The organism is Pseudomonas sp. SMV7 (genome assembly GCF_052041995.1).
Classification (GTDB): domain Bacteria; phylum Pseudomonadota; class Gammaproteobacteria; order Pseudomonadales; family Pseudomonadaceae; genus Aquipseudomonas.
Genome location: NZ_JBKGGT010000012.1, coordinates 56,841 through 167,153 on the forward strand (window position 1 = coordinate 56,841; position 110,313 = coordinate 167,153).

At 61.3% G+C, this 110,313-nt stretch carries 120 protein-coding genes, 1 tRNA gene, 5 pseudogenes and 1 riboswitch (1 of these 127 cut by a window edge); of the genes and pseudogenes, 41 read left to right on the forward strand and 85 right to left on the reverse strand.

Annotation, left to right across the window (positions count from 1 at the left end; all coding sequences use genetic code 11):
* Positions 1-8: 8 nt before the first annotated feature.
* Positions 9-650 carry an oxidoreductase gene (locus ACLEJP_RS15915; protein WP_440807899.1) on the forward strand — a complete coding sequence of 214 codons (642 nt, stop codon included), beginning with the start codon at positions 9-11 and terminating at the stop codon, positions 648-650.
* Between the two features lie 154 nt (positions 651-804).
* Here ACLEJP_RS15915 and ACLEJP_RS15920 read toward each other — a convergent pair whose 3' ends face one another.
* The 4 genes from ACLEJP_RS15920 to ACLEJP_RS15935 all read right to left on the reverse strand — a co-directional run bounded on the left by ACLEJP_RS15920 (position 805) and on the right by ACLEJP_RS15935 (position 5,116).
* Entirely contained in the window at positions 805-1,092 is a 288-nt protein-coding gene (locus ACLEJP_RS15920) for a YceK/YidQ family lipoprotein (RefSeq protein ID WP_440807902.1), read from the reverse strand.
* The gene (gene ubiX / locus ACLEJP_RS15925) at positions 1,089-1,718 is read right to left on the reverse strand and encodes a flavin prenyltransferase UbiX (RefSeq protein ID WP_440807905.1); all 630 of its coding nucleotides are present in this window, start codon (positions 1,716-1,718) and stop codon (positions 1,089-1,091) included. The genes ACLEJP_RS15920 and ubiX overlap by 4 nt, the downstream gene beginning before the upstream one ends.
* The gene (gene mpl, locus ACLEJP_RS15930) at positions 1,715-3,064 is read right to left on the reverse strand and encodes a UDP-N-acetylmuramate:L-alanyl-gamma-D-glutamyl-meso-diaminopimelate ligase (RefSeq protein ID WP_440807907.1); all 1,350 of its coding nucleotides are present in this window, start codon (positions 3,062-3,064) and stop codon (positions 1,715-1,717) included. The genes ubiX and mpl overlap by 4 nt, the downstream gene beginning before the upstream one ends.
* A gap of 66 nt (positions 3,065-3,130) precedes the next feature.
* Complete coding sequence (locus ACLEJP_RS15935; RefSeq protein WP_440807909.1) at positions 3,131-5,116, reverse strand: sigma-54-dependent Fis family transcriptional regulator; 1,986 nt, start codon at positions 5,114-5,116, stop codon at positions 3,131-3,133.
* Positions 5,117-5,371: 255 nt separating this feature from the next.
* Here ACLEJP_RS15935 and exaC point away from each other — a divergent pair, with 255 nt between their 5' ends.
* From exaC to ACLEJP_RS15980, 9 genes are all read left to right on the forward strand, one after another.
* Positions 5,372-6,892: an acetaldehyde dehydrogenase ExaC gene (gene exaC, locus ACLEJP_RS15940; protein ID WP_440807911.1), complete on the forward strand. Its 1,521-nt coding sequence runs from the start codon at positions 5,372-5,374 to the stop codon at positions 6,890-6,892.
* Positions 6,893-7,115: 223 nt separating this feature from the next.
* On the forward strand, positions 7,116-8,564 hold the full coding sequence (gene eat / locus ACLEJP_RS15945; protein ID WP_440807913.1) for an ethanolamine permease: 1,449 nt from the start codon (positions 7,116-7,118) through the stop codon (positions 8,562-8,564).
* Positions 8,565-8,610: 46 nt separating this feature from the next.
* A complete protein-coding gene (locus ACLEJP_RS15950; protein WP_225780227.1) occupies positions 8,611-10,005 on the forward strand; it encodes an ethanolamine ammonia-lyase subunit EutB in 1,395 nt (464 codons plus the stop codon).
* An 8-nt stretch (positions 10,006-10,013) separates the two neighbouring features.
* Positions 10,014-10,832, forward strand: a complete 819-nt coding sequence (gene eutC, locus ACLEJP_RS15955; protein WP_440807915.1) for an ethanolamine ammonia-lyase subunit EutC — start codon at positions 10,014-10,016, stop codon at positions 10,830-10,832.
* A gap of 108 nt (positions 10,833-10,940) precedes the next feature.
* Positions 10,941-11,399: a GNAT family N-acetyltransferase gene (locus ACLEJP_RS15960; protein WP_225780225.1), complete on the forward strand. Its 459-nt coding sequence runs from the start codon at positions 10,941-10,943 to the stop codon at positions 11,397-11,399.
* 249 nt (positions 11,400-11,648) lie between these two features.
* A complete protein-coding gene (locus ACLEJP_RS15965; protein WP_289129359.1) occupies positions 11,649-12,296 on the forward strand; it encodes a DedA family protein in 648 nt (215 codons plus the stop codon).
* Between the two features lie 9 nt (positions 12,297-12,305).
* Positions 12,306-13,121, forward strand: coding sequence for a zinc-dependent peptidase (locus ACLEJP_RS15970; protein ID WP_440807920.1), 816 nt, complete (start codon positions 12,306-12,308; stop codon positions 13,119-13,121).
* Positions 13,122-13,214: 93 nt separating this feature from the next.
* Entirely contained in the window at positions 13,215-13,742 is a 528-nt protein-coding gene (gene ppa, locus ACLEJP_RS15975) for an inorganic diphosphatase (protein ID WP_003255365.1), read from the forward strand.
* Positions 13,743-13,933: 191 nt separating this feature from the next.
* Positions 13,934-14,635, forward strand: a complete 702-nt coding sequence (locus ACLEJP_RS15980) for a LexA family transcriptional regulator (protein WP_440807922.1) — start codon at positions 13,934-13,936, stop codon at positions 14,633-14,635.
* A gap of 406 nt (positions 14,636-15,041) precedes the next feature.
* On the opposite strand, the pseudogene ACLEJP_RS15985 reads toward ACLEJP_RS15980, so the two are convergent.
* A pseudogene (locus ACLEJP_RS15985) lies at positions 15,042-15,554 on the reverse strand (IS5 family transposase); the annotation flags it as partial.
* Between the two features lie 95 nt (positions 15,555-15,649).
* Here ACLEJP_RS15985 and ACLEJP_RS15990 point away from each other — a divergent pair.
* On the forward strand, positions 15,650-15,910 hold the full coding sequence (locus ACLEJP_RS15990; RefSeq protein WP_440807924.1) for a JAB domain-containing protein: 261 nt from the start codon (positions 15,650-15,652) through the stop codon (positions 15,908-15,910).
* 167 nt (positions 15,911-16,077) lie between these two features.
* On the opposite strand, the gene ACLEJP_RS15995 is transcribed toward ACLEJP_RS15990, so the two are convergent.
* The 3 genes from ACLEJP_RS15995 to ACLEJP_RS16005 are packed head-to-tail and all read right to left on the reverse strand — an operon-like array spanning position 16,078 to position 19,443.
* Positions 16,078-17,199: a protein kinase domain-containing protein gene (locus ACLEJP_RS15995; protein ID WP_440807925.1), complete on the reverse strand. Its 1,122-nt coding sequence runs from the start codon at positions 17,197-17,199 to the stop codon at positions 16,078-16,080.
* Positions 17,196-18,311 carry a serine/threonine-protein kinase gene (locus ACLEJP_RS16000; protein WP_440807926.1) on the reverse strand — a complete coding sequence of 372 codons (1,116 nt, stop codon included), beginning with the start codon at positions 18,309-18,311 and terminating at the stop codon, positions 17,196-17,198. Before ACLEJP_RS16000 ends, ACLEJP_RS15995 begins: the two co-directional genes overlap by 4 nt.
* The gene (locus ACLEJP_RS16005; protein WP_440807928.1) at positions 18,277-19,443 is read right to left on the reverse strand and encodes a PP2C family protein-serine/threonine phosphatase; all 1,167 of its coding nucleotides are present in this window, start codon (positions 19,441-19,443) and stop codon (positions 18,277-18,279) included. Before ACLEJP_RS16005 ends, ACLEJP_RS16000 begins: the two co-directional genes overlap by 35 nt.
* Before the next feature lie 714 nt (positions 19,444-20,157).
* Between ACLEJP_RS16005 and ACLEJP_RS16010 the strand changes: the two genes are divergently transcribed.
* The 8 genes from ACLEJP_RS16010 to ACLEJP_RS16045 all read left to right on the forward strand — a co-directional run bounded on the left by ACLEJP_RS16010 (position 20,158) and on the right by ACLEJP_RS16045 (position 28,324).
* Positions 20,158-21,309 carry an efflux RND transporter periplasmic adaptor subunit gene (locus ACLEJP_RS16010; RefSeq protein ID WP_440807929.1) on the forward strand — a complete coding sequence of 384 codons (1,152 nt, stop codon included), beginning with the start codon at positions 20,158-20,160 and terminating at the stop codon, positions 21,307-21,309.
* Complete coding sequence (locus ACLEJP_RS16015; protein ID WP_440807932.1) at positions 21,306-21,992, forward strand: ABC transporter ATP-binding protein; 687 nt, start codon at positions 21,306-21,308, stop codon at positions 21,990-21,992. Before ACLEJP_RS16010 ends, ACLEJP_RS16015 begins: the two co-directional genes overlap by 4 nt.
* A complete protein-coding gene (locus ACLEJP_RS16020) occupies positions 21,992-23,203 on the forward strand; it encodes an ABC transporter permease (RefSeq protein WP_440807935.1) in 1,212 nt (403 codons plus the stop codon). The genes ACLEJP_RS16015 and ACLEJP_RS16020 overlap by 1 nt, the downstream gene beginning before the upstream one ends.
* The gene (locus tag ACLEJP_RS16025; protein WP_440807938.1) at positions 23,203-24,399 is read left to right on the forward strand and encodes an ABC transporter permease; all 1,197 of its coding nucleotides are present in this window, start codon (positions 23,203-23,205) and stop codon (positions 24,397-24,399) included. Before ACLEJP_RS16020 ends, ACLEJP_RS16025 begins: the two co-directional genes overlap by 1 nt.
* 184 nt (positions 24,400-24,583) lie before the next feature.
* Positions 24,584-26,329, forward strand: coding sequence for a copper resistance system multicopper oxidase (locus tag ACLEJP_RS16030; RefSeq protein WP_440807939.1), 1,746 nt, complete (start codon positions 24,584-24,586; stop codon positions 26,327-26,329).
* Positions 26,326-26,673: a hypothetical protein gene (locus tag ACLEJP_RS16035; RefSeq protein ID WP_440807941.1), complete on the forward strand. Its 348-nt coding sequence runs from the start codon at positions 26,326-26,328 to the stop codon at positions 26,671-26,673. The genes ACLEJP_RS16030 and ACLEJP_RS16035 overlap by 4 nt, the downstream gene beginning before the upstream one ends.
* Positions 26,663-27,622, forward strand: a complete 960-nt coding sequence (locus ACLEJP_RS16040; protein ID WP_440807943.1) for a copper resistance protein B — start codon at positions 26,663-26,665, stop codon at positions 27,620-27,622. The genes ACLEJP_RS16035 and ACLEJP_RS16040 overlap by 11 nt, the downstream gene beginning before the upstream one ends.
* A 9-nt stretch (positions 27,623-27,631) precedes the next feature.
* Positions 27,632-28,324 carry a c-type cytochrome gene (locus ACLEJP_RS16045; protein ID WP_440807945.1) on the forward strand — a complete coding sequence of 231 codons (693 nt, stop codon included), beginning with the start codon at positions 27,632-27,634 and terminating at the stop codon, positions 28,322-28,324.
* A gap of 31 nt (positions 28,325-28,355) precedes the next feature.
* Here ACLEJP_RS16045 and ACLEJP_RS16050 read toward each other — a convergent pair whose 3' ends face one another.
* The 3 genes from ACLEJP_RS16050 to ACLEJP_RS16060 form a co-directional block, all read right to left on the reverse strand.
* Positions 28,356-28,619: a DUF3077 domain-containing protein gene (locus ACLEJP_RS16050; protein ID WP_440807946.1), complete on the reverse strand. Its 264-nt coding sequence runs from the start codon at positions 28,617-28,619 to the stop codon at positions 28,356-28,358.
* A 155-nt stretch (positions 28,620-28,774) separates the two neighbouring features.
* Entirely contained in the window at positions 28,775-29,017 is a 243-nt protein-coding gene (locus ACLEJP_RS16055; protein ID WP_440808084.1) for a hypothetical protein, read from the reverse strand.
* A 326-nt stretch (positions 29,018-29,343) separates the two neighbouring features.
* Entirely contained in the window at positions 29,344-31,521 is a 2,178-nt protein-coding gene (locus ACLEJP_RS16060; RefSeq protein WP_440807949.1) for a TonB-dependent siderophore receptor, read from the reverse strand.
* 182 nt (positions 31,522-31,703) lie between these two features.
* On the opposite strand from ACLEJP_RS16060, the gene ACLEJP_RS16065 reads away from it, so the two are divergent.
* The 3 genes from ACLEJP_RS16065 (at position 31,704) to ACLEJP_RS16075 (ending at position 34,715) form a co-directional block, all read left to right on the forward strand.
* Positions 31,704-32,396, forward strand: coding sequence for a response regulator transcription factor (locus ACLEJP_RS16065; RefSeq protein WP_170028067.1), 693 nt, complete (start codon positions 31,704-31,706; stop codon positions 32,394-32,396).
* Positions 32,396-33,742, forward strand: a complete 1,347-nt coding sequence (locus ACLEJP_RS16070; protein WP_440807952.1) for a histidine kinase sensor domain-containing protein — start codon at positions 32,396-32,398, stop codon at positions 33,740-33,742. Before ACLEJP_RS16065 ends, ACLEJP_RS16070 begins: the two co-directional genes overlap by 1 nt.
* An 82-nt stretch (positions 33,743-33,824) precedes the next feature.
* Positions 33,825-34,715 (forward strand): alpha/beta hydrolase, encoded by an 891-nt coding sequence (locus ACLEJP_RS16075; RefSeq protein WP_440807953.1) that lies wholly within the window; start codon positions 33,825-33,827, stop codon positions 34,713-34,715.
* Positions 34,716-34,775: 60 nt separating this feature from the next.
* On the opposite strand, the gene ACLEJP_RS16080 is transcribed toward ACLEJP_RS16075, so the two are convergent.
* Positions 34,776-35,981 (reverse strand): RtcB family protein, encoded by a 1,206-nt coding sequence (locus tag ACLEJP_RS16080; RefSeq protein ID WP_440807956.1) that lies wholly within the window; start codon positions 35,979-35,981, stop codon positions 34,776-34,778.
* 92 nt (positions 35,982-36,073) lie between these two features.
* A riboswitch (FMN riboswitch) is annotated at positions 36,074-36,215 on the forward strand.
* Between the two features lie 80 nt (positions 36,216-36,295).
* Between ACLEJP_RS16080 and ribB the strand changes: the two genes are divergently transcribed.
* The 4 genes from ribB to dxs all read left to right on the forward strand — a co-directional run bounded on the left by ribB (position 36,296) and on the right by dxs (position 40,242).
* On the forward strand, positions 36,296-36,946 hold the full coding sequence (gene ribB / locus ACLEJP_RS16085; RefSeq protein WP_440807958.1) for a 3,4-dihydroxy-2-butanone-4-phosphate synthase: 651 nt from the start codon (positions 36,296-36,298) through the stop codon (positions 36,944-36,946).
* A gap of 168 nt (positions 36,947-37,114) precedes the next feature.
* Positions 37,115-37,357 (forward strand): exodeoxyribonuclease VII small subunit, encoded by a 243-nt coding sequence (locus ACLEJP_RS16090; protein WP_003255380.1) that lies wholly within the window; start codon positions 37,115-37,117, stop codon positions 37,355-37,357.
* Positions 37,354-38,241 carry a (2E,6E)-farnesyl diphosphate synthase gene (gene ispA, locus ACLEJP_RS16095; RefSeq protein ID WP_440807960.1) on the forward strand — a complete coding sequence of 296 codons (888 nt, stop codon included), beginning with the start codon at positions 37,354-37,356 and terminating at the stop codon, positions 38,239-38,241. Before ACLEJP_RS16090 ends, ispA begins: the two co-directional genes overlap by 4 nt.
* A 105-nt stretch (positions 38,242-38,346) precedes the next feature.
* Positions 38,347-40,242, forward strand: coding sequence for a 1-deoxy-D-xylulose-5-phosphate synthase (gene dxs, locus ACLEJP_RS16100; RefSeq protein ID WP_440807962.1), 1,896 nt, complete (start codon positions 38,347-38,349; stop codon positions 40,240-40,242).
* An 86-nt stretch (positions 40,243-40,328) separates the two neighbouring features.
* Here dxs and ACLEJP_RS16105 read toward each other — a convergent pair whose 3' ends face one another.
* The 11 genes from ACLEJP_RS16105 to nrdR form a co-directional block, all read right to left on the reverse strand.
* A complete protein-coding gene (locus ACLEJP_RS16105) occupies positions 40,329-40,748 on the reverse strand; it encodes an MFS transporter (protein WP_289129314.1) in 420 nt (139 codons plus the stop codon).
* Positions 40,745-41,362, reverse strand: a complete 618-nt coding sequence (gene ribA, locus ACLEJP_RS16110; RefSeq protein WP_003260612.1) for a GTP cyclohydrolase II — start codon at positions 41,360-41,362, stop codon at positions 40,745-40,747. The genes ACLEJP_RS16105 and ribA overlap by 4 nt, the downstream gene beginning before the upstream one ends.
* A gap of 168 nt (positions 41,363-41,530) precedes the next feature.
* The gene (locus ACLEJP_RS16115) at positions 41,531-42,247 is read right to left on the reverse strand and encodes a substrate-binding periplasmic protein (protein WP_440807966.1); all 717 of its coding nucleotides are present in this window, start codon (positions 42,245-42,247) and stop codon (positions 41,531-41,533) included.
* 32 nt (positions 42,248-42,279) lie between these two features.
* Positions 42,280-42,783 (reverse strand): phosphatidylglycerophosphatase A family protein, encoded by a 504-nt coding sequence (locus ACLEJP_RS16120; RefSeq protein ID WP_225780201.1) that lies wholly within the window; start codon positions 42,781-42,783, stop codon positions 42,280-42,282.
* A complete protein-coding gene (thiL, locus tag ACLEJP_RS16125) occupies positions 42,780-43,748 on the reverse strand; it encodes a thiamine-phosphate kinase (RefSeq protein ID WP_440807970.1) in 969 nt (322 codons plus the stop codon). Before thiL ends, ACLEJP_RS16120 begins: the two co-directional genes overlap by 4 nt.
* An 18-nt stretch (positions 43,749-43,766) precedes the next feature.
* Positions 43,767-44,267, reverse strand: coding sequence for a transcription antitermination factor NusB (nusB, locus tag ACLEJP_RS16130; protein WP_289129308.1), 501 nt, complete (start codon positions 44,265-44,267; stop codon positions 43,767-43,769).
* Entirely contained in the window at positions 44,264-44,740 is a 477-nt protein-coding gene (ribH, locus tag ACLEJP_RS16135) for a 6,7-dimethyl-8-ribityllumazine synthase (RefSeq protein ID WP_003255395.1), read from the reverse strand. The genes nusB and ribH overlap by 4 nt, the downstream gene beginning before the upstream one ends.
* A gap of 92 nt (positions 44,741-44,832) precedes the next feature.
* Positions 44,833-45,924: a bifunctional 3,4-dihydroxy-2-butanone-4-phosphate synthase/GTP cyclohydrolase II gene (gene ribBA, locus ACLEJP_RS16140; protein ID WP_170028056.1), complete on the reverse strand. Its 1,092-nt coding sequence runs from the start codon at positions 45,922-45,924 to the stop codon at positions 44,833-44,835.
* Between the two features lie 18 nt (positions 45,925-45,942).
* Positions 45,943-46,608 (reverse strand): riboflavin synthase, encoded by a 666-nt coding sequence (locus tag ACLEJP_RS16145; RefSeq protein WP_440807973.1) that lies wholly within the window; start codon positions 46,606-46,608, stop codon positions 45,943-45,945.
* Between the two features lie 42 nt (positions 46,609-46,650).
* Positions 46,651-47,781: a bifunctional diaminohydroxyphosphoribosylaminopyrimidine deaminase/5-amino-6-(5-phosphoribosylamino)uracil reductase RibD gene (gene ribD / locus ACLEJP_RS16150; protein WP_440807975.1), complete on the reverse strand. Its 1,131-nt coding sequence runs from the start codon at positions 47,779-47,781 to the stop codon at positions 46,651-46,653.
* Between the two features lie 2 nt (positions 47,782-47,783).
* Positions 47,784-48,248: a transcriptional regulator NrdR gene (nrdR, locus tag ACLEJP_RS16155; RefSeq protein ID WP_003255402.1), complete on the reverse strand. Its 465-nt coding sequence runs from the start codon at positions 48,246-48,248 to the stop codon at positions 47,784-47,786.
* Positions 48,249-48,354: 106 nt separating this feature from the next.
* Between nrdR and ACLEJP_RS16160 the strand changes: the two genes are divergently transcribed.
* The 3 genes from ACLEJP_RS16160 to trxA are packed head-to-tail and all read left to right on the forward strand — an operon-like array spanning position 48,355 to position 50,371.
* Positions 48,355-48,807, forward strand: a complete 453-nt coding sequence (locus ACLEJP_RS16160) for a YbaY family lipoprotein (RefSeq protein WP_440807978.1) — start codon at positions 48,355-48,357, stop codon at positions 48,805-48,807.
* The gene (locus tag ACLEJP_RS16165; RefSeq protein WP_440807980.1) at positions 48,808-49,467 is read left to right on the forward strand and encodes a class I SAM-dependent methyltransferase; all 660 of its coding nucleotides are present in this window, start codon (positions 48,808-48,810) and stop codon (positions 49,465-49,467) included.
* 31 nt (positions 49,468-49,498) lie between these two features.
* On the forward strand, positions 49,499-50,371 hold the full coding sequence (gene trxA, locus ACLEJP_RS16170) for a thioredoxin (RefSeq protein WP_440807983.1): 873 nt from the start codon (positions 49,499-49,501) through the stop codon (positions 50,369-50,371).
* 40 nt (positions 50,372-50,411) lie between these two features.
* Here trxA and ACLEJP_RS16175 read toward each other — a convergent pair whose 3' ends face one another.
* Positions 50,412-50,756 (reverse strand): hypothetical protein, encoded by a 345-nt coding sequence (locus tag ACLEJP_RS16175; RefSeq protein WP_440807985.1) that lies wholly within the window; start codon positions 50,754-50,756, stop codon positions 50,412-50,414.
* A 129-nt stretch (positions 50,757-50,885) separates the two neighbouring features.
* Here ACLEJP_RS16175 and ACLEJP_RS16180 point away from each other — a divergent pair, with 129 nt between their 5' ends.
* The 5 genes from ACLEJP_RS16180 to ACLEJP_RS16200 all read left to right on the forward strand — a co-directional run bounded on the left by ACLEJP_RS16180 (position 50,886) and on the right by ACLEJP_RS16200 (position 54,809).
* Positions 50,886-51,464, forward strand: coding sequence for a DUF2796 domain-containing protein (locus ACLEJP_RS16180; RefSeq protein ID WP_440807987.1), 579 nt, complete (start codon positions 50,886-50,888; stop codon positions 51,462-51,464).
* Entirely contained in the window at positions 51,465-52,175 is a 711-nt protein-coding gene (locus ACLEJP_RS16185; protein WP_440807990.1) for an ABC transporter ATP-binding protein, read from the forward strand.
* Entirely contained in the window at positions 52,175-53,440 is a 1,266-nt protein-coding gene (locus ACLEJP_RS16190; RefSeq protein ID WP_440807992.1) for an ABC transporter permease, read from the forward strand. Before ACLEJP_RS16185 ends, ACLEJP_RS16190 begins: the two co-directional genes overlap by 1 nt.
* 9 nt (positions 53,441-53,449) lie before the next feature.
* On the forward strand, positions 53,450-54,016 hold the full coding sequence (locus tag ACLEJP_RS16195; RefSeq protein WP_289129282.1) for a DUF3299 domain-containing protein: 567 nt from the start codon (positions 53,450-53,452) through the stop codon (positions 54,014-54,016).
* Positions 54,017-54,125: 109 nt separating this feature from the next.
* The gene (locus tag ACLEJP_RS16200; RefSeq protein ID WP_440807995.1) at positions 54,126-54,809 is read left to right on the forward strand and encodes an OmpW/AlkL family protein; all 684 of its coding nucleotides are present in this window, start codon (positions 54,126-54,128) and stop codon (positions 54,807-54,809) included.
* On the opposite strand, the gene ACLEJP_RS16205 is transcribed toward ACLEJP_RS16200, so the two are convergent.
* Positions 54,797-56,002, reverse strand: a complete 1,206-nt coding sequence (locus tag ACLEJP_RS16205) for an MFS transporter (protein ID WP_440807998.1) — start codon at positions 56,000-56,002, stop codon at positions 54,797-54,799. The two genes, ACLEJP_RS16200 and ACLEJP_RS16205, sit on opposite strands and share 13 nt — an antisense overlap.
* A 103-nt stretch (positions 56,003-56,105) precedes the next feature.
* Here ACLEJP_RS16205 and ACLEJP_RS16210 point away from each other — a divergent pair, with 103 nt between their 5' ends.
* Complete coding sequence (locus ACLEJP_RS16210) at positions 56,106-56,549, forward strand: winged helix-turn-helix transcriptional regulator (protein ID WP_440808000.1); 444 nt, start codon at positions 56,106-56,108, stop codon at positions 56,547-56,549.
* A 65-nt stretch (positions 56,550-56,614) separates the two neighbouring features.
* Here ACLEJP_RS16210 and ACLEJP_RS16215 read toward each other — a convergent pair whose 3' ends face one another.
* Together ACLEJP_RS16215 and ACLEJP_RS16220 are read right to left on the reverse strand one after the other, a co-directional pair.
* Positions 56,615-57,547 carry an NAD-dependent epimerase/dehydratase family protein gene (locus tag ACLEJP_RS16215; protein ID WP_440808002.1) on the reverse strand — a complete coding sequence of 311 codons (933 nt, stop codon included), beginning with the start codon at positions 57,545-57,547 and terminating at the stop codon, positions 56,615-56,617.
* Positions 57,540-58,424, reverse strand: coding sequence for a sugar nucleotide-binding protein (locus tag ACLEJP_RS16220; RefSeq protein WP_440808005.1), 885 nt, complete (start codon positions 58,422-58,424; stop codon positions 57,540-57,542). The genes ACLEJP_RS16215 and ACLEJP_RS16220 overlap by 8 nt, the downstream gene beginning before the upstream one ends.
* A 236-nt stretch (positions 58,425-58,660) precedes the next feature.
* Here ACLEJP_RS16220 and ACLEJP_RS16225 point away from each other — a divergent pair, with 236 nt between their 5' ends.
* Positions 58,661-59,722 (forward strand): TauD/TfdA family dioxygenase, encoded by a 1,062-nt coding sequence (locus ACLEJP_RS16225; RefSeq protein WP_440808007.1) that lies wholly within the window; start codon positions 58,661-58,663, stop codon positions 59,720-59,722.
* 16 nt (positions 59,723-59,738) lie between these two features.
* On the forward strand, positions 59,739-60,524 hold the full coding sequence (locus ACLEJP_RS16230; protein WP_440808010.1) for a TSUP family transporter: 786 nt from the start codon (positions 59,739-59,741) through the stop codon (positions 60,522-60,524).
* 31 nt (positions 60,525-60,555) lie between these two features.
* Here ACLEJP_RS16230 and ACLEJP_RS16235 read toward each other — a convergent pair whose 3' ends face one another.
* Entirely contained in the window at positions 60,556-61,365 is an 810-nt protein-coding gene (locus tag ACLEJP_RS16235; RefSeq protein WP_440808012.1) for a helix-turn-helix domain-containing protein, read from the reverse strand.
* 179 nt (positions 61,366-61,544) lie between these two features.
* Here ACLEJP_RS16235 and ACLEJP_RS16240 point away from each other — a divergent pair, with 179 nt between their 5' ends.
* Both ACLEJP_RS16240 and ACLEJP_RS16245 read left to right on the forward strand, forming a co-directional pair.
* Positions 61,545-62,987: an alanine/glycine:cation symporter family protein gene (locus ACLEJP_RS16240; protein ID WP_440808014.1), complete on the forward strand. Its 1,443-nt coding sequence runs from the start codon at positions 61,545-61,547 to the stop codon at positions 62,985-62,987.
* A 72-nt stretch (positions 62,988-63,059) separates the two neighbouring features.
* Positions 63,060-64,046, forward strand: coding sequence for an asparaginase (locus ACLEJP_RS16245; protein WP_440808016.1), 987 nt, complete (start codon positions 63,060-63,062; stop codon positions 64,044-64,046).
* A 185-nt stretch (positions 64,047-64,231) separates the two neighbouring features.
* On the opposite strand, the gene ACLEJP_RS16250 is transcribed toward ACLEJP_RS16245, so the two are convergent.
* From ACLEJP_RS16250 to ACLEJP_RS16340, 19 genes and pseudogenes are all read right to left on the reverse strand, one after another.
* Positions 64,232-64,327 (reverse strand) — tRNA-Sec (locus ACLEJP_RS16250).
* A gap of 6 nt (positions 64,328-64,333) precedes the next feature.
* Positions 64,334-66,256 (reverse strand): selenocysteine-specific translation elongation factor, encoded by a 1,923-nt coding sequence (selB, locus tag ACLEJP_RS16255; RefSeq protein ID WP_440808018.1) that lies wholly within the window; start codon positions 66,254-66,256, stop codon positions 64,334-64,336.
* A complete protein-coding gene (gene selA, locus ACLEJP_RS16260; RefSeq protein WP_440808021.1) occupies positions 66,253-67,680 on the reverse strand; it encodes an L-seryl-tRNA(Sec) selenium transferase in 1,428 nt (475 codons plus the stop codon). Before selA ends, selB begins: the two co-directional genes overlap by 4 nt.
* Positions 67,681-67,823: 143 nt before the next feature.
* On the reverse strand, positions 67,824-68,744 hold the full coding sequence (gene fdhE, locus ACLEJP_RS16265) for a formate dehydrogenase accessory protein FdhE (RefSeq protein WP_440808024.1): 921 nt from the start codon (positions 68,742-68,744) through the stop codon (positions 67,824-67,826).
* A gap of 4 nt (positions 68,745-68,748) precedes the next feature.
* Positions 68,749-69,405: a formate dehydrogenase subunit gamma gene (locus ACLEJP_RS16270; protein ID WP_440808027.1), complete on the reverse strand. Its 657-nt coding sequence runs from the start codon at positions 69,403-69,405 to the stop codon at positions 68,749-68,751.
* A complete protein-coding gene (gene fdxH, locus ACLEJP_RS16275) occupies positions 69,402-70,352 on the reverse strand; it encodes a formate dehydrogenase subunit beta (protein WP_225780177.1) in 951 nt (316 codons plus the stop codon). Before fdxH ends, ACLEJP_RS16270 begins: the two co-directional genes overlap by 4 nt.
* The gene (fdnG, locus tag ACLEJP_RS16280; protein ID WP_440808030.1) at positions 70,352-73,420 is read right to left on the reverse strand and encodes a formate dehydrogenase-N subunit alpha; all 3,069 of its coding nucleotides are present in this window, start codon (positions 73,418-73,420) and stop codon (positions 70,352-70,354) included. Before fdnG ends, fdxH begins: the two co-directional genes overlap by 1 nt.
* 164 nt (positions 73,421-73,584) lie before the next feature.
* A complete protein-coding gene (locus ACLEJP_RS16285) occupies positions 73,585-73,761 on the reverse strand; it encodes a rubredoxin (protein ID WP_440808033.1) in 177 nt (58 codons plus the stop codon).
* A 24-nt stretch (positions 73,762-73,785) separates the two neighbouring features.
* Positions 73,786-74,721, reverse strand: coding sequence for a LysR family transcriptional regulator (locus tag ACLEJP_RS16290; RefSeq protein ID WP_440808035.1), 936 nt, complete (start codon positions 74,719-74,721; stop codon positions 73,786-73,788).
* A 100-nt stretch (positions 74,722-74,821) separates the two neighbouring features.
* Positions 74,822-75,691 carry an EamA family transporter gene (locus ACLEJP_RS16295; protein WP_440808038.1) on the reverse strand — a complete coding sequence of 290 codons (870 nt, stop codon included), beginning with the start codon at positions 75,689-75,691 and terminating at the stop codon, positions 74,822-74,824.
* Between the two features lie 66 nt (positions 75,692-75,757).
* Entirely contained in the window at positions 75,758-77,008 is a 1,251-nt protein-coding gene (locus ACLEJP_RS16300) for a cation:proton antiporter (protein ID WP_440808040.1), read from the reverse strand.
* A gap of 39 nt (positions 77,009-77,047) precedes the next feature.
* Positions 77,048-78,280, reverse strand: coding sequence for an ATP-grasp domain-containing protein (locus ACLEJP_RS16305; protein ID WP_440808043.1), 1,233 nt, complete (start codon positions 78,278-78,280; stop codon positions 77,048-77,050).
* The gene (locus ACLEJP_RS16310; RefSeq protein ID WP_440808045.1) at positions 78,277-79,152 is read right to left on the reverse strand and encodes an iron-containing redox enzyme family protein; all 876 of its coding nucleotides are present in this window, start codon (positions 79,150-79,152) and stop codon (positions 78,277-78,279) included. The genes ACLEJP_RS16305 and ACLEJP_RS16310 overlap by 4 nt, the downstream gene beginning before the upstream one ends.
* Positions 79,153-79,161: 9 nt before the next feature.
* On the reverse strand, positions 79,162-79,608 hold the full coding sequence (locus ACLEJP_RS16315) for a DUF3291 domain-containing protein (RefSeq protein ID WP_440808047.1): 447 nt from the start codon (positions 79,606-79,608) through the stop codon (positions 79,162-79,164).
* Positions 79,605-80,063 carry a VOC family protein gene (locus ACLEJP_RS16320; RefSeq protein ID WP_440808049.1) on the reverse strand — a complete coding sequence of 153 codons (459 nt, stop codon included), beginning with the start codon at positions 80,061-80,063 and terminating at the stop codon, positions 79,605-79,607. The genes ACLEJP_RS16315 and ACLEJP_RS16320 overlap by 4 nt, the downstream gene beginning before the upstream one ends.
* A gap of 17 nt (positions 80,064-80,080) precedes the next feature.
* Complete coding sequence (locus tag ACLEJP_RS16325; RefSeq protein ID WP_440808051.1) at positions 80,081-80,830, reverse strand: HalD/BesD family halogenase; 750 nt, start codon at positions 80,828-80,830, stop codon at positions 80,081-80,083.
* A gap of 158 nt (positions 80,831-80,988) precedes the next feature.
* Positions 80,989-81,191, reverse strand: a pseudogene (locus ACLEJP_RS16330) (hypothetical protein); the annotation flags it as partial.
* Positions 81,192-81,535: 344 nt separating this feature from the next.
* Positions 81,536-82,191 (reverse strand): annotated as a pseudogene (locus tag ACLEJP_RS16335) (SDR family NAD(P)-dependent oxidoreductase).
* Positions 82,177-82,467, reverse strand: a pseudogene (locus ACLEJP_RS16340) (TSUP family transporter); the annotation flags it as partial. The pseudogenes ACLEJP_RS16335 and ACLEJP_RS16340, both read right to left, overlap by 15 nt.
* Here ACLEJP_RS16340 and ACLEJP_RS16345 point away from each other — a divergent pair.
* Positions 82,457-82,942, forward strand: a pseudogene (locus tag ACLEJP_RS16345) (PLP-dependent aminotransferase family protein); the annotation flags it as partial. The pseudogenes ACLEJP_RS16340 and ACLEJP_RS16345 overlap by 11 nt on opposite strands.
* 229 nt (positions 82,943-83,171) lie before the next feature.
* Here the strand turns inward: ACLEJP_RS16345 and ACLEJP_RS16350 are convergent.
* From ACLEJP_RS16350 to ACLEJP_RS16360, 3 genes are all read right to left on the reverse strand, one after another.
* Positions 83,172-83,630 carry a hypothetical protein gene (locus ACLEJP_RS16350; protein ID WP_440808054.1) on the reverse strand — a complete coding sequence of 153 codons (459 nt, stop codon included), beginning with the start codon at positions 83,628-83,630 and terminating at the stop codon, positions 83,172-83,174.
* Positions 83,631-83,813: 183 nt separating this feature from the next.
* Positions 83,814-84,353, reverse strand: a complete 540-nt coding sequence (locus tag ACLEJP_RS16355) for a single-stranded DNA-binding protein (protein WP_170027998.1) — start codon at positions 84,351-84,353, stop codon at positions 83,814-83,816.
* A gap of 9 nt (positions 84,354-84,362) precedes the next feature.
* A complete protein-coding gene (locus ACLEJP_RS16360) occupies positions 84,363-85,757 on the reverse strand; it encodes an MFS transporter (protein ID WP_440808057.1) in 1,395 nt (464 codons plus the stop codon).
* A gap of 129 nt (positions 85,758-85,886) precedes the next feature.
* On the opposite strand from ACLEJP_RS16360, the gene uvrA reads away from it, so the two are divergent.
* Positions 85,887-88,721 (forward strand): excinuclease ABC subunit UvrA, encoded by a 2,835-nt coding sequence (gene uvrA, locus ACLEJP_RS16365; protein ID WP_440808059.1) that lies wholly within the window; start codon positions 85,887-85,889, stop codon positions 88,719-88,721.
* Positions 88,722-88,753: 32 nt separating this feature from the next.
* Here the strand turns inward: uvrA and bfr are convergent, their stop codons facing one another.
* The 35 genes from bfr to rpoC form a co-directional block, all read right to left on the reverse strand.
* The gene (gene bfr, locus ACLEJP_RS16370) at positions 88,754-89,218 is read right to left on the reverse strand and encodes a bacterioferritin (RefSeq protein ID WP_084857331.1); all 465 of its coding nucleotides are present in this window, start codon (positions 89,216-89,218) and stop codon (positions 88,754-88,756) included.
* A 162-nt stretch (positions 89,219-89,380) separates the two neighbouring features.
* Positions 89,381-90,820 (reverse strand): catalase, encoded by a 1,440-nt coding sequence (locus ACLEJP_RS16375; protein ID WP_440808061.1) that lies wholly within the window; start codon positions 90,818-90,820, stop codon positions 89,381-89,383.
* 172 nt (positions 90,821-90,992) lie between these two features.
* Positions 90,993-91,379: a 50S ribosomal protein L17 gene (gene rplQ / locus ACLEJP_RS16380; RefSeq protein WP_003255451.1), complete on the reverse strand. Its 387-nt coding sequence runs from the start codon at positions 91,377-91,379 to the stop codon at positions 90,993-90,995.
* Between the two features lie 42 nt (positions 91,380-91,421).
* Positions 91,422-92,423 (reverse strand): DNA-directed RNA polymerase subunit alpha, encoded by a 1,002-nt coding sequence (locus tag ACLEJP_RS16385; RefSeq protein WP_003255452.1) that lies wholly within the window; start codon positions 92,421-92,423, stop codon positions 91,422-91,424.
* A 22-nt stretch (positions 92,424-92,445) separates the two neighbouring features.
* On the reverse strand, positions 92,446-93,066 hold the full coding sequence (rpsD, locus tag ACLEJP_RS16390) for a 30S ribosomal protein S4 (protein ID WP_087503320.1): 621 nt from the start codon (positions 93,064-93,066) through the stop codon (positions 92,446-92,448).
* Between the two features lie 15 nt (positions 93,067-93,081).
* The gene (rpsK, locus tag ACLEJP_RS16395) at positions 93,082-93,471 is read right to left on the reverse strand and encodes a 30S ribosomal protein S11 (protein ID WP_003255454.1); all 390 of its coding nucleotides are present in this window, start codon (positions 93,469-93,471) and stop codon (positions 93,082-93,084) included.
* Between the two features lie 18 nt (positions 93,472-93,489).
* A complete protein-coding gene (gene rpsM, locus ACLEJP_RS16400; protein WP_003257112.1) occupies positions 93,490-93,846 on the reverse strand; it encodes a 30S ribosomal protein S13 in 357 nt (118 codons plus the stop codon).
* 131 nt (positions 93,847-93,977) lie between these two features.
* Positions 93,978-94,094 (reverse strand): 50S ribosomal protein L36, encoded by a 117-nt coding sequence (gene rpmJ, locus ACLEJP_RS16405; protein ID WP_002555468.1) that lies wholly within the window; start codon positions 94,092-94,094, stop codon positions 93,978-93,980.
* Positions 94,095-94,122: 28 nt separating this feature from the next.
* On the reverse strand, positions 94,123-95,454 hold the full coding sequence (gene secY, locus ACLEJP_RS16410) for a preprotein translocase subunit SecY (RefSeq protein ID WP_003257108.1): 1,332 nt from the start codon (positions 95,452-95,454) through the stop codon (positions 94,123-94,125).
* Positions 95,455-95,889, reverse strand: coding sequence for a 50S ribosomal protein L15 (gene rplO, locus ACLEJP_RS16415; protein ID WP_170027994.1), 435 nt, complete (start codon positions 95,887-95,889; stop codon positions 95,455-95,457).
* A gap of 3 nt (positions 95,890-95,892) precedes the next feature.
* Positions 95,893-96,069: a 50S ribosomal protein L30 gene (gene rpmD, locus ACLEJP_RS16420; protein ID WP_028690238.1), complete on the reverse strand. Its 177-nt coding sequence runs from the start codon at positions 96,067-96,069 to the stop codon at positions 95,893-95,895.
* A gap of 2 nt (positions 96,070-96,071) precedes the next feature.
* Positions 96,072-96,572, reverse strand: a complete 501-nt coding sequence (rpsE, locus tag ACLEJP_RS16425; RefSeq protein WP_003255465.1) for a 30S ribosomal protein S5 — start codon at positions 96,570-96,572, stop codon at positions 96,072-96,074.
* A gap of 3 nt (positions 96,573-96,575) precedes the next feature.
* Positions 96,576-96,926 carry a 50S ribosomal protein L18 gene (gene rplR, locus ACLEJP_RS16430; protein WP_009397496.1) on the reverse strand — a complete coding sequence of 117 codons (351 nt, stop codon included), beginning with the start codon at positions 96,924-96,926 and terminating at the stop codon, positions 96,576-96,578.
* A 10-nt stretch (positions 96,927-96,936) separates the two neighbouring features.
* A complete protein-coding gene (gene rplF, locus ACLEJP_RS16435; protein ID WP_170027993.1) occupies positions 96,937-97,470 on the reverse strand; it encodes a 50S ribosomal protein L6 in 534 nt (177 codons plus the stop codon).
* A 12-nt stretch (positions 97,471-97,482) separates the two neighbouring features.
* The gene (rpsH, locus tag ACLEJP_RS16440) at positions 97,483-97,875 is read right to left on the reverse strand and encodes a 30S ribosomal protein S8 (protein WP_009681971.1); all 393 of its coding nucleotides are present in this window, start codon (positions 97,873-97,875) and stop codon (positions 97,483-97,485) included.
* Between the two features lie 209 nt (positions 97,876-98,084).
* Positions 98,085-98,390 (reverse strand): 30S ribosomal protein S14, encoded by a 306-nt coding sequence (gene rpsN, locus ACLEJP_RS16445; RefSeq protein WP_225780171.1) that lies wholly within the window; start codon positions 98,388-98,390, stop codon positions 98,085-98,087.
* Positions 98,391-98,403: 13 nt separating this feature from the next.
* Positions 98,404-98,943, reverse strand: coding sequence for a 50S ribosomal protein L5 (gene rplE / locus ACLEJP_RS16450; protein WP_003257095.1), 540 nt, complete (start codon positions 98,941-98,943; stop codon positions 98,404-98,406).
* Positions 98,944-98,963: 20 nt separating this feature from the next.
* Positions 98,964-99,278, reverse strand: coding sequence for a 50S ribosomal protein L24 (gene rplX, locus ACLEJP_RS16455; RefSeq protein WP_013970637.1), 315 nt, complete (start codon positions 99,276-99,278; stop codon positions 98,964-98,966).
* An 11-nt stretch (positions 99,279-99,289) separates the two neighbouring features.
* On the reverse strand, positions 99,290-99,658 hold the full coding sequence (gene rplN / locus ACLEJP_RS16460; RefSeq protein ID WP_002555479.1) for a 50S ribosomal protein L14: 369 nt from the start codon (positions 99,656-99,658) through the stop codon (positions 99,290-99,292).
* 23 nt (positions 99,659-99,681) lie between these two features.
* Positions 99,682-99,948 (reverse strand): 30S ribosomal protein S17, encoded by a 267-nt coding sequence (rpsQ, locus tag ACLEJP_RS16465; RefSeq protein WP_008089812.1) that lies wholly within the window; start codon positions 99,946-99,948, stop codon positions 99,682-99,684.
* Between the two features lie 2 nt (positions 99,949-99,950).
* Complete coding sequence (rpmC, locus tag ACLEJP_RS16470) at positions 99,951-100,142, reverse strand: 50S ribosomal protein L29 (RefSeq protein WP_002555481.1); 192 nt, start codon at positions 100,140-100,142, stop codon at positions 99,951-99,953.
* Entirely contained in the window at positions 100,142-100,555 is a 414-nt protein-coding gene (gene rplP, locus ACLEJP_RS16475; RefSeq protein ID WP_003255479.1) for a 50S ribosomal protein L16, read from the reverse strand. The genes rpmC and rplP overlap by 1 nt, the downstream gene beginning before the upstream one ends.
* A gap of 12 nt (positions 100,556-100,567) precedes the next feature.
* Complete coding sequence (rpsC, locus tag ACLEJP_RS16480; RefSeq protein WP_003255481.1) at positions 100,568-101,254, reverse strand: 30S ribosomal protein S3; 687 nt, start codon at positions 101,252-101,254, stop codon at positions 100,568-100,570.
* 13 nt (positions 101,255-101,267) lie between these two features.
* The gene (gene rplV, locus ACLEJP_RS16485) at positions 101,268-101,600 is read right to left on the reverse strand and encodes a 50S ribosomal protein L22 (protein ID WP_003103908.1); all 333 of its coding nucleotides are present in this window, start codon (positions 101,598-101,600) and stop codon (positions 101,268-101,270) included.
* A gap of 11 nt (positions 101,601-101,611) precedes the next feature.
* Complete coding sequence (gene rpsS, locus ACLEJP_RS16490; protein ID WP_003255482.1) at positions 101,612-101,887, reverse strand: 30S ribosomal protein S19; 276 nt, start codon at positions 101,885-101,887, stop codon at positions 101,612-101,614.
* Positions 101,888-101,903: 16 nt separating this feature from the next.
* On the reverse strand, positions 101,904-102,728 hold the full coding sequence (gene rplB / locus ACLEJP_RS16495; RefSeq protein ID WP_015268750.1) for a 50S ribosomal protein L2: 825 nt from the start codon (positions 102,726-102,728) through the stop codon (positions 101,904-101,906).
* A 14-nt stretch (positions 102,729-102,742) separates the two neighbouring features.
* On the reverse strand, positions 102,743-103,042 hold the full coding sequence (rplW, locus tag ACLEJP_RS16500; RefSeq protein WP_003255484.1) for a 50S ribosomal protein L23: 300 nt from the start codon (positions 103,040-103,042) through the stop codon (positions 102,743-102,745).
* Positions 103,039-103,641, reverse strand: a complete 603-nt coding sequence (gene rplD, locus ACLEJP_RS16505) for a 50S ribosomal protein L4 (RefSeq protein ID WP_008089819.1) — start codon at positions 103,639-103,641, stop codon at positions 103,039-103,041. The genes rplW and rplD overlap by 4 nt, the downstream gene beginning before the upstream one ends.
* 12 nt (positions 103,642-103,653) lie before the next feature.
* Positions 103,654-104,289, reverse strand: coding sequence for a 50S ribosomal protein L3 (gene rplC, locus ACLEJP_RS16510; protein ID WP_003257089.1), 636 nt, complete (start codon positions 104,287-104,289; stop codon positions 103,654-103,656).
* A gap of 80 nt (positions 104,290-104,369) precedes the next feature.
* The gene (gene rpsJ, locus ACLEJP_RS16515) at positions 104,370-104,681 is read right to left on the reverse strand and encodes a 30S ribosomal protein S10 (RefSeq protein WP_003186070.1); all 312 of its coding nucleotides are present in this window, start codon (positions 104,679-104,681) and stop codon (positions 104,370-104,372) included.
* 141 nt (positions 104,682-104,822) lie between these two features.
* Positions 104,823-106,016 carry an elongation factor Tu gene (tuf, locus tag ACLEJP_RS16520; protein ID WP_013970634.1) on the reverse strand — a complete coding sequence of 398 codons (1,194 nt, stop codon included), beginning with the start codon at positions 106,014-106,016 and terminating at the stop codon, positions 104,823-104,825.
* Between the two features lie 30 nt (positions 106,017-106,046).
* Positions 106,047-108,191, reverse strand: a complete 2,145-nt coding sequence (fusA, locus tag ACLEJP_RS16525) for an elongation factor G (RefSeq protein WP_440808070.1) — start codon at positions 108,189-108,191, stop codon at positions 106,047-106,049.
* A 30-nt stretch (positions 108,192-108,221) separates the two neighbouring features.
* Positions 108,222-108,692, reverse strand: a complete 471-nt coding sequence (gene rpsG, locus ACLEJP_RS16530; RefSeq protein WP_003246741.1) for a 30S ribosomal protein S7 — start codon at positions 108,690-108,692, stop codon at positions 108,222-108,224.
* Positions 108,693-108,798: 106 nt separating this feature from the next.
* A complete protein-coding gene (rpsL, locus tag ACLEJP_RS16535) occupies positions 108,799-109,170 on the reverse strand; it encodes a 30S ribosomal protein S12 (protein ID WP_003257088.1) in 372 nt (123 codons plus the stop codon).
* Positions 109,171-109,381: 211 nt separating this feature from the next.
* Positions 109,382-110,313, reverse strand: the final stretch of a protein-coding gene (gene rpoC / locus ACLEJP_RS16540) for a DNA-directed RNA polymerase subunit beta' (RefSeq protein ID WP_170027990.1). It continues 3,268 nt past the right edge of the window; the window shows 932 of its 4,200 coding nt (coding positions 3,269-4,200); the start codon falls outside the window, past its right edge — the gene reads right to left on this strand; the stop codon is at positions 109,382-109,384.

Below are 110,313 nucleotides of genomic sequence, written 5' to 3' on the forward strand. Positions count from 1 at the left end.
GAGACATCATGTATTTGACGCCTCAGCATGTCCTGCTTGCCGGTGCCACGGGTCTGACAGGTGAGCACCTGCTCGACCGCCTGCTCAACGAGCCCACCATCACCCGCGTACTGGCACCAACCCGCCGGCCACTGGCCGAGCACCCGCACCTGGAAAACCCGGTAGGCGACCCGGCGATGTTTCTTCCGCAGCTGGCCGGGCGCGTGGATATCGCTTTCTGCTGCCTGGGCACCACGTTGAAGCAGGCCGGCTCCGAATCGGCCTTCCGTGCGGTCGACCTGGACATGGTGCTGGCCTTCAGCAAGCGTGCCCGGGAGATGGGCGCGCGGCACCTGCTGGTAGTCAGTGCGCTGGGGGCCGACCCGAAATCGTCGATTTTCTACAACCGGGTCAAAGGCGAGATGGAAGAGGCGCTCAAGGCCCAGGACTGGCCGCAGCTGACCATCGTGCGGCCATCATTGCTGCTGGGCGAGCGGATCGAGCCGCGGCTGGGCGAGCAGTTGATTTCGCCGTTCTCCAGGCTGATACCCGGGAAGTATCGGGGTATCGAGGCCTGCACCCTGGCGCGGGCGTTGTGGCGCCTGGCCCTGGAAGAAGAGGACGGGGTGCGGATTGTGGAGTCGGATGAACTGCGCAGGCTGGGCAAATAATCACCCTGCAGCTGCGCGGTACCATTGTGGGAGCGGCCTTGTGTCGCGATGGGCTGCAAAGCAGCCCTGAGGTTCCAGCGCAGATGCACAAATTGCTGGGGCCGCTTCGCGGCCCATCGCGACACAAGGCCGCTCCCACAGGGGCCGGTGTTGCCTAGAGCCCGCCGGTGGCCTGAAAGCCCACCCCTGCCGCGGTCAGCAACGACAACGGCAGCAGCAGGGTATCGAGCAGCATGCTCCCGGGCAGGTCCAGCCCCGGATACGCCGGGGCATCAGCCCCGTAATGATCGCGCGGGCAACAGCCGCCATTCATGACATATAAATCCAACCGGGTACCGGCATATACCACCGGCGCCCCAGGCTTGTTGGCATCCAGCGTCCGCACCGTGGCGCAGCCACTCAGCAACCCCAGCGTCAGCACGCCGCACACCAGGCGTTTCAATCATCCACTCCGTAGTGGTGCTCGCCCCAACGCGGCAACATGTCCTGGGGAATGTCCAGCAGGTTGAGAATGCGCGCCACGACAAAGTCGACCAGGTCGTCGATGGTCTGTGGCTGGTGATAGAAGCCTGGCGCGGCCGGCAGGATGATTGCGCCCATCTGCGACAGCTTGAGCATGTTCTCCAGGTGAATGGTGGAGAACGGCGCCTCGCGCGGCACCAGGATCAGCTGACGACGCTCCTTGAGGGTAACGTCGGCAGCACGCTCGATCAGGTTGTTGCAGGCACCGGTGGCAATCGCCGACAGGGTGCCGGTGGAACAGGGTACCACCACCATCGCCGCTGGCGCGCCGGAGCCCGAGGCTACCGGCGACATCCAGTCTTCCTTGCCATATACCCGGATCTGCCCGTCGGCGGCACCGGTGTATTCGGTAAGGAACGTCTGCATTGCCTGGGGTTTGGCCGGCAGCACCACGTCGGTCTCGGTGGCCATCACCAGTTGCGCGGCCTTGGAGATCAGAAAGTGCACCTCGCGATCCTCGCGCACCAGGCAATCGAGCAGGCGCAGGCCATACTGGACGCCCGACGCCCCGGTCATCGCCAGTGTGATGCGTTCCGGCCCGTTCACTGCAAGGCCTCGGCCAGCTTGCCGTGCAGGCCACCGAAACCGCCGTTGCTCATGATCACTACATGGGTGCCCGGGCGCGCCTGGCCCTTGACCCGCTCGATGATCGCCTCGAGGCTGTCGGCCACCACGCTCGGCACCTTGCACTGCGCGGCAGTTGCGGCCAGGTCCCAGCCGAGGTTGGCCGGGGCGTACCAGATCACCTGGTCGGCGTCGTTGACGCTTTCCGGCAAGCCATCACGGTGGGCACCGAGCTTCATCGAATTGGAGCGCGGCTCGATCACGGCGATGACCGGGGCCTCGCCAACGCGCTTGCGCAGGCCGTCGAGGGTGGTGGCGATGGCGGTCGGGTGGTGGGCGAAATCATCGTAGATGGTCACCCCTTGCACCTCGGCGACCTTCTCCATGCGCCGCTTGACGCTCTTGAACGCGCTCAGGCCTTCGATGCCCATGGCTGGCACCACGCCGACGTGGCGGGCCGCTGCCAGGGTGGCCAGGGCATTGGCGACGTTGTGCTGACCGGTCAGCGCCCAGTCCACCACACCCTGCACTTCACCCTCGAACAACACTTCGAAGCGCGAGCCGTCAGGGCTGAGCAGGCGGGCCTGCCACTGGCCACCTTCGCCGGTGGTCTGTACCGGGGTCCAGCAGCCCATGCCGATCACCCGCTCCAACGCTTGTTCGGTGGTCGGGTGGATCACCAGGCCTTCGCTGGGGATGGTGCGTACCAAGTGATGGAACTGCCGCTCGATGGACGCCAGGTCGGGGAAGATGTCCGCGTGGTCGAATTCGAGGTTGTTGAGGATCGCGGTGCGCGGGTGGTAGTGGACGAACTTCGAGCGCTTGTCGAAGAAAGCGCTGTCGTACTCATCGGCCTCGACCACGAAGAACGGCGTACTGCCCAGGCGCGCCGACACCGAGAAGTTCTGCGGTACACCGCCGATCAGGAACCCCGGGCTCATGCCGGCGTGCTCCAGTACCCAGGCCAGCATGCTGCTGGTGGTGGTCTTGCCATGCGTACCGGCAACAGCCAGTACCCAGCGGCCTTGCAGCACATGGTCGGCCAGCCACTGCGGGCCGGACACATACGGCAGGCCTTTGTTCAGCACGTACTCCACCGCCGGGTTGCCACGCGACATGGCATTACCGACCACCACCAGGTCCGGTGCCGGCTCCAGCTGGGCCGGGTCATAGCCTTGGGTCAGCTCGATGCCCTGGGCTTCGAGCTGGGTGCTCATCGGGGGATAGACGTTGGCGTCAGAGCCGGTGACACGGTGGCCAAGTTCCTTGGCCAGCACCGCCAGCGAGCCCATGAAAGTGCCGCAAATACCGAGAATGTGAATATGCATGGTCGACCTCGCAAAACATCGAGGCAGGGTAGCGTAGGGCGAGGAAAATCGCACACGATGTTTCGCTCAATCGGCCCTGGTGATCCCGTGCTTGCGCAGTTTTCGATATAAGGTATTGCGGCTGATGCCCAAGTGCTCGGCGACCCGAGTCAGGTGCCAGTGTTTTGCCTCCAGGGTTTCCAGAAGTGCTTGCCGTTCCGCATCTTGCAGAAGCGGCCTTGTGTCGCGATCAGGCTGCGACGCAGCCTCTGCAAGCTGGGTAGCAGTGCTGAGGTCCCGGGGCCGCTCTGCCGCCCCTTCGCGACACAAGGCCGCTCCCACAGGGACTGTGCTGCTGCGGAAGATGGCAGGGAGGTCCGCGAGTTCGATGCAACCGTTTTCACACAGCGCCACCAGCGTGCGCAGCACGTTGCGCATTTGCCGCACGTTGCCGGGCCAGGCAAAGTCGAGTAGCGCCTGCCGCGCCCTGGGTTCGATGTCGATCAACTGCCCTTGTGCTTCCTGGCGCAGCAGGAAGTCCAGCAACTGCGCCTTGTCACTGCGCTCGCGCACCGCCGGCAACGCCACCTCCAGGCCATTGAGGCGGTAATACAGGTCTTCACGGAAACTACCCTGCGCCACCCGCTCCAGCAGGTCGCGGTGGGTAGCACTGACGATGCGCACGTCAACCGCCTGCGGCTCGCCACCGATCGGCACCACCTGGCGCTCTTCAAGTACCCGCAGCAGGCGGGTTTGCAGGGCCAGCGGCATGTCGCCGATCTCGTCCAGGAGCAAGGTGCCACCGTCGGCCTGCAACAGCTTGCCGCGCATGCCTTCCTTGCGCGCGCCGGTAAAACTGCCGCCGCGATAGCCGAACAGCTCGCTCTCGATCAGGCTCTCCGGGATCGACGCGCAGTTGATGGCAACGAACGGCTTGCCGCGCCGCTCGCTGGCCTGGTGCACGGCCTGGGCGAAGGCCTCCTTGCCGCAACCGGTCTCGCCGCGCAGCAGCAATGGCACGTCGCGCTCGAATACGCGCACGCTGCGCCGGAAGTCGTTCTGCAAGGCCGGGTCGAGCAGGCAGACAAGCGGCTCGACCTCGCGCGCCGGGCGCGACTGGGCGGCCGGCACCGACCACACCGGCGCACGGGCCTGGCCACGCAGGCTGGCGAACACCTGGCGCCCGTCCAGGGTATGCAGCGGCCAGGCCGTGCTGCCGGTGGGCGTGGCCCGGCTGAACAGTTCGTCGTGGCTGCAGGCGAAGAAGCGCTCCAGCGGTTTGCCCAGCACGCCACCACGCACCGTGCCCAACAGGTTCAGTGCGCTCTGGTTGGCCGCGCAGATGCGTCCGTCGCCATCAAAGGCCAGCAGGCCTTCGCTGAACAGCCCGACCGATTCCGCCTGCAGGTGAAAACGCAGCAGCCATTGCTGCTCGAAATGACGCAGGAAATAACAGCTCTCGATCATCTTCGCCGACAGGTTGACCAGGGCCATGGTGTGGAACTGGCTTTGCCGGGAAACATCGGGCCGGGCCGAAGACACGTCCAGCACCGCCAGCAACTCGCCATGCGGGTCGAACACCGGGCTGGCCGAGCAGGTCAGGCCGGTGTGGCGGCCGCGAAAGTGCTCGTTCTGGTGAATGGTCAGCGCCTGGCGCTCGACCAGGCACGTGCCGATGCCGTTGGTACCTTCGCGGGCTTCGCTCCAGTCGGCGCCCAGCCACAGGCCGGCGCGCTCGAAGCTGCGCCGCTCGGTCGGTGCGCTGACGCAGTTGAGGATGACCCCGCGCGCATCGGTCAGCAGCACTGCGTGGCCCGCCCCGGAAAGCTGCTGGTGCAGGCTGTTCATCTCATGGTCGGCAATCTGCAGCACCTGGCGCAGGCGCTCGCGGCTTTCCAGCAGGCGCCCATGCTCGAGCACCACCGGCGCCTCGATCACCGCCGGGTCGAGGTGATAATCCTCCAGGCAGCGCAGCCAGGAGCGGGCGATGGAAGGGTCACTGCCCTCCCCGGCCCCACCATGGGCGACGGTGTGGACTTGCTGGGCATGACGACTGAAGTGATTGCTCTGCATTGTTGTAGTTCTCCGCAGATGGAGCGTCCCGCCAGCATCCTCCACCCGGGTGGCCTTTGCAATGCATCCCCGGGTTACGTGTCGCAAATGGCACAAAGTGTCACCCCGCTGCGTACCGGCACTGGCGCAACGGCGCTGGCCCAGGCCCTGAAAAGCAGGCCAAGCCCTTGATTTGCCTGGCACTGGCAACGCTGGCCCAACCTTTGCTCTACGCTTTTCAACTCCCTAACAAGCACAATAGCCAGGAGACACACCATGCGTTACGCACATCCCGGTACCGAAGGCGCGAAGGTTTCCTTCAAGAGCCGCTACGGCAACTACATCGGTGGTGAGTTCGTTCCTCCGGTAAAGGGTGAGTACTTCACCAACACCTCGCCGGTGAACGGCCAGCCGATCGCCGAATTCCCCCGTTCCACTGCCGAAGACATCGAAAAAGCCCTGGACGCCGCCCATGCGGCTGCCGACGCCTGGGGCCGTACCTCGGTGCAGGACCGCTCCAACGTCCTGCTGAAGATCGCCGACCGTATCGAACAGAACCTCGAACTGCTGGCCATCACCGAAACCTGGGACAACGGCAAGCCGGTGCGTGAAACCCTGAACGCCGACATCCCGCTGGCGGTCGACCACTTCCGCTACTTCGCTGGTTGCATCCGTGCCCAGGAAGGCGGCGCCGCCGAAATCAACGAAGGCACCGTGGCCTACCACATCCACGAGCCACTGGGCGTGGTCGGGCAGATCATCCCGTGGAACTTCCCGATCCTGATGGCCGCCTGGAAGCTCGCCCCGGCCCTGGCCGCCGGCAACTGCGTGGTGCTCAAGCCGGCCGAGCAGACCCCGCTGGGCATCACCGTGCTGCTGGAACTGATCGGCGACCTGCTGCCCAAAGGCGTGCTCAACGTGGTGCAAGGCTATGGCCGCGAAGCCGGTGAGGCCCTGGCCACCAGCAAGCGCATCGCCAAGATCGCCTTCACCGGCTCGACCCCGGTGGGTTCGCACATCATGAAATGCGCCGCCGAGAACATCATTCCATCCACCGTGGAGCTGGGCGGCAAGTCGCCGAACATCTATTTCGAAGACATCATGCAGGCCGAGCCGAGCTTCATCGAGAAGGCCGCCGAAGGCATGGTGCTGGCGTTCTTCAACCAGGGTGAAGTGTGCACCTGCCCTTCGCGCGCCCTGGTCCAGGAGTCGATCTACCCGCAGTTCATGGAAGCGGTGATGAAGAAGGTGAAGCAGATCAAGCGGGGCGACCCGCTGGACACCGACACCATGGTCGGTGCCCAGGCCTCGCAGCAGCAGTTCGAGAAGATCCTGTCGTACCTCGACATTGCCCAGGAGGAAGGCGCCGAGCTGCTGACCGGCGGCAAGGTGGAAAAACTCGAAGGCTCGCTGGCCAGCGGTTACTACATCCAGCCGACCCTGCTCAAGGGCAACAACCGCATGCGCGTGTTCCAGGAGGAGATCTTCGGGCCGGTGGTCAGCGTCACCACGTTCAAGGACGAAGCCGAAGCGCTGGCGATCGCCAACGACACCGAGTTCGGCCTGGGCGCTGGCGTGTGGACCCGCGACATCAACCGCGCCTACCGCGTGGGCCGTGGGATCAAGGCCGGCCGTGTGTGGACCAACTGCTACCACCTGTACCCGGCGCATGCGGCGTTTGGTGGCTACAAGAAATCCGGCGTAGGCCGTGAAACCCACAAGATGATGCTGGATCACTATCAGCAGACCAAGAACCTGCTGGTGAGCTACGACATCAATCCGTTGGGTTTCTTCTAAACCGCGTCGCGGCCTTCGCGGGCCCGCCCGCTCCCACAGGTATTGCACGGGTCTTGAAACTGGTGCAGTCCCTGTGCGAGCGGGCAAGCCCGCGAAGAGGCCAGGCCTGCATATACCAAACCCAGAGCGGCAACCGTGCACCCGCTCTGGCTCGCTTCCTGCAACACCTATCACCATCGGCCCGGAACCCTTCCGGCCACCAAGAAAAACAACAGGTGAATCTATGCCAAGCGATCATTCCGCCGGCTCTCCGGCAGGTTCTTCCGTCGACTTCGAAAAGGTCGGCTCGGACTATTTCCAGCAACGTGAACTGAAAAAAGGCGCCGCCGGCTGGGTACTGCTGGTCGGCCTGGGCGTGGCCTATGTCATCTCCGGCGACTACGCCGGCTGGAACTTCGGCCTGGCCCAGGGCGGCTGGGGCGGGATGTTCCTTGCCACCCTGCTGATGGCGACCATGTACCTGTGCATGTGCTTCTCGCTGGCCGAACTGTCGTCGATGATCCCCACCGCAGGCGGCGGCTACGGCTTTGCCCGCAGCGCCTTCGGCCCGTGGGGCGGCTTCCTCACCGGCACGGCAATCCTCATCGAATATGCCATCGCCCCTGCTGCCATCGCGGTGTTCATCGGCGCCTATTGCCAGTCGCTGTTCGGTATCGGCGGCTGGATGATCTACCTGGCGTTCTACATCGTATTCATCGGCATCCACATCTTCGGCGTGGGTGAAGCACTGAAGCTGATGTTCATCATCACCGCCATCGCCGCGATCGCCCTGGCTGTGTTCTTGGTGGGCATGGTGCCCCATTTTGATGCAGCCAACCTGTTCGACATCGCCAAGACGGACGCCGTGGGCGCCAGCAGCTTCCTGCCGTTCGGCTACGTCGGCGTGTGGGCAGCCATCCCCTACGCCATCTGGTTCTTCCTGGCTGTCGAAGGTGTGCCGCTGGCTGCAGAAGAAACCAAGAACCCCAAGCGCGACCTGCCGCGCGGGCTGATCGGCGCCATGCTGGTCCTGCTGGCCTTCGCCCTGCTGATCCTGGTGGTCGGCCCGGGTGGCGCAGGCTCCGAGGCGCTGAAAGCCTCCGGCAACCCGCTGGTGGAAGCCTTGTCCAAGGCCTACGGCGGCTCCACCTGGATGGGCGGCTTCGTCAACCTGGTCGGGCTGGCCGGGCTGATCGCCAGCTTCTTCTCGATCATCTACGCCTATTCACGGCAGATCTTCGCCCTGTCGCGCGCCGGCTACCTGCCGCGCAAGCTGTCGGAAACCAACAAGAGCAAGGCCCCGGTCATGGCCCTGGTGATCCCTGGCATCATCGGCTTCGCCCTGTCGCTGACCGGCCAGGGCGACCTGCTGATCCTGGTGGCGGTGTTCGGTGCCACACTGTCCTATGTGCTGATGATGGCCGCGCACATCACCCTGCGTATCCGCCGGCCGAAGATGGAGCGCCCGTATCGCACCCCCGGTGGCATCTTCACCTCGGGCGTGGCCCTGGTACTGGCCTGCATCGCCGTGGTCGCCGGTTTCCTGGTCGACCCACGGGTGGTGATTGGCGCCGCAGTGATCTATGCGGTATTAATTGCCTACTTTGCTTTGTACAGCCGCCACCACCTGGTAGCGGGCACACCGGAAGAGGAATTCGCCGCGATCCAGAAGGCCGAAGAGGCCCTGCACTGATCGCCGCCACCCGCCGCGGGGCGACCCGCGGCTCTGGAGAGTCTGTATGGCAAGTTTCGTACACACGGTGGGCCACCTGGTCTACCGCTTCGACAGCCTCAAGGAAGTGATGGCCAAGGCCAGCCCCGCCCGCTCGGGGGACTACCTGGCGGGCGTCGCCGCCAGCAACGACGGCGAACGGGTCGCCGCGCAAATGGCCCTGGCCAATATTCCGCTGACGCATTTCCTCAATGAAGCCCTGATCCCTTACGAAGAAGACGAAGTCACCCGGCTGATCATCGACAGCCACGATGCCCAAGCGTTTGCCACAGTCAGCCACCTGACCGTGGGCGGCCTGCGCGACTGGCTGCTCAGCGATGCAGCCAACGAGGACAGCCTGCGCGCCCTGGCGCCCGGGCTGACGCCGGAAATGGCCGCGGCAGTGTCGAAGATCATGCGCGTGCAGGACCTGGTGCTGGTGGCGCAGAAGATCCGCGTGGTCACGCGCTTCCGCGGCACCATGGGCCTGCGCGGGCGGCTGTCGACCCGGCTGCAGCCCAACCACCCGACCGACGAGCCGGCCGGCATCGCCGCCAGCATTCTCGACGGCCTGCTGTACGGCAACGGCGACGCCATGATCGGCATCAACCCGGCCACCGACAGCATCGCTTCGATCTGCGCGCTGCTGGAAATGCTCGACGCCATCATCCAGCGCTACGACATCCCCACCCAGGCTTGCGTACTGACCCACGTGACCACATCGATCGAGGCGATCAACCGTGGCGTGCCGCTGGACCTGGTGTTCCAGTCCATCGCCGGCACCGAAGCGGCCAACGCCGGCTTCGGCATCAACCTCAATGTGCTGCAGGAAGGCTACGAAGCGGGCCTTTCGCTGAAGCGCGGCACACTCGGGCAAAACCTGATGTACTTCGAAACCGGCCAAGGCAGCGCGCTGTCGGCCAACGCCCACCACGGCGTCGACCAGCAAACCTGTGAAACCCGCGCCTATGCCGTGGCCCGCCATTTCAAGCCGTTCCTGGTCAACACCGTGGTCGGCTTCATCGGCCCGGAATACCTGTACAACGGCAAGCAGATCATCCGCGCCGGCCTCGAGGACCACTTCTGCGGCAAGTTGCTGGGTGTGCCGATGGGTTGCGATATCTGCTACACCAACCACGCCGAAGCCGACCAGGACGACATGGACACGCTGCTGACCTTGCTGGGCGTGGCCGGGATCAACTTCATCATGGGCATCCCCGGTTCCGACGACATCATGCTCAACTACCAGACCACCTCGTTCCACGATGCGCTGTACGCGCGCCAGACCCTGGGCCTGAAACCCGGGCCGGAATTCGAGGCCTGGCTGGCCCGCACCGGCATCTTCACCCAGGCCGATGGCCGGGTACGCTTTGGTGACAACCTGCCGCCGGCCTTCCGCCAGGCCTTGGCACAGCTTGCATAGGGATGACCATGGACCATCGCACGCCTACCCCCGACAACCCCTGGCTGGCCCTGCGCAACCTCACCCCGGCGCGCATCGCCCTGGGCCGAACCGGCACCAGCCTGCCAACCGGCGCGCAGCTGGACTTCCAGTTCGCCCACGCCCAGGCGCGCGACGCCGTGCACCTGGCCTTCGATCACGCCAGCCTGGCTACCCAGCTGGCTGACCGCGGCCGCGAAAGCCTGGTGCTGCACAGCGCTGCCAGCGACCGCAACCAATACCTGCAACGCCCGGACCTGGGGCGCCGCCTGAACGAAGATTCGGTAGCGGCGCTGCGCCAGCACGCCCAGGCCAACCCCGGCGGGGTCGACCTGGCCATCGTCGTGGCTGACGGCCTGTCGGCCCTGGCCGTGCACCGCCACACCTTGCCGTTCCTGGCCCGCTTCGAGGAGCAGGCCGCCGCCGACGGCTGGACCAGCGCGCCGGTGGTGCTGGTGCAGCAGGGCCGCGTGGCTGTGGCCGACGAGGTCGGTGAGCTGCTGGGTGCACGCATGACGGTGATGCTGATTGGCGAACGCCCGGGGCTCAGCTCGCCCGACAGCCTCGGCCTGTACTTCACCTACGCGCCGAAGGTCGGCCTGACCGATGCCTACCGCAACTGCATTTCCAACATCCGCCTGGAGGGGCTGAGCTACGGCATGGCGGCGCACCGCCTGCTGTACCTGATGCGCGAAGCCTGCCGGCGCCAGCTTTCCGGAGTGAATCTGAAGGACGAAGCCGAAGTCCATAGCCTTGAGAGTGAACATGGCGCCGGCCAGAAGGGCAACTTCCTGCTCGGCAAAGGGTAAGAAACCTGTAACGGAAGGCGGATTGCACTTGCGCCGCGCTTTGGGCAGCATGCCCAGGAAAGCTGCTGGCAATCCGCTGTTTCCCCTAATGGACTCTGAGGGCCGCACATGCGCATCATCAAGGCAACCCTGGAACACCTCGACCTGCTCACGCCGATGTTCGTCAAATACCGTGAGTTCTACGGGCAGCTTCCCTACCCCGACAGCTCGCGCAGCTTTCTGGAAAAGCGCCTGAAGCGGGACGAATCGGTAATCTACCTGGCCTTGCCGGATGACGACGACAGCAAACTGCTGGGTTTCTGCCAGCTCTATCCGAGCTATTCGTCACTGTCGCTAAAGCGGGTGTGGATTCTCAACGACATCTATGTGGCCGAGGATTCGCGGCGCATGCTGGTGGCCGACCACCTGATGCGCGAGGCGAAGAAGATGGCCAAGGACACCAACGCGGTGCGCATGCGGGTATCGACCAGCGCGGACAATGAAGTAGCGCACAAGACTTACGAGTCCATCGGGTTTCGTGAGGATAACGAGTTCAAGAGCTACATCCTGCCGATCAACCAGGATTGACTGTGCTGGCCCTTTCGCGGGCACGCCCGCTCCCACGGGGATATCACCGCTTTCCAAGGCTGTGCTGTACCTGTGGGAGCGGGCGTGCCCGGGAAGAGGCCGGAACAGGACTACCCCTGCCGTAACCCCCCGCTACAAACTCCCCGGGCATGTTCCCGACTTCGCCGTATAATGGCCCACCTGTCATGTGTGAAATTTTACCCATCGCCCGGTAACCGAGCCTACGCCCCAAGAACACAGGTGCTGTACATGGATTTCAACCCGCTGGACCTTATCCTGCATCTCGATGCCTACCTCGATCTGCTGGTCACCAACTATGGTCCCTGGATCTACGCCATCCTCTTCACCGTGATCTTCTGCGAAACCGGGCTGGTGGTGATGCCCTTCCTGCCAGGCGATTCGCTGCTGTTCATCGCCGGTGCCGTAGCCGCTGGTGGCGGCATGGACCCGCTGCTGCTGGCCGGCCTGCTGATGGCTGCGGCGATCCTCGGCGACAGCACCAACTACGTGATCGGCCGCACGGTCGGCGAGCGCCTGTTCAACAAGCCCAACTCGAAGATCTTCCGCCGCGACTACCTGCAGCGCACCCATGACTTCTACGAACGCCACGGCGGCAAGACCGTGACCATGGCGCGCTTCCTGCCGATCCTGCGCACCTTCGCGCCCTTCGTCGCCGGCATCGCCCACATGCATTACCCGCGGTTCCTCGGCTTCAGTGTTGCCGGTTCGCTGCTGTGGGTCGGTGGCCTGGTAACCCTGGGTTACTTCTTCGGCAACGTGCCATTCATCAAGCAACACCTGTCGCTGATGGTGGTGGGCATCATCATCCTGTCGCTGGTGCCGATGATCCTCGGCCTGCTGCGCGGCCGCCTGGGCCGCACGGCCAAGGCCCACTGACGCCGGCCGATGTGGTCGTTCAGCGCCTGGCGGCGCAAGCGCACCCTGGCGCGCTACCCCATCGCCCCCGAGCAATGGCAGGCCGTGCGCGCACGCCTGCCGATGCTGGACGGCATCACTGACGAAGAGGACCGCTGGCTGCGTGAAGCCTGCATCCTGTTCCTGCTCGACAAACACCTCACCTGCCTGCCCGGCGTCGAACTGGACGACGAGCAGCGCCTGCTGCTGGCCGCCCAGGCGCAATTGCCGTTGCTTCATCTGGGCGAGCTGAACTGGTACCAGGGTTTCCACGAGATCATCCTCTACCCCGACGACTTCAAGAGTCCCCAGCGCCACCGCGATGCCAGTGGCGTGGAGCATGTCTGGGATGGCGAACACAGCGGCGAAGCCTGGCAGCAGGGCCCGGTCATCCTGGCCTGGAATGGCGTGCTGGCCAGTGGTGGCTGGGAAGCCTACAACCTGGTCGTCCATGAGTTGGCGCACAAGCTCGACATGCTCAATGGCGATGCCAACGGCCTGCCGCCACTGCACAGCGGCATGCCTGTAGAGGAATGGGCAAGCGCCATGCAAGAAGCCTACGACGACCTCAACCGCCAGCTGGACAAAGACCCCGACGCCGAGACCGCCATCGACCCTTATGCGGCGGAAAACCCGGCCGAGTTCTTCGCCGTCACCAGCGAGTACTTCTTTAGTGCCCCCGACCTGCTGCAGCAGGCTTATCCAAAGGTCTACCACCAGTTGTCGCAGTTCTACCGCCAGGACCCGCTGGCGCGCCTGTGCCGGCTGCAGGCCGAACACCCGGAGTACCGCGAAAGCCACGCCTGACGGGGCCGCACATCAGGCCAGGCGTGGCATGCCCTGGCAGAATGTGCCTATAATCGCCGCCACTTTTTTGGTCAAACACGGGGGCACTGCCCAATGAGCTACAGCAAGATTCCGGCGGGCAAAGACCTGCCGAACGACATCTACGTCGCCATCGAGATCCCGGCCAACCACGCGCCGATCAAATACGAGATCGACAAGGACAGCGATACCCTGTTCGTCGACCGTTTCATGGCTACCCCGATGTTCTACCCAGCCAACTACGGTTTCATCCCCAACACCCTGGCTGACGACGGTGACCCGCTGGACGTGCTGGTTGTTACGCCTTACCCGGTAGCCCCAGGTTCGGTTATCCGCGCCCGTCCGGTTGGCGTACTGAACATGACCGACGACGGCGGCGGCGACGCCAAGGTCATCGCTGTGCCTCACGACAAGCTGTCGCAGCTGTACGTCGACGTGAAGGAATACACCGACCTGCCAGCCCTGCTGATCCAGCAGATCGAGCACTTCTTTGCCAACTACAAAGATCTCGAGAAGGGCAAGTGGGTCAAGATCGAAGGCTGGGAAGGCGCCGACGCCGCCCGTGCCGCGATCACCAAATCGGTAGCTGCCTACAAGGGCTGATACCGGTTGTTCGAAGAACCCCGCCCTGGCGGGGTTTTTTATGGGCAATCGCAATTGGCCGTTGTCGTGCGCTACCGTGAAAAAATCCTACAGCGTCCTACTCCAACGCCCTACAAATCTTGGGTTTCGTACAAACCTCGTCAACATCCGGTTGATATCCTTGCTGGCACCCCGCCGCTACACTCGCCACCATGAACACATCCGGTGACCGCCTCAAGGCCCTCCTCCACGAATGTGGCCTGACCCCATCCGATTTCGCCGCCCTGCGCAGCGTCACCCCCCAGCACGTCAACAACTGGTTCAACCGCGGCGTGCCGCTGGCCCGACTGGACGAATTGGCCGACCTGTTCTGCGTGCACCGGCGCTGGCTGCATACCGGCGAAGGGCCCAAACATGTCAACCCGATCCCGCGCAGCCACGCCCCGCTGCCGCTGCCCGTCGACTCGACCACGCCACTGTCGGCGCAGGGTGGCCGGGCCGTGAAGGTTCCCTTTTACCAAGTGCGCAACGGCCTGCTCTCGCCCGAACCCGGCAAACACCTGTGCCTGCCCGTCAACGCCCTGAAAAGCCTGGGTGTGCGGGCCGACAACGCCATCTGCCTGGCCATGCCCGGCAACAACATGGCCCCGCTGATTCCAGCGCAGGCCACGCTTGCCGTCGACCTGGGGATGATCCGTGTGGTCGAGGGCGAAACCTATGCCCTGCTGCATAACGGCGCGCTCAGGGTGAACAACCTCAGCCTCGGCCAACACGGCACGCTGTACCTGCACAGCCATGACCGACACAGCTATGCCGTCGAACGCTATACCCCCGCACAGCGCCAGGCGCAGGGGCTGGAAATTCTAGGCTGGGTTTTCCATTGGTCGCATTTCCGCCAGCAACGGCCGGGCTGAAACAACCTGTGCCATTTTTTGCTGGGCATCCCGTGCGCGCCCTTGTATGCTACGCCGCACATTCAGCCCCGACCGGCGCATGCCGCGGTCCAGAGGGCTCGGCGATATCCCACACGGGCATCTGCCATCCTTTCAGGCCCTTGGTGGCCACACAGTTAAGGCGATTGCGGCTTACCATAAATTAGCCGGAAGCGTCCCCGAGAAGCCGGCCACAAGCCGGCTTTTTAATTGTCCGAAATAATCCTACCCCATCCAAGTACGCCCCACGCAGCCTGGTTACTGCGCGGGTTACAGCCGTCTTATTTACCGGTGGCATCCAATGCACTCCTACCCATACCGATGATAAAGTGGTGGGACGAATGGGGGGACAAGCTCAATCGGGAAAAAACAATGGGTAAGCTCAATCCTAGGCTCTGTACGAAAAGAGATGTCGCAAACACCGCATGGAACAAGCCAGAGAGACCATGGCGGAATAGCTTTCCGCGAGCTTGTCGACGCGTGTCACGATGCGACGGTTCTCTTTCAGCCAGCCAAACATTCGCTCGATGATATTGCGCTGTCGGTATTTGAGCCGATCAAACAGTCTGGGTAAGCCTGACTTGGGCTTGCGCTTCATCGAGCGCAGCGGGATGACGGGCTGCATTCGGTATTGGTCGCAGTAGCCGCGAAATGCCTCGGCCTCGTAGCCCTTGTCGGCAAGCAACCATTTACAGCGCTTGCGCGGGCGGCCACGTTGGCTTGATGGAATGCTGACCTCGTCCAGCAATGGCTGGGCATAGCTGATGTCACTGGCTTGACCGCTAGAGAGGAGGAAGCGCAACGGTGTCCCGTTGGCGTCGCAGAGCATATGGATCTTGGTTGTCAGTCCACCACGGCTGCGGCCTAAAGCGTGATCGGCAGGCTCGTCCGGCCCCCTTTTTCCCAGCACGACTGATGAGGAGCTCGTCACAAGCTACTTAAATACGGTACTCCAATTTCACGATAGAGAGACGCTTGTATTGATATTTCTTGACGATGAGTATCGCGCCTTCGAGGTTAAAGCACCTATTCAGCGGCCCACTAAAAACGAGATGCATAAATTTGCTACAGATTATAAAAAGTGCTATGGAGTACGATTCGACCACCGCGATAGTTGCACACTACCAACCCACTGACAGTTTTGACCATAGTCATCTATATTGTTCTATCACTCAAGGAATCAAGAAGGCTCTGGAGCTCATCGGAATTCAGATGGTAGTCACACCCAAGCAACTAACAATAACTGCTCACCTCTAATAAAATATAAAAAAGACAGCCGAAGTTGACATTCCCTCTGGCTGCCTTATTACATTCAACACGGATGACGCATCGCAGTAGTAGCTATGGCCAACTTGCCAAATATCTTTCCACCATCACAATTTACACCCAAGGGTGTTGATCCGACCGAACATCAGCGCTTTATCTCATTTAAGGAGAAGAATTGGCGAAGAGCGTGGATTTGGTACACCTGGATACGATACAAAACAAACCTTCTGACCTACTGCCGGAGCGCTATCACCATAGAAATTTGATCGATGGAAAAACTTATCTTCGGAAGTTCCATTTTCAGCAATAAAACCAGCGGTAGCCTTGCCTCCGTTTTGATAAGTAATCGGATAAACTGTAATTTGTCCAAGCCTACGGTCTCCCGTAGCATACGACAGCGTATTAAAGTACTTAATCACATCCTCTGTACTAGGGCGGTCGCCAGGCTCAATTTCTAAACAGCCCATTATGAGCTTCCAAAGATTCCGCTCTAACTCAGCAGTATCTACGTGAGTACCAAACCAGCTGGGCTGGGTGACGGTATACTTACCCACTTGATAAAGGGTCACGTTTTTAATTGCCATGCGGCCCGTCCCAAATGGAGGCACACCGGCCAATAGGTGATATATTACGCAACCAAGAGCCCAAACATCCATAGGCTTCCCGGCGCTCTTCCAATCATCCCAACATTCAGGAGCCATGTAAGGAACCGCACCCAGCAAAGTATTCGAAGTCAGCAGCGTTGCTTCATTCTCTGCAAAAAGCTCCATTTCTGCGGCAATTTCAGACTCAGCTAATTTTGCAATTCCAAAATCCGTTAGCTTAATCGACTCTAATGATGCATCATTTGAGGTCATGATATTGCTGGGTTTCAGATCCCTATGACATATACCAACTTTATGAGCTTCATAGAGCGCTTTTGCAATATGGTGGGAGACATGAGTAGCCAGGTATGGGTCTAAAAAAACAAACTCATTCGTTAATCGCTCACCAAGATCGCGCCCAGAAATAAACTCCTCGACCAAAAAGGTGATGCTATCATCTTCAAAATAGTCAAGTGTTGCGGCTATATTAGGGTGATTAACACGCGCTCCCATCTCCGCTCCTCGGCGGAATCGTCGGTCTTTAGCGCCGGCCTTGGGCGTCTTGACCGCAACATATCTGTCTAGCGTTTGATCATAAGCATAGTAAACTTCCTGCATTCCTCCGGCAGCATGAAACCTTATAATTTCATAACGGTCTACCAGCTTTTGCCCAGGTTCTAAACGAAGTTGACTCACAATATCACCTCAGGATGGGAAGAAGAGAAGGTTACCCAATATCGATTGCTTTTTAGCTCCGCGCGCCCAAAAGTCAACACACAAGCGTCATGCAAGACTGTCCCAGTTACGGCGACACGATTATTGATGTAAACATCTCCCTCAACACCGACTACCTCGAAGCGAACCCCATCATAGACCGTGACAATTCCACCATAGCCTTTGAATTTGATGCTAACTCGCCGATTATCTTTAGATAGCTCGTATAAGTTATTATTGTAAACAAACGTCCCCCGGTGCTCATCACGGACAAGGTGATTTTTGAGAACCTGGCAAATTCTATCCGCACTTGGGCGAGATGCTGGTTTTTTAGAAAGACACGAATCAATAAGAGCCACTACTTCTGCTGCCAATTTACCTGGCATCACCGTATCAATCGATGGGACGCTTGCAGATCCCTGAGGTGGTCTTTCAAATAAAACTTTTGGAGTAATATTACTAGCTAGCGCCCAAGCGCAGACGCCTAAAGCGTATATATCCATTTCCTTTGTGATAAGTGCGCCCGGCACAAACAATTCTGGAGCTGCATAAACCAGAGTACCACGATTAAGCTTAGTGTGATAATCTGCTCCTTCGACTGAAATACCAAAGTCAAAGAGTTTGACTACACCAGATGATGAAGCTTTAATATTATCGAGCTTTAGGTCTCGATGAACGATATTTGCAGCATGCAAAACAGTCAAGGCTTGTGCAATTTGATATATGACCTTCAAATACGCACTAGGATCACTCGAGGCTTCTAAGTAGAAATTCTCGAAAGAACGCCCTTTGAGATGCTCAATGATGATCCCTTGAACGGAACCCAAGTCATCCTTTATGACATCGTAGATTTCAACTATGTGCTTTGACCGAGCCTTTGCCAACATTTGGATTTCGTTTCTCAGCTGTCCATCGTCGTTACCCGACTGCATGAACTTGAAGAGAACATCGCGACCCAAAAAGTTATCACGTACAGGCTGAACACTACCAAACCCACCGCTCATTAAGGTACTGGTAACTGCAGAGTATCTACTGGGTAAATTTATCATTTGATTCCATTCAATCTTTGGAGTCTTGATTTGGCTTTGGGTCAACCGAGACCTCAATCTCTGGGCGCGACTCTTTCTTACTACCCGCAACCGGATCTTCTACAATTTTAAAATCAAGTTGCTTTGGACTTTTCGAGTTATCACTCACAGCTCGAGCGTATTTACGCTTTATCGCCTTACGTATATCAGATTTCATTATCTTTCGCTCCGACTCAGGAGCATAGGAGTACGGCAGCGAGGTTGACAGTACTACTTTAGTATTACCGAGCCAAACATCCATCTTCACAGATCCTGAATCTGATCTCGGAGTATTTAGATAAGCATCCCTCACTCTTTCAATTGCGACTATAGAAGTGTTGTCAACTCCGCCAACCCAGTTGGAAAGAGACATTACCCTGTTAACAGCGGCAGTCGAAGAAGGTGCTTTTCGTAGGAGCGCGTTAAAACCATCTTCGGCCCCTTTCCATGCTCCATCTGTTGCCAAAACAACACCATCACTCAACAGCGTGTTGTCTAAGAGAGTGACTCGAAGATCACTGGGAGTTCTTCCGTCTTCTCCAATAGCCTGCGATAGGCTGCCGCCCAGGCCGCGGAATCGTAAAGCGGAAGGATCTTTGAGCGCGAGCTCAGACAGCTCATTCTCGAGTGTGTCATCCCTACTGATCTGGATTAATCGGTCTTTGAGAGGAGACCAAGCATAAATGCGACTGTCGCCGACATTCGTAGCCGCGATATCACCATTCCCAGTCGCCACTAATACGCTAAGAGTTGTAGCCCCCTTCCCCTGTAGGCACTCGCGGACGCGCTCATCTGCACTCCTCACAAGCGCAGGCAGTAGCCGAGCGAGAGCGACACTCCGGCGATTCAGTGTCAGCTCCTCCAGAAAAGCAGTTATAGCTATCGATGCAGCCAAATCTCCGCTTTCCGTACCACCCACACCGTCACACACGATTGCAACGAAATAGACCTCACCGTCAGCTGCCGATATTTGGGCTACCGCTACACGATCCTCATTGCGTGAGCGAACCTGTCCTACACTTGTACCAACCGCGACTGAAAGGTCAGCGACCGCCACAGGTGGCATCGCATTCCAAGAGGCTCGCGCCATTTCCATGTACAAATCTTGACCAATCTGAGAAGAAAAGGTCCGTCGAAAATCTGCGAAAAAAGGATTCATGTGCTCACTGACTTAGCTCTTGAGGGGCAGGTGCGGAGGCGCAGCCACAGCGCCATGCGGCGTGTACTGGTGGAGGCTAGCATGATAGGTAGCGGGCGAAGGGTTGCTGCCAGGCATGCAGATGAGAATCATGCAATCTAGTACTACCAGTTGCTGGAAGCTCAAATTCAAGCTCACGTCCTTTTGAGGCTGCGCCGTGGGATAGATGCTGGGCCCTTCCATCTGAAAATCCCGCTCGCCGAAGGGGTAGCTCCGCATACTGCCCTGTGGCATTTCGCGTTGGCGAATGCTCCCCTTCAGGGGATACAGATTGGGCTGTAGCTTAGCAAATTCCCATAGCCTGGCAACACGTCACCGCCCTCGTCACGATAGAGACCTTGCGGTGTCGTCGGGCGAAGCGCCGCAGAAAAGCATTCACCGCCCTTTTGGATTGCGCAACACTGAAATGGGGGAACAAATGGGTGAATAATGAAAAAATCTATCAGAAAAACATTAACAGAAAGCTACGTAACAAAACGAGCCGGCCACAAGCCGGCCTTTTAATGCCTGGACCAAAGCGATTCTTACTTCCCTCTGCAGAGGGACCTGCCCATCCCGCCGGTTATCTGACGCCACCCTGATGCATACATAGAATTCGTCGAATAAGTGACGTTTTGCGTTGAGCTTTGCCCTGCCTGATCTAGGCTCAAGCCATGTGGGGAGGAGGTGTAGTCCATGCGCAAATTATTGATTGGCTCCTCGATGCTGGCCTGCCTGGTGGTACTGGGCGGCTGGTTGAGCCGGCCTCAGCCATTGCCGGTCAGGCTGCTGCAGGTTGAACGGGGACCGGTGGAGACGCTGGTGGCCAACACCCGCGCGGGGACCCTCAAATCGTGTCGACGCTCGCATCTCTCCTTCAATGTCGGTGGCCAGGTTGCCGAGCTGCTGGTCGAGGAAGGCCAGCGGGTGCAGCCGGGCCAGGTGCTGATGCGCCTGCGGCAGGACGAGCAACAGGCCCGCCTGCAGGAAGCCGAGGCGCGGCTGGAGGCCCAACGCAACGCCCGTGAGCAGCGTTGCCAGCAAGCTCACCTGGACCGGCGCGACCTGGACCGCCTGGGCCAGCTGGCCGACCGCAAGTTGATTGCCGCCGATCGCCTCGACCAGGCCGAGACCAAGGCCCAACTGGCAAAACTGGTGTGCAATGCCAGTGCCGTGCTCATTCGCGAGGCTGATGCCAGCCTGCAGCTGCAGCGCTCACTGCTGGAACAGACCACCTTGCGTGCACCATTCGCCGGCATCGTCGCGGAAATCAACGGCGAGCTCGGCGAGTTCGTCACCCCTTCGCCACCGGGTATCCCGACACCGCCGGCGGTCGACCTGATCGACGACAGTTGCCTGTATGTCGAAGCGCCGATCGACGAGGTGGACGCCGCCCGGGTGCGCCCCGGAACGGCCGTACGGATCAGCCTGGATGCCTTCCGTGGCGAGCATTTCACCGGCCGCGTCAGCCGTATCGCACCTTATGTGCGTGAATTGGAAAAGCAGGCGCGCACCGTCGATGTCGAGGTGCGCTTCGACCAACCGCCGGCCGGTCTGGTCCTGCTCACTGGCTATAGCGCCGATGTCGAGATTCTGCTGGAGCAGCACGCAGCGGCCTTGCGTATCCCCACCGAGACCCTGCTGGAGGGGCAGCGGGTGCTGCGCTACGACCCGAGCGCCCGGGTGTTGCGTGAGGTGCAGGTGCACACCGGGTTGAGCAACTGGCGCTGGACCGAAGTGCTTTCAGGGCTGGACGAAGATGCGCGCATCGTCGCCAGCCTGGAGCAGGAGGGGCTCAAGGACACTGCGGCAGTCATCCCGCTGGATCCCCAGGAGCCCGGGCAATGATCCGCCTGCGCGGTGGCAGCCGCAGCTTCCAGCTGGGCGGCCAACAGGTGATGGGGCTGGATGGCCTGGACCTGGATATCGCCGCCGGCGACTACCTGGCAGTGATGGGCCCGTCGGGCTCGGGCAAATCGACCCTGCTCAACATTCTCGGCCTGCTCGACGCACCGAGCGCCGGCGAGTACTGGCTGCAAGGCGAGGCCACGGCGGCGCTGAGCGAAGCGCGCCGCGCCCAGCTGCGCAGCCAGTTGATCGGTTTCGTGTTCCAGTCCTACCACTTGATCGCCCGGCTGACGGTGCTGGAGAACATCGAGCTGCCGATGGTGCTGGCCGGCATCGGTGCGGCGCAACGGCGCAAGCGCAGCAGCCAGTTGGTGGCGCGCCTGGGGCTCGGCGAGCGCATAGCCCATCGCCCGGCCGAGCTGTCCGGCGGTCAGCGCCAGCGCGTCGCCATCGCCCGGGCGATGGCCATGCAACCGGCGTTGTTGTTGGCTGACGAGCCCACCGGCAACCTCGACAGCCAGGCCGGTGCCGAGGTCTTCAGCTTGCTGGAAGAGCTCAATGACGAAGGCCTGACCCTGATCGTGGTGACCCACGACGCCAGCCTCGGCGCCCGCGCACAGCGCCAGCTGCACATGCGTGACGGTCGGGTTCAGCACGCTGCGCAGCAGCAGGCGCCGGCCTGATGCGTGCTGCCGATGCCCTGGGCTTCTGGCTCGGCGCCCTGCGCGGGCATCGCTCGCGCAGCCTGATGCTACTGCTGGCCATCGCTATCGGGGTGGTTGCGGTCAATCTGCTTACCGGCCTCGGTAGCGGGGCGCGGGCCTTCGTCCTGAACGAGTTCTCGTTGCTCGGGCGCGACATCCTGATCGTGTTCCCGGGCCGCAAGGAAACCACTGGGCGCATGCCGCCACTCACCGGCCTGACGCCACACGCGCTGACCTTGCAGGACGTCCAGGCCATCACCCGCTTGCCGGGTATCCGCCGGGCAGCGCCGCTGCAGGCCGGGCAGATGGAGGTGAGCGTCGGCAACCGCAATCGTGAAGTGCTGACCCTGGGCACCACCCGCGACTTCTTCGCCATTCGCCAACTGGCGGTCATTCAGGGCCAGCCGTTGCCGACGCTGGACCCGGAGCAGGCCGAGGCCGTCTGCGTGATCGGTGGCAAGCTGCGACGCGAACTGTTCGGTACACGCCCGGCCCTGGGTGAATGGTTGCGCGCTGGCGACCGGCGCTTCCGCGTGGTCGGCGTCCTCGGCGAGCGAGGCGAATCGCTGGGCATGGATTTCGCCGAGATGTTGATCATCCCGGTTGCCAGTGCCCAGGCCCTGTTCAATAGCGAGGGCTTGCTGCGGGTGTTTGTCGAAGTGCATGGGCCGAGTGTTCTCGACCGCAGCAAGCGGCTGATACTGGCCGCGCTCAAGGAGCGCCACGACGGTGAGGAGGACATTACCCTGGTCAGCCAGGACAGCCTGCTCAGCGCCTTCGACCAGATACTCAAGGTACTGACCCTGGCGGTGTCCGGGATTGCCGCAATCAGCCTGCTGGTGGCTGGTATCCTGATCATGAACGTGTCCTGGATCGCGGTGAGCCAGCGCAGCGCCGAAATCGGCCTGCTCAAGGCCATAGGGGTGACAGCGGTGCAACTGCGCCTGCTGTTCCTCGGTGAGGCGGCGTTGCTCGCCCTGACCGGGGCCCTGGCAGGATTGCTGCTGGCCGAGAGCGTGCTCTGGCTGGGGCGCCTGGCGTTCGCTGTGCCGCTCTATGCGCCCTGGTGGGCGCGGGTTGGTGCGGTGCTGCTGGCACTCGGCACGGCAGTGCTGTTCGCCTGGTTACCCGCCGCTCGGGCCGCGGCACTGGAACCGGTGGCGGCACTACGCCCGCCGGGGGCGCATTGATGCACTGGCAGGATGGCTTGCGGCTGACCTGCTCGGCACTGGTCTGCCGCCCCTTGCGCAGCCTGCTGACCTTGCTCGGCGTAGCGATCGGGATAGCCGCCGTGGCACTGCTCACGGCCATCGGCGAAGGCGTGCGCGGCTATGTGCTGGAGAACTTCGCGCAGTTCGGCACACGGATCATCACCGTGCGCCCAGGCAAGACCCAGACCAGCGGCCTCGGCGGCCTGCTTGGCAGTGTGCGGCCACTGACGATCGCTGATGCCGACGCCCTGCGGCGCTTGCCGCATGTCGAGGCGGCAGTGCCGATCATTCAGGGCAGCGGGGATATCCAGTTCGGTCAACTCGATCGGCGCAGCGACATACTGGGTAGTGGTCACCAGCTGGCGCAGGCCTGGCACATGCAGCTGAGCCTTGGCGAGTTCCTGCCTGCGTCCCGTGACGGCCGTTCGCCGCCCTATGTGGTGCTGGGCCACCAGCTGCGTACCGAACTGTTCGGCGCGCGCAATCCACTGGGCGAGCTGGTCCGCGTTGGCGGCGTACGTTTCCGCGTGATCGGCGTGATGGCCAAGAAAGGTCAGCTGCTCGGTTTCAACCTCGACGATATCGCCTACATCCCGGTCGATTGGGCGGAAAGCCTGTTCAACCGCACCGGGGTAGTCAAAGCCCATGTGGTGTTCGACAGCGGCACCAGCTCACAGGCGTTGGCCCGGCAGATTCGCCAGGTGCTCAGCGAACGGCACGGTGTGGAGGATTTCAGCCTGACCACCCAGGACGACATGCTGCGCAGCTTCAACCGCGTTCTCGGCACCCTGAGCCTGGCCATCGGTGCCTTGGGGGGCATTTCCCTGCTGGTCGGCGGCGTCGGCATTCTCACCATCATGACCACCACCGTGGGCGAGCGCACGGCGGAAATCGGCCTGCTACGGGCGATTGGGGCCAGCCGGCGACAGGTACTCGGGCTGTTTCTCGCCGAAGCCACGCTGCTGTCCCTGGCCGGCGGCCTGCTTGGCCTGCTGTTGATGGGCCTGCTGCTCGGCCTGCTGCACCTGGCCATGCCGAGCCTGCCTTTGGCGCTGCAACCGCTGTTTCTGCTGCTGGCGCTGCTACTGGCGGCGCTACTTGGCATCCTCGCCGGCCTGGCTCCGGCACTGCAGGCGGCGCGCCTGCATCCGGTGCTGGCGCTGCGCAGTGAATAGCTGCCAGGCCATGCGCTTCGCCAGGCACATCGCAACCCGAAGCTGACAGAAAAGTAATCTGCGACTCAGCCGGTTGACAGTGCAGGTTGGCTAGCCTGATCGCTGTGGGTGCTTTTCAGCGCCACCGGCTGGGGCATTCAACCGCCTGATACCAGCGACTTATCGACTGACTGGACGCAACGGCATGCAAAGCAAAACCACGAGACGCGCCTTCGTCAAAGGCCTGGCCGCCACCGGACTGCTGGGCGGGTTGGGCATGTGGCGCACGCCGGTCTGGGCCGTGACCAGCCCTGGCCAGGCGAATGTGCTGACAGGCACCGAGTTTGACCTGTACATCGGCGAACTGCCGGTGAATTTTACCGGCACGAAGCGCACGGCGATGGCCATCAACGGCTCCGTGCCCGGGCCCATCCTGCGCTGGCGCGAAGGCGACACTGTCACCCTGCGTGTGCGTAACCGTTTGCAGCAGGACACCTCCATCCACTGGCACGGCATCATCCTGCCGGCCAACATGGACGGCGTACCGGGCCTGAGCTTCCACGGCATCGCCCCCGACGGCCTGTATGAGTACAAGTTCAAGGTCCAGCAGAATGGCACCTACTGGTACCACAGCCATTCCGGTTTCCAGGAGCAGGTCGGGGTGTACGGCGCCCTGGTCATCGACGCGAAAGAGCCCGAGCCGTTCACCTATGACCGGGACTACGTGGTGATGCTCAGTGACTGGACAGATGAAGACCCTGCCCGGGTGCTGTCCAAGCTCAAGAAGCAGTCGGACTACTACAACTACCACAAGCGCACGGTGGCTGATTTCGTCCACGACGTGAGCGAAATGGGCTGGTCTGCCGCGCTGGCCGACCGGAAGATGTGGGCCGAAATGAAGATGAGCCCCACCGACCTCGCCGACGTGAGCGGCTACACCTACACCTACCTGATGAATGGCCAGGCCCCGGACGGTAACTGGACGGGCGTGTTCAGGCCGGGCGAGAAAATCCGCCTGCGCTTCATCAATGGCTCTGCCATGAGCTATTTCGATGTGCGCATTCCTGGCCTGAAAATGACCGTTGTCGCGGCAGACGGGCAACACGTCGAGCCGGTTTCAGTCGACGAGTTCCGCATTGCCGTTGCCGAAACCTACGATGTCATCGTCGAACCCGAAAGCGAGCAGGCCTATACCATTTTTGCCCAGTCCATGGACCGTACCGGGTACGCCCGCGGCACCTTGGCAGTTCGCGAGGGCCTGCAGGCCCCTGTTCCGGCCGTGGACCCACGTCCCGTCATTTCCATGAACGATATGGGCATGGACCATGGCGACATGGCCGGCATGGACCACGGCAGCATGACCGGCATGGACCACGGCAGCATGACCGGCATGGACCATGGCAGCATGGCTGGCACGAACGGGGCCATGCAGCGTCACCCGGCCTCCGAGACCGACAACCCATTGGTCGACATGCAGACGATGTCACCGACGCCAAAGCTGAGCGATCCCGGCATCGGGCTACGCAACAATGGCCGCCGCGTGCTCACGTATGCCGACCTGCGCAGCACCTTCCCTGACCCGGACGGCCGCGCACCAGGCCGCACCATCGAACTGCACCTCACCGGGCACATGGAAAAATTCGCCTGGTCCTTCGACGGCATCAAGTTTTCCGACGCCGAGCCACTGCGCCTGAAGTATGGCGAGCGCCTGCGCATCACTTTGGTCAACGACACCATGATGACTCACCCCATCCACCTGCATGGCATGTGGAGCGACCTGGAGGATGAGCACGGCAATTTCATGGTGCGCAAGCACACCATCGATATGCCGCCTGGCTCGAAACGGAGCTACCGCGTCACCGCAGATGCCTTGGGGCGTTGGGCCTATCACTGTCACCTGCTGTTCCATATGGAAATGGGCATGTTCCGAGAAGTCCGTGTGGACGAATGAACTGGAGATCCGAGATGAGCAAACCGATGAATCGAAGCGCGTTTTTCCTCTCTGCCGCGATGGCAGGCCTGTTTGCCGTTCATGCCCCATCCGCGTGGTCCGGCGACACCAGCAAACAGCCGGCCAGCGCTGAAAGCGCCAAGGGCGCACAAGGCATGGATCACGGCAACATGAAGGGCATGAACCACGACGCCATGAAAGGCATGGACCACAGCACCATGAAGGGCATGAACCATGACGACATGAAAGGCATGGACCATGGTGCGATGAAAGGCATGGACCACGGCAAGATGATGGAATCGCATGGCAGCGACAAAGCTAAGGCAGGGAAAGATGCTCAATAGCCTGGCACGACCATCGCTGCTGGCATTGGGCGTTGCCCTGGGCATGCTGGGCACTGCGCCCAGCTTCGCCTCCGGGGCCATGGACCATTCGGCCATGGGGCACGATGCCATGCCGATGGATAGCGGCTCCTCGCACGATTCGATGCCAGGCATGGACCACAGCAAGATGGACCACGGCAGCATGCAGGGCATGGACCACTCGACGATGAACCATGGCTCGGCAGAGGCACAGACGACCAGCCGTACCCCGATCCCGGTACTGACAGATGCGGACCGCCGGGCAGCCTTCCCCCCGTTGGGCGGGCACCAGATGCACGACAGCGCAATCAACAGCTTCCTGCTGCTGGATCAGCTGGAGTACCAGGATGCGGACGAAGGCAGCACACTGGCCTGGGATGCATCCGGCTGGATAGGCGGCGATATCAACCGGCTGTGGGTCCGCTCCGAAGGCGAACGCACCAACGGCGTGACCGAAGATGCCGAACTGCAGCTGCTATATGGCCGCTCGGTCAGCCCCTGGTGGGATGTGGTTGCCGGGGTACGCCAGGACTTCAAGCCCGAATCGCCCCAGACCTGGGCGGCGTTCGGCATCCAGGGCATGGCGCTGTACGATTTCGAAGCCGAAGCCACCGCATTCATTGGCGAGAACGGCCAGACGGCTATGCGCCTGGAAGGCGACTACGACATCCTGCTGACCAACCGCCTGATCCTGCAGCCAACCGCTGAAGCCAACTTCTACGGCAAGAACGACCCTGCGCGTGGCGTGGGGTCCGGCCTGGCCAATACCGAGGTCGGGCTGCGCCTGCGCTATGAGATGGTCCGCCAGTTTGCCCCCTATATTGGCGTCACCTGGAACCGCTCCTACGGCAACACCGCCGATTTCATCCGTGATGAAGGTGGCGACGTGGATGAAGCGCGTTTCGTTGCCGGCATCCGCATGTGGTTTTGAGAACCTGTCATGAAAAGAACAATAACAACGCTTGTTCTGGCTGGCGCGCTAAGCAGCGCAGCGGTACTCGGTACCGCCTACTCCGGCCTGGTCAATGTCGGGGCCGACGATCCGCACTTCCCCGCCGTGCATGCCTTCCTGGCCATGGCACGGGACCGCTCCATTGCGGTACGTGCCAGGGACATCGACGTACCTGACCTGCAGGACGAAACGCTGATCCGCACCGGTGCGGGTAATTACAATGCCATGTGCATCGGTTGCCACCTGGCCCCGGGCGTGGAAAAAACCGAGCTCAGCCAGGCGCTGTACCCCTCGCCGCCCAACCTGGCCACCGGCGGCATCGGCGGCGACCCTGCCGCAGCGTTCTGGACCATCAAGCACGGCATCAAGGCCACCGGCATGCCGGCCTGGGGCAAGAGCATGGGCGATGAATACATCTGGGGCATCGTGGCCTTCCTCGACCAGTTGCCCAAGCTCGACCCCCAGCAGTACAACGCGCTGGTAGCGAGCAGCAGCGGCCACCAGCATGGCGGTGGCGAAAGCGCAATGCACAACCATGAAGGCCAGCATGGCAACCACGCGCCTGAGCGCGAGGGCCACCCTGCCCTCGGCGGTTCAGAGGCGCATCATCCGGCACCAACGAATACGGCTCCGAAAACACATGTGCACCGTGACGGGAAAGAGCACGTCCATAAAAACTGAAGACCGCTCGATCCAGACCAGGCCTCTCATCTCAGTGCTTCATGCCTAGCTCAGCATCATCCATCAGCGCCTTGGCCATCGCACTCAGGTAGTGCGCCGCCCAGATCATCATCGGTTTTTCATCCATCAGGCCGGTGATGGTCAGCTCGCGGACATAGCCCATCAATTCCGAGGCCTGCTCGCGGGCGTCCTTGCAAGGGATGCCGGGCTCGATGCGGAACAGTGGGTGGGTGCCGTTTTCGCCTTGGTAGAAGGTCGTCTTGCCGGCGGTGAACTGGGTGTCTTCGGTGGTCATTGTTGAATTCCCTGATAGTTCTCGACTCTTCGGGCCGGCCCTTTCGCGGGCTTGCCCGCTCCCACAGATACTGTGCGAGCCTTGAGGCCTGTGGTGAACCTGTGGGAGCGGGCATGCCCGCGAAGAGGCCAGCCCAGAAAACACATCACTAATGCCTAGTGCAAAGTCCTGGGTTCTGTAGGCATCTGGACCTGAACCAGTGCTGTCTCCAGCAAAGCCCGCAGCGTCTCCAGCTCATGCATCGAGGTCATCATCAGGATCGATGCCGGTGACTTGGGATGCAGCAGCATTGCCTGGTGCACGACGGTCGCAGCGCACAGCGCATAGTCCGTGGCCTTGATCAGGGTGTCTTCAAGGGAATGAACATCGTGGGGTGGATCGGGGACAATCTTAAGCATGGTGACACTCTCTAAAGGTTGGCTAGAGCTGCCACTCATGACTTGCAGTGCGATGGGTGGCAGCCACGTACGGGTCTGCAAGACCGGCAGAGAGCAAAATCCGGCAGGTTCGAAAACCTCCCGTACGCAGCCACCATTAAGCGCGCGCAATGGCATGCCATTGGCATCGGTGATCGACATTTTGCTCTGGACAGGCTTGCAGGCCCGGTCGCTGATTTGGCAACGACGGGGCCAGACTAGGCCGCTGAGAACACCACCGCAATGGCGCAAAGGCGGTAGGAAGCTATTTCAGAAATGGCCTACGCGCAACGGGAAAAATCTGATTATCAGAAGTCATACCGCGCCCCAACCATCATGCTTCGCGACGGCCCGTAGAAATTGAACGTCGAGGTCGACCCCACCCGCGACAGGTAGTCCCGGTCGAACAGGTTGTTGATGTTGAAGGTGGCCGTCAGCTTCGAGGTAACCGGATAAGACAGCATTGCATCCACGGTCGCATAGCCTGGCGCGTCGATGCGCACACCGCCGTTCTCGGAATGGAAGTTGCTCATCGCCGAAATGCCGCCACCAATGGCCAGGCCGTTCAGTGGCCCTTGGCCGATGGTGTACTTGCTCCACAGCGATGCCTGGTTGCGCGGCATGATGAAAAAGGTGGTTTCGGCATCGCCCTTGAGGGTTTCGGTTTCCATCCAGGTGTAGCCGGCCAGTACTTCCCAGTTCGGCGTCAGCTTGCCGCTCACTTCCACTTCGGCGCCCTTCACACGGGTCTTGCCGGATGCAACAGAGTCAGTGGTAGCCACACCGTCGGCGTCATACACGGTAGTCGCGCGGTTCTTGTCGGTCAGGCGGAACACCGAGAGGCGCGTATTCAGGTCGCCGCCGAAGTAGCTGCTCTTGAGACCGAACTCGTACTGCTCGCCCTCACGCGGCTTGAGCACCCGGCCATTGCTGTCGGTGTCGGACTGCGGCTTGAACACCTGCGAATAGCTGGCGTACAGCGCATGGTTGTCGGTCAGGTCGTAGACCAGGCCGCCATACGGGGTGAAGTGGCCATCCACGCGCTTGCTGTCGTTGGTGGTGGCGCCACTACTGAGGGTGGTGGTGTAGAAATCCCCGCGATACCAGCTGAAGCGCCCCCCGGCGATCAGCGCCAGGCGCTCGACCGGGCGGAAGGTGACCTTGGAATACAGGCCGTATTCCTCTTCCTGCGTACCGGTCTCGGTGCTGTAGTTCGGCGCTGGCTTGGCGAACTGCTTCGGCGAGTAGGTGTTGACGTTGATGGCGCCCAGGTTGGTTGTGCCGTTGAGGTACTCGGTGTCGTAGTTCTTGTAGTCGCTGCCGACCACGAACTCGCTGACCTGGCCGAAGGTTTCGAACGGCTGGCTGTAGCTGGCGTCCAGCGAGTAGGTGTCCTGGGTGAAATCGCGAGCGCTGGCGCGCTCGGAGTTGGCGCCAGTGGTGGCGTTGGTCGCGGTGAAGGCATACAGGTAATGGGTGTCGCGGTGCGAGCCACGGGCAGCGACACGGCCATAGCCGCCGTTGTCGAAGCGGTGGGTCAGCTCGGCGACCAAATCAGTGGTCTTGCCGTCGAAGTAGTTCCAGTCGGCCCCCAGGAACTTCGAGTGGCTGAAGTCGGGCACTTCGCCGGACAGCGTTGCCGGATAGCCGTTGTGCGGGGTGAGGTTCTTCACTTCATGAATCAGGCCGAACGACAGGGTGGTGGCGTCGTCCAGGTCGACGTCCAGTGCACCGTAGTAGCTGTTGCTGGTGTTGGCGTTGTAGTCGACCTCGCCATTGGTGTCGTCACGCGAGGCGATGAAGCGCCCGCGCACGCGGCCGGCATCATCCAGCGGCCCGCTCAGGTCGATTTCCTCGTGGTTGGTGTCCCAGGTGCCATAGCTGCCTTCGACGTGGCCCTGGAACTCGGCAGTCGGGCGCTTGCGCACCATGTTGACGATGCCGCCCAGTTCGCTGGTGCTGCTGAACAGCCCGGCCGGGCCACGCATGATCTCGACACGGTCGAACGCCGCCAGCGACGGTACTGTACCGAAGATGCTGGCCATGGGCGCCGGCAGGCCGTCGATATTGAACTCGCTGTACTCGTAGCCACGGGCGTAGATCGATGAGCGGCCACTGTCGTTGGTCAGGGTACGCAGGCCGGCGGTGTAATTGGCCAGGTCATCGAGGTGCACGAACCGACGGTCCTTGACGTAGTCCTGGGTGTAGACCGTGATCGACTGCGGAATGTCCTTGAGCGCTGCGGGGGTCTTGGTGCCCACAGTGGCGGCATCCACACTGTAACCACCGGTTTCTTCCGACGGCAGCATGTCGTACAGGCGGTTGCCTTCGATGGTCAATGCCGGCAAGTCAAGCGCGCTGTCCTCGGCAGCCGCCTGAGTCGCTACCGTCTCGGCCAGTGCCGACATTGAAAACGGCGCCAGCAGCCCCAGCACCAGCCAGCCCCGAACCCGTCGCGGGTCCCCCAACCTTTTGAAACTGCTCATGACACACCCTTTCCCCAAATGGTAGTAATTCGCAAACGAAACAAGTTGCTTTTTGCGAACGATACCGAAGGGAACCCAGGGGTGCAGCAGGATTAACCTTCTTAACACATCCAGGCGTTGCCCTCGCCCTGCTGGCAATGGGATGATCCGCAACTGATACGAATTCTCATTCAAGGCTCGCCGTGCCCACCTCACTCCTCCTCGCCGAAGACGACCAACGCCTGCGTCAGGACCTGGAAAGGCATTTCCTCAACCGCGGTTTTTCGGTGCACGCCTGCGCCACTGGCGCCCAGGCCCTGGATGCCATTCAGCAGTCACGGTTCGAGCTGGTGCTGCTGGACATCATGCTGCCGGGCATCGACGGCCTCAGTCTGCTCGACGCATTGCGCCGGCAACAGGCGGTGCCGGTCATGCTGATGTCGGCACTGGGGGCCGAGCAGGATCGCATCACTGGCTTTACCCGTGGCGCGGACGATTACCTGCCCAAGCCCTTCAGCCTGGCCGAGCTGGACGCCCGGGTCGATGCATTGCTGCGGCGTGTGGCGTTCGATCGCGGTACGGCGCTGCGTGCCGACGTCGGCAGGGTGATGCTCGACCAGGACCGCCAGGACGTTATCCACAACGGCAAGGCTGCCGGCCTCACCGCATCCGAATTCCGCTTGCTGGCCACCCTGCGGGCCCACCCCGGCGAAGCCTTGAGCAAACCATTTCTCTACCAGACCGTGCTGCACCGGGCCTACACCCGCCTGGACCGCGGCCTGGATGTACATGTGTGCAACCTGCGCCGCAAGCTGGCCGACATCGCTGCCCAGCACCTGCAGATCCAGGCCGTACGCGGCCAGGGGTACATGCTGGTCAATACGGAACACGCCTGATGCGCCGTCATCCCTTGCTATGGAAACTGGCCGTACTGCAGGTCGGCTTCTGCCTGTTGCTGACTTGGCTGATCTGGACCTGGGGCCTGTCGGTGGAGCGCAGTACCTACTTCCTGTCCCAAGCCGACCAGGACTACCTGGCGCGCTTTGCACAGCAAGCCGAACAGGCCTGGGCGCAAGGCGGCGCGGAGGCTGCCGAGGCCTGGCGCAGGCAACTGGAACAGGCCGAGGGCACTTGGGTGGCGCTGGTCGGGCCGCACCTGCAGAGCCTTGGCAGCACCCCACTGAGCGCCGAGGAAGCCAGCCACCTGACCTTCATGCGCAAGCTCGACTGGCCGATGAGCCGGCGCCTGCAGGATGAACTGCCCTACGTCAGCATCGAGTTTCCGCAACACCCTGAGCACGGCCGCCTGGTAATGCAACTGCCCGAGCGCCTGTTGCCCACCGGGCTGACCCCATGGACCCATGTGATCACCCATGGCGTTGCCCCCACGCTGCTCGCCCTGCTGCTGGTCGTGGCGCTGTACCGCCACCTTGTGGTGCCACTGAACCACCTGCGCGACCGCGCCGACGCTCTGCGTGCCGACGACCTCGACGGCCCGGCCCTGCCCCTGCAAAAGCGGCGCGATGAGCTTGGGGAGCTGGCGCAGGCCTTCGAGCACATGGCCGGGCGCCTGCGCCAGAGCCTGGAGCAGCAGCGCCTGTTATTGCGCACGCTGTCTCACGAACTGCGCACGCCGCTGGCGCGGCTGCGCATCGCCCATGACAGCAGCTTGCCGCCGGCCCAGTTGCGCGAGCGCCTGGACCGCGAGGTGACCGACATGCAGAAGCTGCTGGAGGACACACTGGACCTGGCCTGGATGGACACCGAACAGCCCAGCTTGCCGACCGAACCGGTGTTGATGGTTTCGGTGTGGGAAGCCTTGTGCCAGGACGTCTGCTTCGAAAGCGGCTGGGACCGCGCCCGCCTGCCCTGCTCGCTCGGCACCGACTGCGTGGTGCAAGCCCACCTGGACAGCCTGGCCCAAGCCCTGGAAAACCTGATGCGCAATGCCATCCGCCACTCGCCGGCCGAGGGCCGGGTCAGTCTGGATGGCTGGCTCGAGGGCGACTGCTGGCACCTGCGCCTGAGTGACCAGGGGCCCGGGGTGCCGCATGCCGAGCTCGAACGCATCTTCAAGCCCTACCAGCGGCTAACCGACAGCGGCGCGGGCTTCGGCCTGGGCCTGGCCATCGCCCGCCGCGCCATCGAATTGCAAGGCGGTCGCTTGTGGGCCAGCAATGGTCACCCGGGCCTGTGCCTGCACATGACCTTGCCGATCGGCCAGGACTGTTTAGAAAGTTAATGCGCTTTACGCTCAATCAGGACTGATTATCATCTGGGCGTTCCAGCCTTGCGCTCCTTGCAAAGCCCTGACGAGACACCTGATGAGCAAGATGACCCTGATGCTGGCTTTGGCGCTGGCCCTTGCGGCCCCGGCTGCCCTGGCGCAGCCCGAGCCTCAACAGAGGATGGATACCTCGCTGCTGCAGCGACAGGACCTGGCCTACCGCTTCAGCCAGCTCGACCTGGACTCGGCCGATGGCCAGCGCCATTACCGCTTGTGGGTCGGCAAACCAGACGGCCCAACGCCAGCGGCAGGTTACCCGGTGCTGTGGATGCTCGATGGCAACGCCGCGCTGGGGGCGCTGGACAGCCGGCTGCTGGGCAAGCTTGCCGCCGGCCAGGCGCCATTGCTGGTAGCCGTGGGGTACCAGACCGATCAGCGGATCGAGCGGGTCGGGCGTACCTATGACTACACCCCGGCGTTGCCTGGGCAGGCTGAGCAGTCGGACCCGCTGACCGGGCAACCGAGCGGTGGCGTGGATGCGTTCCTCGATCTGCTGAGCGAGCGCATGCGGCCGCTGGTGGCGGGTGTGGCACCGATCGACCTGCAGCGGCAGACGTTGTGGGGGCATTCCTATGGTGGCTTGGCTGTGCTGCATGCACTGTTCACCCGGCCTGGGGCTTTCAGTGACTATGTGGCCGCCAGCCCATCGCTATGGTGGCATGACGGTGCGATCGTGCATGAGGCGCAGGGGCTTGGCCAGCGCTTGGGCAGCAGCCGACCTCGGTTGTTGCTGATGCGCGGAAGTGAGGAGCCGGCCAACCCGCGCATGCCGGTGCAAGGTGATGGCGAACGGGCGGCGCGGGAGCTGCTGGCAGAGCTGGCCAAGGTGCCGGGGTTGCAGGTACGGTTCGAGCGGTTTGACGGGCTGGGGCATGGGCCGATGTTAGCGGCCTCGCTGAAGCAGGTGATTGAAGGGATGTCCCGATAACCCTGCACTGGCCTCTGCGCAGGTTTACCCGCGAAGAGGCCGGCACAGGCGATACTCCCGTCAGCCCTTCACACACACCACCTGGCGCAAGGTGTGCACCACCTCCACCAGTTCCCGCTGTGCGCGCATCACCGCATCGATGTCCTTGTAGGCCATCGGGATCTCGTCGATCACCTCCTTGTCCTTGCGGCATTCCACATGCGCCGTGGCCCGTCGCTGGTCCTCCACGGTGAAGCGGCTCTTGGCCTTGGTCCGGCTCATCACCCGGCCGGCGCCATGGCTGCAGGAACAGAACGACTCCGCGTTGCCCAGCCCGCGCACGATGAAACTCCTGGCCCCCATCGAGCCGGGAATGATGCCCAACTGCCCTTTCTGCGCGGACACCGCCCCTTTGCGCGTCACCAGCACCTCTCGGCCAAAATGCTGCTCGCGCTGCACATAGTTGTGGTGGCAGTTCACCGCTTCCAGGCTGGCCTCGAACGGCTTGCCGAGCACCTTGCGGGCGGCAGCGACCACCGCCAGCATCATCAGCTCGCGGTTGTGCCGGGCATAGTCCTGCGCCCATTCCACCGCTTCCACGTAGTCGGCGAAATGGCGGCTGCCTTCTTCGAAGTACGCCAGCTCCTTGTCCGGCAGGTTGGCCAGGTGCTGGCGCATGTCGGCCTGGGCCAGTTCGATGAACAGGTTGCCAATGGCATTGCCTACACCCCGCGAGCCGCTGTGCAACATGAACCAGACACGGTCGGCCTCGTCCAGGCACACCTCGATGAAGTGGTTGCCACCCCCCAGTGTGCCCAGGTGCTGGCGGTTGTTGGTCTTCGCCAGGCGCGGGTACTTGTCGGTAATGGCCTTGAAGCGCCCGGCCAACCGTCCCCAGGCCTGGTCGGCCTGGGCCGGCACATCGGCCCAGGCGCCCTGGTCATGTTTGCCGAACGTCTTGCCGTGCGGCACCGCCTGCTCGATGGCGCTGCGCAGGCCGTGCAGATGGTCCGGCAGGTCGCGGGCGTGCAGCGAGGTGCGCGCGGCGATCATGCCGCAGCCGATGTCTACGCCTACCGCCGCGGGGATGATCGCGCCAACGGTCGGGATCACGCTGCCGATGGTCGAGCCTTTGCCCAGGTGCACGTCCGGCATCACCGCCAGGTGCTTGAAGATGAACGGCATCCTGGCGGTATTGAGCAATTGCCGGCGGGCGTCGTCCTCGACAGGCACGCCGTCGGTCCATAACTTGACCGGCTTGCCGCCGGCAACCTGGAGAATGTCCATGGGGCTGTTCCTGAAGGGCCATGCCGGCATGATACCGCCAAAGGTCGTAGAGCCGTGGGTTGCCAGCGGGGTGGCGAGGTGCGGTATGCTTGGCCGGTCTTCAGGGCGGGGTGAAAGTCCCCACCGGCGGTAAATCGAAAGATGAGCCCGCGAGCGCCCCGGCCATGCCGGGGGTCAGCAGATCTGGTGCAATTCCAGGGCCGACGGTCATAGTCCGGATGAAAGAAGGCGTCAGGCAGGGGCCATCCGGGCGCCCCTGTGCGCGCATTTGGTTCGCCCCGAGACGTTCATCGATCATTCACGAGGAGCGTTTCATGTCCACCCAGCACCACCCGCAATTCCCCAACGTCAGCGCCGCCATCGCCGCCTTCCAGGCCGGGCGCCCAGTGCTGCTGCTCGACGATGACGACCGCGAGGACGAAGCGGACATCATTGCCGCCGCCGAGAACATTTCGCTGCAGACCATGGCCATGATGATTCGCGATTGCAGCGGCATCGTCTGCCTGTGCCTGGACGAAGCCACCGTCGACGAGCTGCAGCTGGCACCCATGGTGCAGAACAACCAGGCGCGCCACGGCACCGGCTTCACCGTTACCATCGAGGCGGCCGAAGGGATCACCACCGGGGTATCCGCCCAGGACCGCATCACCACCATCGCCGCGGCACTGCGCTCGAGCGCCGGGCAGCGCCACATCGTCAGCCCGGGCCATGTATTCCCGTTGCGTGCGCGCAATGGCGGGGTGCTGACCCGCCGTGGCCACACCGAAGGTTCGGTGGACCTGGCACGCCTGGCCGGCCTGCGCCCGGCAGCGGTGCTGTGCGAGCTGATGAACCCCGACGGCAGCATGGCGCGCGGCGAGCAGGTGGCGGTGTATGCACGGCAGTACAATTTGCCGGTGCTGACCATCGAGGAACTGGCGCAGTACCGTGAGGCGATGCTGGCGCTGGAAGCCGAGCCAGCCTGACCCCGCACCGGGTTCAGAACTGGCACAGTGTCTGTAGGAGCGGCCCTTTCGCGACACAGGGCCGCTCCTGCCGTTGACCGCGTTAACCGATCGGCTGGCCGGAAGTTTGCTCCCCCCGCCCCGCTCTGCTAGTGTCGCGCCGTTCTGAATGCCACCGAGACAGTCGCCATGGCCCGCAAAAAAGCCTCCCTCGATTTCGAGCAATCCCTCGCAGACCTGCAAGCCCTGGTCGAGCGCCTGGAGAACGGCGAATTGTCGCTGGAAGAGTCGCTGGCCGCCTTCGAACAAGGCATCGCCCTGACCCGTGATTGCCAGGGCGCCCTGGCCCAGGCCGAGCAAAAGGTGCAGATCCTCCTGGAACGCGATGGCGAGCTGGCCGCCCAGCCCTTCGACGCGGAGCCGGAAGCATGATCGGCACCTACCAGGCCAGTTGCCAGGCACGGGTCGACGCTGCACTCGAGCCGTTGTTCGTCGCCCCGACCCGGGAACTCGAACGCCTCTACGCGGCCATGCGCTACAGCGTGATGAACGGCGGCAAGCGCGTGCGCCCGCTGCTGGCCTATGCCGCCTGCGAAGCCCTCGGCGCCCCGGCCGAACAGGCCAACGGCGCTGCCTGTGCGGTGGAACTCATCCACGCCTATTCGCTGGTGCATGATGACCTGCCGGCGATGGACGACGACGACCTGCGCCGGGGCCAGCCAACCACCCACAAGGCCTTCGACGAGGCCTGTGCCATTCTCGCCGGCGACGGTTTGCAGAGCCTGGCCTTCAGTGCCCTGCTCGACCCGCGCCTGAGCCCGCAGGCCGACAGCATCCGCCTGGCCATGGTCCAGGCGCTGGCCAAGGCTGCCGGCCCGGCGGGCATGGTCGGCGGCCAGGCCATCGACCTCGGCTCGGTCGGCCTGAAGCTGGACCAGCAGGCGTTGGAACTCATGCACCGGCACAAGACCGGCGCGCTGATCGAAGCCAGCGTGCGCCTGGGCGCCCTGGCCAGCGCCCGCGCCGAACAGGCGCAACTGGACGCCTTGCAGGCCTATGCCCAGGCCATTGGCCTGGCGTTCCAGGTGCAGGACGATATCCTCGACGTGGAAAGCGACACGGCCACCCTCGGCAAGCGCCAGGGTGCCGACATCGCCCGCGACAAACCGACCTACCCGGCGCTGCTGGGCCTGGACGCGGCCAAGGCCTATGCCATCGAACTGCGCGACCAGGCGCTGGTCGCCCTGCAAGGGTTTGACGACAAGGCCGAACCGCTACGCGCGCTGGCGCGTTACATTGTCGAACGGCGCAACTGATTGCCTGGGGCCGCCGAGCGGCCCGTGCAACACCCGTCTGAATGGGCAGTATTTCCTACAATGGGGTAAACTGCCGCGTCTTACACACCTATAACGACTCGCCTGATGCCCACGACGTTTCAAGAGATCCCCCGCGAACGCCCGGTCACGCCGTTGCTCGACCGCGCTGACACGCCTGCCGGCCTGCGCCGGCTGGCCGAAGCCGACCTGGAGACCCTGGCCGACGAACTGCGCCAGGAACTGCTCTACACCGTGGGCCAGACTGGTGGGCATTTTGGTGCCGGCCTGGGCGTCATCGAGCTGACCATCGCCCTGCACTACGTCTTTGACACCCCGGACGACCGGCTGGTGTGGGACGTCGGCCACCAGGCCTACCCGCACAAGATCCTCACCGGGCGCCGCAAGCGCATGCTCAGCCTGCGCCAGAAAGACGGCATCGCCGCCTTCCCGCGCCGCAGCGAGAGCGAGTACGACACCTTCGGTGTCGGCCATTCCAGCACCTCGATCAGCGCCGCGCTGGGCATGGCCATTGCCGCCCGTCTGCAGAACAGCGCGCGCAAGTCGATCGCGGTGATTGGTGACGGCGCGCTGACCGCCGGCATGGCCTTCGAGGCGTTGAACCACGCCCAGGAAGTCAACGCCGACATGCTGGTGATCCTCAACGACAACGACATGTCGATTTCGCGCAATGTCGGCGGCCTGTCCAACTACCTGGCCAAGATCCTCTCCAGCCGCACCTACGCGAGCATGCGCGAAGGCAGCAAGAAAGTGCTGTCGCGCCTGCCGGGCGCCTGGGAAATCGCCCGCCGCACCGAGGAGTACGCCAAAGGCATGCTGGTGCCTGGTACGTTGTTCGAAGAGCTGGGCTGGAACTACATCGGCCCGATCGACGGTCATGACCTGCCAACCATGATCGCCACGCTACGCAACATGCGTGACCTCAAGGGCCCGCAGTTCCTGCACGTGGTGACCAAGAAGGGCAAGGGCTTCGCCCCCGCCGAGCTCGACCCGATCGGCTATCACGCCATCACCAAGCTGGAGCCGGCAGACAAGCCCGCTGCGCCGAAAAAAGCCAGCGGCCCCAAGTATTCCGCCGTGTTCGGCCAGTGGCTGTGCGACATGGCTGCCGCCGACAACCGCCTGGTGGGCATTACCCCGGCGATGAAGGAAGGCTCCGACCTGGTCGCCTTCAGCGAGCGTTACCCGGAGCGCTACTTCGACGTGGCGATTGCCGAGCAGCATGCCGTGACCCTGGCGGCCGGCATGGCCTGCGAGGGCAGCAAGCCGGTGGTGGCGATCTATTCCACCTTCCTGCAGCGCGCCTATGACCAGCTGATCCACGATGTGGCGGTGCAGAACCTCGACGTCCTGTTCGCCATCGACCGCGCCGGCCTGGTCGGCGAAGACGGCCCGACCCACGCGGGCAGCTACGACCTGTCGTACCTGCGCTGCATCCCGGGGATGCTGGTGATGACCCCGAGCGATGAGAACGAGCTGCGCAAGATGCTCAGCACCGGCCACCTGTACAACGGCCCGGCGGCAGTGCGCTACCCGCGCGGCACCGGCCCCAACGCGCCGATCACCGGCGACCTGGAGCCGCTGGAAATCGGCAAGGGCATCGTGCGGCGCCAGGGCGAGAAAGTCGCCTTGCTGGTGTTCGGCGTGCAACTGGCCGAGGCCATGCAGGTGGCTGAGCAGATCAACGCTACCGTGGTCGACATGCGCTTCGTCAAACCGCTGGACGAGACGCTGGTGCTGGAGCTGGCCGCTAGCCATGAACTGCTGGTGACCATCGAAGAAAACGCCATCATGGGCGGTGCGGGTGCGGCGGTTGGCGAGTTCCTGGCCAACGAGGCAATCGTGAAACCGTTGCTGCATCTGGGGCTGCCGGACATCTACGTCGAGCATGCCAAGCCGGCGCAGATGCTGGCTGAGTGTGGGCTGGATGCGGCCGGGATCGGGGCTTCGGTGCAGGCTCGGATGGCCAAGCTCGGCTTGTAATCACTCGGGCCGCTGTGCGGCCCTTGGCGACGCACATCGGCGCAGCGTGGCTTCGACCACCTGCCCACCGGGCCAGGCAGCAGGCGTCAGCCGAGCTGGCGCGGAATGCGGTAGAGGTACAGCACCACCACGGTGGACAACGCCAGCAGAATCTGCGGCACCGCCTCGAGGCCGACCAGCACCGACAGCGCAGCGACCCAGGCCGGGAAGCAGGCATACAGCATGGCCAGGCGCCGGACACGTGCCAGCTCGATCCAGGCAGCGGGTTCGTCGCCAGTCCCCAGCACCTGCGAGGTGGCAATCAACGCGCGCTTGTAGGCCGCGAAGCGCGGCAGGCTGAGGAACATGGTCGCCGCCCCGGCAATGAACAGCGGCATGGCCAGCACGGGCACCAGCGCATCACCACCGCCAAAAGCCCAGGCCATGACCGGCAGCGGCACCAGGCCCACCGCCAGGTATTGCCACCAGGCCAGCGCCAGGCGCCGCTTGACCTCGGCGCGGGTCACGCCTGGGGCACCTCGCCCTGGTGCTCGTTACCCAGCATGTGACCGAGCTTGCCGGCCTTGGTTGCCAGGTAATAGCGGTTGTGCGGGTTGTGCCCGGTGTGCAGCGGCACGCGCTCGGCGACGACGATGTTCATGTCGGTCAGGGCTTTGACCTTGCGCGGATTGTTGGTCATCAGGCGCAGGGACTTCACGCCCAGGTGCTCCAGCATCGGCAGGCACATGGCGTAGTCGCGCTGGTCGGCGGCGAAGCCCAGGCGCTCGTTGGCTTCGACGGTATCGGCGCCACCATCCTGCAGCTCATAGGCGCGAATCTTGTTCAGCAGGCCGATACCACGGCCTTCCTGGCGCAGGTACAGCAGCACGCCGCGGCCCTCGCGGGCGATAGCCTGCAATGCCGCTTCCAGTTGCGAGCCACAGTCACAGCGCTGGCTGAACAGGGCGTCGCCGGTCAGGCACTCGGAGTGCAAACGCCCCAGCACCGGCTGGCCATCCGCGATGTCACCCAGGCTGAGCACCACATGCTCACGCCCCGTGGCTTCGTCGAGGAAACCATGCATGGTGAAGGTCGCGAAGGGAGTCGGGAGTTTAGAGGCGGCAACAAAGACGACGGGCACGTTGTGCTCCTGGAATAAGTGGGAAATTTCTCGTGGGCCGATTGTATCAGCAGGTTGGCGGCTGTGCGCTGGCTGAATACCGTGGGGTAAGATCGAAAAGTTCGATGCTTAGAGATCAGCACCCGATAGCGCTGCCGCAGGGGACCCATGCATGCCATTTGGCGAGCCTTATTGTGGTTTGCTGCCCGGCGTGAACGGATACGGCTGCTGCCAGTGTTCAAAAATCGGCTTCAGCTCGCCACTGCGTACCAGCTCGGCCATGCGCTTGTCGAACAGGTCACGCAGGGCCTTGGCCCGGTCGTTGCGGGCGAAGGCCAGGTACAACGGCAGTTCGGCGACATGCGTGCGGCGGAAACGCTCGGGCTGGGAAGTCTGGCCGAGCACGTGATCGACCTCGGTCCGCGCATCGATATAGAAGTCCACCCGATCATGTTCGAGCATCGGCAGGATACCTTCGCGGCGTTGCACTTCCCGGGCATCACGCACATCCGGCAGGTAATGGCCGAAATTGTAGCCACGCACCCAGACCAGACGGTACTGGCCGATTGTGTCCCGGGTAGGTACGGGTTTGCTGGCCAGGCCCAAGGCGTAGATATGGTCCATGTCGAAGTGCCAGCGCGGATACAGGTTGTCGGCGTCCTCTTCCTTGTACGACCCCACCCAGGCATCCGCTTCGCCACGTTTGACCAGGCCGACCGCACGACTGTAGGGCGCGCCCTGGGTCGCCACCTTGACGCCGGCTGGCTCGAACACCTTGCGCAGGACATCCCAGGCCAGCCCGGTACCGTTGGCGTTGGTGTAGTCGAGCCATGTCTCGCTGACCAGGTGGATTTGCCTGGGCACGCCTTCGGCAGCGGCTACCCACGGGGCAAGGCTGAGCAGCATGCCCAGCAGTAGCGTCCTCAAATGCCGCTGAATCAGGCTAACGCCCACACCAACACCTGCATGCCCAGCCAGGCGAACACACCGGCCAGGATATCGTCGAGCATGATCCCGACACCCCCATGCACATGGCGGTCGATCCAGCGGATCGGCCACGGTTTGAGGATGTCGAAGAAGCGGAACATCAGGAACCCTGCTAGCAGCCATTGCCAGCCTTCCGGCACCAGCCAGAGGGTTATCCACATGCCGACGATTTCGTCCCAGACGATGCCTTCATGGTCATGCACACGCAGGTCGGTGGCGACCTTGCCGCACAGCCAGAAACCGAACAGCATGCTCACGCCCAGCAGCAGCCAGTAGCCCCAGTCGGGCAGCATCTGCCACAGCGGGATGAACGGGATGGCGACCAGCGAGCCCCAGGTACCCGGGGCCTTGGGCAAGGTGCCGGAGCCGAAACCGAAGGCGATGAAGTGCCACGGGTTGCGCCAGACCGAGGGCGGAACGAACTCCGCAGGCACCTGGTTGGGGTGATCGGTCACGGTGTCTCCCTGAAATGTTGGTAGCCGCGTTGCGCGGGGGTGATGTCCCGGCCTTGCGCGTCGCGCAAGGTCACGCCCTGCCCTTCGACTACGCGGCCAATGACATGCACTTCGATGAAACTCAGGGCTGTCAGGGATGCAAGTGCTTCACGCGGCAGGGTAAAGGCCAGCACGTAATCATCGCCTCCGCTAAGCGCGGCCTGCACTGCGGCCTCGCGACCCAGTAATGCCTCCACCTCAGCAGACACTGGTACCTGGGCCAGGTTCACCTCGAGGGCGACCGCGGATGCCTTGGCGATATGACCACAATCGGCGAGCAGGCCGTCGGAGATATCCAGCGCAGCCGTAGCGCGGCCTCGCAGCCACGTGCCGAGGGTCAACTGCGGCATCGGCGCCCAATAATGGCGCAGCAGCGGCTTGGCCTGCTCGGCCGGCGCCTGTCGCTCACCCAGCACCAGCGGCAACGCACCGGCAGCCTTGCCCAGCGAACCGCCCACGCACAGCAGGTCGCCCGGCCGCGCGCCACTGCGGCGCAAGGCCTGGCCGACGGGCACACGGCCGAACACGGTGACGGTTATGCTCAACGGGCCCCGGGTGGTGTCGCCACCGATCAGGCTCATGCGGCAACGATGAGCCATGCGGCTGAGGCCGTTGGCGTATGCTTCGAGCCAGTCGGGGCCGACATCGGGCAAGGTCAGCGCAAGGGTGAAGCCTATGGCCGTCGCGCCCATGGCCGCCAGGTCACTGGCCGCCACGGCCAACGACCGCTGCCCCAGCAGAAGCGGATCGCACACCGCAGGGAAATGCACGCCGGCAACCAGGGTGTCGGTGGACACCGCCAGTTGCTCACCAGGGGGCAGGTCCAGCAGGGCACAGTCGTCGCCGATACCCAGCGCCACGCCCTCGCCACCTTGCGCACAAGGCGCGGCGGCGAAGTAATGGTTGATCAGTTCGAACTCACCCATGGGCCAGCTGCGCCAGGATCAGCGCTTGTTCGCCTTGACTTCTGCTTCGCGCAGGTTCGGCGCCAGCTTGTCCAGCACACCGTTGACGAACTTGTGGCCGTCGGTGGCACCGAAGACCTTGGCCAGCTCGACCCCCTCGTTGATCACCACGCGGTACGGTACGTCGACGCGCTTGATGAACTCCCAGGTGGACAGGCGCAGCACGGCCAGCTCGACCGGGTCGAGCTCGTCCAGTGGCAGGTCCAGGCAGGGCTTCAGGGCGTTGTCGATGTCGCTCTTGATCGCCGGGACCCCATGCAGGATCTCGCGGAAATAGGCGCCATCGACATCGGAAAAATCGTTATCGACCCGGAATTGCGCTTCGATCTCGTTCAGCGAATGCTGCGCCATGTGCCACTGGTACAGCGCCTGGGTCGCGAGCTTGCGGGCTTCGCGACGCTTGGCGCTCTTCGACGGCTTGCCGGCATCCGCAGGTTTTGGATCGCGCGGGTTGAAACGATCGCTTTCGTCGCTAATCACTTGGCCTCCAACTGCGCCAGCAGGCTGACCATTTCCAGAGCGGACAGGGCAGCTTCAGCACCTTTGTTGCCAGCCTTGGTGCCGGAACGCTCGATGGCTTGCTCGATGGAGTCGACGGTCAGCACGCCGAAGGCCACCGGAACACCGAACTCCATGGACACCTGGGCCAGGCCCTTGGTGCATTCGCCCGCCACGTATTCGAAGTGCGGGGTACCGCCACGGATCACTGCGCCGAGGGCGATGATCGCGTCGTAGGCACCTTGCTGGGCGACTTTCTGTGCCACCAGCGGGATTTCGAACGCGCCCGGGGCACGGATGATGGTGATGTCGCTTTCGCTGACACCGTGGCGTACCAGGGCATCAACGGCACCGCTTACCAGGCTTTCGACGACGAAGCTGTTGAAGCGGCCAACCACCAAAGCATAGCGACCTTTGGGGGCGATGAAGGTACCTTCGATGGTCTTCAGGGTCATTCCGATATTCTCATCTTCAAGAGCGAGGCCGCTTGCTGGCGGCCTCGACAGGGGTATGGACTCGAGCTGGACGGCGCATTTGCCGCCTCAAGTCACTCGGAGGGCACGTATTCTACAACTTCCAGATCGAATCCGGATATCGCGTTGAACTTCATCGGCGAACTCATCAGGCGCATCTTGCGCACACCCAGGTCGCGCAGGATCTGCGAACCAGCACCCACGGTGCTGTAGGTGGTCGGTGCCTTGACCGGCGCTTCGCCGGCGCTTTCGCGGATGTGCGCCAGCAACACGTCGCCGTCCAGCGGGTGGCCCAGCAGCAGTACCACACCGCTACCGGCCTCGGCCACGGCGGCCATGGCGGCGCGCAGGCTCCAGCGGCCCGGCTGCTTGACCAGCAGCAGGTCGCGCAGCGGGTCCATGTTGTGCACGCGCACCAGGGTCGGCTCTTCGGCGCAGATCTTGCCCAGGGTCAGGGCCATGTGCACGTCGCCTTCGACCGCATCACGGTAGGTGACCAGGTTGAATTCGCCCAGCTCGCTCTCGATCAGTTGCTCGGAAACACGCTGCACGGTGCGCTCGTGGATCATGCGGTAGTGGATCAGGTCGGCGATGGTGCCGATCTTCAGGCCATGTTCGGCGGCGAACACTTCCAGCTCGGCGCGGCGCGACATGGTGCCGTCGTCGTTCATCACTTCGCAGATCACACCGCTCGGCTCGAAGCCGGCCATGCGCGCCAGGTCGCAGGCCGCCTCGGTATGACCGGCACGGGCCAGGGTGCCGCCGGGCTGGGCCATCAGCGGGAAGATGTGGCCAGGGCTGACGATGTCTTCGGCCTTGGCGTCCTTGGCCGCGGCGGCCTGCACGGTACGTGCGCGGTCGGCGGCGGAAATGCCGGTGGTAACGCCTTCGGCGGCTTCGATCGACACGGTGAACTTGGTGCCGAAGCCCGAGCCGTTGCGCGGCGCCATCAGCGGCAACTTCAGCGTTTCGCAACGCTCGCGGGTCATCGGCATGCAGATCAGGCCGCGGGCGTGCTTGGCCATGAAGTTGATGTGCTCGGGCTGGCAGCACTCGGCGGCCATGATGATGTCGCCTTCGTTCTCGCGGTCTTCGTCATCCATGAGGATGACCATTTTACCCTGGCGGATGTCTTCGACCAGTTCTTCGATGCTGTTGAGCGCCACGCGGCACCCCCTTCTCAATCAGGATTTCAAGAAGCCGTTGGCGGCCAGGAAGCTTTCGGTAATGCCACTGCCCTTGCTCGGTTCGGCGGCCTTGTCACTCAGCAGCAAGCGCTCCAGGTAACGGGCCAGCAAGTCGACCTCAAGGTTGACCCGACGCCCTGCGCGGTAGTCGGCCATGATGGTTTCGGACAGGGTGTGCGGGACAATGGTCAGCTCGAACTCGGCGCCATTGACCTCATTGACCGTCAGGCTGGTGCCGTCGACGGTGATCGAGCCCTTGTGGGCGATGTACTTGGCCAGCTCCTTCGGTGCACGCACGCGGAACTGGATGGCACGGGCGTTATCGCTGCGCGAGATGATTTCGCCAACCCCGTCGACGTGGCCGCTGACCAGGTGCCCGCCCAGGCGGGTGGTGGGAGTCAGGGCCTTTTCCAGGTTGACCTTGCTGCCACTCTTGAGGTCGATGAAGGCGGTGCGCTTGAGGGTTTCGACGCTGACGTCGGCCCAGAAGCCGTCGCCTGGCAACTCGACGGCCGTCAGGCACACGCCATTGACGGCGATGCTGTCGCCGAGCTTGACGTCAGCCAGGTCGAGCTTGCCGGTTTCGACGTAGACGCGCACGTCGCCACCCTTGGGGGTGAGGCTGCGGATGGTGCCGATGGATTCGATGATGCCGGTGAACATTGGGTCTTCCTCAGAAACGGTTTGCGCTGGGCAAGCCGGGCATTATACGCCGGGCGCCGGCAGGGGAACGGCGGTGACCAGCCAGTCATCGCCCACTGCGCGCATTCCGGTAATTTTCAGCCGTGGCGCTTCGCTCATCCTGTCCAGTGGCCAGTCCAGCAGCGGGCGTGCATGGCTGCCGAGGAAGGTGCCAGCGACGAACAACTGGTACTCGTCGATCAGGCCCTGCCGGGCAAAGGCACCCACCAGGCCGGCACCGGCCTCCAGCAGGATTTCGTTGACGCCACGAGCGGCCAGGGCCCGCAGCAGCGCAGGCAGGTCGACCTGGCCATTATCGCCCGGCAGGCTGAGCAGTTCGTGGCCGGCAGCGGCATAGCGCGGGTCATCCACGACAGCGCTCACCACCAGGGCCGGGCCGGCCTGGAAGAACGGCGCGTCCAGCGGCAGGCGCAGGCGGCCATCGACCAGCACGCGCAGCGGTGCACGGCTGAGCGCCAGCGCGGTGGTTTCGGCGTCCAGGCCCAGCTCGGCGCCGCGCACGGTCATGCGCGCATTGTCGGCCAGCACGCTGGCGGCGCTGGTCAGCACCACACTGGAGCGGGCGCGCAGGCGCTGCACGGCAGAACGCGCGGCCGGGCCGGTGATCCACTGGCTTTCGCCGCTGGCCATGGCCGTGCGGCCATCCAGGCTCATCGCCAGTTTGGCGCGAACGAACGGCAGGCCATGTTCCATGCGTTTGAGGAAGCCCGGGTTGAGCGCGCGGGCCTCGCCCTCGAGCACCCCGCAGGCCACTTCGATACCGGCCTCGGCCAGGCGCCGCAGGCCTTGCCCCGCCACTTGCGGGTTAGGATCCTGCATGGCGGCGACTACGCGCGCCACGCCAGCCTTGACCAGCGCTTCGGCGCACGGCGGCGTGCGGCCATGGTGGCTGCACGGCTCCAGGGTGACGTAGGCACAGGCACCACGGGCACGCTCACCGGCCTGGCGCAGGGCATGCACCTCGGCATGCGGCTCGCCGGCGCGCACGTGCCAGCCTTCGCCGACCACTTCGCCGTCGCGCACGATCACGCAGCCGACACGCGGGTTCGGGTGGGTGCTGTACAGGCCCTGGCGCGCCAGTTGCAGCGCGCGGGCCATGTAGTGGGCATCGAGGATGGCAGTCTGGCTGGGCATGGTCACTCTTTGGCCGGCTCACGTGCCAGACGGTCGATTTCTTCGCGGAACTCGTCCAGGTCCTGGAAGCGCCGGTAAACCGAGGCAAAACGGATATAGGCCACTTCGTCGAGCTTGCGCAGTTCGGCCATGACCATTTCACCGACCACCAGCGACTTGACTTCCCGCTCGCCGGTGGCGCGCAGACGGCTCTTGATGTGGGCCAGCGCGGCTTCCAGGCGCTCGACGCTCACCGGGCGCTTTTCCAGGGCCCGTTGCATGCCGGCGCGCAGTTTTTCTTCGTCGAAGGGCTGGCGCGTGCCGTCCTGCTTGATCAGCCTGGGCAGTACCAGTTCGGCCGTTTCGAAGGTGGTGAAGCGCTCGCCACAGGCCACGCATTCGCGGCGGCGGCGCACCTGCTCGCCCTCGGCGACGAGGCGAGAGTCGATGACCTTGGTGTCGTTGGCACCGCAAAAGGGACAGTGCATGGTGGCAGGCAACAAAAAAAGGGAGGGCCATGGTAGCGCATCCCACTGGCAAGACAAGCCAAAGGGGTTAACATCCATGGGAAATCTGCCCGTGAAGGACTACCCCATGCACTACCGAGCGCTCGTCGTGCTGTGCTGCGCCGCCCTGCTCGCCGCCTGTGGCAGCGACAGGCCGAAGCCCGATACCCCTGCGGCAGCCACGCCAGCCCGGGTGGCCAAGCAGGCCGACGTACTGGGCCCACTGCCGGCCTACCAGCGCGAGCTGAGCGGCACCTTGCTGGAGATCCCGGCCGGGGCCGAGGTCGAACTGGCCTTGCTGGTCATCGACGAACGCGACCGCCCACAACGCCTGCTGGCCAGCAGCAACCTGACCGGCACCGGCCAGGCCCTGCCCTACCAGCTGCGTTTCAACCCCGAGGCCTTCCCCGCCGGCGCGCGGGTCGAGCTGCGCGGCCGCGCCAGCCGCTCCGGCCAGCTGATCCTGCACCTGCCGCCCGTGCGCATTACCCAGGCCCAGAACCAGGCCACCGGCCCGCTGCGTTTCGAGAAGGCGCCATAAGTGGCGCCGCTTGCCCTGCAACAGGCGCTCAGCAGCCTGATCGGCGAAGCGCGCCTGGTCGTCAGCGAACTGCCCGGCTGCGACCTGAAGCTGTGGCTGATCGACGACCAGAACATGGACCGCGCCTTCAGCAGCGAGGAGACCCGGCGTATTCTGGAAGACCCGCCGTACTGGAGCTTCTGCTGGGCCAGCGGCCTGGCCATGGCCCGTTACCTGGCCGAGCGCCCGGAGTGGGTCGCTGGCAAGCGGGTGCTGGACTTTGGCGCCGGCTCGGGTATCGCCGGCATTGCCGCCGCCCGCGCCGGGGCGCTGGAGGTGGTGGCCTGCGACCTCGACCCGCTGGCCCTGAATGCCTGCCGCGCGAATGCTGCGCTGAACGGCGTGGAGTTGGGTTACAGCAGCGACTTCTTCGCCGAAGACGACCGCTTCGACCTGATCCTGGTCGCCGATGTACTGTATGACCGCGCCAACCTGCCGCTGCTGGACGCCTTTCTCGACCGCGGCCGTCAGGCGCTGGTGGCCGACTCGCGGGTCCGCGACTTCAGCCACCCGCTCTACCAGCAGCTGGGGGTACTCGAAGCCCTGACCCTGCCGGACCTGGCCGAGCCACACGAATTCCGCCGTGTCAGCCTGTACCACGCCAGCCGCGAAACCTTATAGTGGTGCCATTCATGAGTTTGCGAGAGTCGCGATGAGCCAAGACACGCCGTACATTTTCGACGCCACCGATGCCACCTTCCAGCAACTGGTGATCGAGAACTCCTTCCACAAGCCGGTACTGGTCGACTTCTGGGCCGAGTGGTGCGCGCCCTGCAAGGCGCTGATGCCATTGCTGGCGAAGATCGCCGAGGGCTACCAGGGCGAGCTGCTGCTGGCCAAGATCAACTGCGACGTGGAGCAACAGGTGGTTGCCCAGTTCGGCATCCGCAGCCTGCCAACCGTGGTGCTGTTCAAGGATGGCCAGCCAGTGGACGGTTTCGCCGGTGCCCAGCCGGAGTCGGCGATCCGCGCCATGCTCGAGCCGCATGTGCAACTGCCTGCCGCTCCTGCCGCCTCGCCGCTGGAGCAGGCCAAGGCGCTGTTCGCCGAAAGCCGCTTTGCCGAGGCCGAGGCGCTGCTGCAGGCGCTTCTCGGGGAGGACAACAGCAGTGCCGAGGCGTTGATCCTGTACGCCCGCTGCCTGGCCGAACGCGGTGAGCTGGGTGAAGCCCAGGTGGTGCTGGACGCGGTCAAGACAGACGAGCATAAAGCCGCATTGGCCGGTGCCAAGGCCCAGCTGACGTTCCTGCGCCAGGCCGCCAGCCTGCCGGAAGTAGCTGACTTGAAAAGCCGCTTGGCGCAGAACCCGCAGGATGACGAGGCGGCCTACCAGCTGAGCGTGCAGCAGCTGGCGCGCCAGCAGTATGAGGCGGCGCTGGACGGGTTGCTGAAGCTGTTCCAGCGCAACCGTGGTTATGAAAACGGCTTGCCACAGAAGGCGATGCTGCAGGTGTTCGAGTTGCTGGGCGGGGACCACCCGCTGGTCAGCGTGTACCGTCGCAAGCTTTCGGCGGCCATGTTCTGACAATGTTGGGGCCGCGTTGCGGCCCCGATTTGCCGAAACCTCACCCCACCCAGTGATAAACCGGCGCATCCACGCCACTTTCGACCTTCACCTCGCTGCTGTGCCGCAAGCGCACCAGCAGCCGTTTACCCGCTGCCGTACTCCCCGCCAGCCCTTCCAGCCGATCCAGCAGCTGCGGCCCGCTCATCTGCCCTGCCAGGCGCAACACATCGCGCGCCGCAATCCATTGCCCGTCATCCTGACGTGGCGCCGTCACTGCTGCCGCTGCGGCCGCCTGTATCGGCGCTGGCGCTTCCCCCTGCCGCCGCAGTTGCGCCCACTCTTCCGGCTCCAGCTCGATGGTCAGGTCCACCGGCCAGTCACCGATCTGTCCACGAATTCTCATGATGCATTCCTTGAACCCAGGTCAATGCAACCATGCTACCCGAACATGAAACCTGCGCCACGCAGACTGGCGGAGCGCGGAAAAGTTGTTATAACATAACTCAATCTTCCCGCCTGCCCGGAGTCGTCCATGCGTCGCCTGCTGCTCGCCTTGCCCTTCGCCTTGCTGCCCCTGGCCGTGGCCCAAGCCCACGACGATGACCATGATCATGACCACGCCCACGGTACCTTGGGTGCCCACGAGCATGGCGTGGCCAGGCTCAACGCCGTGCTCGACGGCAGTACCCTGGAACTGGAGCTGGACAGCCCCGCCATGAACCTGGTCGGCTTCGAACATGCCGCCAGCAGCGATGCCGACAAGGCCAAGGTCGCCGCCGTACGCCAGCAACTCGAGCAGCCGCTGAAGCTGTTCGGCCTGCCGGCTGCCGCCGGCTGCAAGGAAGACCAGCAGGAGCTGGAAAGCCCGCTGTTCGGTGACGCCCCGAAAGCTGACGACGACGATCATGACCATGACCACGAGCACGCACACAGCGACATCGGTGCCCATTACCAGCTGACCTGCGCCAGCCCGGATAAACTGGCGCAACTGGACCTCGCACCGCTGTTCAAGGCCTTCCCGGCCACGCAGAAAATCAACGTGCAACTGATCGGCCCCAACGGCCAGAAAGGCCTGGAAACCACGCCGGCCAAGGCAGCGGTCGCGTTCTGAATGCGCCAGCCGTTGATCGAATTGCGCGACCTCGTGTTCGCCTGGCCAGGCCAGCCCGCGCTACTGGACATCCCGCTGTTCCAGCTGGACGCTGGCGAGGCCCTGTTCCTCAAGGGCCCCAGCGGCAGCGGCAAGACCACCTTGCTGGGCTTGCTGGGCGGGGTAAACGTGCCGGGCCAGGGGCGCATCCAGTTGCTCGGCCAGGACCTCGGTAGCCTGGGCCAGGGCGCGCGTGACCGCTTCCGGGTTGACCACACCGGCTATATCTTCCAGCAGTTCAACCTGCTGCCGTTCCTCTCGGTACGTGAAAACGTCGAGCTGCCCTGCCGCTTCTCGCACAACCGCAAGGCCCGCGCCGAGCAGCGCCATGGCAGTGTCGACCAGGCGGCCAGTACGCTGCTGGCGCATCTGGGCCTGCATGACCCTGCCCTGCTCGCCCGCCGCGCCGACAGCCTGTCGATCGGCCAGCAGCAACGGGTTGCCGCTGCCCGCGCGCTGATCGGCCAACCCGAGTTGGTAATTGCCGACGAACCGACCTCGGCGCTGGACGCCGACACCCGTGAAGCCTTCATCCGCCTGTTGTTCGATGAATGCCGCGCCGCTGGCGCCAGCCTGCTGTTCGTCAGCCATGACCAGAGCCTGGCGCCGCTGTTCGACCGCCACCTGTCGCTAGCCGAACTCAACCGTGCCGCCAAGCCCCGGGAGGCCTGATGTACCTGCTTCGCCTTGCCTTGGCCAGCCTGGCCAACCGCCGCTTCACCGCGTTCCTCACCGCCTTTGCCATCGCCCTTTCGGTGTGCCTGTTGCTGGCCGTGGAGCGGGTACGTACCGAGGCCCGCGCCAGCTTCGCCAGCACCATCAGCGGCACCGACCTGATCGTCGGTGCCCGCTCCGGCTCGGTGAACCTGTTGCTGTACTCGGTGTTTCGCATCGGCAACGCCACCAACAACATCCGCTGGGACAGCTACCAGCACTACGCCAATGACCCCCGGGTAAAGTGGGCCATCCCCATCTCGCTGGGCGACTCGCACCGCGGCTATCGGGTGATGGGCACTACCGGCGACTACTTCAGCCATTACCAGTACGGCCGCCGCCAGCACCTTGAGCTCAGCCAGGGCCGCGCGTTCGCCGATGACCCGTTCGAGGTGGTACTCGGTGCCGAAGTGGCTGATGCGTTGCACTACAAGCTTGGCGACAAGTTGGTACTGGCGCACGGTGTGGCCGCGGTCAGCCTGGTCAAGCACGACGACAAACCGTTCACCGTGGTCGGCGTGCTCAAGCGCACCGGCACGCCGGTGGACCGCACCCTGCATATCAGCCTGGGCGGTATGGAAGCCATCCACATCGACTGGCACAACGGCGTGCCGGCCCGGGGTGCCGGGCGCATCAGTGCTGAACAAGCGCGCACGATGGACCTGCAACCTGCCGCCATCACCGCCTTCATGCTTGGCCTGAACAACAAGATTGCCACCTTCAGCCTGCAGCGGGAAATCAACGAATACCGCAACGAGCCACTGCTGGCGATCCTGCCCGGGGTGGCGCTGCAGGAATTGTGGAGCCTGATGGGCACTGCCGAGCAGGCGCTGTTCGTGGTCTCGCTGTTCGTGGTGCTGACCGGTCTGATCGGCATGCTCACGGCGATCCTCACCAGCCTGAACGAGCGTCGGCGGGAGATGGCGATACTGCGCTCGGTTGGCGCCAGGCCCTGGCATATCGCGGGGCTGCTGGTACTCGAAGCATTGTCGCTGGCAGCAGTCGGGATCATCGCCGGGCTTGGCTTGCTGTATGCCGGTATCGCCCTGGCACAGGGGTACGTGCAGGCCAACTATGGCTTGTACCTGCCACTGGCCCTGCCCAGTATTCATGAGTGGACATTGCTGGCTATCATCCTGGGGGCCGCGCTGCTGATGGGCAGCGTGCCGGCGTGGCGGGCCTATCGGCAGTCGCTGGCCGATGGCCTGTCCATTCACCTTTGAGAGCCGGTAATGATCCGCAACCTCAGCGCTTTTTTCGCGGGTAAACCCGCGAAGAGGCCCGCACGACACACACTGCTGATCCTGCTGCTGACAGTGGCAATGCCGCTGTGGGCCGTCGAACCCCGCGAACTGGACTGGCCTTCCCTGATCCCCGAAGGCGCCCCCGTCATCCCGCCGCAACTCGCGCCGCTGCACGACATGTCGCAGCTCGGCGACGCCCTGTCTGCCGAATCGGCGCCTCCGGCGCGCCAGCAGGCTCCCGACGCGCCAGTGGTGAAAAGCCTCGACGGCCAGCAAATCAAGCTACCCGGCTACATCGTGCCGCTGGAGGTGAGCGAAGAAGGCCGCACCACCGAGTTTCTGCTGGTCCCCTACTACGGCGCGTGCATCCATGTGCCTCCACCACCGTCGAATCAGATTGTGCACATCTACAGCGAAATGGGCGTGCGCATCGAAGACCTCTACCAGCCTTACTGGATCGAGGGAAAGCTGCAAGTCAGAGCCTCCAGCAGCGAACTGGCAGATGCCGGCTATCAGATGGAAGCCGAAAAAATATACGCTTATGAGCTGAAGTGAGAACTGTTTCGAATTGGTGGCGACGCTTCTTTGAGCTGGGTCAAACTTTCTGTTTAAACGCATCCGTACCATTGGACTACTCGATTACTCACGTCCTTTGGGAGCTTCCATGAACAAGACCTTGCTCGGCGCCTCACTCGTGGCCCTTGCGCTCGCCGCACCTGCCGCCAACGCTTATCAGGCAGGCGATATGATCCTGCGCGCCGGCGCCATCACCACCGCTCCCAATGAAAGCAGCGGCGACCTCAAGTTCGATGGCAACAAGGTTTCCGGCACCAAGGCAACCCTGGACAGCGACACCCAGCTGGGCCTGACCTTCGCCTACATGCTCACCGACCACGTCGGCCTGGAGCTGCTGGCGGCCACCCCGTTCAAGCACACCGTCGGGGTCAAGGGCCTGGGCGGCGGCCTGGATGGCAAGCTGGCGGACATCAAGCAGCTGCCACCGACCCTGTCGCTGCAGTACTACCCGATGGAGCCAAGCTCCAGATTCCAGCCGTACGCCGGCGTGGGCATCAACTACACCCTGTTCTTCGATGAAGACCTCAGCAGCGCCCGCAAGCAGCAGGGCTTCAGCAACCTCAAGCTGCAGGACTCGGTCGGTATCGCCGGCCAGTTGGGCATGGACTACATGCTCACCGACAACCTGCTGGTCAACGCCGCGGTCTGGTACGTCGACATCGACACCAAAGCCAGCGTCGACGGCCCGTCGGCACTGGGCTACAGCAAGACCAAGGTCAACGTCGAAGTCGACCCGTGGGTATATATGGTCGGCCTTGGCTACAAGTTCTGACCTGAACATTGCAGGGCGGCCTCGGCCGCCCTCGCCCGTTGTAGCCACAGCCAATACCCCAGCGCAACCGCGCTGATGGCCATGCCCAGGCCACACACCGCAGCCCAGCCCCAGTGGGCAAACACCCAGCTCGCCAGTACCGCCCCCAAACCACTGCCCAGCGAATAGCACCCCATGTAGGCGCCGACCAAACGGCTGGCCATGGCGCTGCGCCCGGCCAGCAGCAGGCTCTGGTTGGTGACATGGACTGCCTGCACGGCAAGATCCAGCATCAGCACACCCAACACGAACACCGGTAAAGAATGCCCGACGAAGGCCGTTGGCAGCCATGACAGCGTGAGCAGGGCCAGCGCCAACCCGGTGGTGCGTTCGCCCTGCCCCTGGTCGGCCAGGCGACCGGCGCGCCCCGCTGCCAACGCGCCCGCCACACCGGCGATGCCGAACAGGCCGATCTCGCTATGGCTCAATGCCAAGGGCGCGGCACTCAGGGGCATCACCATGGCGCTCCACAGCACGCTGAACGCGGCGAAGATCAACACGCCGAACAACCCGCGCTGGCGTAGCAGGCGGTCATGCCGATACAAGCTGAACTGGGCCACGATCAGCGCCCGGTAGCCAGGCCGCAACGCCACCGGCTGCCCCGCCGGCATGCGCCGCCACAGCACCAGCGCCAGCAGCACCAGCAGCCCGGCGGCTACCAGATATACGCTGCGCCAACCGGCCAGGTCGGCAAGCCCGCCCGAGACCAGCCGCGCCAGCAGAATGCCCAGCACCACCCCACTGGTGACCGTGCCCACCGCCCGCCCTTGCTGGCCGGGTGCAGCAAGACTCGCCACATGCGCCACCATTACCTGCACCATGACCGCCATCAGCCCGGTAATGGCGAGCGTCACCAACAGCAGCGGCCAGTTAGGTGCCAGGCTTACGCCGACCAATGCCAAGGCCGAGCAGAGTAACTGCCCAAGCAACAAGCGCTTGCGGTCGATCAGGTCCCCCAGTGGCACGATCAGCAGCAACCCCAGCGCATAGCCCGCCTGCGTCGCGCCCACTACCCAGCCGATCTGCTGCTGCGCCACACGCAGGTCGACAGCCATCGATTCAAGCAAAGGCTGGGCGAAATACACGGTCGCCACGGCCATGGCGCTGGTAATGGCGAGTAGCAGCGTTGTCCAGCGTGTCAGCACAGGGCGCATCGATCAGGCCTCGATAATCTGGTTTTGAATTGAAACCACATGCTGGATATTTAGCAAATGTAGTTTTAATCTGCAACCAGATGCTCAAGACAGGTTTGCTGTAATGCTCGATGAAAACAACGCGCAGTGCCCCGTGGCACGGGCACTGGAGGTGCTGGGCGACCGCTGGGCGCTGATGATTCTGCGTGATGCCTTCGACGGCCTGCGACGCTTTAGCGAATTTCAGAAGAACCTGGGGTTGGCGAAGAACATCCTTGCTTCACGCCTGAAATCGCTGGTGGAGAGCGGGCTACTGACGCTGCAACCGGCATCGGATGGCAGCGCCTACAAGGAGTACGTGCTGACCGAGAAAGGGCGATCGGTGTTTCCGGTGGTAGTTGGCTTGAGGCAGTGGGGCGAGCGATTTCTGTTCGAAGCAGGTGAAGCGCGTTCGGATCTGGTCGAACGTGTGACCGGGCAGGCGCTGGAGACACTGCAGGTACGAAGCCGCGATGGGCGAGTGCTGGCGGCCGAGGATTGCCAGCGCAAGGTAGTGCAGCACCCGTGAGGACCGGGGCTGCTATTGGAGCGGCCTTGTGTCGCGAAAGGGGCGCACAGCGCCCCCCGGGGTATTCAGCCCTTACCCAGAAGCCGCGCCAAGCCCTCGGCGATCGGCGTTGCCTGCGGGAAATCGAACCGCGCCAGCAAGCGCTGGTTATCCGCCCGCGAATGGCGAATGTCACCCGAACGCGCCGCCGCGTAGCTGATCGCCGGTAAACTGCCCACCACCTTTTCCAGTGCTGCGAGCAACTGGTTCAGCGAGGTGGCCTGGTTGAGGCCGATGTTCACCGCTCCCTCCTCGACCTGCGGCTGCTCCAGCGCCTGCACCATCACCTGGACCAGATCGCCCACATAGAGAAAGTCCCGCGTCTGCTCACCGTCGCCAAATACCGTTATCGGCAAGCCCTGCACCGCGCGCTCGGAGAAGATACTGATCACTCCGGAGTAAGGCGAGGACGGGTCCTGACGCGGCCCGAAGATATTGAAGAAACGGAACACCACCGGCTCCAGGCCATGCTGGCGACGGTAGAAGTCCAGGTACTGTTCACTGGCCAGCTTGTCCACGGCATAGGGGGTCAGCGGCGCCTTGGGGGTGTCTTCGGCAATCGATTCGCCTTCGCCATTGTTGCCATACACCGCCGCGCTGGAGGCGAACAACACTCGGCGCAGGCCGTGCACGCGCATGGCTTCGCAGACGTTCAGGGTACCGATGAAATTGCTCTGGTGGGTGCGCACCGGGTCCTCGACCGAGGCCTGCACCGAGGCCACCGCGGCCAGGTGCACCACGGCACTGCAGCCGGCCGCTGCCTGCGTGACCAGCCCGGCATCGGCGACATCGCCTTCGATCAGCTGCAGGCGCGGGTGGCCAACCTGCAGATTGTCGCGCCGGCCAGTGGAGAAGTCGTCGAGAATACGTACGGCGTAGCCTTTGTCCAACAACGCATCGCACAGGTGGGAGCCAATGAAGCCGGCACCGCCGGTGATCAGGATGGGGGCGTCAGCCATGGCGGTAGAACCGGTCCAGTAGGGGCGGCAAGCCAGCGCGCCAGGCGCGCGGCTTGATACCAAAGGTATGAAGGATTTTCTTGCAGGCCAGTACCGCATGCTGCGGCTCTTCGCTGGCATCCGGCCGCGCAGCATGCGCCTGCGGCGTCGGGGCCTGCACGGCCAGCTGGCGATAATGGCCGGCCTCGGCGAGGATCGCCTGGCCCAGCGCCAGCGGCGTGGTCGCCTCGTTGCCGGCGTAATGATAGGTGCCCCACAGCGGCGCACTGCAATCCAGCTGCTTGAGCACCGACAGGATGACCCGGGCGGCATCGTCGACCGGGGTCGGGTTGCCGCGCCGGTCATCGGCCAGCAACAGTTCCTGCGGTTGCTCGGCGCGGGTCAGAAAGCGACCTAGCGCGCCGTCGATGCTTTCGTCGAGCAACCAGCCAAAGCGCAGCAGCACATGTTGCGGGCATGCCGCACGCACGCTCTGCTCGATGCGCCACAACGCCTGCCCGCGCAGGCCCAGCGGCACCGGTTCGTCCTTTTCGCTGTAGGCCGTGGCCCGCGAACCATCGAACACCCGGTAGCTGGAAGGCTGCACCAGGGTGATCTGGTGATGCTGGCACAGTTCCGCCAGGCGCTCTACCGCCCGCTCCTGCAGGGCCAGGCGCTGCTCGCTGACGGTCTCGGCCTGGAACCAGTCGAAGTAGTAGGCCAGGTTGACCAGGGCGTCGGGGCGGTGGTCATCGAGCAACTGGGTAAGGCTGGCCGGGGTCCAGCCGTTCTCGGGCGGGCGCGGCGCCAGGAAAGCGATGTCCTCCTCGGCCCCAAGACGAATCAGCGCTTGCCCGAGGGCATTGCCACCACCCAACAGCATTAGGCGCATACGCATAGAGTCAGCAGATCCGGAGAGGTTGATCAAGGGAAAGGGGTCATTTTGCGGTTTCCTGCCCGGGAAGTCCAACCCTGGGGGCTCCAGTACATACGTAAGGCGTTTCCCACCATCTCCCGGGACATTCCCTACTCCCTATAAGAGCCGCACCCTACATCTCGGGTAAACAATATCTGGTTCAATGTCCCCGATCCAACGACAAGCCTGGATTCACCCTACATACAAGGAAAATAACAATGGCGGGGATTGAACTGAATAAAGCACCTCACATTTTAAAATTTCAATTTACGGAACATCAATCTCGATTACTCGATTTTGGTTCAAGACAAACTGCCGCAGCCGGTGGTCCGGATGTCGCAGACGCCGCAGCCATCTCCTCACGTCATGCAAAAATCTTAAAGGGCTCAATGAATGAACGGCAGATCGATATGCTTCATAGCTTCTACTGCGGCAAAGCTTCAGCCGTCGAATTCGTCGCAATGCAAGCGCTTTCCTCAGACCCGGCGCCAGAATGCCTGGACACAATGGAGACTCTCATTAGCGACCCGCTCACTCTTTACCTGGCGTCACGAAACCAGATTTTGTTGAGCCTTGTAGACTATCGTTCATTCGCTTTCGATATTGACAATGGTAGTCGGCAAGTAAGGCTTGTGGGCAACTTCAAAGGTGGCGGAACCAATTTGCTTCATGCTGAGCCCACAAACCAAAGAGTCGAACTCAGCTCCCATTCAGGCCTCAAGCTGGGACCACATACCGAGCCACCTTACAACTGTTCGGTCAAGTCTGAAGGTGCCCATTCCCCAGCTCCAAGCGCGTTGATCCTGACCGCCAGATGGAATCCTTTGCATGAGCCAACCACATTGATACCCGTACGCGATGTGGTTACGAAACTCAACGGCCAGGAAGCTCTGGCACTTTCTTCAAATTCATTCTCATTTACGCGTAGTGACTGCTTCATCAAGGACGAACGCCAAAAAATAGTCGAAAAACCCATATTGCAGTTTGACCCGAAAAGTGGATTCACTCTACGCTTCAGCAGTTACCGCCATTCCCCGATAGATGGGGCCAGCCCGTCAGCGCGGCAAGCGTTTCACTCACTGCTTCGGCTGTTAAGCGAAGCAAAATCTTACGCGTTTCCGCTGCACTCCGGTTCAGCAATATTAATCAATAACAGCCAGACCCTACATGCCCGCGAAACGATCAAAGATAACCGACGTTTGTTAGTTCGACTCTTTGGCTATTCGCCTGACGCCCAGCCGCTGGTCATCCAACAAGATCCTTTGGTAGTGCGTGGCTAAATCTGGAGTCATACGAATGGAGATTGAAATCTCGACATTTTTTCTACTCGCAATTGTGGCCTTGATCGCCGGTTTTTTCGACGCGATAGCAGGCGGCGGAGGCCTGCTCACGTTACCGGCACTCTTCATTGCAGGCGTTGATCCGCTGGCGGCGATGGCCACTAACAAGTTTCAGGCGTCTTCCGCCAGTGTCTCAGCCGTCTGGGCGTTCGCCCGCAAGCAAATGATCCATTGGCGAACAGACTGGCGAGCGGCCGTACTGTCTTTTGCCGGTGGAGTGGCAGGCGCCCTGTCGGTCAGCATGCTCGACAGAGCACTTTTGGAATCTACTGTGCCGGTTCTGCTGATTGCGGTGGCTAGCTACTTCGCGTTCAGCCCGAAGCCTGGCGACAGCGATCGCAAGCAACGAATGTCGCTCATAGCCTTCACACTGACCGTTGTCCCAGCGATTGGCTACTACGACGGTATTTTTGGCCCAGGCACTGGATCATTCTTCCTGGTTGCTTTCACCCTTCTGCTAGGACAGCACCTCATGCAGGCGATCTGCAGCAGTAAACTGCTGAATGCCTCTTGCAACCTGGGTGCCCTCACAGTCTTCGCGGTCGATGGGACGATCATCTGGCCCTTGGCTTTGGCAATGGCAACCTGTGCCGTCATTGGCGCTCAAGCTGGCGCACGCTTTGCCCTTTACCTAGGCCCACGGCTGGTCAAACCGCTACTGGTCACCGTGTGCTGTCTGATGGCGATCAGGTTGCTGCTTGGTGAAGGACAGCCATTGGGAGAATGGCTACGTAGCATTTGACCTTCGCTGAAGACTGATACAGCTAACACCTTTATTCAATCTCGAACAGGCTGTTACGCAACGGCCGCTCACTCAACCGCTCACGTATATCGTCATCTATCCGCGGATCATCCGGCTGGTACAGTTTCACCTGGCGGAAGATGCTGGCGCGATTTATCTGCTCACCGAGGTATTCCCACACCACCCGGGTGCAGGCCGGGTTGCGCCGGTCACCGCTGGATACGCCAGCCTTGAGGCCGTTGAGGCGGGTGATGCGGCTTTTGAAACTGGGGATGAGGATGGTGTGGCTCATCTCATTGAAGGTCAGCGACTCGTAGTCGACCAGGAACATCCGGTCCTGCAGCTGGAACGCCGCGCCCAGGTAACGGCAACGCACCTCGGCATGGTGGTCGATGGTGCTGGAGCGCTCCTGGCGCTCCTCACGCTCGAACAGGAAGCGCCCATGCTCTTCCCACAGGTGTACCAGCGACACCAGGACAGTGCCCGGCACCGACAGGCAGTTGGAATACTCGAGGTAATAGCCGCAATACCGCGACAGGTTGCCGGCGTGGTCGTGCAATGGGCGGAACAGCTCGCTGATCGGATCGCCACCCTGCTCGGCCAGAGCGGGTACGCGGGCTCCGATCAACTGGCTGAACTGCTCTGGAGGCAAATTCAGCTCGTATTCTTCGACGCCGAAGAAATCGCTGATGCGCTTGAGGTTGAAAGCCGTCGGACGGCTCTGCCCGCTCAGGTACTTGTTGAACTGGGCGCGATTGATCGAGAGCTGGCGGCAAACTTCGGAGATAGAGCGGTAATGACTGCAGGCAAACTTGAGGTTGGTAGCGAAATTATCGCTCATGACACGGAACCCAGGTGACGCGAATGACGCCAGTGTAGCAGCAATTCGCACCAAATTGGAGCAACCAGCGAAATTGTAACCGCTCTTGTCATAGCCAACCATGCGCGCCAACGAATAGCGGTGTGCCTGCCATCCGCTGGTCATTCCACACGAACAATAAGAATCGAGGTCATTTTCCAATGCTCGAAGTACTCAATGATTTCCTCTCGGGGAAACTGCTCATCGTGCTGATCGTGGGGCTGGGTAGCTACTTCACCATCCGTTCCCGGTTCGTCCAGTTCCGCCACTTCGCTCACATGTTCAGTGTGTTCAAAGAATCGCTGCGTGGGCAGGCAGGCCAGCTGAGCTCGTTCCAGGCCCTGATGCTGAGCCTGGCCGGCCGTGTTGGCGCCGGTAACATCGCCGGTGTCGGTATTGCCGTGACCCTGGGTGGCCCAGGCGCGGTGTTCTGGATGTGGGTTACCGCACTGGTAGGCATGTCCAGCAGCTTCTTCGAATGCACCCTGGCCCAGGTCTACAAGCGCGCCGACGGCGACGGCCTGTACCGTGGCGGCCCGGCCTACTACATCCAGCACGGTCTGAAGCTGAAGAGCATGGCCATCGTGTTCTCGATCCTGCTGCTGGTCACCTACGGCTTCGCCTTCATCGGCCTGCAGTCGTACACCGTGACCCACTCGCTGCAGAACGCCTTCGCCTTCGACCCCAAGCACACCGGCATCGTCCTCGCCGTGCTGCTGGCCATCACCTTCATCGGCGGCATCAAGCGCATTGCCGCAGTGTCGGACCTGCTGGTACCGATCAAGACCCTGGCCTACATCGGCGTGACCCTGTACGTGATCGGTACCCAGATCGAGCACGTGCCAGCCATGCTGGAAACCATCTTCAAGAGCGCCTTCGGCCTCGACCCGGCGTTTGGCGGCCTGCTCGGCAGCGCCATCGTCATGGGCGTGAAACGTGGCGTGTTCGCCAACGAAGCAGGCCTGGGCAGTGCGCCGAACGTCGCCGCCGTAGCCGCCGTGAAACACCCGGGCGCTCAGGGCGTGGTCCAGGCTTTCAGCGTGTTCCTCGACACCTTCGTGATCTGCACCTGCACCGCCCTGCTGATCCTGCTGTCGGGCTTCTACACCCCGGGCTTCGAAGGTGACGGTATCGTCCTGACCCAGAACTCGCTGGCCGCCGTGGTCGGTGACTGGGGCCGCGTGTTCGTCAGCGTTGCGCTGTCGCTGTTCGTCTTCACCTGCATCCTCTACAACTACTACCTGGGCGAGAACAGCCTGCAGTTCCTCAGCCGCAACCGTGTGGTGCTGATGGTGTTCCGCGGCCTGGTGCTGGCGCTGGTGGTATGGGGTTCGCTGCAGGACCTGTCGACCGTGTTCGCCTTCGCCGACATCACCATGACCTGCCTGGCGTTCGTCAACCTGATTGCCCTGGCCCTGCTGTTCAAGGTCGGCCTGCGCGTCATGCGCGACTACGACGAGCAGCGCAAGGCAGGTGTCGACCAGCCGGTGTTCGATTCGGCCAAGTTCGCCGACCTCGACCTGGACCGCAACGCCTGGCCTGCCAATCCGCAGGTGGAAACCGCCACTGACAAGGCAGTTGCCCAAGCGCAAACCCAGCGCTGATATTCTGGCCTGCCAAGCCGCCCCATCTGCGGGCGGCTTTTCTTTTTCCGCTCATCGCTACGGATGCTTTCCATGCGTGCAGTAAACAATCTCCTCGTCCTCTATACCGGGGGTACCATCGGCATGCTCGAAACCCCCGAAGGCCTGGCGCCGGCAGGTGGTTTCGAGGCGCGGATGCGCGAACATTTCGCTTCGATGGCCGATGCGCCGAAGGTGCATTGGGCCCTGCAGGAAATGAACCCGCTGCTCGACAGCGCCAACATGCAACAGCACAACTGGCTGGCAATGCGCGATGCCATCGTCGCCGCCGTGGACGCTGGCCATGACGGTGTGCTGGTACTGCACGGTACCGACAGCCTGGCTTACAGCGCTGCCGCGTTGTCGTTCCTGTTGCTCGGCCTGCCGGTGCCGGTGCTGCTGACCGGCTCGATGCTGCCGGCAGGTGCGCCCGGCAGCGATGCATGGGACAACTTGTGCGGTGCGCTGCGCCAGTTCGAACATGGCCTGCAGGGTGGCGTGCAGTTGTACTTCCACGGCCAATTGTTGCATGGCTGCCGGGCATCGAAGCTGCGCAGCGAGGCCTTCGACGCCTTCGCCGCGCTGCCGCGCCAGCGCGACGGCGAGCGGGCGGCGGCGCTTCCCGCCGAATTGGACTACCGGCACCCGCGCCAGGCGGTCAACCTGGCAGTAATGCCGGTGTTCCCAGGCCTGCAGGCCAGCCATCTGCAAGCCGTGCTGAGCAGTGGCGTGCAAGGGTTGCTGCTGGAGTGCTATGGCAGCGGTACCGGGCCGTCGGACGACCAGGCACTGCTCGATGTGCTGAGCGCGGCGCGCCAGCGCGGCGTGTTGCTGGCGGCGATCAGCCAGTGCCCAGAGGGCTCGGTGGTGTTCGATACCTATGCCGCCGGTAACCGCTTGCGCGGGGCCGGGCTGGTCAGCGGTGGCGGCATGACCCGCGAGGCAGCCTTGGGCAAGATGCTGGCGCTGCTGGGCGCAGGGTTGGACGTGGATGCAGCCGAACAGTGGTTCGCGCTGGATCTGTGTGGGGAGCGGGCTTAGGGTTCTTCCTTCGCTGCCGCTTCGCGGATAAATCCGCTCCTACGGGGGCTGGACAAGCCTCAATGGCCGTGAAGCCCCTTGTGGGTGTGGGTAACCCCAACCCGCAGGACGGTACCGTCTCAGGGCTATGTAGCCTTTGTGGATGCGGGCTTAGCCGTTAAAGGGCCCTGACAGGCAACGGAAAATGGCGGAAGGCAGCGGGAGTCGAACCTGCCCGGGAACGGCTGCCGTCCCCAACCGGGTTTGAAGCCCGGCCGCGCCACCGGGCGCGATTGCCTTCCTTGAACTCAGTGCCTGGCCTGCTGCTGGGCCAGGGCGCTGTCGGCGCGAATGTGACGCTGGTCGGCCACCCTGCGGGTCAGGCCAATGCGGTCGAAATATTCCAGAATCTGCACACTGCGTTTGCGACCGATGCCCAACATATCGCGAAACGCGGCAACCTGCACTATCGGCGTGTCCCCGGCCTGCCCCAGCAGCAGCTCTGCCATGCGCCGTAGCGTCGCCTCGGGGTAGAACAGGTCGCGTACCACCTGGTGCACCAGGCCCAGGCGGGCCAGCTTGCGCAGCAACAGGCGCACATCGGCTTCGGCACAGTTTTCCTCGCTCGCCAGCGTCCGGACCCAGGGCGGATCGTATTGCCCTGCAAGCAACCGGGGTTGCAGCCGGGCCCATAACGCACTGTCGGCTTCGCTCAACTGTACCTTGTGCTCGGGCAGGTGCAGCCATGGGCCGCTGCTGGCAATGGCCCCCTCATCGAGCAATTCATCCACCAGGCTGACGAAAGCGGGCCGCTCCAGCGGCAACCCTGCGAAACGGCGCAGACGGTCACGATCCGGGCCCAGTTGGTCGGGTTCCTGCTCGTGGAACAGCGCCAACTGCCCAAGCACCTGGCCCTTGAGCGCCTGCCACTGGTCGTTGGCGAATAGCAGTTGGCCCTGCCGGGTTGCCACTACCCGCGCGTTGTCCGGCAACTGCCAGGTGTCGCGCAGGCGATTGAACTGCCGCTCCAGGCGCTGCGGGTCGATACCACCCGGGGCGCTGGCGAGCAGTGCCGGCAGAGCCTGCTCCAGGTCCTCTGCATCACGTAGCACCTGTAGCTGCCGCAAGCGCTGTTCGCTGCGGCGCTGACGGCTTGGCGCGAACGGGTCGAGCACCTTGCCACCGCCCAGGGTGCGCTGGGCGCGCTGGTCGCGCAGCACCAGGCGGTCGCCATGTACCGCTTGCAGCGGCGCGTTGAGCAATAGCTGGGCGAACATGCGCTGGCCCGCCATCAGGGTTTCACCTTCGAGCAACGCCACCCGGGCGGTGACATCCTGGGTGCCGAGGTGTACGTGCACGGCGCTGAAATGTTCGAAGGTGCGGGTTTCGCCCGGCAACAGGTACAGCTCGACATCGACCCGCACGCTGGGCGCATGCAGCCACCCGGGTACCAGCCAGTCACCGCGGTGCAGTTGCTCTACCGCCAGGCGTTCGGCAGCGATGTTCAGTGCCACCCGCTGGCCCGCTTCGGCGACCAGTGCGGCCTGGTTCTGCGCATGCAGGCCACGCACCCGCACCGGCTTGCCAGCCTTGCCCAGCAGCAAGGTCTCGCCTGCGCTGACCCGCCCGGCCAGCGCGGTGCCGGTCACCACCACACCCGCACCGGTAACGGCGAAAGCGCGGTCGACGGCCAGGCGGAAACCCCCGCGTGTGCTGCGCTGGCGTACCTGCTGTTGCGCCGCCAGCAGGGCCTGGCGCAGGGCATCAATGCCTTCGCCGGTCACGCTCGACAACGGAAACTGCGGCGCCCCGGCATAGGGCCCCGACGACAACAAGGCCTCGACCTGCGCCTGCACTTCGGCCAGGCGCGCGGGCTCAACCCGGTCGCATTTGCTGATTGCCACCAGGGCCTGGGAAATGCCCAGCAGTTCGATGATGGCCAGGTGTTCGCGGGTTTGCGGCATCACCCCATCGTCGGCGGCCACCACCAGCAGCACCAGGTCGATGCCGTGGGCGCCGGCCAGCATGTTGTGAATGAAACGCTCATGGCCCGGCACATCGATGAAGCCGGTCAGCGCGGCTCCCTCGGACAGCGCCGCATAACGGTAGCCAAGGTCGATGGTCATGCCACGGGCGCGCTCTTCCTGGCGCTGGTCCCCGGCCTGGCCGGTCAGCGCCTGCAGCAACGCGGTCTTGCCGTGGTCGATGTGGCCGGCGGTACCTACGATCACTGCACCGGCCCCAATTGCAGGGCAGGCAACTGCGCCAGCCACTGGGCTTCGTCATCCAGCTGGCGCAAGTCCAGCCACAGGGCGTCGTCGTCGATACGGCCGAGCACCGGCACCGGCAGGTCGCGCAAGGCCCGCTCCAGCACATGCAGGCTGCGCCCACGCAGCTTTTTCGACACCTGCGGGCGCAGGCACAGCGCAGCGCTCGGCAGACGCGCTACCGGTTGGCTGCCGCTGCCGATCATGCCCAGTGCCGGCGCCACGCTGACCTGCCATTGCTCACCGAGGCAGGCCTTCAGCTCAGGGGCCAGGCGCTCGGCCTGGGCGTGGATATCGGCCTGGCTGCGGGTCAGCAGGCGCAGGCTGGGCAGGTGGACGGCCAGGCGGTCGGGGTTGCGGTACAGCGCCAGCACCGCTTCGAGCGCTGCGAGGGTGATCTTGTCGACACGCAGCGCGCGCTTGAGCGGGTTCTTCTTGATCCTGGCGATCAGCGCCTTGCGACCGACGATGATCCCGGCTTGCGGCCCGCCCAGCAGCTTGTCACCACTGAAGGTGACGATATCGGCGCCATCGGCGAGGGCCTGGCGCACGGTCGGCTCGGCGGGCAGGCCCCAGCGGGTCAGGTCGAGCAGACTGCCGCTGCCCAGGTCTTCAAGCAGCGGCAAGTCATGTTGGTGGGCGATGCGCGCCAGCTCGGCGGTGGCGACCTGGGTGGTGAAGCCCTGGATGCTGTAGTTGCTGCAATGCACACGCATCAGCAAGCCGGTGCGCGGATTGATGGCGGCCTCGTAATCGCGGGCGTGGGTGCGGTTGGTGGTGCCGACCTCATGCAGCTTGACGCCGGCGCGGGCCATGATGTCGGGAATACGGAAAGCGCCGCCGATTTCGATCAGTTCACCGCGGGAGATGATGCCTTCCTTGCGCGCACCCAGGCTGTTGAGCGCCAGCAGCACGGCGGCGGCATTGTTGTTGACCACGGTGACGGCTTCGGCGCCGGTCAGCTCGCGGATCAGGCCTTCGATCAGGTCGTCGCGGTCACCGCGCTTGCCGGTGGCCAGGTCGAATTCGAGGTTGAGCGGGTAGCGGGCGGCGGTCTGCATGGCCTCGATGGCTTCCTCCGGCAGCAGGGCGCGGCCAAGGTTGGTATGCAGCACGGTGCCAGTAAGGTTGAAGACGCGGCGGACCTGGCTGCGCTGCTGATGGGCCAGGCGTTCGCCGGCGCGGCCCAGCAGGACCTCGGCGGCGAGTTCGGTGGCGCTGAGCTGGCCGTTGCGGGCGGGGTCGCGCAGGTCGTCGAGCAGTTGGCGCAGGGTGGCAAGGACCGTGTCGCGGCCATGGCGGTCGATCAGCGGGAGGCAGGCCGGGTGGCGCAAAAGGGTGTCGATGGAGGGCAGGCGTGGGGTGTCGCTGGCTAGGCTGGAGGACATGCGGTACTACCTTGGACTATTCCGTTGTCTGTTCTGGCCTCTTCGCGGGCGTGCCCGCTCCCACAAGGTTTTGCGCAGGTCCACGTGGGAGCGGGCATGCCCGCAAAAAGGGCGACTCGGTCTTACAGTGTAGACACTCTCCGCTACCCGGGTGCGAGCATCAGGTTCGGTGCCAACCGATGGAAGCCCTCCTCGTCCAGGCGAATATCCAGTGCCAGGCTGGCCAGGTCATCGGCCAGCGGCTCGGCCGCCGCATCGTTTTCCAGGTAGTTCTGCTTCAGGTAGCTGTCGCACCCCGGGCAGCACTCGGCGCGCAGCGGCGCCTTGCCCGGTGCATGGCGGTCATCGTCGAGGCTGGTGTAGCGCAGGTCCTTGCTCGACTCGCAGTACACACACTTGACCCGCACCACATGCCATTCGCAGGCACACAGCGAACAGGCCAGGTAGCGCAGGCCATTGTGCTTGCCGCGGTTGCGCACCACCCCTGCCATCGCCGGCGAACCGCAGGCCGGGCACTGGGCCAGGCTGTCGGCAGGCTTGAGCTCTGGCGTGGGCAGCGCCAACAACCAGCTGGTCCAGGCCGCCTGCAAGGCCGCGCCAATGAACGGCACCAGCGCCGCGGGCACTGCGTGGTACTGGCCGGCGAGCAAGGCTATGCCCCAGCCCTTGCGCTGGTGGTCATCACTGCCACGCAGGGCTTGCAGCGCCTCACCCAACGGACCGCTGGTCTGCACAGCGAAGTGCTCAAGCAAGGCCGTCAACCAGACCAGCCATGGCCCTTCACGCACCAGGCTGTCCGCCGCCAGCGGCGGCAGGCCGTGACTTATGCACAGGCGCTGACGCGCCTCGGCCACCGGCATGCAAGCAGGCTGGTTATCCACAAGCTGCTGCTGGACACGGCACAAGCGGGCCACCAGCTTCAGGTATTCGCCAAGGGCATTGCCCTCGGCCAACTGCTCCAGGCGCGCGGCGCGCAGCTCGAACAGGTTGGCGGGGGGCAGGTGCAGAAACGGCGGCATCACCGCCGATGCTTCGATCTGCCCGGGTTCGAGTATCGTGCTCAAGCGCTCATCCTTCTTTCCGTCCATGACTGCCCGGGGTCTTGTCGCCGGTCACTTCGCGGTACCACAACTCATGGTGCTTGCGCGCCCAGGCGCGGCTGACCCAGCCATGCAGCATGGCGCCGATCGAGCCCTTGATCCAGATGCCGGCGTAGATGTGCACGATGATGCTGAGGATCAGCACGAACGCCGCCAGGGCATGGAGCAAGGTGGCCAGGCGAATGGCGCCTATGTCGAAGTACTGGCTGAACCAGGCACGCCAGATCACCACGCCGCTGAGCAACAGGATCAACATGCACACCAGCAAGGTCCAGAACAGCAGTTTCTGGCCCGCGTTGTACTTGCCGATCGGCGGTACCCCCTCCTCGCTGTTCAACATCACCCGATCGATCCGACGCAGCCACAGGCGATCGTTGGCGGTGATGAAGTTCGCGCGCCAGAACCGTAGCACCAGGCCAAGGAAGAACACGAACATGGCCACGCCCAGGAACGGGTGCAGGATACGCGTCCACGGCCCGCCGCCGAACAAATGGCTGAGCCAGAACAGCGCCGGATGGAACAGCGCCAGCCCCGACAGCCCGGCGAGGACGAACAGGATCGCGACGACCCAGTGGTTGCTGCGCTCGTTGGCGTTGTAGCGCAGGATGGGTTTGTTGTCGTTCATGGTCGCTGCTCCTCCTGCCCAGCGGGCCTGGTCGGGTCATAGACATGCACCGAGGGGTCCACCTGATGCACGCTCTCGTCCGGCGGTACCGGGTGCTCGTCCTCCGCCACGCGCTGCGGCCCGACCCGCACATAGTGGAAGAACCCGGCCAGCACTGCCGCGCCCATGGCCAGCAGCGCCAGCGGCTTGGTAATGCCCTTCCACAGCCCTACCAGCGGGCTGATCACCGGCTGGTCCGGCAGGCCGGCGTACAGCTTCGGCGTGTCGGCATGGTGCAGCACGTACATCACATGGGTACCGCCGACGCCGTCCGGGTCGTACAACCCGGCCTTGTCGTAGCCCCGTGACTTGAGGTCGACGATGCGCTCGGCGGCATGCACCTTCATCTCGTCCTTGCTGCCGAACACGATCGCCCCGGTCGGGCAGGTTTTCACACAGGCCGGCTCCAGGCCCACGGTCACCCGGTCGGAACACAGGGTGCACTTGTACGCCTTGTGGTCCTTTTGCGAGATCCGCGGGATGTTGAACGGGCAGCCGGTGATGCAGTAGCCGCAGCCGATGCAATGGTCCTGGTTGAAATCGACGATGCCGTTGGCGTGCTTGATGATTGCGCCGGGGCTCGGGCAGGCCTTCAGGCAACCCGGCTCGGCGCAATGCATGCAGCCGTCCTTGCGGATCAGCCACTCCAGGTTGCCGTCGTCGCGCTCGTGCTCGGTGAAGCGCATCAGGGTCCAGGTCTCGGCGGTGAGGTCCTGGGGGTTGTCGTAGGTGCCGTGGTTGTGGCCGACCTCGTCACGCAGTTCGTTCCACTCCGAACACGCCACCTGGCAGGCCTTGCAGCCGATGCACTTGGTGGTGTCGATCAGCTTGGCGACTTCCTGCTGCTGGCGTACCGAAGGCGGTACGGTGGTGGTGGCCGAGCGGGCGATGATGTCTTGGCTGGCCATCAGAGTTTCTCCACTTTGACGAGGAACGACTTGGACTCCGGCGTCTGCGTGTTGCCGTCACCGAGGAACGGCACCAGGGTGTTGGTCAGGTAGCCGTGCCGCGTGGTCCCGGTGAAGCCCCAGTGCAGCGGGATGCCGATCTGGTGCACGGTCTGGTTGTTGACCTTGAGCGGACGAATCCGCTTGGTCACCACCGCCACCGCCTCGATATGCCCGCGCTTGCTCGACACCCGTACCCGGTCGCCGGCCTTGATGCCCTTCTCGTTGGCCAGCACCTCGCCGATCTCGACGAACTGCTCGGGCTGGGCAATGGCATTGAGCCGGCAGTGCTTGCTCCAGAAGTGGAAGTGCTCGGTCAACCGGTAGGTGGTCGCCGCATAGGGGAACTCCTCGTGCTTGCCGAGGGTGTCCCACACCGAATCGAAGATCCGCCCGGCCGGGTTGCTGGTGGCCTTCTTGTTCTGTGGATGCAGCGGGTTGATACCAATCGGCGTCTCGAACGGCTCGTAGTGCTCGGGGAACGGCCCTTCGGCCATCTTGTCGATGGCGAAGAAGCGTGCCACCCCCTCGGGGTTCATGATGAACGGGTTCATCCCCGCCTCGGGTGGCGAGTCGACCTTGAAGTCGGGCACGTCGGTGCCAGTCCAGGCCTTGCCGTTCCACCATACCAGGCGCTTTTTCTCAGCGTCCCACGGCTTGCCTTGCGGGTCGCTGGAGGCACGGTTGTAGAGGATGCGGCGGTTGGCCGGCCAGGCCCAGGCCCAGTTCTGCACCTGGTGCATGCCGTACGGGTCGCTGTTGTCGCGGCGAGCCATCTGGTTGCCCTGCTCGGTCCAGCAGCCGGCGAAGATCCAGCAGCCGGACGCGGTGCTGCCGTCGTCCTTCAGTTGGCCGAAGCCCGCGAGTTGCTGGCCGGCCTTGATCACTGCGCCGGTCGGGTCGGTGACGTCGGTCACTGCCCAGCCGTTCATTTCCCTGGCCAGTTCCTCCGGGGATGGCTCTTCGGGAATCTTGTATGGCCAGCTGATGTTCATCAGCGCGTCCGGGTAGGCGCCGCCCTCGGCCTGGTAGCGTTGGCGCAGGCGCAGGAACAGCTCGCTCATGATATGCACGTCGGTGCGCGTCTCGCCCGGGCCGTCGGCGCCCTTCCAGTGCCACTGCAGCCAGCGGCTGCTGTTGACCAGCGAACCGTCCTCCTCGGCGAAGCAGGTAGTGGGCAGGCGGATCACTTCGGTCTGGATATTGGCCGTGTCAACGTCGTTGAATGGCCCGGCATTGCGCCAGAACTCCGAAGTCTCGGTGGCCAGCGGGTCCATGATCACCAGCCATTTGAGCTTGCCCAGGGCGGCGGTGACACGGTTCTTGTCCGGCAGCGCAGCAATCGGGTTGAAACCCTGGCACAGATAGCCGTTGACCTTGCCCTGGCCCATCATTTCGAACATGCGCAGCACGTCGTAAGCCGGCACGTCGAGCTTGGGCAGCCAGTCGTAGCCCCAGTTGTTCTCTGCCGTGGCGTTGGCGCCATACCAGGCCTTCATCAGGCTGACGTGGAACTTGCCGTAGTTCTGCCAGTACGACAGCTGGCCCGGGCGCAATGGCTTGGAGGCACGCTTGTCGATGTAGGCGGCGTAGTCCTGTTCGGCATCGCCGGGCAGGGTCAGGTAACCCGGCAGCGAGTTGGACAGTAGCCCGAGGTCGGTCAGGCCCTGGATGTTGGAGTGCCCGCGCAAGGCGTTGACCCCACCACCGGGCATGCCGACGTTGCCCAGCAGCAACTGGACCATCGCCGCGCTGCGAATGATCTGCGCGCCGATCGAGTGCTGCGTCCAGCCGAGCGCGTAGAGAATCGTCATGGTCTTGCCCGGTACCGAGCAGGTGGCAATCTCTTCCCAGATCTTCAGCATGGCGTCCTGCGGCATGCCACAGGTCATGCTGGCCAGTTCCGCGGTATAGCGGCTGTAGTGCTGCTTCATCAGCTGGAACACGCAACGCGGGTGCTGCAGGGTCGGGTCGACCTTGGCAAAACCGTCCTCACCCAGCTCGTAGCCCCAGCCGGACTTGTCGGCATACACGCGCTTGCCTTCGTCGTAGCCGCTGAACAGCCCGTCCTCGAAGCCATAGCTTTCTTTGACGATGAACGACACGTCGGTGTAGTTGCGCACGTATTCGTGCTGGATCTTGTCGTTGCTCAGCAGGTAGTTGATCAGCCCGCCCATGAAGGCGATGTCGGTACCGGTGCGGATCGGCGCGTAATAGTCCGCCACCGAAGCGGTACGGGTGAACCGCGGGTCGACCACGATCAGCCGCGCCTTGTTGTGCGCCTTGGCCTCGGTCACCCACTTGAAGCCGCATGGATGCGCTTCTGCTGCGTTGCCACCCATCACCAGGACCAGATTCGCGTTGGCGATATCGGACCAGTGGTTGGTCATGGCGCCACGGCCGTACGTCGGGGCAAGACTTGCCACCGTCGGGCCATGTCAGACACGAGCCTGGTTATCGAACCCCAGCATGCCTGTTGCGCGGATGACCTTGTGGGTCAGGTAGCCGGCCTCGCTGGAGGCGGCGGAAGCAGCGAGAAAACCGGTGGTGAGCCAGCGGTTTACCGTTTGCCCCTGGGCGTTCTTCTCGATGAAGTTGGCGTCGCGGTCCTGCTTCATCAGCTCGGCGACGCGGTCGAGCGCCTCGTCCCAGCTGACCCGCACCCACTCCTTGCTGCCCGGCTTGCGTACCTCGGGGTATTGCAGGCGGCTCGGGCTGTGGATGAAATCCAGCAGGCCGGCGCCTTTTGGGCACAGGGTGCCGCGGTTGACCGGGTGGTCGGCGTCACCTTCGATATGGATGATGTTCTGTTTGACGTTCTTGCCCGCATCGCCCTGGCTGTACATGATCAGGCCGCAGCCGACCGAGCAGTAGGGGCAGGTGTTACGGGTTTCTTTGGTATGCGCCAGCTTGAAGTGACGCACCTGCTCGGCGAATGCCGGTGTCGGGGCCATGCCCAACGCCGCAAGGCTCGAGCCTCCAAGGCCGACGGCGGCGACCTTGAAGAATTGCCGACGGTTCAGGTCCATCGTGCACTCCTGATCAGGTGGTGGACGCACGGAACATGGCCGGCGCCTCTTGGTAGTCACGGTGGCGGCCAATTGATGGCTGCCAACAGGTAAGACTAGCCAAGAATCGGGAAGGTGTGATGACCTGGGTCAGGGGATGGGCAGCGGGTTTGACTACCAATCGCTCACCGCTTCTTGGGAACGAAAGCCTCCTTGCCCAAGCCGCAGTCGGGGCAGCGCCATTGCTGCGGAATATCTTCGAATGCCGTACCCGGCTCGATGCCATGTTCCGGGTCACCCCGTGCCGGGTCGTATACATACCAGCAGGTTTCACAATAGTGCTCGGGGACCTGTGTCGTCATCCCTATCTCCTTGCCCATGGCACCTCAGGCTTGCCCTATCCGGCGTAATGCACCGACCAGATAGTCGACCATCACCTTGACCTTCTGTGACACATGCCGCCCAGGCTGATGGAGGATCCACGCCATCCCCTGCAACGCCCCCACGTACTTCCATTCAGGCAGCACTTCCACCAGGTCATTGGCGGCAATCGCTTCGCCAGCCAGCTTGACAGGCAAACAAGAAATACCTAGTCCCGAGAGAGTGGCATTCAATACAGCTTCGGCACTGTCTGAAACGTAACGACCTGAGAAACTAACGTCACAAGCACCCTGTGCCGATAAAAACTCCCAAGTCTGGCTCTCGCTGATATCGGAAAAAGGTATGCAACTGTGATCCGCTAACGCTGAAGGATGTACGGGACGCCCATACTTTTCCAGGTAGCTTTCCGCTGCACAGACTATAAAGTCGACAGGGAACAACCTGCGCGCTACCAACCCTAACGGCGGAGCATCGGTAATCTTGATCCCGATGTCGATGCTTTCAGCGATGAAATCCAGACTACCTTCATTCGAAATGAGTTGCACATTGACATCCGGATAGCGTTCGAGAAATTCCGGAATAAGCTGATGGCATATACCATACAATGAACGGGGCACCGCAATGCGGATGAGACCTTGCGGGCTTTCGAGAAAGCGCTCCTTGAGTTTGAACACATTTGCCGACGACTCAAGCAGTTCTTTACAGTGCGAGTATATCTGAGCTCCCTCGGCATTGACTCTCAGCTGCCGAGTGCTGCGCTCGAGCAATCGAATCGATAACGCATTTTCAAGTTTTGATACCTGCTTGCTGACTGCCGATGCGGTCAAGCCCAACCGGGCCGACGCATCCACAAAACTTCCGGTCTCAACCACGACAGCAAACGCCGCCATGCAAGGCAACATATCTACATGAGCTTTTGGAAAACAGCCTCTATAGTCCATTATTACGATCACTCATATCTATAGGCCAGCAACTAATATATACGCCCTTGGTACAGGCACCCCAAAAATCACCGCAAAAGTTTTTGTTACTGCAAAAGCGTCACCCATAAAGGTGCAGAAGCACAGCTCCTAACAAAACCAGACTGACCCCACCTATCTGAATGACTGACAGCCGCTCGCGATAAAAGGAGTACCCGAGGATCGCGGCAATACCGCCAGACAGTGTGCTAATGACGGTGACGATGGAAATCGAACCATTGAGCGCACCCAAGGAAAACGCAGAGAACCCGCCCAGGTTGAAGAGACTGGCGCCGCATAGTGAGCCAACGGTCTTCATTCTGATTGTCGCGTAGTCCCGCAGCAGCCTGAAGGCCTCTGGAGCTAGAAACATGACCCCCACTGCATAGCCCAGCGCCAACATGTTCACCGGCCCCAACGCCGGCAACGCGAACTTGCCCTGAATCCAGAAGCTGATGCCGTAAAGCATGGCCGCCAGCAAGGCAAACCCTACAGCTATCGTGCTGGTGGTCTTGCGCTCGAGGTCACCACCGTGATCACTGCGACTGGCCAGTAAAACCCCGAAGAAGCAAACGAGAATTCCGCCCACCTGCCAGACTGACAGGGCATCACCGCCCAGCCATGCCAACAGTGTGGTAAAAACGCCATACGAGGTGACTAAGGGCGCCACAACTACAGTTTTGCCGATAGCAAAAGCCTTCGACAGCGCCAATGCCCCCACCACGGTACACAGAGAGGCTACTACCCCCGACCCTATCGCGCGCCAAGGCGCAGAGATGAGTTTTTCCCACTGACTGGCTGAAATTATAACAATCAGTGTCATTAACAAAAGCCCCAGCAATTGCCCGAAAAATACCGCCCGCTTTACCCCAACCGCTCGCGCATTAACGCCGACCAAAAAATCCGTCGCCCCCCAAAACACCGCTGCCAGCAACCCCATGAATACGTCCAAAGTAGTGTTCCTTATTATGAGTTAACCCTGTACTGCCTCAGACAGTAATCGGGTTCACGCCAAAAATCAAACACCCGTATGGGGCGAGGATTTATATCCTACCGCACGCTTGCCAGAGCACTTGCCAAACAGCGAGATCAACGGACTAGTTAATGCCGTTGAAACAAGAGCAAGCATCAAAAGAACACTGTAGGAACTTTCAGACAACACTCCCTCCTGAAGTCCTACGCCAAGTATCACCAATTCCACAAGTCCTTTCGTGTTCATCAGCACGCCAACTTCGATGGAAACAATTGGCTCCAGCCCCGACACCCTTGCGCCAATATATGACCCCAGCACTTTGCCAACTGTTCCACCCAGCAGAAAAAACAGCAACCACAACCAGAGACCAGGCTCGTTTAAAGCACCCAGCGAAACCTGGATACCCGAGCAGGCAAAGAAGATCGGGGTAAGAAACAGATGGCCAAACCTGCCGATCCATCGCCGCCATGCCTGCTCCATCGAGAACAGGTCGTGGAACACGTATGCCGCCATGACCGCACCGATGGCCTGGTGGAAACCGAGCATCGCGGTAACCTGCGCTGATGCCAGACAGTAAATCAAGGCAACCGCGACACGGGAACGCTCACTTAGCGCAGTGTCGCCGACCCGGTTTTTCAACCATGGACGGACCACCAGGAATGTCAGGCTGGCATAAGCCGCCAGACCGCCCACCCTGAATACGCTCTCGAACGTGCCGGCTGCTCCACTGAATTGCAATGTCATTACCAACGCCAGAGCAAACCAGGCGAACACATCGGTGTACACCGCCGCCGAGAGCGCCAATCGACCGGCTTGCCCATCGATGCCTCCATGTTCCTGGATAACCCTCACCAATACCGGCAGTGCAGTCACCGACATTGCGACACCACAGAAGATCACGTAGGACCAGTATGGCTGCGTCGGCGCGATGGATGCCTTCGACCAGGCGCCGATGACACAACCCAGGGAAAACGACAGCACTATTCCGAGGCTAGCGATCAGGGCCGGGGCACGCTGCCCTCCCCGCCGCTGACCGGCACCTGCGGCATGCCAAGGCACTTCGACCATCAGCAAGATAAGCCCCAGTTCGCCGAGCGCTCGGACAACCTCCATCGAGTCGGGTGTCAGCACTTCTGCCGACACTTGCGGAAACCAAGCCCCTAGCAACGTGGGGCCCAGCAATATACCGGCAACGATTTCCCCGATTACCCGGTTCTGGCCGAACATCGTCGCCACACGCCCGCAGACCGCACATGTAAGCAAGATCAAACACACCAGCACTAACCAGTTCGACATGGATTTTCCCTCACCCAAGACCCGCCGTTACCACTATGGTTAGGCAAGCGTCAGCTTCAGACGCTCATGTACCGTCTCCGCATGTCTACGCAGTACTTCAGGATCCTCATGGATGAGGTAGACAAAACCCCAGGTCGATAGAAAGTCCCGTGTCGCCTCGATGACCTCTCCTTTCTCCACGAGAAAGCCAAATTCATGGAACGAATCGAGTTCCTCGACCAGCTTGATACCTTCAATGCCCGTCACAGTGCCGCCCCGTTCAGAAATCAGGCAACAGATGCAGAAATGCTTGCCGTAGTGCGGAACTGCCAAGGTGATTGGCGCGCGGCCCAGGTAGATATCTATGTTGAGGTCGTAGCAGTTCAGCCCGGTGCACAACTCGATCAATGAAGGCACATTTGCCCCTGGCAGGCGACCGTTCTGTTCAATGATGAAGTGCCCCGCCAGGTTGATCTTGAACTCGATATCGTTGATTCCGATATTGGCCTCGATGGCCGAATTGACCTGGGATATGTAGGCAAATGCCTTTCGCGCCTGATCGCTTATGGGCGAAATGGATCGAATGTTGCGATAGACGCTGGGGTGATCGCCGACCCGGATCTTTTCATACTCCGCGAAGCAAAGAATCTGGCGCCCCATCGCCCCCAGATTCGCCGTAACGATGAAGTATTCAGGCCCTTCGACATATGCCTCCACCATTGCATACTTATGCGCCTGCTCCCCTGGCTCGAGATCGCTTTCGATAGCCGCCAGCGCTCTGTACATATCACTTCTGGAATGGCAAACCTTGACATTCCTCGCACCAGTGCCCTGGGTCGGCTTGACCACCACGGGGAAAGCAATTCCCGGATCATGCCCTTCGGCCAGTTCATCCATGGACAGCCTGAACGCAGGCATGACCGGAACCCCCTCGTGCTGCAGCCGACGCTTCATTTCAAGCTTATTGATCCGGGCCGCACAGGTTGGGACCGGGTTGCCCGCCAGCCCCAGATGAGCCGCCAGCCGGTCGCTGATTCGCAATGCTGAATCGGAACCGGGGATGACCGCATGCACCTCCCTTCTCGCTATGCTGACCTTGGCTTGCGCTAGGCACTCGACATGCATCACCTCGTCGAAACCTTCGACTCCATGCAGCTTTTGCAAACGCCCGGGAAATTGCTTGCGGGTGACCAAGGCCAACGCGTAATACCCCTTGTGACGAATGTCCTGTCCGTAGCCCCGGCCCGAACTGATCGGATCGATGACGACCACCGTCTTTCGTTGAGTGCTCATCGCAAACTCCGCATGGTCTTGTACATGTAGTGGTAGTAACGCAGCGCGACGTTGTACCGGATCATCACGCCCAGCGAGAGTTCGCGCACCACATCCTCGCCACACGCCGCGTAATGCTGCAGCACTGTTTCGTACCACGCGGCGCTGTGCCGTGTGTCGATGCTTATATGGGCCTTGTGATAGGCGATCACGTCTTTTGGCAAGCCCAGACGTTCCATGGCCGCCGTGGTGGCCCCAAAGCGTACTGGCGCCGACCCCTCCACCAACCCCATCGCTCCGATAAGGCGTATGTTGTACTCACGGCGTACGGCCCACATCAGCAATATATTGCCGTTCATGAGGCATTCGAGAGGTGGCACCTCCACACTGATACCCGCCCTGCTCAACAGATCACGCATGTAGCTGGACGAGGTGCGGAACATCGTGGTGTGCACGGAGGCGAAATCGCCATTGCCCATTTCATCCCAATAGTTTTCGCCAGCGACCATCTTGCAACGAATCGGCATACCCAACTGAGCTACAGCCATAAGGTCATCGAATGAACCATCCACCATTTCTTCCATGCAGATGTAATAAGCGACTTGTTCGGCACTCGCCTGGTGGCGCATGAAGTCCACGAACAAGCGGATATCTTCATTGATCTTCTTCTCGCACATCACGTACCACGTGAGAAAAGCCTCCTGCGTGGTGGGCAGCTCTCGCAGATCAATCAGGAGCTCCTCGGCGGCGGTCCATTTATCTTCCAGGCACTCCACGATGTTGCGGGACGACCTGATTGACTGTCGTGCGGCGACCAGCTGTGCCGGATCCCCGAGAACACAGCGGTAATAGTCGGCGAGTTGCTGTTGCGTATCACGAGTCATTTGTGTCATTTCCCCTCCTCAGTACAGAACAGTCGGCAATTCACTGGAGTGCAGATCAAAAGCATCATGGGACGGTCCAAACTCGTACAATCGCGTGAGGCGGGTATGTGCTTCGCGCAGAGTGGGGACATGGCCTTCTTCGACCCACCACAACACCCCCCGGGGGCATGAGATGGGATTGAACCACTCCCCTCCACGCCGCATGAACGCCTTGTGTGGGGTGTTGTAGAGAAAGTCTTTGAGTGATGCGACATCCCTCCACAGCGATAGCGTATAGAGATAGCCCTCGCCCCATAACTGATCCAGAAGTGGCTGGTCCTCTTCGATTTCACGCCAGATGAACCCCGGGTGCTGTTCCGCCAGGCCGTTCACATATCTGGTCGAGGAATAGAACTCTTCCATTCTGATGTCCCACTTCGGAAACTTGGGTTTCACCAAGTCGAACTGTGCAAGACTGCGCTTCATGGCACCTCCCAGCCTTGGACTTCGATAATGTTTCGATCGGGGTCACGGACGTATACAAATGTACAAACTCCTACCCCCTCGACAGGCTGCCTCGCCAACTTGCCAAGCAGCCATCCGCCTGCCATGATCACTTTGGCGCATACCGCTTCCAGGTCAGAAACTTCAAATGCGATGTGGGTAAAACCGCGCGAATTGGAAAACTTCTCCGGTTCGTCACGAAAGTAGCGATACTGGAATACTTCCAGCGTCGCGCCGCCCTCCCCGTATCCGGGCAACCGAAGATGAATGCCTTCGATCTCCGGCTCGATCAACCCGGTGCCATCTGCCACCGACTGCCCCGAAAGCCGACGCACAGGGCCGACTGGTACACAACCAAATACATCAATATAAAACTTGGCTAGCTTTTTCCAGTCGGTAGCGATCAGGTTAGTATGTGAATACTTTACCTTGTCCATACACAAACCCTCGAACTTCAGTCCCGGAAGACAAAGGTTTCATGCTCGACTTGCCGGTCCTTGTCCCTCGCTCTTTCCCACGTAGTATTAAGAATGATACGGGTGACATCTTGTGTCAGTGGTTTAACCCGATGCAGCGTGGTGTCGGCCTTGAGCAGATAGACATCACCAGTGAGGTGGAAGTAGGAGTCGATCTTGTTTTCCACCAACAGGTTTTCTACCCGGGGGTTCTGTTTATCCCAGTTCGTATGGGGTACGCACTCCAGCAAGCCTCCAGCCTCGAGTACCGGTGCCTCGACGATCCAAATGATCGTGTAGGGGTAGTCGCCCCAATGCCAACCATGGGTGTCGCCTGACTTGTGCTGGCTGTTGATGATGAAGTTATCCCATTTCCATGGAGTTGGAATGATCTCCTCCTTGACGATATGACCAATCAAACTCATCAGGTAGCGAGATTTATAGGCCTGCGGAATATATCGCCCATGTGCCTCGATGCTTTCCTGGGGTACGTTACTCAAATAGCGCGGTGTATTACCAGTCGATTCAATCAAAAAATCCCGGCGTTTGGAAAAATTCGCCAGCAGGTACTTCACATCGTCGGAAATTTGATTGCGCACTTCAGGATCGATCAAGTGATTAATCTTCAGGTAACCATCTCTAGCGAACCGATGCTGCTCCCAGAAGAAGTCCCGCCCGTCGAAAGGATCTGTCTCCAGTATATCTCGGCCTTGCCCTAGATCTTGTTTAGCAGCTGTACTCTTTGACATAGGAACACTCCGTACTTACTAAGGATTACGTGTTTACTGACACGCTCAAATCCTAATCCTTCACTTTGCACGGATATACCCCACATCCAGACTTGCACTCGTTCCTTAAAGCTTGTAATTCCCTCTGGCAAGTATTGCGTCTTCATTAGCGGACGACCGAGAAAGCCAGTGGTGGGACAGCGCTTGACGGTTTGCCCTTGGGCTTTCCTCTCTATCAAGTTCGTGTCGCGGTACTTTTCATCAGGTCGACGATGCGCTCATGCCCCCAGCTGACACGCACCCACTCGTTACTGCCCGACTTGCGCATTTCTGGGTACTTGGGGCGGCTTGGGCTGCGGACAAAGTCGAGCAGGCCGTAGTCGACCGAGCAGTAGGTACTAGTGGAGAAGGTGCGATGACATGATTCAGCTAAAGACACGCCGCGATGCTTGTCCGCAGCGTCAGGCAAAATGGTTCGATCAAATGGAAGGGTAAGTTGCTGCTCATCAGCGAGGCGTTGGCTGGCGAGAAAGATCGACCTCAAAGAGGTAGAGGATGATGTCTGGGATGTGTTCCTGTGTGTCCAGGTCCTGGGGAGGCTTGAGCGCGGTCAAAACCGCGTCCAAGCCTCAAATATAAATCATGTCCCCGGCTTACGATGTAAACGATGTATCCGGTTGTACACCGCGAACACCGGCAACACCGGTGCCATCCACCACCGGCCGGTCAGCAAAGCGGCAGGTTGCGCACCACATTCAGCGCGGCGCTGCTCTGCGCCACCAGCATGATCTTGACGGTATTGATGTTCACATGCCCCGGCTGCTCGGCAATCCAGGCCACCGTGGCGGCAATGTCGTCGGGCAGGATGGCCTGCACATCCCGATACAGGGCCTGCACGGCCTCCAGGTCACCAGTGAGGCGCACCACCGAGAAATCAGTGCCCGAGCACAGCCCCGGCTCGATGTTGCTTACCCGTACCCAGGTACCGGCCAGGTCGGCACGCAGGTTGAGGCTGAACTGGCGGACAAAAGCCTTGCTGGCGCCATAGAAGTTGCCGCCTGGGTAGGGATAAGTGCCGGCAATGGAGCCGATGTTGATGATCATGCCGCTGTCGGCTTCGACCATCTGTGGCAGGATCTTGTGCGTGACCATGGCTAGGCCGGTGATGTTGGTGTCGATCATGCCCTGCCAGTTTTCCGCACTGCTGGCCTGGGCACGGTCTACGCCCAGCGCCAGCGGAATGAAATGCACCCCCAGCTCGCTTCCAGCGACTGCAGCTTGTCCATGCGCCGGGCACCGCCGACCACGCGATAGCCCTTGCTGACCAAGGTGCGACAGATGGCACGGCCAAAGCCTGCGGAAGCGCCGGTAACAAAGGCCACCAGCGCACCGATGTTGGACGCGAAATTGAAGGTCTTGGAGTTGGCCGAGCTGGAAACCAGGTCCATGCGCAGCAGGTAATGGAAGGCGATGATGAACATGCTGCCGGTACCAGGGCCGAAGAAGCCGTCATAGAAACCGATGGCCAGGCAGGTCAGCGGGACCACGGTAAACAGCATGCGCGACGACAACTCGCGCTCCTCGACTGGGCGATCCTTCGGTGTGAGGAAGATGAGGATGCCGAACGGAATCAGCGCCAGGATGATCTTGCCTACGAGTGTGCTGCCGGCACTGCGCATCGGTTATCTGTAGGCCCCGCCGCAAACCCTTTCGCGGTTATCCTCGATGGTCCGCAGCAGCGTCTGGTTGCCATCGCCACTGATGGCGCAACTGGCCAGCAACCTGATCAACAGCGGCATGGCCGACCAACTGGTACGGGTTCACCAGGACGAAGCTGCAGCGCGCCAGCAAATGGCGCTGGAAATTCTTGGCAGGTACAAGATCCGCAGCCAGCCGAACAACTTCCACATCTAGCTGGAACTACCGGAACCGTGGACCAGCGACGAATTTGCCAACCTGGCGCGCAACAACGGCGTGATGGTCGTCAGCGGCAGCCAGTTCCTGCCAGAGCGCAGCCGTGCCACCTGCGGGGTTCGTATCGCCTTGATGGCGCCCAAGCGCGAGGAACTGGGGTTTGCCCTGACCAAGTTGGTCAGCTTGCTGGACTCGCCGGAACCGCGGTTGTTCTATTGAATAAAACCGGTATTGGCTTAGCCGCGTCATTTGCGGGTGCTTGGCGCCCCTTTCGCTACACGGCCGGCCCAACAGGCACTGACTGTTACAGAACTGTATTTGTTGCTGTCGTCCAAACAAATGCCCAGAACGGTACCCGCCAAAAGAACGGCGGGCAGACCGTCAGTTAAGAGGCATTATTTTAATCAATGATGAATTTTAACTAGTAAGATCGGACATGCTCACCCGACTACGAGTTCAGAGTCACATGGAAGTTGTCTCCTCCCAGGTGTCGTACGGAAACCTGACCGCTGACATCTCGCCCGTCTTCCGTTACGAACTTGTAACGAGGCAGAAGAAAATCCTCTGGATGAATAATACCTTCATTCCGCCGCTTGCCGCCCAATGCCATCAACAACCCGCCGGCCATTGCAACGAGACCAGGGTTTGCTTGTATGTATTGGATCAGGGTAGGGCCTGAAAATCGATCATAATAGATGACCTCAGGCCCCCACAACTTGATGCCAATGCCCAGCGCCGACACTGCGAAACCAATGACCATTAGCACCCTGCCGTAGAACACAGGGTCTCCAGCAGGCCCCTCAAGATGATCGGCATACTTCTCCGAAAAACCGGAGACACTATACTCTTGTACCTCTGGCCTCAGGTCTATTTGACCTAATAAGCTTTCCCCCTCACCGCTTTGCATGACCCACCTCATTACAAACGGTGGATACTAAGCGATCCAGGCAGCGAAAACTGCGCTCCGCTAGAACTTCAGAAATGTCTGATACTCAAGGTTAACTTTTCCCAAAACCTCGGGTTCGCTCGAAAAAAAACCCAAGGCAACTGCCTTGGGCTTTTAGTCTTTCCAGCTGCTTAGCGGCTCGGATCAGAACGGAATATCGTCATCGAAGCTGTCGAAGTCCGCCGCCGGTTGCGGTGCCGGCTGTTGTGGCGCCGGGCGCTGAGGAGCCTGTTGCGGGCGCGGGGCTTGCTGGCGTGGGGCCTGATTGTACTGCTGCTGGCCACCGCCATAGTTGCCGCCAGCTTGATTGTACGGGTCACCGCCCTGCTGCTGGCCCTGCGGACGGCCGCCGAGCAGCTGCATGGTGCCGTTGATGTCGACGATGATCTCGGTCGTGTAGCGCTTGATACCGTCTTTTTCCCATTCACGGGTCTGCAGCTTGCCTTCGATGTAGCACTGCGAACCCTTGCGCAGGTATTCGCCGGCGATTTCGGCAACCTTGCCGAACAGCGACACACGGTGCCATTCGGTACGCTCGACCTTCTGGCCCGACTGCTTGTCGGTCCACTGCTCGCTGGTAGCCAGGCTCAGGTTGGTCACGGCGTTACCGTTGGGCAGGTAGCGGACTTCGGGATCCTGGCCACAGGTGCCGACCAGAATGACTTTGTTAACCCCACGGGCCATAACGTTCTCCTAGGCTTCGCACGCCGAAGAGGCCGGGTTCACCAGGCGCTCGAGGGTCGTACGGTCCAAAATTTTCGTATCCAGTTTGATATAGATGGCGGCCTCTTCTGCCACCACGACGGCGTCGGTCACGCCCGGTACGGCCATCAGACGTTCGGTCAGGCCGGCTTCCCGGACTGCCTCTGGCGTCAGCGGCATGCGCAGGCTGGTCACATAAGGTGGCTCGTTCATGCGCAAGGCAACGACCAACCAGATGGCACACAGTACCGCACAACCGAGGAACACCATGTTCAGCCCACCGTGCTGGAACAACCAGCCACCGAGGATTCCTCCAAGGGCAGCGCCGAGGAACTGGCTGGTGGAGTACACCCCCATTGCCGTTCCCTTGCCACCTGCAGGCGACACCTTGCTCACCAGCGAAGGCAGCGACGCCTCCAGCAGGTTGAATGCAGTAAAGAATACCACGGTGCCAACCACCAGTCCGCGCAAACCGTCAGCCCACTCCCAGAAGTATATCTCCGTCAGCAGCAGGACACTCACCGCACCGGCCAGCACGCGCTTCATCTTGCGCTTTTTTTCGCCATAGATGATGAACGGGACCATTGCAAAAAATGAGATGAACAACGCGGTCAGGTACACCCACCAGTGCTGCTCCTTCGGCAGGCCACCGCGCTCGACGAAGGCCAGTGGCAACGCGACGAAGCTGGCCATGAGGATGGCATGCAGGATGAAAATGCCCGCGTCCAGGCGCAGCAAGTCCGGATGGCGCAGGGTCGGGCCGATCGCCTGGCGTGCCACCCCCGACTCGCGGTGCTGCAGGATGCTGTGGGTGTTGGGCACGACAAAGGCGATCAGCAGAATACCCACCAGGGCAAGTCCGGCCGTGGCCAGGAACAATCCTGACAAGCCAAAGGCACTTGTCAGTAACGGGCCAACGACCATGGCGACGGCAAACGAAAGGCCGATGCTCATGCCGATCATGGCCATGGCCTTGGTTCGGTGTTGCTCGCGGGTAAGGTCGGACAGCAGCGCCATGACCGCAGCGGAAATCGCCCCGGCGCCCTGTAGAATACGCCCGGCGATCACCCCCCAGATGGAGTCGGCCTGGGCCGCCAGGACACTACCCAGGGCAAAGATGACCAGCCCCAGGTAAATCACCGGCCGGCGGCCGATGCGGTCGGAAATCATCCCGAACGGAATCTGCAATACGGCCTGGGTGAGGCCATAGGCACCAATGGCCAGGCCGATCAGTGCTGGTGTGGCACCGGCCAGGTCCATGCCGTAGGTGGCCAGCACCGGCAAGACCATGAACATGCCCAGCATACGAAAGGCAAAGACCAGGGCCAGGCCGCCAGCGGCGCGGGTTTCGCCGCCACTCATGCGTTCGTTGTGGGTGTCGTGCATGGATTAATCTCGTGTGAACCGGCGGCGATTCTATCAGTCCGACAGCTTGACGGCATCTACGCGACGCTTTGCCGCGTACTGGCAGCGCGCCGTATACTTCCTTGTTTATGCCCGCCGAGCGAGGCCGCAGTGGACAAGATCCTGATTCGTGGGGCACGCACCCACAACCTGAAGAACATCGACCTGACCCTGCCCCGGGACAAGCTGATCGTGATCACCGGCCTGTCCGGTTCGGGCAAGTCATCCCTGGCATTCGACACCCTCTATGCCGAAGGCCAGCGTCGCTATGTGGAATCGCTGTCGGCCTATGCCCGGCAGTTCCTGTCGATGATGGAAAAGCCCGACGTCGACACCATCGAAGGCCTGTCGCCGGCCATTTCCATCGAGCAGAAGTCGACCTCGCACAACCCCCGTTCCACGGTCGGCACCATCACCGAAATCTACGACTACCTGCGCCTGTTGTATGCCCGCGTCGGTACCCCACGCTGCCCGGACCACGATATCCCGCTGGAGGCGCAAACGATCAGCCAGATGGTCGACCTGGTGCTGGAGCGCCCGGAAGGCAGCAAGCTGATGCTGCTGGCCCCGGTAGTGCGTGAGCGCAAGGGCGAGCACCTGGCGGTGTTCGACGAACTGCGCGCCCAGGGCTTCGTCCGGGCACGGGTCAACGGCAAGCTCTACGAACTCGATGAGCTACCCAAGCTGGACAAGCAGAAGAAGCACAGCATCGACGTGGTGGTCGACCGCTTCAAGGTGCGCGCCGACCTGCAGCAACGCCTGGCCGAGTCGTTCGAGACTGCTCTCAAGCTGGCCGACGGCATCGCCCTCGTGGCGCCGATGGATGACGAACCTGGCGAAGAAATCATTTTCTCCGCACGCTTCGCCTGCCCGGTCTGCGGCCATGCCATCAGCGAACTGGAACCGAAGCTGTTCTCCTTCAACAACCCTGCCGGCGCCTGCCCGACGTGTGATGGCCTGGGGGTCAAGCAGTTCTTCGACACCAAGCGCCTGGTCAACGCCGAACTCACCCTGGCCGAAGGCGCGATACGCGGCTGGGACCGGCGCAACGTTTACTACTTCCAGATGCTGGGCTCGCTGGCTGCGCATTATGGTTTCAGCCTGGAGGAGCCGTTCGGCGAGCTCTCGGCGGAACACCAGAAGGTAATCCTGCAGGGCAGCGGCAAGCAGAGTGTCGACTTCAAGTACCTCAACGACCGGGGCGATATCGTCAAGCGCTCGCACCCGTTCGAAGGCATCGTGCCGAACCTCGAACGGCGCTATCGCGAAACCGAGTCGGCCACCGTGCGTGAGGAGCTGGCCAAGTTCCTCGGCACCCAGCCCTGCCCGGATTGCCGCGGCACTCGCCTGCGCCGCGAAGCACGCCATGTGTGGGTGGGCGAAAAGACCCTGCCGGCGGTGACCAACCTGCCGATCGGTGAAGCCAGCAACTACTTCGGCGACCTGAGCCTGACCGGTCGCCGTGGCGAAATCGCCGCGAAGATCCTCAAGGAAATCTGCGAACGCCTGCAGTTCCTGGTCAACGTCGGCCTCGACTACCTCACCCTCGACCGCAGCGCCGATACCCTGTCCGGGGGCGAGGCACAGCGTATTCGTCTGGCCAGCCAGATCGGCGCCGGCCTGGTGGGGGTGATGTATATCCTTGATGAACCATCCATCGGCCTTCATCAACGTGACAACGACCGCCTGCTGGCCACCCTCAACCACCTGCGCGACCTGGGCAACACGGTGATCGTGGTAGAACACGACGAGGACGCCATCCGCTTGGCCGACTACGTCGTGGACATCGGCCCGGGCGCCGGCGTGCATGGCGGCAAGATCGTCGCCGAAGGCACGCCGCAGGAAGTCATGGCTCACCCCGACTCGCTGACCGGCAAGTACCTGTCCGGGCGCAAGAAGATCGTCGTGCCGGCCAAGCGCACGCCGCGCAACAAGAAGCTGCAACTCAAGCTCAAGGGCGCACGTGGCAACAACCTGCAGAACGTCGATCTGGAAATCCCGATCGGCCTGCTGACCTGCGTGACCGGGGTATCCGGCTCGGGCAAGTCGACGCTCATCAACAATACCCTTTTCCCTCTGGCGGCCACCGCCCTGAACGGCGCGAGCAGCCTGGAGGCTGCGCCGCACAGCAGCATGGATGGCCTGCAGCACCTGGACAAGGTAGTGGATATCGACCAGAGCCCGATTGGCCGTACCCCGCGTTCGAACCCGGCAACCTACACCGGCATTTTCACGCCGATCCGCGAGTTGTTCGCTGGCGTTCCGGAATCGCGCTCACGCGGTTATGGCCCCGGGCGGTTCTCGTTCAACGTCAAGGGCGGCCGTTGCGAAGCCTGCCAGGGCGACGGCCTGATCAAGGTGGAGATGCACTTCCTGCCGGACATCTACGTGCCGTGCGATGTGTGCAAGAGCAAGCGATACAACCGCGAAACGCTGGAGATCAAGTACAAGGGCAAGAACATCCACGAAGTGCTGGAGATGACCATCGAAGATGCACGCGAGTTCTTCGACGCGGTGCCGGCGCTGGCGCGCAAGCTACAGACCTTGATGGACGTGGGGCTGTCCTACATCAAGCTGGGGCAGTCGGCGACCACGTTGTCGGGTGGCGAGGCACAGCGGGTGAAACTGTCGCGGGAGCTGTCCAAGCGTGATACCGGCAAGACCCTCTACATCCTCGACGAGCCGACCACGGGCCTGCATTTTGCCGATATCCAGCAGTTGCTGGACGTACTGCATCGCCTGCGCGACCACGGTAATACCGTGGTGGTGATCGAGCACAACCTGGACGTGATCAAGACTGCGGACTGGCTGGTCGACCTGGGGCCGGAGGGTGGCTCGAAAGGTGGACAGATCATTGCCTGCGGTACGCCGGAAGAACTGAGCGAAATGAAGCAGTCCTATACCGGGCATTACCTGAAACCGCTTCTGGAGCGGGATCGGGCTTGAGGAAACTGGGGGCGCTCTGCGCCCCCGGAATATTACATCTGCGACTGCAGGTAGTTCTCGAGGCCAATGGCTTTGATCAACCCCTGCTGCTTTTCCAGCCAGTAGGTGTGATCTTCTTCGGTATCGGCCAGCTGCGCGCGCAGGATGTCGCGGCTGACGTAGTCCTTGTGCAACTCGCACAGTTCGATGCCTTTGCACAAAGCGGCGCGCACCTTGTACTCGAGCTTGAGATCAGCCTCGATCATTTCCGGCACGGTGCTGCCCACTTCCAGATCGTCCGCGCGCATGTCCGGTGTACCTTCGAGCATGAGGATACGCCGCATCAGGGCGTCGGCATGTTGCGTCTCTTCTTCCATCTCGTGGTTGATGCGCTCGTAGAGCTTGGACAGGCCCCAATCTTCGTACATACGCGAGTGAATGAAGTACTGGTCGCGCGCAGCCAGTTCGCCCTTCAACAGCGTGACGAGATAGTTGATTACGTCCGGGTGGCCTTGCATCGCCCTGTTTCTCCATGTGAAAACGTCTATGCCACATAGTGTGAACCAGCTTTTGCCTGCGGTCACTGAGAAATGCGCAATAACAAGCAAAAAACGGCTAAACAGTAGTGATATTCATTGAAAAACCGCCCAAATGAGGGCGGTTCTTCTTATCACTTCGACTCAGGCAAGCTCAATGCCCAACGCCTTGGCAACCCCCTCGCCGTAGGCCGGATCGGCTTTGAAGAAGTACTGCAGCTGACGCTGGATCACGTCCTGGCTTACCCCGGCCATGGTCCCGGCGATGTTGTTGATCAGCAGGGCCTTCTGCTCATCGCTCATGAGGCGGAACAGCGCGCCGGCATGGCTGTAGTAATCGCTGTCTTCACGATGGTCGTAGCGGCCCGCCGTCCCCTCCAGAGCCAGGGCTGGCTCGGCATGCCGCGGCGATTGCTTCGGCGCCTCGCTATAGCTGTTGGGCTCATAATTCGGCGCGCTGCCGTAGCTGCCGGTCGCCATCGAGCCATCGCGCTGATAGCTGTTGACCGGGCAACGCGGCGCGTTCACCGGCAATTGCTGGTGGTTGGTACCCACTCGGTAGCGGTGCGCATCAGCGTAGGCGAATACACGACCTTGCAGCATGCGGTCCGGCGACAGGCCAACACCCGGCACCATGTTGCTTGGGCCAAAGGCAGCCTGCTCGACCTCGGCGAAGTAGTTCAATGGGTTGCGGTTGAGCTCAAGCACACCCACCTCGATCAGCGGATAGTCCTTCTGCGACCAGGTCTTGGTCACGTCGAAGGGGTTCTCTTCACGCCTGGCAGCCTCGGCTTCGCTCATGACCTGGATGCATACAGTCCAACGCGGGTAGTCGCCGCGCTCAATGGCCTCGAAGAGATCGCGCTGGGCGTAATCCGGATCAGTACCCGCCAGGCGTGCAGCATCTGCCGGAGCGAGGTTCTTGATTCCTTGCTGGGTCTTGAAGTGCCATTTGACCCAGGTACGTTGCCCCTCGGCATTGATCAGGCTGTAGGTATGGCTGCCAAAGCCGTGCATGTGTCGATAGCCGTCCGGGATGCCGCGGTCGGAGAACAGGATGGTGACCTGGTGCAGCGCCTCGGGGGAGTGCGACCAGAAGTCCCACATCATCTGCGCGTTTTTCAGGTTGGTTTGTGGGTGACGCTTCTGGGTATGAATGAAGTCGGGGAACTTCAGCGGGTCGCGGATGAAAAATACCGGCGTGTTGTTGCCCACGATGTCCCAGTTGCCTTCCTCGGTGTAGAACTTCACGGCAAAGCCACGCGGATCGCGCTCGGTATCGGCAGAGCCACGCTCACCACCTACGGTGGAAAAGCGCAGGAAGGTCTCGGTCTGCTTGCCGACCTGCTCAAACAGCTTGGCACTGGTGTAACCCGTGATATCGCGGGTAACGGTAAAGGTACCGTAGGCACCCGAGCCCTTGGCGTGTACGCGTCGCTCAGGGATATTCTCGCGGTTGAAATGGGCAAGCTTCTCGATCAGGTGGAAATCGTCGAGCAACAGCGGACCACGGGGGCCGGCGGAACGGGAATTCTGGTTATCGGCTACAGGGGCACCGCTGGCGGTGGTCAGAATCTTGCTCATGGGCTCTCCATATCGGTCTTCAAGCGCCGGCTGACCGGCTTTGGAGAGAGTATTGACGAGCAGGCTTACAGGAACAAATTCATTAAATGTCTTGTATCAATAGAAATAGACAATACATGTAGAAACAAAAAACCGGGCACTAGGCCCGGTTCTTTGTAGCAGACAGAACGTCTTACTCAGCAGCTTCTACAGCACCGCCGACCGGACGATCAACCAGCTCGACATACGCCATAGGCGCGTTGTCGCCAGCGCGGAAACCGCACTTCAGGATGCGCAGGTAGCCGCCCTGGCGGGTGGCATAACGCTTGCCCAGGTCATTGAACAGCTTGCCAACAGCGGACTTCGAACGGGTACGGTCGAAGGCCAGACGGCGGTTAGCTACGCTGTCTTCCTTGGCCAGGGTGATCAGCGGCTCGGCAACGCGGCGCAGTTCCTTGGCTTTCGGCAGGGTGGTTTTGATCAGCTCGTGCTCGATCAGCGACACTGCCATGTTCTGGAACATAGCCTTGCGGTGAGAGCTGGTACGGCTCAGGTGACGTCCACTTTTACGATGACGCATGATTCATTCCTTACCAAACACTACGTTCGGTGATTACGACGATCAGGCGGTCGCCTTGTCGTCTTTCTTAAGACTTGCAGGCGGCCAGTTGTCGAGGCGCATGCCGAGAGACAGACCACGAGAGGCCAGCACGTCCTTGATTTCAGTCAGGGACTTCTTGCCCAGGTTAGGAGTCTTCAACAGCTCTACTTCGGTACGCTGAATCAGGTCGCCGATGTAGTAGATGTTCTCCGCCTTGAGGCAGTTGGCCGAACGTACAGTCAGTTCCAGGTCGTCAACCGGACGCAGCAGGATCGGATCGATCTCGTCTTCCTGCTCGACTACGACAGGCTCGCTGTCACCTTTGAGGTCGACGAACGCGGCCAGCTGCTGTTGCAGGATGGTCGCGGCGCGGCGGATAGCCTCTTCAGGGTCCAGGGTGCCGTTGGTTTCCAGATCAATGACCAGCTTGTCCAGGTTGGTACGCTGTTCAACACGGGCGTTCTCGACCACATAGGCGATACGACGCACCGGGCTGAACGAAGCGTCCAGCTGCAGACGGCCAATGCTACGGCTTTCGTCTTCGTCGGTTTGACGGGAGTCGGCCGGCTCGTAACCACGACCACGAGCTACGGTGAGCTTCATGTTCAGGGCGCCGTTCGACGCCAGGTTCGCGATTACGTGATCGGGGTTGACGATCTCGACATCGTGATCCAGCTGAATATCGGCAGCGGTAACCACCCCCGAACCCTTTTTCGACAAGGTCAGCGTAACTTCGTCACGACCGTGCAGCTTGATAGCCAGGCCTTTCAGGTTCAACAGGATTTCAATGACGTCTTCCTGTACACCTTCGATCGCGGAGTACTCGTGGAGTACGCCATCGATCTCGGCCTCGACTACTGCACAGCCAGGCATGGAGGACAACAGGATGCGGCGCAGCGCGTTGCCCAGGGTATGGCCGAAACCACGCTCGAGAGGCTCGAGCGTGATCTTGGCGCGGGTCGGACTGACTACCTGCACATCAATGTGGCGGGGAGTCAGGAACTCATTTACCGAAATCTGCATGGATGCACCTATTTTCTAGCCCTTACTTGGAGTAGAGCTCGACAATCAGGTTCTCGTTGATGTCGGCAGACAGGTCACTGCGAGCAGGAACGTTCTTGAAAACGCCCGACTTTTTAGCAGCATCCACATCAACCCACTCAACGCGGCCACGCTGGGCGCACAGTTCAAGGGCTTGAACAATGCGCAGCTGGTTCGACGACTTCTCGCGAACCGCGACCACGTCACCCGGACGAACTTGGTAGGATGGAATGTTCACAGTCTTACCGTTGACGCTGATCGCTTTGTGCGAAACCAGCTGACGGGATTCGGCGCGAGTCGAACCGAAGCCCATACGGTAGACGACGTTATCCAGACGGCACTCGAGCAGTTGCAACAGGTTCTCACCGGTTGCGCCTTTTTTCGAGGCTGCAGCCTGGTAGTAACCGCGGAACTGACGCTCCAGAACACCATAGATACGACGAACTTTTTGCTTCTCGCGCAGCTGGGTACCGTAGTCGGACTGACGGCCACGGCGCTGGCCGTGGATACCTGGGGCTGCTTCGATGTTGCACTTCGATTCCAGAGCGCGAACGCCGCTCTTCAGGAACAGGTCAGTGCCTTCACGGCGAGACAGTTTGCATTTTGGACCAATGTAACGTGCCATTTATCTGTCTCCTGATTACACGCGACGCTTCTTCGGCGGACGGCACCCGTTGTGCGGGATTGGCGTCACGTCGGTGATGCTGGCGATCTTGTAGCCGCAGCTGTTCAGTGCACGAACGGCGGACTCACGACCTGGACCTGGACCCTTGACGTTCACGTCGAGGTTCTTCAGACCGTATTCCAGCGCAGCTTGACCAGCACGCTCAGCAGCGATCTGGGCTGCGAACGGGGTGGATTTGCGCGAACCACGGAAACCCGAACCACCGGAGGTCGCCCAGGACAAAGCGTTGCCCTGACGGTCGGTGATGGTCACGATGGTGTTGTTGAAAGAGGCATGGATGTGGGCGATGCCATCAACCACTGTCTTTTTGACTTTCTTACGAGGACGAGCAGCAGGTTTTGCCATGTCTATATTCCTGGGCGATTACTTGCGGATCGGCTTACGCGGGCCCTTACGGGTGCGTGCGTTGGTCTTGGTGCGCTGACCGCGAACCGGCAGACCTTTACGATGACGCAGGCCGCGGTAGCAACCCAGGTCCATCAAGCGCTTGATCTTCATGTTGATGTCACGACGCAGGTCACCTTCAGTGGTGAACTTCGCGACTTCGCCACGCAGGGTTTCGATTTGCTCGTCGCTCAGATCCTTGATCTTAGCGGCTGGGTTTACACCAGCGTCCGCACAGATCTTCTGTGCAGTAGTGCGACCGACACCATAGATGTAGGTCAGCGAGATAACAGCATGCTTGTTATCTGGAATGTTGACGCCTGCAATACGGGCCATTCAGTGGGACTCCAATTGACAGCTACCTACGCCCCGGAAGCCAAGAAATAGGGCGCGAGATAATATCGCTGTAGAAACGAATAATCAACCCAGCAGCACACTAGCTGCTGGGTTTGAAGCGCAGATCACACTCAGCCTTGGCGCTGTTTGTGACGCGGTTCCGCGCTGCAGATCACTCGTACGACGCCTTCGCGACGGATGATCTTGCAGTTACGGCACAGCTTTTTCACCGATGCACGAACTTTCATTACCGACTCCTCGAACCTTAGGGGCGTATCAGCGCAGCAGACCGCTGCCACCGTAGCCTTTCAGGTTGGCTTTCTTCATCAGGGATTCGTACTGGTGCGAAACGAGGTGCGATTGTACTTGGGACATGAAGTCCATCACAACCACTACCACAATCAGCAACGAGGTCCCGCCAAGGTAGAACGGCACATTTGCTGCCACCACCAGGAACTGGGGCAGAAGGCAGACGGCCATCATGTAAAGAGCACCGAACATGGTCAGACGGGTCAGAACGCCATCAATGTAGCGTGCCGACTGCTCACCAGGACGGATACCCGGAATAAAGGCACCGGACTTCTTCAGGTTTTCCGCTACGTCTTTCGGGTTGAACATCAGCGCTGTGTAGAAGAAGCAGAAGAAAATGATCCCTGCACTAAACAGCAGAATGTTCAACGGCTGACCAGGAGCGATCGACTGCGAGATGTCCTGCAGCCAGCCCATACCTTCGGACTGACCGAACCAGGCACCCAGCGAAGCCGGGAACAGCAGAATGCTGCTCGCGAAAATGGCTGGGATAACCCCGGCCATGTTCACCTTCAGCGGCAGGTGGCTGGTCTGCGCAGCGAAGACCTTGCGGCCCTGCTGACGCTTGGCGTAGTGAACGGCGATACGACGCTGACCACGCTCAATGAACACCACGAAGCCGATAATCGCTACTGCCAGCAAACCGATAGCGACCAGGGCGAAAATGTTGATATCGCCTGTGCGTGCAGACTCGAAAGACTGCCCGATTGCTCTCGGAAGACCGGCAACGATACCTGCGAAGATCAACATCGAGATACCGTTGCCCACACCGCGCTCGGTGATCTGCTCGCCCAGCCACATCATGAACATCGCGCCAGCCACGAAGGTTGAGACGGCAACGACATGGAAGCCCAGACCTACAGAAAACGCCACGCCCTGGTTGGCCAGGCCAATGGACATGCCAATGGCTTGAACCAGCGCCAGGATAACGGTGCCGTAGCGGGTGTACTGGCTGATCTTGCGACGGCCAGCTTCACCTTCCTTCTTCAACTGCTCCAGTTGCGGGCTGACCGCCGTCATCAGCTGCATGATGATCGATGCCGAGATGTACGGCATGATCCCCAGTGCAAAGATGCTCATGCGCTCGAGCGCGCCACCGGAAAACATGTTGAACAAGCTAAGAATGGTCCCCTCATTCTGCCGAAACAGATCCGCCAGACGGTCTGGATTGATGCCAGGAACCGGGATATGCGCACCTATCCGATAGACGATGATCGCCATGAACAGAAAGCGCAGACGAGCCCAGAGTTCCGACATCCCGCCCTTACCGAGCGAAGAGAGAGCACCTTGCTTAGCCATTTATTCCTCGAACTTGCCGCCAGCTGCTTCGATAGCCGCACGCGCACCCTTGGTGGCTGCGATACCCTTGATGGTGACTGCGCGAGTGACTTCGCCAGACAGCATGATTTTCACGCGCTGTACATTCTGGCCGATCACGTTGGCATCCTTCAGGGATTGCACGGAGATCACGTCGCCTTCCACCTTGGCCAGCTCGGACAGACGCACTTCAGCGCGGTCCATGGCTTTCAGGGAAACGAAGCCGAACTTCGGCAGACGACGGTGCAGCGGTTGTTGACCGCCTTCGAAGCCCGGAGCGATGGTGCCACCGGAACGGGAGGTCTGACCTTTGTGACCACGGCCACCAGTCTTGCCCAAACCGCTACCGATACCACGACCCGGACGATGCTTCTCGCGACGGGAACCCGGCGCTGGACTCAGATCATTGAGTTTCATCGATTAACCCTCGACCTTCAGCATGTAGTAAGCCTTGTTGATCATCCCGCGGTTCTCGGGAGTATCCTGGACTTCTACAGTGTGACCGATGCGACGCAGACCCAGGCCTTTAACGCACAGTTTGTGGTTAGGCAGACGGCCGGCAGTGCTCTTGATCAGCGTTACTTTTACGGTTGCCATGATCAGAAGATCTCCTCAACGCTCTTGCCGCGCTTGGCAGCAATGGATTCAGGAGATTGCATGGCTTTCAGACCCTTGAAGGTGGCGTAAACCACGTTCACAGGGTTGGTCGAACCGTAGCACTTGGCCAGAACGTTCTGAACACCAGCAACTTCCAGGACAGCACGCATTGCGCCACCGGCGATGATACCGGTACCTTCCGAGGCAGGCTGCATGTAAACCTTCGAGGCGCCGTGGGCAGCCTTGGTGGCGTACTGCAGGGTGGTGCCCTTCAGGTCAACCTGGATCATGTTGCGGCGAGCAGCTTCCATGGCTTTCTGGATCGCAGCAGGTACTTCGCGCGACTTGCCACGGCCGAAGCCAACACGACCTTTGCCATCACCTACCACGGTCAGCGCGGTGAAGGTGAAGATACGGCCGCCTTTTACGGTTTTGGCAACGCGGTTAACTTGAACCAGCTTCTCGATGTAGCCTTCGTCGCGCTTTTGATCGTTATTTGCCATAACTTAGAACTCCAGCCCGCCTTCACGAGCAGCATCAGCCAGCGCCTTGACGCGGCCGTGGTACTTGAAGCCGGAACGGTCAAAGGCAACTTGAGATACACCGGCGGCTTTCGCACGCTCAGCTACCAGCTTGCCAACCTTAGTGGCCGCGTCGATGTTGCCAGTGGCGCCATCACGCAGTTCTTTGTCCAAGGTCGAGGCGCTTGCCAGAACCTTGCTGCCGTCGGCCGAAATGACCTGGGCGTAGATGTGCTGCGAGGAGCGGAACACGCACAGGCGCACGACTTCGAGTTCGTGCATCTTGAGGCGTGCTTTGCGAGCGCGACGCAGTCGAGTAACTTTTTTGTCGGTCATTTGCTAGGCCCTACTTCTTCTTGGCTTCTTTACGACGGACTACTTCGTCCGCGTAACGCACACCCTTGCCTTTGTAAGGCTCTGGCGGACGGAAGTCGCGGATTTCAGCGGCCACCTGACCCACCAGCTGCTTGTCGATACCCTTGATCAGGATGTCGGTCTGGCTTGGGGTTTCAGCGGTGATACCGGCTGGCAGTTCGTAGTCCACTGGGTGCGAGAAGCCCAGAGCCAGGTTCAGGACGGTGCCCTTGGCCTGTGCCTTGTAACCAACACCGATCAGCTGGAGCTTGCGCTCGAAGCCTTGGCTTACGCCCTGGACCATGTTGTTCACCAGAGCGCGGGTGGTACCGGCCATGGCGCGAGCTTGCTGGTCACCGTTGCGAGCAGCGAAACGCAGCTCACCAGCTTCTTCGGTAACTTCAACAGACGAGTGAACGTTCAGTTCGAGAGTGCCTTTGGCACCCTTCACCGAAAGCTGCTGGCCGGCGAATTTGACTTCGACACCTGCTGGCAGCTTAACGGGGTTCTTAGCGACGCGAGACATGCCTATCTCCCCTTAGAACACTGTGCACAGAACTTCGCCGCCGACACCGGCAGCGCGCGCAGCGCGATCAGTCATCACACCTTTGTTGGTGGAGACGATAGACACGCCCAGGCCGCCACGTACTTTCGGCAGCTCTGCGACGGACTTGTACTGGCGCAGGCCTGGACGGCTGGAGCGCTTCAGTTCCTCGATGACCGGACGGCCTTCGAAGTACTTCAGTTCGATCGACAGGGAAGGCTTGGCCTCACCAGTTACCTGGTAGCCAGCGATGTAACCTTCGTCCTTCAGAACTTTGGCAACCGCGACCTTCAGGGTGGAGGAAGGCATGCTTACGACGGACTTTTCAGCCATCTGGGCATTACGGATGCGAGTTAGCATGTCCGCTAACGGGTCCTGCATACTCATGGGCTAGATGCTCCTGATACAAGAATTATTAGCCTTGCGGCTATCACAACCACCCGAGCAGGCAGGGCAAAAAACCCAGGCTCAGGTGAGCCGGTCATTCTAGACACAAGGCAGAAACGAAACAAGCCCCATATAGGGGCTTGTTTGTTGGCGAGGTCACCGGCGGTCGGAAGATTGCTCCCCTTCCGCCGGGATCCAGCCGGCAGCGATTACCAGGAGGCCTTGACCAGACCTGGTACGTCACCGCGCATGGCAGCGGCACGCAGCATGTTACGGCCCAGGCCGAACTTACGGTATACACCGTGAGGACGACCGGTCAGGCGGCAACGGTTGCGCAGACGCGAGGCGCTAGCGTCACGTGGCTGCTTCTGCAGAGCGACAACGGCAGCGAAACGCTCTTCAGGAGAGGCGTTCAGGTTGACGATGGTCGCTTTCAGCTCAGCACGCTTCTTAGCGAACTTTGCTACCGTGAGCTGACGCTTCAGCTCGCGGTTCTTCATGCTCTTCTTGGCCATTTTCCTACTCCAATCAGTTGCGGAACGGGAACTTGAAAGCACGCAGCAGAGCGCGGCCTTCGTCATCCGAACGAGCAGTGGTGGTCAGGGTGATGTCCAAACCGCGCAGAGCATCGATCTTGTCGTAATCGATTTCCGGGAAGATGATCTGCTCTTTCACGCCCATGCTGTAGTTGCCACGGCCATCGAAGGACTTGGCATTCAGGCCGCGGAAGTCGCGTACCCGAGGCAGGGAGATCGCCAGCAGGCGGTCCAGGAATTCGTACATCTTGTCGCGACGCAGGGTCACCTTGACGCCGATCGGCCAGCCCTCACGGACCTTGAAGCCCGCGATGGATTTACGAGCGAAAGTCACGACCGGCTTTTGACCGGTGATCTTTTCCAGGTCGGCAACAGCGTGCTCGATGACTTTCTTGTCGCCGATCGCTTCGCCCAGACCCATGTTCAGGGTGATCTTGGTAACGCGCGGAACTTCCATCACGTTCGACAGCTTAAGTTCTTCCTTAAGCTTAGGAGCGATTTCGTTCCGGTAAATCTCTTTCAGTCGTGCCATGGTCTTCTACCTAGCAGTGTTCAAGCATCAACCGCTTTTTGGGTCGACTTGAAGACACGAATTTTTTTACCGTCTTCTACTTTGAAACCAACGCGGTCAGCCTTGTTGGTTTCACCGTTGAAGATGGCAACGTTGGAAGCGTGCAGAGGCGCTTCTTTCTCGACGATACCGCCCTGTACGCCCGCCATCGGGTTAGGCTTGGTATGACGCTTGACCAGGTTCACACCACCGACAACCAGACGGTTGTCAGCCAGAACCTTCAGCACCTTACCGCGCTTACCCTTGTCTTTGCCGGCGATCACGATGATCTCGTCGTCACGACGAATCTTTTGCATGTCGGATCTCCTTACAGCACTTCAGGGGCGAGCGAGACGATCTTCATGAACTTCTCGGTACGAAGTTCACGGGTCACTGGCCCGAAGATGCGAGTGCCGATCGGCTCTTGCTTGTTGTTCAGCAGAACAGCAGCGTTGCCGTCGAAACGAATGATGGAACCGTCGGCGCGACGAACACCGTGACGGGTGCGGACGACAACAGCGGTCATCACCTGGCCTTTCTTGACCTTGCCGCGCGGAATCGCTTCCTTGACGGTTACTTTGATGATGTCACCGATGCCGGCGTAACGGCGGTGCGAACCGCCGAGTACCTTGATGCACATGACGCGACGAGCGCCGCTGTTATCGGCCACATCGAGCATGGATTGAGTCTGAATCATAAAATTTCTCCGACCCTTAGCCCTTAGACTTCAACAGCGCGTTCGAGGACTTCAACCAGTGCCCAGGACTTGGTCTTGGCCAGCGGACGGGTTTCACGGATGGAAACCTTGTCGCCGATCTTGCACTGGTTGGATTCGTCGTGCGCGTGCAGCTTAGTCGAACGCTTAACGTATTTACCGTAGATCGGGTGCTTTACGCGACGCTCGATCAGAACGGTGATGGTCTTGTCCATTTTGTCGCTGACGACACGGCCAGTCAGCGTACGGACGGTTTTTTCAGCTTCAGCCATGATCACTTACCTGCCTGCTGGTTGAGCACAGTTTTCACGCGAGCGATGTCACGCTTAACTTGCGAGAGCAGGTGCGACTGCCCCAACTGGCCAGTTGCTTTCTGCATACGCAGATTGAACTGGTCGCGCAGCAAGCCGAGCAGTTGCTCATTCAGTTGCTGTGCCGATTTTTCACGAAGTTCATTCGCTTTCATCACATCACCGTCCGCTTAACAAAGGAGGTGGCGAGAGGCAGCTTTGCAGCAGCCAGGGCGAAAGCTTCGCGCGCCAGCTCTTCAGAAACACCTTCGATTTCATACAGGACTTTGCCTGGCTGAATCTGGGCAACCCAGTATTCCACGGAGCCCTTACCTTTACCCATACGAACCTCGAGAGGCTTCTTGGAGATCGGCTTGTCCGGGAACACACGGATCCAGATCTTGCCGCCACGCTTAACGTGACGGGTCAGCGCACGACGTGCGGATTCGATCTGGCGAGCGGTGAGGCGACCGCGAGCAACAGCTTTCAGGGCGAATTCGCCGAAGCTGACTTTGCTACCGCGCAGTGCCAGACCACGGTTGTGGCCAGTCATCTGCTTGCGGAATTTTGTACGCTTTGGTTGCAACATTTGGCGTACCCCTTACTTAGCAGCTTTTTTACGAGGCGCTGGTGCTTGTGGTTTCAGTTCTTCTTGGCGACCACCAATCACTTCGCCTTTGAAGATCCAAACCTTCACACCGATCACACCGTAAGTGGTGTGAGCTTCGTAGGTGTTGTAGTCGATATCGGCACGCAGGGTGTGCAGCGGCACACGACCTTCGCGATACCACTCGGTACGAGCAATCTCAGCACCGCCGAGACGACCGCTCACCTGGATCTTGATGCCCTTGGCACCAATACGCATGGCGTTCTGTACGGCGCGCTTCATGGCGCGACGGAACATTACGCGGCGTTCCAGCTGCTGAGCTACGCTCTGCGCAACCAGCATGGCGTCGAGTTCCGGCTTGCGGATCTCTTCGATGTTGATGTGCACAGGCACACCCATCTGCTTGGTCAGGTCCTGACGCAGCTTCTCGACATCTTCACCTTTCTTACCGATAACGATACCGGGACGAGCGGTGTGGATGGTGATGCGTGCAGTTTGAGCCGGACGATGAATATCGATACGGCTTACGGACGCGCTTTTTAGTTTGTCCTGGAGGTACTCACGCGTTTTCAGATCCTTCAACAGGTAATCTGCGTAAGTAGCACCGTCTGCGTACCAGACGGAGGTGTGCTCCTTGACGATTCCCAGGCGAATGCCAGTGGGATGTACTTTCTGACCCATCTGATCGACTCCGTTACTTGTCCGCAACCTTGACAGTGATATGGCAAGACCGCTTGACGATGCGATCAGCACGGCCTTTGGCACGTGGCATGATGCGCTTCAGCGAACGCCCTTCGTTGACGAAGACGGTGGAGACCTTCAGGTCATCAACGTCTGCGCCTTCGTTGTGTTCGGCGTTGGCTACGGCCGACTCGAGGACTTTCTTCATGATTTCAGCGGCTTTTTTGCTGCTGAAGGCCAACAGGTTGAGCGCTTCGCCCACCTTCTTCCCGCGGATCTGGTCGGCGACCAAGCGGGCTTTCTGGGCGGAGATGCGAGCGCCCGACAACTTAGCGGCTACTTCCATTTCCTTACCCCTTAACGCTTGGCTTTCTTGTCAGCCACGTGCCCGCGGTAGGTGCGGGTACCGGCGAACTCGCCCAGTTTGTGGCCGACCATGTCTTCGTTCACCAGAACTGGGACATGTTGACGACCGTTGTGTACCGCGATGGTCAGACCGACCATTTGTGGCAGGATCATCGAACGGCGCGACCAGGTTTTAACTGGCTTGCGATCGTTCTTCTCCACCGCCACTTCGACCTTCTTCAGCAGGTGAAGATCGATAAAAGGACCTTTTTTCAGAGAACGTGGCACTGTCGTATCCCTCTAGTTACTTGCGACGACGGACGATCATGTTGTCGGTACGCTTATTACCACGGGTCTTCGCACCCTTGGTTGGGAAGCCCCATGGCGATACCGGATGACGACCACCGGAGGTACGACCTTCACCACCACCATGCGGGTGGTCAACCGGGTTCATGGCAACACCACGAACGGTTGGGCGAACGCCGCGCCAGCGTTTGGCACCAGCTTTACCCAGCGAGCGCAGGCTATGCTCGGAGTTCGAGACTTCGCCCAGGGTCGCACGGCACTCAGCCAGGACTTTACGCATTTCACCAGAGCGCAGACGCAGGGTCACGTAGACACCTTCGCGAGCGATCAGCTGAGCCGAAGCACCAGCGGAACGAGCGATCTGAGCACCTTTACCCGGCTTCAGTTCGATGCCGTGAATGGTGCTACCTACTGGAATGTTGCGCAGCTGCAGGGAGTTACCGGCCTTGATTGGGGCCAGGGCACCTGCGATCAGCTGATCGCCAGCACTCACGCCTTTAGGGGCGATGATGTAGCGACGCTCACCGTCTGCGTAGCACAGCAGGGCGATGTGAGCAGTACGGTTCGGGTCGTATTCGATACGCTCGACAGTGGCTGGAATGCCATCTTTGTCGTTGCGACGGAAGTCGACCAGACGGTAATGCTGCTTGTGACCACCACCAACGTGACGAGTGGTAATGCGGCCATTGTTGTTACGACCACCAGACTTCGATTTCTTCTCGATCAGCGGTGCGTGAGGAGCGCCTTTGTGCAGCTCCTGGTTGACCACCTTGACCACGAAACGGCGGCCAGGGGAAGTCGGTTTGCATTTAACGATTGCCATGATGCACCCCTTCCTTACTCAGCACTGCTGCTGAAATCGAGATCTTGGCCTGGCTGAAGGGAGACGATTGCCTTCTTCCAGTCATTACGCTTGCCCAGACCACGTGCGGTACGCTTGGTTTTACCCAGAACGTTAACAGTCGACACGTTTTCAACTTTTACGTTGAACAGGCCTTCGACAGCTTTCTTGATTTCCAGCTTGGTTGCATCGGTAGCAACCTTGAATACGAACTGGCCTTTTTTCTCAGCCAGAACGGTAGCCTTCTCGGAAACGTGCGGGCCAAGGAGGACTTTGAATACGCGTTCCTGGTTCATCCCAGCAGCTCCTCGAATTTCTTCACGGCCGAGACAGTGATCAACACTTTCTCGTATGCGATCAGACTGACCGGGTCGGAACCTTGTACGTCACGCACATCGACGTGCGGCAGGTTGCGAGCAGCCAGGTACAGGTTCTGATCAACAGCGTCGGAAACGATCAATACATCGTTCAGACCCATGCCGTTCAGCTTGTTCAGCAGATCTTTGGTTTTCGGTGCTTCGACAGCGAAGTCCTGAACCACGACCAGACGGTCGCTACGCACCAGCTCAGCGAGGATGGAGCGCAGGGCTGCGCGGTACATCTTCTTGTTGAGCTTCTGCGAGTGATCTTGAGGGCGAGCTGCGAAGGTGACACCACCGCCACGCCAGATCGGACCACGAGTGGTACCAGCACGAGCACGGCCAGTACCCTTCTGACGCCATGGGCGCTTACCGCCACCAGCCACGTCGGAACGGGTCTTCTGCTGCTTGGTGCCCTGACGGCCGCCGGCCATGTAGGCCACGACTGCTTGGTGTACCAGCGTCTCGTTGAATTCGCCACCGAAAGTCAGTTCGGAAACTTCGATCGCCTGAGCGTCATTTACATTGAGTTGCATGTCAGTTTCCCCTTAACCGCGAGCCTTGACAGCCGGACGTACAACCACGTCGCCGCCAGTAGCGCCTGGAACGGCACCCTTGACCAGCAGCAGGTTGCGTTCAGCGTCTACGCGAACTACTTCCAGGGACTGAACAGTCACGCGCTCGGCGCCCATGTGACCGGACATTTTCTTGCCCTTGAACACACGACCAGGAGTCTGGCACTGGCCGATGGAACCTGGGACACGGTGCGACACGGAGTTACCGTGGGTGTTGTCCTGGCCACGGAAGTTCCAGCGCTTGATGGTACCGGCGAAGCCTTTACCTTTGGACTGACCAGTAACGTCTACCAGCTGGCCTGCAGTGAAGAGTTCAGCTTTGATCAGATCGCCAGCCTGGAAATCGCCTTCTTCAAGACGGAACTCCCAGACACCGCGACCAGCGGCAACGTTGGCCTTGGCGAAGTGGCCTGCCTGAGCGGCAGTCACACGCGAAGCACGACGCTCGCCGACAGTGACTTGCACTGCACGGTAGCCATCGGTTTCTTCAGTTTTGAACTGGGTGACGCGATTCGGCTCGATCTCGATGACCGTGACCGGAATGGAGACACCTTCTTCGGTGAAAATGCGGGTCATACCGCATTTGCGACCGATTACACCAATAGTCATGTTGTAAACCTCATGAGTGTACGGGGCTTTCACCCGCTATGGCCGCCCATTTCAGAGCGTTACACGACCAGACCGAAGTCTTAGCCGAGGCTGATCTGTACTTCCACACCTGCCGCCAGATCAAGCTTCATCAGCGCGTCAACGGTTTTATCCGTTGGCTGGACGATGTCCAGAACACGCTTATGAGTGCGGATCTCGTACTGGTCACGCGCGTCTTTGTTGACGTGCGGGGAAACCAGAACGGTGAAACGCTCTTTGCGGGTAGGCAGTGGAATTGGACCACGCACTTGTGCACCAGTACGTTTCGCGGTTTCCACGATTTCCTGGGTGGATTGGTCGATCAGGCGATGGTCGAAAGCCTTCAACCTGATACGGATTTGCTGATTTTGCATTGGATTTCAGACTCCAGGCTGTTCCCAACGGACGCACTACGCCCGCTAAAAGGAGGCGTGATTCTATAGACGCCCCCATTTAGTGTCAACCCAATAAAAAAAACCCCCGCTGAGCGGGGGTTTTTTCAATCGGTCGAGTGATTACTCGATGATTTTGGCTACGACGCCGGCGCCGACGGTACGACCGCCTTCACGGATAGCGAAGCGCAGACCGTCTTCCATTGCGATGGTCTTGATCAGGGTGACAGTCATCTGAATGTTGTCACCTGGCATTACCATTTCAACGCCTTCCGGCAGTTCGCAGTTACCGGTCACGTCAGTGGTACGGAAGTAGAACTGAGGACGGTAGCCTTTGAAGAACGGAGTGTGACGACCGCCTTCTTCCTTCGACAGAACGTAGACTTCTGCGGTGAACTTGGTGTGCGGCTTGACCGAACCTGGCTTGACCAGAACCTGGCCACGCTCAACGTCGTCACGCTTGGTACCACGCAGCAGAACGCCGCAGTTCTCACCAGCACGGCCTTCGTCCAGCAGCTTGCGGAACATTTCAACACCGGTGCAGGTGGTGGTCGAAGTGTCACGCAGACCAACGATTTCCAGCGGATCCTGAACGCGGACGATACCACGCTCGATACGACCGGTAACAACGGTACCACGACCCGAGATCGAGAATACGTCTTCGATCGGCATCAGGAACGGCTGGTCAACGGCACGAACTGGCTCAGGGATGTAGGCATCCAGAGTTTCTACCAGCTTCTTCACAGCGGTAGTACCCATTTCGTTGTCGTCTTTGCCTTCCAGCGCCATACGAGCCGAACCGATGATGATCGGGGTGTCGTCGCCTGGGAAGTCGTAGGTGGACAGCAGGTCGCGAACTTCCATCTCGACCAGTTCCAGCAGCTCAGCGTCGTCTACCAGGTCAGCCTTGTTCAGGAAGACCACGATGTACGGAACGCCTACCTGACGGGACAGCAGGATGTGCTCACGGGTTTGTGGCATCGGACCATCGGCGGCCGAGCAAACCAGGATCGCGCCGTCCATCTGGGCAGCACCGGTGATCATGTTCTTCACGTAGTCAGCGTGACCTGGGCAGTCAACGTGAGCGTAGTGACGAATGTTCGAGTTGTACTCGACGTGAGCGGTGTTGATGGTGATACCGCGCGCTTTTTCTTCCGGAGCCGAGTCGATCTTGTCGAACTCAACGACTGCCGAACCGAATACTTCGGAGCAGACGCGAGTCAGAGCTGCGGTCAGAGTGGTCTTACCGTGGTCAACGTGGCCGATGGTGCCGACGTTAACGTGGGGAAGGGAACGATCAAATTTTTCTTTAGCCACGACAGTGAACCTCTTGCCTAAAGGGCTGGATTAGCCTTGTTTTTTAACGAGTGCTTCGACGATGTTCGACGGAGCTTCGGAGTACTTGGAGAATTCCATGGAGTAGCTTGCGCGACCCTGAGACATGGAACGAACGTCGGTCGCATAACCGAACATCTCTCCCAGCGGGACTTCTGCACGGATAACCTTGCCGGAAACCGAGTCATCCATACCCTGGATCAGACCACGACGACGGTTCAGGTCACCCATCACGTCACCCATGTAGTCCTCAGGGGTTACTACCTCAACCTTCATGATCGGCTCAAGCACAACACCGCCGCCCTTCTGGGCCAGCTGCTTGGTCGCCATGGAGGCCGCGATCTTGAACGCCATCTCGTTGGAGTCGACGTCGTGGTACGAACCGTCGAACACGGTAGCCTTCAGACCGATCAGAGGATAGCCGGCAACAACGCCGTTCTTCATCTGCTCTTCGATACCCTTCTGGATCGCCGGGATGTATTCCTTAGGAACCACACCGCCAACGACTTCGTTGGTGAAGACCAGGCCTTCGGTGATGTTGCCTTTTTCGTCCTGATCCGGCTCGGAGAAGCGGATCCAGCAGTGACCGAACTGACCACGACCACCGGACTGACGAACGAACTTACCTTCGATCTCGACACCAGACTTGGTGATCTTCTCGCGGTAGGAAACCTGCGGCTTGCCGATGTTGGCTTCAACGTTGAACTCGCGCTTCATGCGGTCAACGATGATGTCCAGGTGCAGCTCACCCATACCGGAGATGATGGTCTGGCCGGTTTCTTCGTCGGTCTTGACGCGGAACGACGGGTCTTCCTGGGCCAGCTTGCCCAGAGCGATGCCCATCTTTTCCTGGTCTTGCTTGGTCTTCGGCTCAACCGACAGGGAAATTACCGGCTCAGGGAAGTCCATACGCTCAAGGATGATTGGCTTGTCGGCGTCGCACAGGGTTTCACCAGTGGTAACGTCCTTCATGCCGATCAGGGCCGCGATGTCACCAGCGCGTACTTCCTTGATCTCTTCACGCTGGTTGGCGTGCATCTGCACCATACGACCAACGCGCTCTTTCTTGCCTTTTACCGAGTTGATGACCGAGTCACCGGAGCTCAGAACGCCCGAGTAGACGCGAACGAAGGTCAGGGTACCTACGAACGGGTCGGTAGCGATCTTGAACGCCAGAGCCGAGAACGGCTCGTTGTCGTCGGCGTGACGCTCGTCCTGACGAATAGCCGGGTCATCTTTGGCCAGGTCGGCGTCGTCCGGGTTGATACCCTTGATTGCAGGGATCTCGGTCGGAGCCGGCAGGTAGTCAATAACGGCGTCGAGAACCAGGGGCACGCCCTTGTTCTTGAACGAGGAACCGCAGACAGCAGGAACGATCTCGCTCGCCAGAGTACGGGCGCGCAGACCAGCCTTGATGTCTTCGACGGACAGGTCACCTTCTTCAAGGTACTTGTTCATCAGCTCTTCGTTGGCTTCGGCAGCAGCCTCGACCATGTTGCTGCGCCACTCGTTGGCCAGCTCGACCATATCCGCAGGAATTTCTTCCTCGCGGTAGGTGGTGCCCTTGTCGTCTTCGTTCCAGTAGATGGCTTTCATCTTGATCAGGTCAACCTGACCCTGGAAGTCGTCTTCTGCACCGATAGCCAGCTGGACCGGAACCGGGGTGTGACCCAGGCGGTTCTTGATCTGGCCGACAACGCGCAGGAAGTTGGCACCGGCACGGTCCATCTTGTTCACGTAGACAACACGTGGAACGCCGTACTTGTTGGCCTGACGCCATACGGTTTCGGACTGCGGCTCAACGCCGGAGGTACCGCAGAACACAACGACCGCGCCGTCGAGTACGCGCAGCGAACGCTCTACTTCAATGGTGAAGTCAACGTGGCCGGGGGTATCGATGACGTTTACGCGGTAGTTGTCATACTGACCACGGGAACCTTTCCAGAAGGTGGTAACGGCAGCGGAGGTAATGGTGATACCGCGCTCCTGCTCCTGCACCATCCAGTCGGTGGTCGCGGCGCCGTCATGCACCTCGCCCATCTTGTGGCTCAGACCTGTGTAGAACAGGATCCGCTCGGTAGTGGTAGTCTTGCCCGCGTCAACGTGGGCACAGATACCGATGTTACGGTAGCGGTTAATTGCTGTAGTACGAGCCATAAAGCCCTCGCAAAATGATTGATGCTTGAATTAGAAGCGGTAGTGCGAGAACGCTTTGTTGGCTTCGGCCATACGGTGCACGTCTTCACGCTTCTTGACTGCAGCACCCTTGCCTTCAGCAGCATCCAGCAGCTCGCCGGCCAGGCGCAGGGCCATCGACTTCTCGCCGCGCTTGCGGGCGTAGTCTACGAGCCAGCGCATTGCCAGAGCGTTACGACGGGATGGACGAACTTCAACCGGAACCTGGTAAGTGGCACCGCCGACACGGCGGGACTTAACTTCGACCAGCGGAGCGATGGCGTCGAGAGCTTTCTCGAAGATTTCCAGGGGGTCGCTGTTCTTGCGTGCTTTGACGGTATCCAGGGCACCATAAACGATGCGCTCGGCTACGGCCTTCTTGCCGCTTTCCATCACGTGGTTCATGAACTTGGCGAGAATCTGGGATCCGTACTTCGGATCGTCAAGGATCTCACGTTTTGCTGCTACACGACGTCTTGGCATGATAAGCCCTCAAACGGTCTTCAGGTTAGCCCGGGACCAGGTCTCTCGACCCCTGCCCGACCTTACTCTTATCGACTCAAATAAATGGATGTCTGCAAACGACCGATTACTTCGGACGCTTGGTACCGTACTTCGAACGACCCTGGTTACGGCCTTTAACGCCCGAAGTATCCAGAGAGCCGCGAACGGTGTGGTAACGAACACCTGGCAAGTCTTTTACACGGCCGCCACGGATCAGGACGACGCTGTGCTCTTGCAGGTTGTGGCCTTCACCGCCGATGTACGAGGAAACCTCGAAACCGTTGGTCAGGCGCACACGGCATACTTTACGCAGTGCCGAGTTAGGTTTTTTCGGCGTGGTGGTGTACACACGGGTGCACACGCCACGACGCTGCGGGCAGTTCTGCAGCGCAGGTACGTCGGATTTCTCGACGGTACGCTTACGCGGCTGACGTACCAGCTGGTTGATAGTTGCCATCTACTAGCTCCACTGATTGTCTTGCGACGCTATTGTCTTGCAAGAAAGCCAAAAATTGGCGAGACGGAGCCTCACCAAATTTAAGGGTACAAAAGTCTAAAGAGGATCTTGCACCCAGTCAAGACGAGGCCCCGGCCCTCCCCGCCCGGTCATCGGCAACAATTGATGTCACCGATGGCCTTGCGAGATGCGCCGGGGCCCTGCCCTGTACTTAGTTACCGCTGGAGTTCAGCGCTTCGGTCAGTGCGGCTTCCACCTCACTGGCGCTCACACGCAGCGGCTTGTCGGCGTCACGGCGACGCTTGCGCTCGCTGTGGTAGGCCAGACCAGTACCGGCCGGGATCAGACGACCCACGACCACGTTCTCTTTCAGGCCGCGCAGGTAGTCGCGCTTGCCGGTTACCGCCGCTTCGGTCAGTACGCGGGTGGTTTCCTGGAAGGAAGCCGCGGAGATGAACGACTCGGTCGACAGCGAGGCCTTGGTGATACCCAGCAGCACGCGAGTGAACTTGGAGACGAACTTGTCCTCGGCAGCGAGACGCTCGTTCTCTACCAGCACCTGGGTCAGTTCCATCTGGTCGCCCTTGATGAAGCTGGAATCGCCCGACTCGGTGATCTCGACCTTGCGCAGCATCTGACGCAGGATGGTCTCGATGTGCTTGTCGTTGATCTTCACGCCCTGCAGACGGTAAACGTCCTGGATCTCGTTGACGATGTACTTCGCCAGCGCGCTCACACCCAGCAGACGCAGGATGTCATGCGGATCGCTCGGGCCGTCGGAGATAACTTCGCCGCGGTTTACCTGTTCGCCTTCGAAGACGTTCAGGTGGCGCCACTTCGGAATCAGTTCTTCGTACGGTTCGCTGCCATCGGTCGGGGTAATGACCAGGCGACGCTTGCCCTTGGTCTCTTTACCGAATGCGATGGTGCCGCTGACTTCAGCCAGAATCGAGGCCTCTTTCGGACGGCGCGCTTCGAACAGGTCGGCAACGCGCGGCAGACCACCGGTGATGTCACGGGTCTTCGACGTTTCTTGCGGGATACGCGCGATAACGTCACCGACACCGATCTGGGCACCGTCAGCCACACCGACAAGGGCGTTGGCCGGCAGGAAGTACTGGGCAGGTACGTCGGTACCTGGCA

What these genes read in the sequence shown, in the direction of transcription:
- ACLEJP_RS15915 (WP_440807899.1), top strand. Translation starts at nt 9, where the DNA reads ATGTATTTGACGCCTCAGCATGTCCTGCTTGCCGGTGCCACGGGTCTG.
- mpl (WP_440807907.1), bottom strand. Translation starts at nt 3,064, where the DNA reads ATGCATATTCACATTCTCGGTATTTGCGGCACTTTCATGGGCTCGCTG.
- ACLEJP_RS15935 (WP_440807909.1), bottom strand. Translation starts at nt 5,116, where the DNA reads ATGCAGAGCAATCACTTCAGTCGTCATGCCCAGCAAGTCCACACCGTC.
- exaC (WP_440807911.1), top strand. Translation starts at nt 5,372, where the DNA reads ATGCGTTACGCACATCCCGGTACCGAAGGCGCGAAGGTTTCCTTCAAG.
- eat (WP_440807913.1), top strand. Translation starts at nt 7,116, where the DNA reads ATGCCAAGCGATCATTCCGCCGGCTCTCCGGCAGGTTCTTCCGTCGAC.
- ACLEJP_RS15950 (WP_225780227.1), top strand. Translation starts at nt 8,611, where the DNA reads ATGGCAAGTTTCGTACACACGGTGGGCCACCTGGTCTACCGCTTCGAC.
- eutC (WP_440807915.1), top strand. Translation starts at nt 10,014, where the DNA reads ATGGACCATCGCACGCCTACCCCCGACAACCCCTGGCTGGCCCTGCGC.
- ACLEJP_RS15960 (WP_225780225.1), top strand. Translation starts at nt 10,941, where the DNA reads ATGCGCATCATCAAGGCAACCCTGGAACACCTCGACCTGCTCACGCCG.
- ACLEJP_RS15965 (WP_289129359.1), top strand. Translation starts at nt 11,649, where the DNA reads ATGGATTTCAACCCGCTGGACCTTATCCTGCATCTCGATGCCTACCTC.
- ACLEJP_RS15970 (WP_440807920.1), top strand. Translation starts at nt 12,306, where the DNA reads ATGTGGTCGTTCAGCGCCTGGCGGCGCAAGCGCACCCTGGCGCGCTAC.
- ppa (WP_003255365.1), top strand. Translation starts at nt 13,215, where the DNA reads ATGAGCTACAGCAAGATTCCGGCGGGCAAAGACCTGCCGAACGACATC.
- ACLEJP_RS15980 (WP_440807922.1), top strand. Translation starts at nt 13,934, where the DNA reads ATGAACACATCCGGTGACCGCCTCAAGGCCCTCCTCCACGAATGTGGC.
- ACLEJP_RS15990 (WP_440807924.1), top strand. Translation starts at nt 15,650, where the DNA reads ATGAGTATCGCGCCTTCGAGGTTAAAGCACCTATTCAGCGGCCCACTA.
- ACLEJP_RS16005 (WP_440807928.1), bottom strand. Translation starts at nt 19,443, where the DNA reads ATGAATCCTTTTTTCGCAGATTTTCGACGGACCTTTTCTTCTCAGATT.
- ACLEJP_RS16010 (WP_440807929.1), top strand. Translation starts at nt 20,158, where the DNA reads ATGCGCAAATTATTGATTGGCTCCTCGATGCTGGCCTGCCTGGTGGTA.
- ACLEJP_RS16015 (WP_440807932.1), top strand. Translation starts at nt 21,306, where the DNA reads ATGATCCGCCTGCGCGGTGGCAGCCGCAGCTTCCAGCTGGGCGGCCAA.
- ACLEJP_RS16020 (WP_440807935.1), top strand. Translation starts at nt 21,992, where the DNA reads ATGCGTGCTGCCGATGCCCTGGGCTTCTGGCTCGGCGCCCTGCGCGGG.
- ACLEJP_RS16025 (WP_440807938.1), top strand. Translation starts at nt 23,203, where the DNA reads ATGCACTGGCAGGATGGCTTGCGGCTGACCTGCTCGGCACTGGTCTGC.
- ACLEJP_RS16030 (WP_440807939.1), top strand. Translation starts at nt 24,584, where the DNA reads ATGCAAAGCAAAACCACGAGACGCGCCTTCGTCAAAGGCCTGGCCGCC.
- ACLEJP_RS16035 (WP_440807941.1), top strand. Translation starts at nt 26,326, where the DNA reads ATGAACTGGAGATCCGAGATGAGCAAACCGATGAATCGAAGCGCGTTT.
- ACLEJP_RS16040 (WP_440807943.1), top strand. Translation starts at nt 26,663, where the DNA reads ATGCTCAATAGCCTGGCACGACCATCGCTGCTGGCATTGGGCGTTGCC.
- ACLEJP_RS16045 (WP_440807945.1), top strand. Translation starts at nt 27,632, where the DNA reads ATGAAAAGAACAATAACAACGCTTGTTCTGGCTGGCGCGCTAAGCAGC.
- ACLEJP_RS16050 (WP_440807946.1), bottom strand. Translation starts at nt 28,619, where the DNA reads ATGACCACCGAAGACACCCAGTTCACCGCCGGCAAGACGACCTTCTAC.
- ACLEJP_RS16055 (WP_440808084.1), bottom strand. Translation starts at nt 29,017, where the DNA reads ATGCTTAAGATTGTCCCCGATCCACCCCACGATGTTCATTCCCTTGAA.
- ACLEJP_RS16060 (WP_440807949.1), bottom strand. Translation starts at nt 31,521, where the DNA reads ATGAGCAGTTTCAAAAGGTTGGGGGACCCGCGACGGGTTCGGGGCTGG.
- ACLEJP_RS16070 (WP_440807952.1), top strand. Translation starts at nt 32,396, where the DNA reads ATGCGCCGTCATCCCTTGCTATGGAAACTGGCCGTACTGCAGGTCGGC.
- ACLEJP_RS16075 (WP_440807953.1), top strand. Translation starts at nt 33,825, where the DNA reads ATGAGCAAGATGACCCTGATGCTGGCTTTGGCGCTGGCCCTTGCGGCC.
- ACLEJP_RS16080 (WP_440807956.1), bottom strand. Translation starts at nt 35,981, where the DNA reads ATGGACATTCTCCAGGTTGCCGGCGGCAAGCCGGTCAAGTTATGGACC.
- ribB (WP_440807958.1), top strand. Translation starts at nt 36,296, where the DNA reads ATGTCCACCCAGCACCACCCGCAATTCCCCAACGTCAGCGCCGCCATC.
- ACLEJP_RS16090 (WP_003255380.1), top strand. Translation starts at nt 37,115, where the DNA reads ATGGCCCGCAAAAAAGCCTCCCTCGATTTCGAGCAATCCCTCGCAGAC.
- ispA (WP_440807960.1), top strand. Translation starts at nt 37,354, where the DNA reads ATGATCGGCACCTACCAGGCCAGTTGCCAGGCACGGGTCGACGCTGCA.
- dxs (WP_440807962.1), top strand. Translation starts at nt 38,347, where the DNA reads ATGCCCACGACGTTTCAAGAGATCCCCCGCGAACGCCCGGTCACGCCG.
- ACLEJP_RS16115 (WP_440807966.1), bottom strand. Translation starts at nt 42,247, where the DNA reads ATGCTGCTCAGCCTTGCCCCGTGGGTAGCCGCTGCCGAAGGCGTGCCC.
- thiL (WP_440807970.1), bottom strand. Translation starts at nt 43,748, where the DNA reads ATGGGTGAGTTCGAACTGATCAACCATTACTTCGCCGCCGCGCCTTGT.
- ribH (WP_003255395.1), bottom strand. Translation starts at nt 44,740, where the DNA reads ATGACCCTGAAGACCATCGAAGGTACCTTCATCGCCCCCAAAGGTCGC.
- ACLEJP_RS16145 (WP_440807973.1), bottom strand. Translation starts at nt 46,608, where the DNA reads ATGTTCACCGGCATCATCGAATCCATCGGCACCATCCGCAGCCTCACC.
- ribD (WP_440807975.1), bottom strand. Translation starts at nt 47,781, where the DNA reads ATGCCCAGCCAGACTGCCATCCTCGATGCCCACTACATGGCCCGCGCG.
- nrdR (WP_003255402.1), bottom strand. Translation starts at nt 48,248, where the DNA reads ATGCACTGTCCCTTTTGCGGTGCCAACGACACCAAGGTCATCGACTCT.
- ACLEJP_RS16160 (WP_440807978.1), top strand. Translation starts at nt 48,355, where the DNA reads ATGCACTACCGAGCGCTCGTCGTGCTGTGCTGCGCCGCCCTGCTCGCC.
- trxA (WP_440807983.1), top strand. Translation starts at nt 49,499, where the DNA reads ATGAGCCAAGACACGCCGTACATTTTCGACGCCACCGATGCCACCTTC.
- ACLEJP_RS16175 (WP_440807985.1), bottom strand. Translation starts at nt 50,756, where the DNA reads ATGAGAATTCGTGGACAGATCGGTGACTGGCCGGTGGACCTGACCATC.
- ACLEJP_RS16180 (WP_440807987.1), top strand. Translation starts at nt 50,886, where the DNA reads ATGCGTCGCCTGCTGCTCGCCTTGCCCTTCGCCTTGCTGCCCCTGGCC.
- ACLEJP_RS16185 (WP_440807990.1), top strand. Translation starts at nt 51,465, where the DNA reads ATGCGCCAGCCGTTGATCGAATTGCGCGACCTCGTGTTCGCCTGGCCA.
- ACLEJP_RS16190 (WP_440807992.1), top strand. Translation starts at nt 52,175, where the DNA reads ATGTACCTGCTTCGCCTTGCCTTGGCCAGCCTGGCCAACCGCCGCTTC.
- ACLEJP_RS16195 (WP_289129282.1), top strand. Translation starts at nt 53,450, where the DNA reads ATGATCCGCAACCTCAGCGCTTTTTTCGCGGGTAAACCCGCGAAGAGG.
- ACLEJP_RS16200 (WP_440807995.1), top strand. Translation starts at nt 54,126, where the DNA reads ATGAACAAGACCTTGCTCGGCGCCTCACTCGTGGCCCTTGCGCTCGCC.
- ACLEJP_RS16205 (WP_440807998.1), bottom strand. Translation starts at nt 56,002, where the DNA reads ATGCGCCCTGTGCTGACACGCTGGACAACGCTGCTACTCGCCATTACC.
- ACLEJP_RS16210 (WP_440808000.1), top strand. Translation starts at nt 56,106, where the DNA reads ATGCTCGATGAAAACAACGCGCAGTGCCCCGTGGCACGGGCACTGGAG.
- ACLEJP_RS16215 (WP_440808002.1), bottom strand. Translation starts at nt 57,547, where the DNA reads ATGGCTGACGCCCCCATCCTGATCACCGGCGGTGCCGGCTTCATTGGC.
- ACLEJP_RS16220 (WP_440808005.1), bottom strand. Translation starts at nt 58,424, where the DNA reads ATGCGTATGCGCCTAATGCTGTTGGGTGGTGGCAATGCCCTCGGGCAA.
- ACLEJP_RS16225 (WP_440808007.1), top strand. Translation starts at nt 58,661, where the DNA reads ATGGCGGGGATTGAACTGAATAAAGCACCTCACATTTTAAAATTTCAA.
- ACLEJP_RS16230 (WP_440808010.1), top strand. Translation starts at nt 59,739, where the DNA reads ATGGAGATTGAAATCTCGACATTTTTTCTACTCGCAATTGTGGCCTTG.
- ACLEJP_RS16235 (WP_440808012.1), bottom strand. Translation starts at nt 61,365, where the DNA reads ATGAGCGATAATTTCGCTACCAACCTCAAGTTTGCCTGCAGTCATTAC.
- ACLEJP_RS16240 (WP_440808014.1), top strand. Translation starts at nt 61,545, where the DNA reads ATGCTCGAAGTACTCAATGATTTCCTCTCGGGGAAACTGCTCATCGTG.
- ACLEJP_RS16245 (WP_440808016.1), top strand. Translation starts at nt 63,060, where the DNA reads ATGCGTGCAGTAAACAATCTCCTCGTCCTCTATACCGGGGGTACCATC.
- selA (WP_440808021.1), bottom strand. Translation starts at nt 67,680, where the DNA reads ATGTCCTCCAGCCTAGCCAGCGACACCCCACGCCTGCCCTCCATCGAC.
- ACLEJP_RS16270 (WP_440808027.1), bottom strand. Translation starts at nt 69,405, where the DNA reads ATGAACGACAACAAACCCATCCTGCGCTACAACGCCAACGAGCGCAGC.
- fdxH (WP_225780177.1), bottom strand. Translation starts at nt 70,352, where the DNA reads ATGGCCAGCCAAGACATCATCGCCCGCTCGGCCACCACCACCGTACCG.
- ACLEJP_RS16285 (WP_440808033.1), bottom strand. Translation starts at nt 73,761, where the DNA reads ATGACGACACAGGTCCCCGAGCACTATTGTGAAACCTGCTGGTATGTA.
- ACLEJP_RS16290 (WP_440808035.1), bottom strand. Translation starts at nt 74,721, where the DNA reads ATGGACTATAGAGGCTGTTTTCCAAAAGCTCATGTAGATATGTTGCCT.
- ACLEJP_RS16300 (WP_440808040.1), bottom strand. Translation starts at nt 77,008, where the DNA reads ATGTCGAACTGGTTAGTGCTGGTGTGTTTGATCTTGCTTACATGTGCG.
- ACLEJP_RS16305 (WP_440808043.1), bottom strand. Translation starts at nt 78,280, where the DNA reads ATGAGCACTCAACGAAAGACGGTGGTCGTCATCGATCCGATCAGTTCG.
- ACLEJP_RS16310 (WP_440808045.1), bottom strand. Translation starts at nt 79,152, where the DNA reads ATGACACAAATGACTCGTGATACGCAACAGCAACTCGCCGACTATTAC.
- ACLEJP_RS16315 (WP_440808047.1), bottom strand. Translation starts at nt 79,608, where the DNA reads ATGAAGCGCAGTCTTGCACAGTTCGACTTGGTGAAACCCAAGTTTCCG.
- ACLEJP_RS16320 (WP_440808049.1), bottom strand. Translation starts at nt 80,063, where the DNA reads ATGGACAAGGTAAAGTATTCACATACTAACCTGATCGCTACCGACTGG.
- ACLEJP_RS16325 (WP_440808051.1), bottom strand. Translation starts at nt 80,830, where the DNA reads ATGTCAAAGAGTACAGCTGCTAAACAAGATCTAGGGCAAGGCCGAGAT.
- ACLEJP_RS16350 (WP_440808054.1), bottom strand. Translation starts at nt 83,630, where the DNA reads ATGCAAAGCGGTGAGGGGGAAAGCTTATTAGGTCAAATAGACCTGAGG.
- ACLEJP_RS16355 (WP_170027998.1), bottom strand. Translation starts at nt 84,353, where the DNA reads ATGGCCCGTGGGGTTAACAAAGTCATTCTGGTCGGCACCTGTGGCCAG.
- ACLEJP_RS16360 (WP_440808057.1), bottom strand. Translation starts at nt 85,757, where the DNA reads ATGCACGACACCCACAACGAACGCATGAGTGGCGGCGAAACCCGCGCC.
- bfr (WP_084857331.1), bottom strand. Translation starts at nt 89,218, where the DNA reads ATGCAAGGCCACCCGGACGTAATCAACTATCTCGTCACGCTGTTGAAG.
- ACLEJP_RS16375 (WP_440808061.1), bottom strand. Translation starts at nt 90,820, where the DNA reads ATGAGCAAGATTCTGACCACCGCCAGCGGTGCCCCTGTAGCCGATAAC.
- rplQ (WP_003255451.1), bottom strand. Translation starts at nt 91,379, where the DNA reads ATGCGTCATCGTAAAAGTGGACGTCACCTGAGCCGTACCAGCTCTCAC.
- ACLEJP_RS16385 (WP_003255452.1), bottom strand. Translation starts at nt 92,423, where the DNA reads ATGCAGATTTCGGTAAATGAGTTCCTGACTCCCCGCCACATTGATGTG.
- rpsD (WP_087503320.1), bottom strand. Translation starts at nt 93,066, where the DNA reads ATGGCACGTTACATTGGTCCAAAATGCAAACTGTCTCGCCGTGAAGGC.
- rpsK (WP_003255454.1), bottom strand. Translation starts at nt 93,471, where the DNA reads ATGGCAAAACCTGCTGCTCGTCCTCGTAAGAAAGTCAAAAAGACAGTG.
- rpsM (WP_003257112.1), bottom strand. Translation starts at nt 93,846, where the DNA reads ATGGCCCGTATTGCAGGCGTCAACATTCCAGATAACAAGCATGCTGTT.
- rpmJ (WP_002555468.1), bottom strand. Translation starts at nt 94,094, where the DNA reads ATGAAAGTTCGTGCATCGGTGAAAAAGCTGTGCCGTAACTGCAAGATC.
- secY (WP_003257108.1), bottom strand. Translation starts at nt 95,454, where the DNA reads ATGGCTAAGCAAGGTGCTCTCTCTTCGCTCGGTAAGGGCGGGATGTCG.
- rplO (WP_170027994.1), bottom strand. Translation starts at nt 95,889, where the DNA reads ATGAAACTCAATGATCTGAGTCCAGCGCCGGGTTCCCGTCGCGAGAAG.
- rpmD (WP_028690238.1), bottom strand. Translation starts at nt 96,069, where the DNA reads ATGGCAACCGTAAAAGTAACGCTGATCAAGAGCACTGCCGGCCGTCTG.
- rpsE (WP_003255465.1), bottom strand. Translation starts at nt 96,572, where the DNA reads ATGGCAAATAACGATCAAAAGCGCGACGAAGGCTACATCGAGAAGCTG.
- rplR (WP_009397496.1), bottom strand. Translation starts at nt 96,926, where the DNA reads ATGACCGACAAAAAAGTTACTCGACTGCGTCGCGCTCGCAAAGCACGC.
- rplF (WP_170027993.1), bottom strand. Translation starts at nt 97,470, where the DNA reads ATGTCTCGCGTCGCTAAGAACCCCGTTAAGCTGCCAGCAGGTGTCGAA.
- rpsH (WP_009681971.1), bottom strand. Translation starts at nt 97,875, where the DNA reads ATGAGTATGCAGGACCCGTTAGCGGACATGCTAACTCGCATCCGTAAT.
- rpsN (WP_225780171.1), bottom strand. Translation starts at nt 98,390, where the DNA reads ATGGCCAAGAAGAGCATGAAGAACCGCGAGCTGAAGCGTCAGCTCACG.
- rplE (WP_003257095.1), bottom strand. Translation starts at nt 98,943, where the DNA reads ATGGCACGACTGAAAGAGATTTACCGGAACGAAATCGCTCCTAAGCTT.
- rplX (WP_013970637.1), bottom strand. Translation starts at nt 99,278, where the DNA reads ATGCAAAAGATTCGTCGTGACGACGAGATCATCGTGATCGCCGGCAAA.
- rplN (WP_002555479.1), bottom strand. Translation starts at nt 99,658, where the DNA reads ATGATTCAGACTCAATCCATGCTCGATGTGGCCGATAACAGCGGCGCT.
- rpsQ (WP_008089812.1), bottom strand. Translation starts at nt 99,948, where the DNA reads ATGGCTGAAGCTGAAAAAACCGTCCGTACGCTGACTGGCCGTGTCGTC.
- rpmC (WP_002555481.1), bottom strand. Translation starts at nt 100,142, where the DNA reads ATGAAAGCGAATGAACTTCGTGAAAAATCGGCACAGCAACTGAATGAG.
- rplP (WP_003255479.1), bottom strand. Translation starts at nt 100,555, where the DNA reads ATGTTGCAACCAAAGCGTACAAAATTCCGCAAGCAGATGACTGGCCAC.
- rpsC (WP_003255481.1), bottom strand. Translation starts at nt 101,254, where the DNA reads ATGGGTCAGAAAGTACATCCCACTGGCATTCGCCTGGGAATCGTCAAG.
- rplV (WP_003103908.1), bottom strand. Translation starts at nt 101,600, where the DNA reads ATGGAAGTAGCCGCTAAGTTGTCGGGCGCTCGCATCTCCGCCCAGAAA.
- rplB (WP_015268750.1), bottom strand. Translation starts at nt 102,728, where the DNA reads ATGGCAATCGTTAAATGCAAACCGACTTCCCCTGGCCGCCGTTTCGTG.
- rplW (WP_003255484.1), bottom strand. Translation starts at nt 103,042, where the DNA reads ATGAACCAGGAACGCGTATTCAAAGTCCTCCTTGGCCCGCACGTTTCC.
- rplD (WP_008089819.1), bottom strand. Translation starts at nt 103,641, where the DNA reads ATGCAACTCAATGTAAATGACGCTCAGGCGATCGAAGTTTCCGAACTG.
- rplC (WP_003257089.1), bottom strand. Translation starts at nt 104,289, where the DNA reads ATGACTATTGGTGTAATCGGTCGCAAATGCGGTATGACCCGCATTTTC.
- rpsJ (WP_003186070.1), bottom strand. Translation starts at nt 104,681, where the DNA reads ATGCAAAATCAGCAAATCCGTATCAGGTTGAAGGCTTTCGACCATCGC.
- fusA (WP_440808070.1), bottom strand. Translation starts at nt 108,191, where the DNA reads ATGGCTCGTACTACAGCAATTAACCGCTACCGTAACATCGGTATCTGT.
- rpsG (WP_003246741.1), bottom strand. Translation starts at nt 108,692, where the DNA reads ATGCCAAGACGTCGTGTAGCAGCAAAACGTGAGATCCTTGACGATCCG.
- rpsL (WP_003257088.1), bottom strand. Translation starts at nt 109,170, where the DNA reads ATGGCAACTATCAACCAGCTGGTACGTCAGCCGCGTAAGCGTACCGTC.